This window comes from Marinobacter sp. es.042, from assembly GCF_900188315.1.
Lineage (GTDB): Bacteria > Pseudomonadota > Gammaproteobacteria > Pseudomonadales > Oleiphilaceae > Marinobacter.
The window spans coordinates 1,429,088-1,543,427 of record NZ_LT897781.1 but is presented as its reverse complement, the minus strand read 5'-3'; the positions used below and the strand labels follow the sequence as shown (position 1 = coordinate 1,543,427).

107 protein-coding genes, 3 tRNA genes and 2 pseudogenes (2 of these 112 cut by a window edge) are annotated in these 114,340 nt (G+C 56.2%); 67 read left to right on the top strand and 45 right to left on the bottom strand.

The features are described from left to right. From CFB02_RS07310 to CFB02_RS07300, 3 genes are all read right to left on the bottom strand, one after another. Positions 1 to 877, bottom strand: the beginning of a protein-coding gene (locus tag CFB02_RS07310; RefSeq protein ID WP_088557489.1) for an OsmC domain/YcaO domain-containing protein. It extends 1,316 nt beyond the left edge of the window; 877 of the gene's 2,193 nt are visible here — the first part of the coding sequence; it begins with the start codon at positions 875 to 877; its stop codon lies beyond the left edge, outside the window. A 93-nt stretch (positions 878 to 970) separates the two neighbouring features. Further along, the gene (locus CFB02_RS07305) at positions 971 to 1,666 is read right to left on the bottom strand and encodes an aspartate/glutamate racemase family protein (protein WP_088557488.1); all 696 of its coding nucleotides are present in this window, start codon (positions 1,664 to 1,666) and stop codon (positions 971 to 973) included. 14 nt (positions 1,667 to 1,680) lie between these two features. Beyond that, positions 1,681 to 2,700, bottom strand: a complete 1,020-nt coding sequence (locus tag CFB02_RS07300) for a sodium:calcium antiporter (protein ID WP_088557487.1) — start codon at positions 2,698 to 2,700, stop codon at positions 1,681 to 1,683. 192 nt (positions 2,701 to 2,892) lie between these two features. Between CFB02_RS07300 and CFB02_RS18485 the strand changes: the two genes are divergently transcribed. After that, on the top strand, positions 2,893 to 4,653 hold the full coding sequence (locus tag CFB02_RS18485; protein ID WP_088557486.1) for a PAS domain S-box protein: 1,761 nt from the start codon (positions 2,893 to 2,895) through the stop codon (positions 4,651 to 4,653). 221 nt (positions 4,654 to 4,874) lie between these two features. Here CFB02_RS18485 and CFB02_RS07290 read toward each other — a convergent pair whose 3' ends face one another. The 3 genes from CFB02_RS07290 to CFB02_RS07280 form a co-directional block, all read right to left on the bottom strand. After that, on the bottom strand, positions 4,875 to 6,974 hold the full coding sequence (locus tag CFB02_RS07290; RefSeq protein ID WP_088557485.1) for a TonB-dependent siderophore receptor: 2,100 nt from the start codon (positions 6,972 to 6,974) through the stop codon (positions 4,875 to 4,877). An 88-nt stretch (positions 6,975 to 7,062) separates the two neighbouring features. Continuing rightward, entirely contained in the window at positions 7,063 to 7,728 is a 666-nt protein-coding gene (locus CFB02_RS07285) for a DNA-3-methyladenine glycosylase I (RefSeq protein ID WP_088557484.1), read from the bottom strand. Positions 7,729 to 7,741: 13 nt separating this feature from the next. Further along, positions 7,742 to 8,866, bottom strand: a complete 1,125-nt coding sequence (locus tag CFB02_RS07280) for a hypothetical protein (protein WP_088557483.1) — start codon at positions 8,864 to 8,866, stop codon at positions 7,742 to 7,744. Positions 8,867 to 9,044: 178 nt separating this feature from the next. On the opposite strand from CFB02_RS07280, the gene CFB02_RS07275 reads away from it, so the two are divergent. Together CFB02_RS07275 and CFB02_RS07270 are read left to right on the top strand one after the other, a co-directional pair. Continuing rightward, on the top strand, positions 9,045 to 9,581 hold the full coding sequence (locus CFB02_RS07275) for a GNAT family N-acetyltransferase (protein WP_227519353.1): 537 nt from the start codon (positions 9,045 to 9,047) through the stop codon (positions 9,579 to 9,581). Between the two features lie 21 nt (positions 9,582 to 9,602). Continuing rightward, positions 9,603 to 10,706 (top strand): annotated as a pseudogene (locus CFB02_RS07270) (histone deacetylase). A 26-nt stretch (positions 10,707 to 10,732) separates the two neighbouring features. On the opposite strand, the gene CFB02_RS07265 reads toward CFB02_RS07270, so the two are convergent. Both CFB02_RS07265 and CFB02_RS07260 read right to left on the bottom strand, forming a co-directional pair. Continuing rightward, positions 10,733 to 11,644, bottom strand: coding sequence for a histone deacetylase (locus CFB02_RS07265; protein WP_088557481.1), 912 nt, complete (start codon positions 11,642 to 11,644; stop codon positions 10,733 to 10,735). 39 nt (positions 11,645 to 11,683) lie between these two features. Further along, positions 11,684 to 12,880, bottom strand: coding sequence for a CaiB/BaiF CoA transferase family protein (locus CFB02_RS07260; protein WP_088557480.1), 1,197 nt, complete (start codon positions 12,878 to 12,880; stop codon positions 11,684 to 11,686). 165 nt (positions 12,881 to 13,045) lie between these two features. On the opposite strand from CFB02_RS07260, the gene CFB02_RS07255 reads away from it, so the two are divergent. The 6 genes from CFB02_RS07255 to CFB02_RS07230 all read left to right on the top strand — a co-directional run bounded on the left by CFB02_RS07255 (position 13,046) and on the right by CFB02_RS07230 (position 19,575). Next, positions 13,046 to 13,699: an ABC transporter ATP-binding protein gene (locus CFB02_RS07255; protein ID WP_264753960.1), complete on the top strand. Its 654-nt coding sequence runs from the start codon at positions 13,046 to 13,048 to the stop codon at positions 13,697 to 13,699. Then, the gene (locus tag CFB02_RS07250) at positions 13,689 to 16,256 is read left to right on the top strand and encodes an ABC transporter permease (RefSeq protein WP_088557478.1); all 2,568 of its coding nucleotides are present in this window, start codon (positions 13,689 to 13,691) and stop codon (positions 16,254 to 16,256) included. Before CFB02_RS07255 ends, CFB02_RS07250 begins: the two co-directional genes overlap by 11 nt. Before the next feature lie 309 nt (positions 16,257 to 16,565). After that, a complete protein-coding gene (locus tag CFB02_RS07245; protein ID WP_088557477.1) occupies positions 16,566 to 17,384 on the top strand; it encodes a transporter substrate-binding domain-containing protein in 819 nt (272 codons plus the stop codon). Positions 17,385 to 17,537: 153 nt separating this feature from the next. Beyond that, complete coding sequence (locus CFB02_RS07240; protein ID WP_088557476.1) at positions 17,538 to 18,203, top strand: amino acid ABC transporter permease; 666 nt, start codon at positions 17,538 to 17,540, stop codon at positions 18,201 to 18,203. Then, the gene (locus CFB02_RS07235) at positions 18,203 to 18,856 is read left to right on the top strand and encodes an amino acid ABC transporter permease (RefSeq protein ID WP_088557475.1); all 654 of its coding nucleotides are present in this window, start codon (positions 18,203 to 18,205) and stop codon (positions 18,854 to 18,856) included. Before CFB02_RS07240 ends, CFB02_RS07235 begins: the two co-directional genes overlap by 1 nt. Continuing rightward, a complete protein-coding gene (locus tag CFB02_RS07230) occupies positions 18,853 to 19,575 on the top strand; it encodes an amino acid ABC transporter ATP-binding protein (RefSeq protein WP_088557474.1) in 723 nt (240 codons plus the stop codon). Before CFB02_RS07235 ends, CFB02_RS07230 begins: the two co-directional genes overlap by 4 nt. Before the next feature lie 88 nt (positions 19,576 to 19,663). Here CFB02_RS07230 and CFB02_RS07225 read toward each other — a convergent pair whose 3' ends face one another. The 12 genes and pseudogenes from CFB02_RS07225 to CFB02_RS07175 form a co-directional block, all read right to left on the bottom strand. Continuing rightward, positions 19,664 to 20,056 (bottom strand): hypothetical protein, encoded by a 393-nt coding sequence (locus CFB02_RS07225; protein ID WP_088557473.1) that lies wholly within the window; start codon positions 20,054 to 20,056, stop codon positions 19,664 to 19,666. 19 nt (positions 20,057 to 20,075) lie between these two features. Next, the gene (locus CFB02_RS07220) at positions 20,076 to 20,822 is read right to left on the bottom strand and encodes an SDR family oxidoreductase (RefSeq protein ID WP_088557472.1); all 747 of its coding nucleotides are present in this window, start codon (positions 20,820 to 20,822) and stop codon (positions 20,076 to 20,078) included. A 234-nt stretch (positions 20,823 to 21,056) separates the two neighbouring features. Next, a complete protein-coding gene (locus CFB02_RS07215; RefSeq protein WP_227519350.1) occupies positions 21,057 to 21,968 on the bottom strand; it encodes a serine hydrolase domain-containing protein in 912 nt (303 codons plus the stop codon). 219 nt (positions 21,969 to 22,187) lie between these two features. After that, a complete protein-coding gene (locus tag CFB02_RS07210) occupies positions 22,188 to 22,520 on the bottom strand; it encodes a YnfA family protein (protein WP_008169514.1) in 333 nt (110 codons plus the stop codon). A gap of 101 nt (positions 22,521 to 22,621) precedes the next feature. Beyond that, positions 22,622 to 22,834 (bottom strand): annotated as a pseudogene (locus tag CFB02_RS07205) (glutathione binding-like protein); the annotation flags it as partial. Further along, positions 22,804 to 22,929: a hypothetical protein gene (locus CFB02_RS18535; RefSeq protein WP_413772091.1), complete on the bottom strand. Its 126-nt coding sequence runs from the start codon at positions 22,927 to 22,929 to the stop codon at positions 22,804 to 22,806. The pseudogene CFB02_RS07205 and the gene CFB02_RS18535, both read right to left, overlap by 31 nt. Before the next feature lie 45 nt (positions 22,930 to 22,974). Further along, a complete protein-coding gene (locus tag CFB02_RS07200; RefSeq protein WP_088557470.1) occupies positions 22,975 to 23,427 on the bottom strand; it encodes a GNAT family N-acetyltransferase in 453 nt (150 codons plus the stop codon). A 37-nt stretch (positions 23,428 to 23,464) separates the two neighbouring features. Next, complete coding sequence (locus CFB02_RS07195) at positions 23,465 to 23,557, bottom strand: ChaB family protein (RefSeq protein ID WP_088559194.1); 93 nt, start codon at positions 23,555 to 23,557, stop codon at positions 23,465 to 23,467. Next, positions 23,554 to 23,820 carry a DksA/TraR family C4-type zinc finger protein gene (locus tag CFB02_RS07190; RefSeq protein ID WP_041645172.1) on the bottom strand — a complete coding sequence of 89 codons (267 nt, stop codon included), beginning with the start codon at positions 23,818 to 23,820 and terminating at the stop codon, positions 23,554 to 23,556. Before CFB02_RS07190 ends, CFB02_RS07195 begins: the two co-directional genes overlap by 4 nt. 115 nt (positions 23,821 to 23,935) lie before the next feature. After that, entirely contained in the window at positions 23,936 to 24,415 is a 480-nt protein-coding gene (locus CFB02_RS07185) for an acyl-CoA thioesterase (protein ID WP_088557469.1), read from the bottom strand. A 64-nt stretch (positions 24,416 to 24,479) separates the two neighbouring features. Then, a complete protein-coding gene (locus CFB02_RS07180) occupies positions 24,480 to 24,767 on the bottom strand; it encodes a DUF1330 domain-containing protein (protein ID WP_088557468.1) in 288 nt (95 codons plus the stop codon). Between the two features lie 60 nt (positions 24,768 to 24,827). Further along, positions 24,828 to 25,673, bottom strand: a complete 846-nt coding sequence (locus CFB02_RS07175) for a LysR family transcriptional regulator (protein ID WP_264753959.1) — start codon at positions 25,671 to 25,673, stop codon at positions 24,828 to 24,830. Between the two features lie 42 nt (positions 25,674 to 25,715). Here CFB02_RS07175 and CFB02_RS07170 point away from each other — a divergent pair, with 42 nt between their 5' ends. Next, entirely contained in the window at positions 25,716 to 26,531 is an 816-nt protein-coding gene (locus CFB02_RS07170) for an FMN-dependent NADH-azoreductase (protein ID WP_264753955.1), read from the top strand. Next, positions 26,515 to 26,994, top strand: a complete 480-nt coding sequence (locus CFB02_RS07165) for a nucleoside deaminase (RefSeq protein WP_088557465.1) — start codon at positions 26,515 to 26,517, stop codon at positions 26,992 to 26,994. The genes CFB02_RS07170 and CFB02_RS07165 overlap by 17 nt, the downstream gene beginning before the upstream one ends. Here the strand turns inward: CFB02_RS07165 and CFB02_RS07160 are convergent. From CFB02_RS07160 to CFB02_RS07120, 9 genes are all read right to left on the bottom strand, one after another. After that, positions 26,939 to 27,463: an AAA family ATPase gene (locus CFB02_RS07160; protein ID WP_227519349.1), complete on the bottom strand. Its 525-nt coding sequence runs from the start codon at positions 27,461 to 27,463 to the stop codon at positions 26,939 to 26,941. The two genes, CFB02_RS07165 and CFB02_RS07160, sit on opposite strands and share 56 nt — an antisense overlap. Positions 27,464 to 27,545: 82 nt before the next feature. Continuing rightward, a complete protein-coding gene (locus tag CFB02_RS07155; protein WP_197694037.1) occupies positions 27,546 to 28,130 on the bottom strand; it encodes a DUF4145 domain-containing protein in 585 nt (194 codons plus the stop codon). A 220-nt stretch (positions 28,131 to 28,350) separates the two neighbouring features. Next, complete coding sequence (locus CFB02_RS07150; protein ID WP_088557463.1) at positions 28,351 to 28,746, bottom strand: DUF4357 domain-containing protein; 396 nt, start codon at positions 28,744 to 28,746, stop codon at positions 28,351 to 28,353. A 173-nt stretch (positions 28,747 to 28,919) separates the two neighbouring features. After that, positions 28,920 to 29,438, bottom strand: a complete 519-nt coding sequence (locus CFB02_RS07145; protein WP_088557462.1) for a hypothetical protein — start codon at positions 29,436 to 29,438, stop codon at positions 28,920 to 28,922. Positions 29,439 to 29,717: 279 nt separating this feature from the next. Continuing rightward, positions 29,718 to 30,416, bottom strand: a complete 699-nt coding sequence (locus CFB02_RS07140) for an NrdJb (RefSeq protein WP_088557461.1) — start codon at positions 30,414 to 30,416, stop codon at positions 29,718 to 29,720. 27 nt (positions 30,417 to 30,443) lie between these two features. Then, positions 30,444 to 32,582 carry an adenosylcobalamin-dependent ribonucleoside-diphosphate reductase gene (locus CFB02_RS07135; RefSeq protein ID WP_088559193.1) on the bottom strand — a complete coding sequence of 713 codons (2,139 nt, stop codon included), beginning with the start codon at positions 32,580 to 32,582 and terminating at the stop codon, positions 30,444 to 30,446. Between the two features lie 401 nt (positions 32,583 to 32,983). Continuing rightward, complete coding sequence (locus CFB02_RS07130) at positions 32,984 to 33,778, bottom strand: ABC transporter ATP-binding protein (protein ID WP_088557460.1); 795 nt, start codon at positions 33,776 to 33,778, stop codon at positions 32,984 to 32,986. A 9-nt stretch (positions 33,779 to 33,787) separates the two neighbouring features. Next, complete coding sequence (locus CFB02_RS07125; RefSeq protein WP_088557459.1) at positions 33,788 to 34,702, bottom strand: ABC transporter permease; 915 nt, start codon at positions 34,700 to 34,702, stop codon at positions 33,788 to 33,790. A 66-nt stretch (positions 34,703 to 34,768) separates the two neighbouring features. Then, positions 34,769 to 35,743 (bottom strand): ABC transporter substrate-binding protein, encoded by a 975-nt coding sequence (locus tag CFB02_RS07120; RefSeq protein ID WP_088557458.1) that lies wholly within the window; start codon positions 35,741 to 35,743, stop codon positions 34,769 to 34,771. 241 nt (positions 35,744 to 35,984) lie between these two features. Here CFB02_RS07120 and CFB02_RS07115 point away from each other — a divergent pair, with 241 nt between their 5' ends. Next, positions 35,985 to 37,652 carry an AMP-binding protein gene (locus CFB02_RS07115; protein ID WP_088557457.1) on the top strand — a complete coding sequence of 556 codons (1,668 nt, stop codon included), beginning with the start codon at positions 35,985 to 35,987 and terminating at the stop codon, positions 37,650 to 37,652. A 131-nt stretch (positions 37,653 to 37,783) separates the two neighbouring features. Beyond that, positions 37,784 to 38,269, top strand: a complete 486-nt coding sequence (locus CFB02_RS07110) for a thioesterase domain-containing protein (RefSeq protein ID WP_088557456.1) — start codon at positions 37,784 to 37,786, stop codon at positions 38,267 to 38,269. Between the two features lie 5 nt (positions 38,270 to 38,274). Here CFB02_RS07110 and CFB02_RS07105 read toward each other — a convergent pair whose 3' ends face one another. Both CFB02_RS07105 and CFB02_RS07100 read right to left on the bottom strand, forming a co-directional pair. Further along, complete coding sequence (locus tag CFB02_RS07105) at positions 38,275 to 39,963, bottom strand: ABC transporter permease (protein ID WP_088557455.1); 1,689 nt, start codon at positions 39,961 to 39,963, stop codon at positions 38,275 to 38,277. Positions 39,964 to 40,117: 154 nt separating this feature from the next. Then, positions 40,118 to 41,134: a Fe(3+) ABC transporter substrate-binding protein gene (locus tag CFB02_RS07100; protein WP_088557454.1), complete on the bottom strand. Its 1,017-nt coding sequence runs from the start codon at positions 41,132 to 41,134 to the stop codon at positions 40,118 to 40,120. 187 nt (positions 41,135 to 41,321) lie between these two features. Here CFB02_RS07100 and CFB02_RS07095 point away from each other — a divergent pair, with 187 nt between their 5' ends. From CFB02_RS07095 to CFB02_RS07085, 3 genes are all read left to right on the top strand, one after another. Further along, positions 41,322 to 41,600, top strand: a complete 279-nt coding sequence (locus CFB02_RS07095) for a PilZ domain-containing protein (RefSeq protein WP_008174275.1) — start codon at positions 41,322 to 41,324, stop codon at positions 41,598 to 41,600. A gap of 73 nt (positions 41,601 to 41,673) precedes the next feature. After that, entirely contained in the window at positions 41,674 to 42,267 is a 594-nt protein-coding gene (locus CFB02_RS07090) for a hypothetical protein (RefSeq protein ID WP_088557453.1), read from the top strand. Positions 42,268 to 42,443: 176 nt separating this feature from the next. After that, the gene (locus CFB02_RS07085) at positions 42,444 to 43,751 is read left to right on the top strand and encodes an HD-GYP domain-containing protein (protein ID WP_088557452.1); all 1,308 of its coding nucleotides are present in this window, start codon (positions 42,444 to 42,446) and stop codon (positions 43,749 to 43,751) included. On the opposite strand, the gene CFB02_RS07080 is transcribed toward CFB02_RS07085, so the two are convergent. Continuing rightward, positions 43,741 to 44,856, bottom strand: a complete 1,116-nt coding sequence (locus CFB02_RS07080) for an organic solvent ABC transporter permease (RefSeq protein ID WP_088557451.1) — start codon at positions 44,854 to 44,856, stop codon at positions 43,741 to 43,743. The two genes, CFB02_RS07085 and CFB02_RS07080, sit on opposite strands and share 11 nt — an antisense overlap. 261 nt (positions 44,857 to 45,117) lie before the next feature. On the opposite strand from CFB02_RS07080, the gene CFB02_RS07075 reads away from it, so the two are divergent. From CFB02_RS07075 to queF, 3 genes are read left to right on the top strand one after another with little or no spacing between them, the layout of a single operon-like run. Further along, positions 45,118 to 46,068 carry an ABC transporter ATP-binding protein gene (locus tag CFB02_RS07075; RefSeq protein WP_088557450.1) on the top strand — a complete coding sequence of 317 codons (951 nt, stop codon included), beginning with the start codon at positions 45,118 to 45,120 and terminating at the stop codon, positions 46,066 to 46,068. Then, positions 46,065 to 46,838, top strand: a complete 774-nt coding sequence (locus CFB02_RS07070) for an ABC transporter permease (protein WP_014576878.1) — start codon at positions 46,065 to 46,067, stop codon at positions 46,836 to 46,838. Before CFB02_RS07075 ends, CFB02_RS07070 begins: the two co-directional genes overlap by 4 nt. A 14-nt stretch (positions 46,839 to 46,852) precedes the next feature. Further along, a complete protein-coding gene (gene queF / locus CFB02_RS07065; protein ID WP_088557449.1) occupies positions 46,853 to 47,671 on the top strand; it encodes an NADPH-dependent 7-cyano-7-deazaguanine reductase QueF in 819 nt (272 codons plus the stop codon). A 30-nt stretch (positions 47,672 to 47,701) separates the two neighbouring features. Here the strand turns inward: queF and CFB02_RS07060 are convergent, their stop codons facing one another. Together CFB02_RS07060 and CFB02_RS07055 are read right to left on the bottom strand one after the other, a co-directional pair. After that, on the bottom strand, positions 47,702 to 49,045 hold the full coding sequence (locus tag CFB02_RS07060) for an adenylate/guanylate cyclase domain-containing protein (RefSeq protein WP_227519376.1): 1,344 nt from the start codon (positions 49,043 to 49,045) through the stop codon (positions 47,702 to 47,704). A 97-nt stretch (positions 49,046 to 49,142) separates the two neighbouring features. Further along, positions 49,143 to 49,454, bottom strand: coding sequence for an Mpo1-like protein (locus CFB02_RS07055; protein WP_053115004.1), 312 nt, complete (start codon positions 49,452 to 49,454; stop codon positions 49,143 to 49,145). A gap of 155 nt (positions 49,455 to 49,609) precedes the next feature. Between CFB02_RS07055 and CFB02_RS07050 the strand changes: the two genes are divergently transcribed. From CFB02_RS07050 to secF, 18 genes are all read left to right on the top strand, one after another. Beyond that, positions 49,610 to 50,161: a nitroreductase family protein gene (locus CFB02_RS07050; protein ID WP_014576882.1), complete on the top strand. Its 552-nt coding sequence runs from the start codon at positions 49,610 to 49,612 to the stop codon at positions 50,159 to 50,161. 238 nt (positions 50,162 to 50,399) lie between these two features. Beyond that, positions 50,400 to 50,798 carry a flagellar basal body rod protein FlgB gene (gene flgB / locus CFB02_RS07045; RefSeq protein ID WP_041645182.1) on the top strand — a complete coding sequence of 133 codons (399 nt, stop codon included), beginning with the start codon at positions 50,400 to 50,402 and terminating at the stop codon, positions 50,796 to 50,798. A 34-nt stretch (positions 50,799 to 50,832) separates the two neighbouring features. Then, on the top strand, positions 50,833 to 51,282 hold the full coding sequence (flgC, locus tag CFB02_RS07040; RefSeq protein WP_014576884.1) for a flagellar basal body rod protein FlgC: 450 nt from the start codon (positions 50,833 to 50,835) through the stop codon (positions 51,280 to 51,282). An 18-nt stretch (positions 51,283 to 51,300) separates the two neighbouring features. After that, positions 51,301 to 51,978: a flagellar hook assembly protein FlgD gene (locus CFB02_RS07035; protein WP_062784681.1), complete on the top strand. Its 678-nt coding sequence runs from the start codon at positions 51,301 to 51,303 to the stop codon at positions 51,976 to 51,978. A gap of 27 nt (positions 51,979 to 52,005) precedes the next feature. Further along, positions 52,006 to 53,904, top strand: coding sequence for a flagellar hook protein FlgE (locus CFB02_RS07030; RefSeq protein ID WP_014576886.1), 1,899 nt, complete (start codon positions 52,006 to 52,008; stop codon positions 53,902 to 53,904). A gap of 76 nt (positions 53,905 to 53,980) precedes the next feature. Then, positions 53,981 to 54,733, top strand: a complete 753-nt coding sequence (locus CFB02_RS07025) for a flagellar basal body rod protein FlgF (protein ID WP_088557447.1) — start codon at positions 53,981 to 53,983, stop codon at positions 54,731 to 54,733. 82 nt (positions 54,734 to 54,815) lie between these two features. Then, on the top strand, positions 54,816 to 55,604 hold the full coding sequence (gene flgG / locus CFB02_RS07020) for a flagellar basal-body rod protein FlgG (RefSeq protein WP_014576888.1): 789 nt from the start codon (positions 54,816 to 54,818) through the stop codon (positions 55,602 to 55,604). 28 nt (positions 55,605 to 55,632) lie between these two features. Further along, positions 55,633 to 56,325: a flagellar basal body L-ring protein FlgH gene (flgH, locus tag CFB02_RS07015; RefSeq protein WP_413772094.1), complete on the top strand. Its 693-nt coding sequence runs from the start codon at positions 55,633 to 55,635 to the stop codon at positions 56,323 to 56,325. After that, entirely contained in the window at positions 56,322 to 57,419 is a 1,098-nt protein-coding gene (locus tag CFB02_RS07010) for a flagellar basal body P-ring protein FlgI (RefSeq protein WP_014576890.1), read from the top strand. Before flgH ends, CFB02_RS07010 begins: the two co-directional genes overlap by 4 nt. An 8-nt stretch (positions 57,420 to 57,427) precedes the next feature. After that, positions 57,428 to 58,414: a flagellar assembly peptidoglycan hydrolase FlgJ gene (gene flgJ / locus CFB02_RS07005; RefSeq protein WP_088557445.1), complete on the top strand. Its 987-nt coding sequence runs from the start codon at positions 57,428 to 57,430 to the stop codon at positions 58,412 to 58,414. A 5-nt stretch (positions 58,415 to 58,419) separates the two neighbouring features. Further along, positions 58,420 to 60,450 carry a flagellar hook-associated protein FlgK gene (gene flgK, locus CFB02_RS07000; RefSeq protein ID WP_088557444.1) on the top strand — a complete coding sequence of 677 codons (2,031 nt, stop codon included), beginning with the start codon at positions 58,420 to 58,422 and terminating at the stop codon, positions 60,448 to 60,450. A gap of 18 nt (positions 60,451 to 60,468) precedes the next feature. Then, positions 60,469 to 61,692, top strand: a complete 1,224-nt coding sequence (flgL, locus tag CFB02_RS06995; RefSeq protein ID WP_088557443.1) for a flagellar hook-associated protein FlgL — start codon at positions 60,469 to 60,471, stop codon at positions 61,690 to 61,692. 82 nt (positions 61,693 to 61,774) lie between these two features. Next, positions 61,775 to 61,861, top strand: a tRNA-Leu gene (locus CFB02_RS06990). A 35-nt stretch (positions 61,862 to 61,896) separates the two neighbouring features. Continuing rightward, positions 61,897 to 63,000 (top strand): tRNA preQ1(34) S-adenosylmethionine ribosyltransferase-isomerase QueA, encoded by a 1,104-nt coding sequence (gene queA / locus CFB02_RS06985; protein ID WP_088557442.1) that lies wholly within the window; start codon positions 61,897 to 61,899, stop codon positions 62,998 to 63,000. Positions 63,001 to 63,014: 14 nt separating this feature from the next. After that, complete coding sequence (tgt, locus tag CFB02_RS06980) at positions 63,015 to 64,136, top strand: tRNA guanosine(34) transglycosylase Tgt (protein WP_088559192.1); 1,122 nt, start codon at positions 63,015 to 63,017, stop codon at positions 64,134 to 64,136. 29 nt (positions 64,137 to 64,165) lie between these two features. Then, complete coding sequence (yajC, locus tag CFB02_RS06975; protein ID WP_053115014.1) at positions 64,166 to 64,528, top strand: preprotein translocase subunit YajC; 363 nt, start codon at positions 64,166 to 64,168, stop codon at positions 64,526 to 64,528. Between the two features lie 95 nt (positions 64,529 to 64,623). Further along, complete coding sequence (gene secD / locus CFB02_RS06970; protein ID WP_088557441.1) at positions 64,624 to 66,498, top strand: protein translocase subunit SecD; 1,875 nt, start codon at positions 64,624 to 64,626, stop codon at positions 66,496 to 66,498. Next, positions 66,491 to 67,444, top strand: a complete 954-nt coding sequence (secF, locus tag CFB02_RS06965) for a protein translocase subunit SecF (protein ID WP_088557440.1) — start codon at positions 66,491 to 66,493, stop codon at positions 67,442 to 67,444. Before secD ends, secF begins: the two co-directional genes overlap by 8 nt. 84 nt (positions 67,445 to 67,528) lie before the next feature. Here the strand turns inward: secF and CFB02_RS06960 are convergent, their stop codons facing one another. Further along, positions 67,529 to 68,329 carry an inositol monophosphatase family protein gene (locus tag CFB02_RS06960; protein ID WP_053115017.1) on the bottom strand — a complete coding sequence of 267 codons (801 nt, stop codon included), beginning with the start codon at positions 68,327 to 68,329 and terminating at the stop codon, positions 67,529 to 67,531. 183 nt (positions 68,330 to 68,512) lie between these two features. Here CFB02_RS06960 and trmJ point away from each other — a divergent pair, with 183 nt between their 5' ends. From trmJ to der, 13 genes are all read left to right on the top strand, one after another. Next, a complete protein-coding gene (trmJ, locus tag CFB02_RS06955; protein ID WP_088557439.1) occupies positions 68,513 to 69,376 on the top strand; it encodes a tRNA (cytosine(32)/uridine(32)-2'-O)-methyltransferase TrmJ in 864 nt (287 codons plus the stop codon). Next, positions 69,369 to 70,142 (top strand): serine O-acetyltransferase, encoded by a 774-nt coding sequence (gene cysE / locus CFB02_RS06950; RefSeq protein ID WP_088559191.1) that lies wholly within the window; start codon positions 69,369 to 69,371, stop codon positions 70,140 to 70,142. The genes trmJ and cysE overlap by 8 nt, the downstream gene beginning before the upstream one ends. 78 nt (positions 70,143 to 70,220) lie before the next feature. Next, positions 70,221 to 70,718 carry a Fe-S cluster assembly transcriptional regulator IscR gene (gene iscR, locus CFB02_RS06945; RefSeq protein ID WP_088557438.1) on the top strand — a complete coding sequence of 166 codons (498 nt, stop codon included), beginning with the start codon at positions 70,221 to 70,223 and terminating at the stop codon, positions 70,716 to 70,718. 22 nt (positions 70,719 to 70,740) lie between these two features. Next, the gene (locus CFB02_RS06940) at positions 70,741 to 71,889 is read left to right on the top strand and encodes an IscS subfamily cysteine desulfurase (protein ID WP_088557437.1); all 1,149 of its coding nucleotides are present in this window, start codon (positions 70,741 to 70,743) and stop codon (positions 71,887 to 71,889) included. Between the two features lie 68 nt (positions 71,890 to 71,957). Beyond that, positions 71,958 to 72,386 carry a nucleoside-diphosphate kinase gene (ndk, locus tag CFB02_RS06935; protein ID WP_088557436.1) on the top strand — a complete coding sequence of 143 codons (429 nt, stop codon included), beginning with the start codon at positions 71,958 to 71,960 and terminating at the stop codon, positions 72,384 to 72,386. A gap of 63 nt (positions 72,387 to 72,449) precedes the next feature. Further along, positions 72,450 to 73,562 (top strand): 23S rRNA (adenine(2503)-C(2))-methyltransferase RlmN, encoded by a 1,113-nt coding sequence (rlmN, locus tag CFB02_RS06930; protein ID WP_008174327.1) that lies wholly within the window; start codon positions 72,450 to 72,452, stop codon positions 73,560 to 73,562. Between the two features lie 74 nt (positions 73,563 to 73,636). Then, positions 73,637 to 74,410: a type IV pilus biogenesis/stability protein PilW gene (gene pilW, locus CFB02_RS06925; RefSeq protein WP_088559190.1), complete on the top strand. Its 774-nt coding sequence runs from the start codon at positions 73,637 to 73,639 to the stop codon at positions 74,408 to 74,410. Continuing rightward, positions 74,400 to 75,437, top strand: a complete 1,038-nt coding sequence (locus CFB02_RS06920; protein WP_088557435.1) for a RodZ domain-containing protein — start codon at positions 74,400 to 74,402, stop codon at positions 75,435 to 75,437. Before pilW ends, CFB02_RS06920 begins: the two co-directional genes overlap by 11 nt. 35 nt (positions 75,438 to 75,472) lie before the next feature. Beyond that, the gene (gene ispG, locus CFB02_RS06915; RefSeq protein ID WP_008174332.1) at positions 75,473 to 76,591 is read left to right on the top strand and encodes a flavodoxin-dependent (E)-4-hydroxy-3-methylbut-2-enyl-diphosphate synthase; all 1,119 of its coding nucleotides are present in this window, start codon (positions 75,473 to 75,475) and stop codon (positions 76,589 to 76,591) included. A 49-nt stretch (positions 76,592 to 76,640) separates the two neighbouring features. Beyond that, entirely contained in the window at positions 76,641 to 77,921 is a 1,281-nt protein-coding gene (gene hisS / locus CFB02_RS06910) for a histidine--tRNA ligase (RefSeq protein WP_088557434.1), read from the top strand. Positions 77,922 to 77,973: 52 nt separating this feature from the next. Then, complete coding sequence (locus tag CFB02_RS06905) at positions 77,974 to 78,630, top strand: YfgM family protein (protein ID WP_088557433.1); 657 nt, start codon at positions 77,974 to 77,976, stop codon at positions 78,628 to 78,630. Continuing rightward, complete coding sequence (gene bamB / locus CFB02_RS06900; RefSeq protein ID WP_088557432.1) at positions 78,630 to 79,802, top strand: outer membrane protein assembly factor BamB; 1,173 nt, start codon at positions 78,630 to 78,632, stop codon at positions 79,800 to 79,802. Before CFB02_RS06905 ends, bamB begins: the two co-directional genes overlap by 1 nt. A gap of 9 nt (positions 79,803 to 79,811) precedes the next feature. Further along, positions 79,812 to 81,233 (top strand): ribosome biogenesis GTPase Der, encoded by a 1,422-nt coding sequence (gene der / locus CFB02_RS06895; protein WP_088557431.1) that lies wholly within the window; start codon positions 79,812 to 79,814, stop codon positions 81,231 to 81,233. Between the two features lie 27 nt (positions 81,234 to 81,260). Here the strand turns inward: der and pta are convergent, their stop codons facing one another. Genes pta through CFB02_RS06880 form a run of 3 tightly spaced genes read right to left on the bottom strand, consistent with a single transcriptional unit; the run spans position 81,261 to position 87,079 of the window. Next, entirely contained in the window at positions 81,261 to 83,417 is a 2,157-nt protein-coding gene (gene pta / locus CFB02_RS06890) for a phosphate acetyltransferase (protein ID WP_088557430.1), read from the bottom strand. A gap of 27 nt (positions 83,418 to 83,444) precedes the next feature. Further along, the gene (locus tag CFB02_RS06885) at positions 83,445 to 84,641 is read right to left on the bottom strand and encodes an acetate/propionate family kinase (RefSeq protein ID WP_088557429.1); all 1,197 of its coding nucleotides are present in this window, start codon (positions 84,639 to 84,641) and stop codon (positions 83,445 to 83,447) included. 26 nt (positions 84,642 to 84,667) lie between these two features. Next, complete coding sequence (locus tag CFB02_RS06880; RefSeq protein WP_088559189.1) at positions 84,668 to 87,079, bottom strand: EAL domain-containing protein; 2,412 nt, start codon at positions 87,077 to 87,079, stop codon at positions 84,668 to 84,670. Positions 87,080 to 87,318: 239 nt separating this feature from the next. On the opposite strand from CFB02_RS06880, the gene ccoM reads away from it, so the two are divergent. After that, the gene (ccoM, locus tag CFB02_RS18530; RefSeq protein ID WP_172835808.1) at positions 87,319 to 87,471 is read left to right on the top strand and encodes a cytochrome c oxidase subunit CcoM; all 153 of its coding nucleotides are present in this window, start codon (positions 87,319 to 87,321) and stop codon (positions 87,469 to 87,471) included. 51 nt (positions 87,472 to 87,522) lie between these two features. On the opposite strand, the gene CFB02_RS06875 is transcribed toward ccoM, so the two are convergent. From CFB02_RS06875 to CFB02_RS06865, 3 genes are all read right to left on the bottom strand, one after another. After that, positions 87,523 to 87,598: transfer RNA gene (locus CFB02_RS06875), tRNA-Glu, on the bottom strand. 119 nt (positions 87,599 to 87,717) lie between these two features. Beyond that, the gene (locus CFB02_RS06870) at positions 87,718 to 88,644 is read right to left on the bottom strand and encodes a TIGR01777 family oxidoreductase (protein ID WP_088557428.1); all 927 of its coding nucleotides are present in this window, start codon (positions 88,642 to 88,644) and stop codon (positions 87,718 to 87,720) included. 53 nt (positions 88,645 to 88,697) lie between these two features. Further along, on the bottom strand, positions 88,698 to 89,072 hold the full coding sequence (locus CFB02_RS06865) for a sirohydrochlorin chelatase (protein ID WP_088557427.1): 375 nt from the start codon (positions 89,070 to 89,072) through the stop codon (positions 88,698 to 88,700). A gap of 101 nt (positions 89,073 to 89,173) precedes the next feature. Between CFB02_RS06865 and CFB02_RS06860 the strand changes: the two genes are divergently transcribed. From CFB02_RS06860 to CFB02_RS06835, 6 genes are all read left to right on the top strand, one after another. After that, positions 89,174 to 89,776, top strand: coding sequence for a DUF924 family protein (locus CFB02_RS06860; RefSeq protein ID WP_088557426.1), 603 nt, complete (start codon positions 89,174 to 89,176; stop codon positions 89,774 to 89,776). Between the two features lie 145 nt (positions 89,777 to 89,921). Further along, entirely contained in the window at positions 89,922 to 90,638 is a 717-nt protein-coding gene (locus CFB02_RS06855) for a murein L,D-transpeptidase catalytic domain family protein (RefSeq protein WP_088557425.1), read from the top strand. 58 nt (positions 90,639 to 90,696) lie between these two features. Then, a tRNA-Gly gene (locus tag CFB02_RS06850) sits at positions 90,697 to 90,772 on the top strand. Between the two features lie 135 nt (positions 90,773 to 90,907). Further along, a complete protein-coding gene (locus CFB02_RS06845; protein ID WP_088557424.1) occupies positions 90,908 to 91,702 on the top strand; it encodes an MOSC domain-containing protein in 795 nt (264 codons plus the stop codon). Positions 91,703 to 91,710: 8 nt separating this feature from the next. After that, a complete protein-coding gene (locus CFB02_RS06840; RefSeq protein ID WP_088557423.1) occupies positions 91,711 to 93,663 on the top strand; it encodes an ATP-binding cassette domain-containing protein in 1,953 nt (650 codons plus the stop codon). Continuing rightward, the gene (locus tag CFB02_RS06835; protein WP_088557422.1) at positions 93,660 to 94,328 is read left to right on the top strand and encodes a DUF6901 family protein; all 669 of its coding nucleotides are present in this window, start codon (positions 93,660 to 93,662) and stop codon (positions 94,326 to 94,328) included. The genes CFB02_RS06840 and CFB02_RS06835 overlap by 4 nt, the downstream gene beginning before the upstream one ends. 61 nt (positions 94,329 to 94,389) lie before the next feature. Here the strand turns inward: CFB02_RS06835 and CFB02_RS06830 are convergent, their stop codons facing one another. Next, a complete protein-coding gene (locus CFB02_RS06830; RefSeq protein WP_008174363.1) occupies positions 94,390 to 94,821 on the bottom strand; it encodes a universal stress protein in 432 nt (143 codons plus the stop codon). A 153-nt stretch (positions 94,822 to 94,974) separates the two neighbouring features. Then, a complete protein-coding gene (locus CFB02_RS06825; protein ID WP_088557421.1) occupies positions 94,975 to 95,793 on the bottom strand; it encodes a hypothetical protein in 819 nt (272 codons plus the stop codon). A gap of 437 nt (positions 95,794 to 96,230) precedes the next feature. Between CFB02_RS06825 and fadB the strand changes: the two genes are divergently transcribed. The 3 genes from fadB (at position 96,231) to topA (ending at position 102,502) form a co-directional block, all read left to right on the top strand. Further along, positions 96,231 to 98,378 (top strand): fatty acid oxidation complex subunit alpha FadB, encoded by a 2,148-nt coding sequence (fadB, locus tag CFB02_RS06815; protein ID WP_088557419.1) that lies wholly within the window; start codon positions 96,231 to 96,233, stop codon positions 98,376 to 98,378. Positions 98,379 to 98,411: 33 nt separating this feature from the next. Then, positions 98,412 to 99,587 carry an acetyl-CoA C-acyltransferase FadA gene (gene fadA, locus CFB02_RS06810; RefSeq protein WP_088557418.1) on the top strand — a complete coding sequence of 392 codons (1,176 nt, stop codon included), beginning with the start codon at positions 98,412 to 98,414 and terminating at the stop codon, positions 99,585 to 99,587. A gap of 272 nt (positions 99,588 to 99,859) precedes the next feature. Further along, positions 99,860 to 102,502, top strand: a complete 2,643-nt coding sequence (gene topA / locus CFB02_RS06805) for a type I DNA topoisomerase (protein ID WP_088557417.1) — start codon at positions 99,860 to 99,862, stop codon at positions 102,500 to 102,502. A gap of 60 nt (positions 102,503 to 102,562) precedes the next feature. Here topA and CFB02_RS06800 read toward each other — a convergent pair whose 3' ends face one another. Further along, a complete protein-coding gene (locus tag CFB02_RS06800; protein ID WP_088557416.1) occupies positions 102,563 to 103,435 on the bottom strand; it encodes an NAD(P)-dependent oxidoreductase in 873 nt (290 codons plus the stop codon). A 116-nt stretch (positions 103,436 to 103,551) separates the two neighbouring features. Then, a complete protein-coding gene (gltA, locus tag CFB02_RS06795) occupies positions 103,552 to 104,826 on the bottom strand; it encodes a citrate synthase (protein ID WP_008174375.1) in 1,275 nt (424 codons plus the stop codon). Positions 104,827 to 105,304: 478 nt separating this feature from the next. Here gltA and sdhC point away from each other — a divergent pair, with 478 nt between their 5' ends. The 7 genes from sdhC to lpdA all read left to right on the top strand — a co-directional run. After that, the gene (sdhC, locus tag CFB02_RS06790; RefSeq protein ID WP_014576924.1) at positions 105,305 to 105,682 is read left to right on the top strand and encodes a succinate dehydrogenase, cytochrome b556 subunit; all 378 of its coding nucleotides are present in this window, start codon (positions 105,305 to 105,307) and stop codon (positions 105,680 to 105,682) included. After that, a complete protein-coding gene (gene sdhD, locus CFB02_RS06785; RefSeq protein ID WP_014576925.1) occupies positions 105,673 to 106,020 on the top strand; it encodes a succinate dehydrogenase, hydrophobic membrane anchor protein in 348 nt (115 codons plus the stop codon). Before sdhC ends, sdhD begins: the two co-directional genes overlap by 10 nt. Positions 106,021 to 106,023: 3 nt before the next feature. Beyond that, the gene (gene sdhA, locus CFB02_RS06780; RefSeq protein WP_088557415.1) at positions 106,024 to 107,796 is read left to right on the top strand and encodes a succinate dehydrogenase flavoprotein subunit; all 1,773 of its coding nucleotides are present in this window, start codon (positions 106,024 to 106,026) and stop codon (positions 107,794 to 107,796) included. Between the two features lie 14 nt (positions 107,797 to 107,810). Beyond that, a complete protein-coding gene (locus CFB02_RS06775) occupies positions 107,811 to 108,515 on the top strand; it encodes a succinate dehydrogenase iron-sulfur subunit (RefSeq protein WP_008174383.1) in 705 nt (234 codons plus the stop codon). A gap of 312 nt (positions 108,516 to 108,827) precedes the next feature. Further along, the gene (locus CFB02_RS06770) at positions 108,828 to 111,665 is read left to right on the top strand and encodes a 2-oxoglutarate dehydrogenase E1 component (RefSeq protein WP_088557414.1); all 2,838 of its coding nucleotides are present in this window, start codon (positions 108,828 to 108,830) and stop codon (positions 111,663 to 111,665) included. 25 nt (positions 111,666 to 111,690) lie between these two features. Further along, a complete protein-coding gene (gene odhB / locus CFB02_RS06765) occupies positions 111,691 to 112,920 on the top strand; it encodes a 2-oxoglutarate dehydrogenase complex dihydrolipoyllysine-residue succinyltransferase (protein ID WP_088557413.1) in 1,230 nt (409 codons plus the stop codon). A 35-nt stretch (positions 112,921 to 112,955) separates the two neighbouring features. Next, positions 112,956 to 114,340, top strand: partial view of a dihydrolipoyl dehydrogenase gene (gene lpdA / locus CFB02_RS06760; RefSeq protein WP_008174390.1) — the 5' portion only. The gene runs 58 nt beyond the window's last position; the window shows 1,385 of its 1,443 coding nt (coding positions 1-1,385); the start codon lies at positions 112,956 to 112,958; its stop codon lies off the right edge, out of view.

The window sequence follows — 114,340 nt, the reverse complement described above, 5'->3', positions numbered from 1 at the left end:
CGGAGTTGGTATCAATCAGATTGGAGCCGCCAAGCTCGCCGTCCGGGTTGTAGATGGCGAGGCAGTGGTCATCCAGAATACCTTCCGGCAGCTCGTCGTTGGGGCCCAGCTTGAACCACTTTTCGTTCGGGTAGTGGACGAAGTCGCTGTTGGCGATGTCCTCACCAAAGAACTGATCGTTGTAGAAAAAGTTGCAGCTGAGACGCTCGATGAATTCGCCCAGGGCAGAGCACAGGGCGCTTTCCTTGGTGGCACCCTTGCCATTGGTGAAGCACATGGGTGAGGCGGCATCGCGAATGTGCAGGGACCACACGTGAGGCACAATGTTCCGCCAGGAGGCAATCTCGATCTTCATGCCCAAGTCTTCAAGGATGCCAGTCATGTTGGCGATGGTCTGCTCCAGGGGCAGGTCCTTGCCTTCGATAAAGGTCTGGGTGCCGCCTTCCGGCTGGGTCATCAGCAGTGCCTGGGCGTCCGCGTCCAGGTTCTCGACGGTTTCAATCTCGAAGGTCGGGCCGGTCTGGACCACTTTTTTCACGGTGCAGCGGTCGATCGAGCGCAGGATGCCCTGGCGGTCTTTCTCTGAGATGTCCTCGGGCAGCTCAACGGAGATCTTGAAGATCTGGTTGTAGCGGTTTTCCGGGTCCACGATGTTGTTCTGGGACAGGCGGATATTCTCGGTGGGAATGTCCCGTGCCAGGCAGTAGACCCGGACAAAGTAGGCTGCACACAGGGCAGAGGAGGCCAGGAAGTAGTCGAACGGGCTGGGCGCCGAGCCGTCGCCCTTATAGCGAATCGGCTGGTCCGTTACGACGGTGAAATCGTCAAACTTGGCTTCAAGTCTGAGGTTCTCGAGAAAGTTGACGTTGATTTCCATTGCAAAGAGTCCTGGATCGGAGAGTTTGGCGCGCCATGGCTTCTAATGGCGGCCATTATCCAGTTTTTGCAGGTGTTCGTCTTGGTCGGTCTTCTACGGATGATGTAACGCCAGCTCCACGGCTCGGGCGGCGTGAATCTTCGTGGTGTCGTAAAGTGGAACCTCGGTGTCGGCCTGGCTGATCAGCAATCCGATCTCAGTGCAGCCGAGAATGACCGCCTGGGCCCCGCGCCCGGAAAGCGACGAAACGATATCCAGGTAGGTGTGGCGCGAGTCAGACTTTATTGCGCCCTGGCAAAGCTCTTCGTAGATAACACGGTGCACCTCATCCCGCTGGCTTTCATCCGGGGTGAGAACGTCGATACCGGCCGCCTCCAGTCGTTCCCTGTAGAACGCCTGCTCCATTGTAAAGCGGGTGCCCAGCAGGCCTACTCGGGTCACACCCTCTTTTTTCAGTACCTGCGCGGTGGCATCCGCGATGTGCAGCAATGGAATCCCGATTGCCTGTTCGATCTCCGGAGCAACCTTGTGCATGGTGTTGGTACCGATCACCAGGAAATCAGCGCCGGCCTTCTGCACTGACAGAGCGGCCCCGGCAAGAATGTCGGCAGTGGCCGGCCAGTCGCCTTTGTGTTGCAGCGCTTCAATCTCGGCGAAATCCACGCTGAAGAGCACCAGTTTTGCTGAATGCAGCCCGCCCAGACGGTTTTTGACGCCCTCGTTGATAAGCCGGTAATAGGTCTGCGTGGATTCCCAGCTCATGCCGCCGAGAAGACCAATGGTTTTCATGGTTAACCTCCGTATTATCCGCTTGCCATAACGATCGTTAGTGCCACCGCATAGACCGTCAGCATCAGGGCGCTTTCAAACCCGATCTTGCCAATCCCATAGCGCTGGCGTCGAACCATGCCCATCAGCAGTATCGCTGTCATTAAAATGCTCACCAGGCCCCAGGTCATTTGTATCGGGGTAATGTCGTGATAGATGGAGCCCCCAGGGTAGCCGACATCGGCCGACGCAATCACCAGCATATTAAAACAGTTGGTACCGAATATATTGCTTACCGCCAATGTCAGCGCGTTTCTGCGGATGGCCGCAAGGGTAGTGACCAACTCTGGCGAAGACGTGGCGATGGCGGTGAACAGACCGCCGATCAGCGTATCCGACAGGCCTGTTTCATCGCTGATGACCTTGGCACCTTCCATCAAAACCCAACCCGCGAGGCCTGTAATTGCGGCCAGAATAATAAAACTGGCCCAGGCCTGGGCAAGGCCACCGTGAAGATAATGGCCGGGCTTGTCGGGAACGGTTTGGCGGGTCAGTCGGGGAAACCACATGGGTTTGCTGTCGGTTGTGCGAACCAGGTGCAGGCCGAAAAGGTACGCTGCGGTAATCACGGGAGTGATCGGATGGATGCCCCACACGGAAACCGGTGGGCTGGCAATCGCCAGCAGTGGCAAGGCGAGCAGGACGATCAATAAAGCGGCCAGCATCAAGTTGGTCGAGGATGCCGCGGCATGCTCCAGGTTGGCTTTCCGATACATGATGTCGGCAATGCCCAGAAACACCAGGTTCGCGGCCATACTGCCCATGACATTGCTCATGGCCAGATCCGGCCTTGAATCCAGCGAGGCGCTGAGGGTGGCGGCGAAGTCGGGTAGTGAGGTTACTCCCGCCAGCAGAAAGATGCCGAACAAGGCCTCTCCGAGACCCGTGCGATCAGCCAGTTCATCGGCTACTCGGGCCAACCGGCTGCCGGCAGTCACAATGACAATAGAAGCGATGGTAAAAGCAATAATGGCGGTAGTTAGTGATGAGAACACTCAGGGCCTCGATCAGTATTGGCATCTTTCAATATAGCCGGTCTGACAACACAGGTTACGAATCCTTGCGACCGGCTTTATCTCTATTTCACAAACCGCTTACCATAAAAAACACACGGGAAAAGTCTGTTATACAGGGCCAAGCGTAATCGCCATAACATTAATTTAAAAAGGGTCTTTACGGATTGCAGCATGAGCTGTGCCGTAACTTTAAAGGGTCTGCTCTCCATGCTTCAATTATTGTCCAGTCTGTTTTTCCCCTCCCGTGCATCACTTGTTCTTGAGCAGGCGCCACAAGCAATACTCACTATAGATCGGCACAACACGATCTCCTTTTTTAATGCAAGCGCCGAGGCTCTGTGGGGCATTAGCCGGGAAAAGGTGGTTGGCCGTGCCGCCTCTGAATTTCTGCCCGCAGAGGTGCTTCGACGGTTTGTCAATGGAGCAAGCGAATCAGAGGAGGTCTACCTGAGCAGCTCTCATGGCCGGGGTTTCTGGGCCCATCTGGACATGACCAGTGTCGTGGCCGGCTCAAAAACCGAAAAGACAGTGTTCGTCCGAGGCATCAGTAATGAACGTTATGCCCGTGAGATGATGAACCAGACGCTGGAGCAGGCAATGGATGCTGTCATTTCCATCGATGAACATAACAACGTTACCTTCTTCAACAAAGCTGCTGAGGCTATGTGGGGATACCTCCGTGAGGAAGTGCTTGGTCAGAACGTCAAGATGCTGGTGCCCGAGGCTATTCGCGGCCAACACGACAGCTTTGTAGACCGGAATCGTCAGACCGGTGAAAACCGCATCGTAGGCAGCTACCGGGAACTGACCATTGAGCGCAAAGACCGCTCCAGAATCTGGGGGCAGGCCGCGATCAGCAAGATCGAATTTGACGGTCGCATCACCTACACGGCGTTTATAAAGGACGTTGCGGAAGAGGTCGAAAAACGCGAGAAAATGGAGATGCTGTCGCTGGTAGCAGATCATGCCAACAGCGGCATCATCATCACCGACGGTGACGGCAAGATTGAATACATCAACGCCGGCTTTGAAAAGCTGACGGGTTACAGCCTTGAAGAGTGCAGGGGGCGAAAACCCGGCCCCATGCTGCAGGGGCATGGTACTGACCCTGAAACGGCACTGCAGATCCGGGAGCATCTGGACCGTCAGGAGCCCTTCTACACCGAAATCCTCAACTATCACAAAAATGGCGCGCCCTATTGGGTCTCTCTTTCAATTGCCCCCGTGTTCGATGAGAAAGGCCGGGTTCAGAATTTCATATCCGTTGAGGCCGATATCACACGCAGTAAACAACAGACAGTGGACTTTACCCGTCGGCTGCAGGCCATCGAACGATCCATGGCCACCATCGAGTTCAATCCGGACGGCAGTTTTCTGAGCGCTAATGGCCTTATCCACAAACTCTACGGTACCGAGGAAAGGGTGGCCCGGGCTGCGAGCGGGCTTTGGTCCGGGTTGAGCCGGGAGAGCATCGATGTGCTCAGAAAAACCGGGGAATTCAGTGGGAAAACCTCAGTTCAGTTGGAGGGCATGCCCCTGTTGGCGCTGGATTATCAGATTGTGGCATTGAAGCAGTTTGATGGTGAGGTCCGGAAATACGTTCTTTTTGGTGTCGACATTACCGACCGCCATGTTGCGCTGCGGGAGACCCAGGAAGCCATGGATTCTGTGCTGCAGGTGAGTAACAAGATCAGCGGGATTGTTTCGACGATCAATGGTATTGCCGAGCAGACCAATCTTCTGGCCCTGAATGCTGCCATTGAGGCCGCGCGGGCTGGCGATGCAGGAAGGGGGTTCTCGGTTGTGGCTGAGGAAGTGCGCTCACTGGCCCAGAAGTCGAGTGCTTCGGCAGGTGAAATTGATGGCCTGGTCGACGAGACAAATCAGCGGGTATCGGCCCTTGCAACCTCACTGAACAGGATCGAAGGATAAGATCCTGGCACCAGGCCTTGTATCTGACAATGGCAGTCCTCAGTCTTGGAGCATGCCACGTCTGCAGAGGGAGGGGGAATCAAGATCCATGGAGCCCGTCACCAAGAAACCCTGCATTGAGGTTTGCGAGTTTAACAAGAGGGCCAAATAGGAGAAAAAAGAAGAGCTGATCGCCGCGGAGATTTGCGGGTTGCGGCGATCAGAGACCTCAGGATGAAGTGTTAGAAACGATACTTGGCGTTTGCATTCACAGTGCGCCGCTCGCCATAGCCACAGTCTGCGCCCTCGGAGCGACACCAGGTGATGTACTCTTCATCGGCCAGGTTCTTGGCATCTACGGTGAAGTCCCAGTTTTGCCAAGTGTAGCCAATCATGGCGTCGTAAAGAGTAACGGAAGGCACGACGGGCCCGCCGCCTGAACCAACGTTATCGCCCACATATCGAACGCCGGCACCGAACCGCCAGTTGCTGGCGATATAGAGCTGGTTCCACCAGGAAGCCTGACGCTCGGCTACATAGGGAAGACGGTTGCCGGTGCCATCGTCTTTGGCACTGATGTCGGTATACGCCAACTGGGTTTCGAAACGCTGCCAGCGTTTGTTCACCTGGAGCTCCCAGCCGTCGATCACGGCGCCGGTCTGCTCGACACCTCCTGGCGTATTGCCATCACTGACGCGGTTCTCCTGGGTAATATCGAAATACGCGGCGCTTATGCCGAGGGACTGGTCCGGGGAAACATACTTCACGCCAGCTTCCTGCTGGTCGCCGGTTGTCGGTTTCAGTGTATTGGCCTCAGGAGTGCCGTCGGTACCGAGGTTCATGCTGAAGGCTTCAGCGTAGCTGATGTACGGAGAAATTCCGTTTTCAAACCGGTACATCAGACCCGCGCGACCGGTAGTGGCTTCTTCGTCACTGGCGGTGTCTGATCCGGAGACGGCCAGGCTGCGGTTCTCGGCCCAGTCGTGGCGAAGGCCCGCGGAAACGACAACAGGACCGATTTCAATGTGGTCGGCAACGTAGAGGCCGATCTGTTCAATCTCGTTGTCTGGCCGGTCGGATGGGTTGATGATGCTGTCATTCAGGTTGCCGTACTGTGGGTCGTAAACATCGAATGTTCCGCCCAGACCATAGCCGTAAAAGTAGTTGTCCTGTTCCCAGAGGGCATCCTGGCGATCGGCTCCGATAATAAGACGGTGGCGGGTCATGCCCAGATCAACATCGCCCTCGAGACGAGCGTCCATGTTGAAGATACGGGTTTCAGCGTCTGCCGTGTAAATAGTTCGTGATACCTCACCGTTGGCGTCAGGAACGCTTGGAATAGTGATCCAATGCTCACGAGTTTCTGAGCTGGAATCGGTATAACGGGCCGTAGCGGAAACCGCCCAGTTGGAATTCAGCTGATGATCGACAAACAGGGTAGCCTCGGTCTTCTCCCGGTCATAACGATCCCAACCCGGTTCGCCAACAAAACGCTCGGAACCGATGAAACCTTGAGAACCTGGTTCCAGGGTGCCGGCCTGTGGCAGGAACTGGGCAGACACTTGGCCTTTGTTCTCCTGACGGTTCAGAAGCAGGGTGATGCTTGTATCATCGGTGGCGCGCCAGGTCAGTGAAGGGGAGAGCACGTAGCCATCGTCTTCCACATAATCCACCTGTGTGTCGCTGTCGCGTCCCAGTGCGATCAGACGGTACAACAAATCACCGCTCTCGTTGACGGGGCCGGTTACATCCAGGGCCAGTTGCTTGCGATTAAAGGTGCCGTACTGGGCCCAGATCTCGCCGCCCTGTTCCTCTTCCGGGAGCTTGGATACCCCATTGATGATGCCGCCCAGATCGCTCTGGCCATAAAGCATGGAGGAGGGGCCCTTGAGCACTTCGATGCTCTCGAGGGCGTACACATTGGTGCGAACAGTGTTGTAGGAACCGTAGATCTGACGCAAGCCATCCAGGTAGCGGCCGGCGTCTACTCCACGCACTTTTGCGGAATCGATTCGGGTGTCAAAGCCGAAGTTGCCCGCGTTAACCCCGGGGGTATAGAGCAGGGCGTCCTGGATGTTCTTGGCGCCGGAATCTTCGATGAAGCTGCGATCGACGATTGAGACCGAATAGGGCTGCTCTTCAACCGGAACGTTCAGTTTTCCAACGGCCGGCGTTTTTTCCAGAGGCATATAGTCCGGAGCGGTGATCGCATCAGAAACTACATCGAGAGCTTCGAGTGTGGTCGCGTCGTCGGTTTGCGATTGCGCCATGGCCAGAGAGCTTGCGCCGAGGAGTGAAACCAGTGCTGCAGAGCTGCAGCGTCGGGAGCGGATGACTTTCATACAAAAATGCGCCTTCGTTGTTAATGCGGAGGCGAATAATAACAATTATCATTAACAAAACAAGGGGAGATGAAATCGCGTGACAAGATCAGTCGATGGTAAACGAGAGGATTCTCGAGAGGTGGCTGTAGGGCAGGCCACTTTCCTCATGCCAGAGGTTAAACGCTTCCTGCGCCTGCATCAGCCCTTTCTTGCTGGTGGGTGAGGCATCCAAAACCTCTTCCCTATGCAGCGCGGCAATAACATCCCGTGAAAGGATAAAGCCGTCCCAACCCACTCGCCGCAAAAAGTACTGGGCGCTGTTACCACCGAGCCTCGCTCCGTTGCGTTTAAGCCACATCAGCAGGGCGGCCTGATCACTGCTGGGCCAATCGGCGAGGAACTTGCCAAAGCTGCCGTGTTCCCGGGAGGCATCGACAATCATCCGCGCATTGTCGGGAACGGTCTGAATTTTCTGCGCGTTCCTGACGATGCGTTCGTCGCCCGCCAAACGCTCAAGCACTTCGGGAGGAACCTGCTGCCAGTAAAGCGGTACAAAATCTTCGAACGCCTCTTCAAACTTGGGCCATTTGTTTTCGATCACTCGCCAGACGAAACCGGCCTTGAAGATGCACCGGGTGATTTCCGAAAGGTATCGATCGTCACCAAGAGCCTCAAGCTCGCCGGGTGCCGCCACTCTCGGCAGCCGTGCGCGAACCTCGCTCTCGCCGCCTTTCTGAAGAACGGCCTGTTCGTAGATGCGGGAAAAGGACATAGCGGTCTCTGAATCAGTCCAGTGTGTTAAGTGATTTTTTGCGGCCAATGTGTGCCAGGCCAGTGATCAGGGCTCCGAGCAAGACGAATGTCGGACGTAAAATGAATCGGAATACCCAACTGCCGATGTACAACACTGGCAGCAGTATCAGCATCCATCCGAGAAACTGCACCAGTTTTGCCGGGTAACCCAGGATTTCGGACACCTCGGCCAGGAAGTCGTTGATGATACCGGGGTGTGTGACCACCAGATACCCCGCGCCAATCACGGCTGGCCACTTTGCATATCGGGCAGTCGTCATCAGCATGCGCCCGCTATTAGCCAGGCGAGCGCCAAGCGCCGCAGACCGGGTACCCGCAGCGGCGCTTCGCGATGAAACCGCAACCGCGCGTCCGGCCCGAAGCACTTTCAGTGCGCTGGCAAAAACCAGAACATCCACTGATGCCCAGCCAACGTCAGCGGCGGACACATCCTCCCCCGTGCGGTGCTGAATCTCAAGGTTGCGGATGCCACTGGCGAAAAACTGGTTAATGTTCTCCAGAACCCGTTCCGTTCGAACCCAGATAATGTCGCCCTGGTCGTTTATAACAAACTGGCCCAGGAAATCATGCCCTTCTTCCTGAATAAAGCGCACGGCGTACCACCCACGCTCTTCCCGAGTCAGCTTCTCCTTTCTGGGCGTGCTTTGCTGGGGGGCTGCATCGGTGTCTGTCTTTCCGCTCCCGGTGAAGAACTCCACAGCCGCCTGGTATTGAGTGGCCAGATCGTTCATCAGCTCGATCGAGCCAATGGGGTTGCTCAGGAAATAGTGGATCGGCGGAAGAATGTTTTCGCCATAGAGCCGAAGAATTTCCCGGAATTCCGGTTCGGGGCCATAGAGGGGGAATACCTGGCGTGTCATTGCCGGGTATCGCAAATACGCTGCACGGGCCTTCAGAAGCAGTAGCTCGTCGTCCGCCATATCCAGCAAGGCTGCCTGAACTTCCAGTGGCTCTTGCTCGATCCGGGGGAATTCCCGGAGAGTATCTTCCGCCTGAATCTGGATCAGCCGCTCTTCAATCAGCATGGGCCGGGATGTGACCGTCGACAACAATGCAACGATCGCCGAAATCCCCAGAATCAACAGGAGTTTTCTCATCGGAACTTACCCCGGGCAGGAATGAGTAAAAGATACAGTGTAGGGGTTGCCGCTTTTGTAGCTCGATCAACCAGCGACTACGCTTTGGAGAGTAGCGCAAATGTATACGCCCCGAAAATGCAGATCATTCCGGGATTGGGCTGGCATGCTTTTGGCGAAGGTCGAACGGGAGTTGCAAGTGGCGGTAAATCAAGCGAAGCGTGGATTTGTGATCAGAGAGGCCCGGGAAGAGGATCTGCCCGCGATGGTGAGCTTCCTCGCCAAACTGGCCCTGCATGTCTCGGGTGCGCCTCCCCATGACTTGAAGGAAAGCGAGTACAAACGGCTTTTGCGAACTCTGCACTCCTCCCTGGACGATCACAACAGACGACTTGTTGTGGCCGAAAGCAAAAGCACGGGGCTGGTTGGTATGGGTTATGTGTATATCCTGCGAAGCCAGGGCATCTGGGAGCAGTCGGAAGCGACAGAATTCAAGTCTGGCGTTATTGATGATATCTGGGTCGAGCCGGAATTCCGGGGGCTTGGCATTCTGAAGGCACTGTTGCGGGATCTTGTGATCTTCGCGGAGGAGCATCACGCCTCGGAGCTGATCCTCGAATACTCTGCTTCGAACAAGGAAGCCAAGGCTGCCTGGACCAAGCTGGGTTTCAAACCGACCGGGGTTCGCGCGGCGGCATTCACGTCGGTAGTGAAGCAAGCATTGACAGAATCATAAGGATAAAAAAGGAAACAGGCCATGATCGGCGATCGCAGTGTGAATGTGTTTTACGATGAGATCATGCTCGGGCATAACCCCGAGGTGGATCTTCCGTTCATGCCCAGCCGGGTGGAAAAACGGGTGCGATCCATTCTTCAGGGGCTGGACTTCAAATGGAGCTATCCGGAACACCCGGGGCGGATCAGCGCCATCAAGGCGTATCTGGATGAAAACCCTGTGGCAGGTACTCAATTTTAATCGGGTGCGGCTGCCGCAACATACGATCAGCTGGCACGGGTACACACCACCTCCTACCTTGACCACATCTTCTCGCTGGACGGTAAACGGGCGTGGCTTGATAAAGACACTACGGCGGTGTCGCCAGACAGCATCAAAGCTGCCACGGCTGCGGCCGGCAACGCCATTGCCGCCGTTGAAAGCGTTGTTAAAGGGGAGTGTGACAGCGCGTTTGCCCTGATCCGCCCGCCCGGCCATCATGCCGAACCGGTTCGGGCCCGGGGATTCTGCCTGCTCAATAATGTGGCCATTGCTGCGGCCCATGCCCAGGCCAAGCTCGGCTGTGAGAAGATTCTGATCATCGACTGGGATGCCCATCATGGTAACGGTACCCAGGACATTTTCTGGGCAGACCCCGATGTCCTGTTTTTCGATACCCATTGCGCGGCGCCTTTCTATCCCGGATCTGGTCACCTGGAGGAGATCGGTGACGGGATGGGGGAGGGTTACACCATCAACGTGCCACTGCCGGAAACGGCTGGCGACGTTGCCTTCGAGAAAGTGTTCCGCGAGATCCTGATGCCGGCGGCGGATTACTTCAAGCCGGATCTGGTGCTGGTCTCTGCCGGCTTTGATCCGCACAGAAACGACATGGCCATGAACCTCACGTACGATGGCTTCAAAGTAATCACGGGCATTGTTCAGGCGATTGCCGACAAACACTGTGAGGGACGGTTAGCGTTGGTTCTGGAAGGTGGCTACAGCCTGAGTTCGCTGTCCAAGGGGGTGCACGCCGTGCTCGAAGTGCTGGCCGGAGGGGAGGTGCCGGAAATTCATGAAATAGGTGTTCTGGAGGCCGAGGAGGCAGCGGAGTTCCATCGGTCTGCTTTCAGTGATGAAGACTAATTCTGCTTTGAGCAATAAAGACTGGGTCAGTCGGCTGAAAACACCCGGCTGGCGGCTTCCACAACAATCCCGTGCCGCTTGGCCAGTTTCACCCGGTCGTCATCGTAGCCGCCGCCAATCACCGTCGCTACCGGAATGTCCCGACGTTTCAATTCACTGAGCACCTGAAAGTCCCGCTCAAAAATTCCCTGTTCGGAAATGTTCAGCCGGCCGAGGGGATCATCCCTGAATACATCCACGCCTGCGTCATAGAGCACGATATCCGGCCGGGATAACGCAAGTGCTTTGTGCAGCGTTTCGCTGACAACCTCAAGATAGGCCCCGTCTTCGAGGCCATCCGGTAAGGCGACATCGAGATCGCTCATCTTTTTCTCGAACGGGTAGTTGCGCTCACAGTGAATCGAGCAGGTAAAGGCATTCGGCTCGTTCGCCAACAATGCAGCGGTACCGTCACCCTGGTGCACATCCACATCGAAGATAAGCACACGTTCAATGCCCTCCTGTTGCAACAGCACATTGGCGGCGATCGCCAGATCGTTGAGGATGCAGAAGCCGGCCGCGTAATCGTAATGGGCGTGATGGGTGCCACCGGCCAGGTGACAGGCAATGCCATGCTGGAGGGCCAACTGCGCCGTCAGAACCGTGCCCGAAGGAGCCAGGAAAGTGCGTCGGACGAGGCCCTTGCTCCAGGGCAGATTCATCTGCCGTTTCTCCCGTGCCGAGAGTTGATCGCCGGCGAAACGGGCGAGGTAATCCGGGCAGTGGGTACGGGTCAGCCACGCCTGCCGGCATGGGGCAGGGCGAAAGCTATTGGCTTGAGTGAGAAGCCCTCTCGAGCGGGCGTAATCGGCAAGGAGCCCGAATTTTTCCATGGGAAATCGATGCTTTGCCGGGAATGGGAAGCTGTAGTCTGGATGGTGAACCACGGGTACTGGCATTGGATCGTCCGGCTGCAGTGAATTGGCGACGTCAGAGTGTTATCTGGCAGGCACGGCTGCGATGCCAGAATCACACATCGCCTGGATTTCTTCGGCGGAATACCCGCACTCTGCCAGCAGTTCGCCGGTTTGCTCGCCAAGGCGCGGAGCTCCCTGCCAGTGCTGCTCCGGTGCGGCCGAGAATCGCGACGGAGCCCGGGCCTGGCGGAGTCGGCCGGCCTGGGGATGATCGTAGTGTGAGAGCAGGTCGTTGGCCTGTACCTGGGGATGGTCGAGCACCTGGGTGCGGGTCAACACCGGGGCACAGGGCACTTGTTCCGCTTCAAGCCTTGCCAGCCAGTGTTCGGCCGTATCGGTTTTGATAACCGACTGGATCAGCTCAAGCCTCGCATCAATATTCTCCTGGCGCAGCCGGGCTGTCAGGAACCGTGGATCCTCCGCCCACTCCGGGCGGTCCACAGCACGAATAAGGGCTTGCCACTCTCGATCGCTCTGAACCGCAATGGTGATGTAGCCGGTTGTGGTCTCATAGATGAGATCCTGGAGGCTTGCAGCTTCCTGCTGTGGCACCTCACTGTGGACAAAGGTCTGGCTGCCCATATCGGAGCTCCAGAGAAACGCGATGATCGCGTCCAGCATGGACAGCCGGACATGCTGGCTTTCCCCGGTGCGTTCCCGGGCAAACAGGGCCGCGGTAATCGCCTGAGCTGCGGTTACACCGGTGAGCTTGTCGGGCAGGATGGTCCTCACCAGTTGCGGACGCTGTTCATCGGCGCCCGCCTGCACGGTGGCCAATCCGGAGAGGCCCTGAATCAGCGGGTCGTATACCGGTCGCTGGGAATAGGGGCCGGTATCACCGAAGCCACTGATTGATACCATCACGAGATTCGGAGCCACCTTGCGCAGCTGATCCTCGCCAAGCCCCATCCTCTCAATGACCCCCGGCCGGAAGTTCTGTACAAAGACATCAGCCGTCGCCACCAGTCGAAGCAGCGCATCGCGGCCTTCCTGCTCTTTAAGGTTGAGTGCCACCGACTTCTTGTTACGGTTGTTGTTGAGGTACAGCGCCGACATATCGCCCTGCCGATTGGCCGCGGAGCGAGTAAAGTCGCCACGCTCCGGATTCTCGATCTTGATAACCTCGGCACCCTGATCCGCCAGTATCATGGTCGCGAGAGGCCCGGAAATCATGGCTGTCAGATCGATAATGCGGATGCCATCGAGCGGTCCGGTCATGGTCAGGACTCCTGTTTTTTCGTGGAGGCGCCAAAAAACGTGAGTGCGCCACTCTTAAAAAGGGTTCGTACTCTAAACTTTATGCGGATGCCGATCATTTACCAGTACGCAACAGAGCAGGAAATTCATCAAACCAGAGGAGCGCCAGTGTCCACCAGTGTTGAAATGACCGACATTTTTCTCGAGTACCCCACAGAGTCCGGCAAGGTCGCCGTACTCAAAAATGCCTCCCTCATGGTGCCCCCGGGAGAAACACTGGCAATCACAGGCCCCTCTGGCAGCGGGAAAACGTCCCTGCTTTTGTTGCTTTCCGGCCTGCAGCGACCGACCAGTGGTGAAATTCTGGTCGGCGATCAACGTCTGGGCGACATGGACGCCGATGCTCTGGCCGACTGGCGAAGTAAGCACCTTGGCATTATTTTCCAGTCCTTTCACCTGCTGCCTGGCCTCACAGCCCTGGGAAACGTGAGTCTGCCGCTTGAGATTGCCGGCGAGGCCAGGCCGCGGGAACGAGCTCTCGCCATGTTGGAGGCAGTTGGTCTCAGCCATCGGCTGCAGCACTACCCGGGGCAGCTCTCTGGCGGCGAGCAGCAACGGGTAGCGATCGCTCGGGCTTTGGTTCACCAGCCAAGCCTGTTGCTGGGGGATGAGCCCACAGGGAATCTGGACCATGAAACCGGTGAGAAAGTGCTCTCCCTGCTGTTCGACTTGCACAAGGACAGCAAATCCACGCTGGTACTGGTGACCCACGACGAGCGCGTTGCCGAGCGTTGCCAGCACAGGGTGCGGATGGACGGTGGGCGTCTCTATGCCTCCTGAACGCTCCACAAACCCGCTCTGGATGCTCCGATTCGCGATCACCGACCTGCGGTCACGTATCTCTGCGTTGAAGATTTTCCTGGCCTGCCTGATTCTCGGCGTTACCCTTGTGGCTGCGACAGCCAGCCTCTACAGGGTGATCGAGCAAAGCTTGCTGGCGGATACCCGCGCGCTGCTCGGTGGCGATGTGGAGCTGGATACCAGCGAGCCGCTGCCTGATGATGCGCTCGAATGGATTCGGGCTACCGGCAAAATTTCACTGGTTCGGGAATTCGATACCATCGTCAGCGGAAGCGGCGGCGACGGCTTTTTCCGGGCGGAGATACTGGTTCCGGATGCTCTCTATCCCCTTTACGGCGAGCTGGAGCTAACGCCGGATGAACCGCTGTTTGCGCTTACAGACCAGAAGGAAGGGCAGTGGGGCGCTATCATCGATCCTTTGCTGGCAGAACGCCTGGGCCAGTCGGTGGGTGACCAGATTGAGATAGGCGCCGCCACCTTCCGAATCAGCGGCCTTATTGAGAAGCAACCGGATCGGAGCCTGAACGCCAATTGGCGAGGTCTGCCGATCATGATTTCTGAGCAGGCCGTAGAGGCAACCGGATTGATTCGCCCGGGTAGCCGCGTGGATTACGAATACCGGGTGCAGACCGAGCAGAATCTCGACACCTGGCTTGAGGAATTCGAGCAGGCATTCCCGGATGCGCGTTGGGAAATCACTACTTTTGCCGAGCGCAGCGAACGGATTTCCGAGCGGCTGGACCAGATTGCCACAGCGCTCATCCTTATCGCTTTCACTACATTGTTCATCGGTGGCCTCGGCGTTGCCAACAGTATCCACGCCTACCTCGATGAAAAGCTGGGCACGATTGCCACCCTGCAAACACTTGGCCTGCGTCGCAAACCACTTGTCGGCATATACCTGCTGCAGATCGGTGTACTGGGCAGCCTTGCGGGGCTTGTTGGCGGTGGTATCGGGCTGGGGCTTTCCGCCCTGGCGATCAGCCTGGCGGGCGATGCCTTTGCTTTGGCGGGGCCCGATGGGGCCGGCGGCTGGTTGTCCTTGTGGTTGGTTCCCTTGCTACTGAGCTGGCTGTTCGCGGTTCTCACTGCTTACGTGTTTGCACTGCCGGCACTCGCTCGAGCCCTCGCTGCTGCGCCGGCCGGGCTTTTCCGGGGGCAGGTCGAGGCCGCTCCCAACGAGCCTCGCAGCTGGCGGATTGCCAGCTATCTACTGCTGGCTGCCTACATCGGCGCTACCCTGTTCTGGCTCCCATCGCCTCATCTGGGCTTTCTGTTCCTGCTGGCGGTTACTCTGCTCTGGGGCCTCCTGGAGGGTTTGATCAAGGGGTTGCGCCGTGGTGCCAAGGCTCTGGAAAACGGCGGTTTTGCCGATCGCAGGTTTGCCCGGCGGTTGGCCCTGGCCAATCTGCACCGGCCGGATTCGCCGCTACGGGCAACCTTGCTGTCACTGGGCACCGCACTGACGCTTGTAGTGGCCTGCACGTTGATGGTTACCACGCTCCTGAGGGCACTGGAAACCACCATACCGGAACAGTCGCCGGCGCTAATCCTCTATGAAGTGTTCCCGGACCAGATGGAACCGCTGCAAAACGGCCTGGAAGCGGTGGATGCCTCTAGCCGCGTCGAGTTACTTCCTATGGTCCGTTCCCGTCTGGACACTATTAACCAGAAGCCGATTGCGGAGGTTCTGGCTGATAATGCCGAAGCTCGGCGCGAAGCTATGGGAGATGAATACAAGCTGAGTTATCTCTCGGGAAATCCAGAAGCACTGGAACTGGTGGAAGGCAACTGGTGGGAATCGCCGGCCCCCGAGGGGGAGCCCGCGTACATGGCCATGGAGGATCGGGAGGCCTACCAGCTCGGACTGGGGGTGGGCGACCAGCTCACCTTTACTGCACAGGATAAGAGCATCGACGTCGAAATCCGTGCAATTTACCGGCAAAAAGGGCTGCAGACCCGATTCTGGTTCGAGGGCATATTGCAGCAAGGCGCACTGGACGACTTGATCAGCCTTTACGTCGGTGCGGTCTACCAAAGCGATGAGGCGGCAAGGAAATCCCAGCAATGGCTGGCACAGAACATACCCAATGTAATCACGCTGCGCACCGCTGACTGGCTGGAAACCGCAGGCGATCTGCTGAACAAGGCAGCCGCGGGCCTGGCGGCTGTGGCATCGGTCAGTCTTCTCGCCAGCCTGCTTGTGCTTTCCAGCGTGGTCAGTGTCAGCCGCAGGCGGCAGCTTTACGAGGCCAACCTGTTGCACTGCCTTGGCGCCCGTCACGGAGCGATCCGCCAATCCATGCTGCTGGAAACCGGTTTGCTGACCTTCCTGGCAACGGTTTTCGCGACGGCGCTTGGTGCGCTAATTGCTTTACCTGTAGCTGACCTGGCCTTGAAGCTGCCGGCCGGCGATTTATGGTGGATTGGGGCGCTGGTTGCCGGAGGTGTCAGTTCGCTGGCGCTGCTGGGTGGATTACTGCCCACGCTCAGGGCAATGCGGTTAAACCCCGCGGTGTTGCTCAGAGACCGTTAAAATGGCCTGCTATAGTAATAAATTCGTCTTTTTGATTAAGGAGGTGTAAACATCAGTTAAATCATAGACCTAAGAACATGAAAAATGACTGTTTGTTCGTTTTTTGGCCGCTATCACGAGTTGCAGGCTCAAAAAATCCGGTTATATTGAGGAAATTAAGGAAAATTGCCTACCAAATGGCAAATTTCAAAAATTTTCACTAAATAATCTACGGTAGTATTTTTACGTATGCTTTTTGCACATAACTCGTGTTGTGTAGGCATAACGGACACACACTTTTCGCCCACGAAAGAAAAAGAGAGAATAACTATGATTCGCAAACTAGCACCGCTTGTATTCGCTTGTGCTGCGGTAACCTCCGTAAGCGCGACAGCCGATCAGCTGGACACCGTGATTCAACGTGGCACTCTGAACTGTGGCGTGGTTCTGGATTTCCCACCGATGGGTTACTTCGACGAGAATAACGAAGCTGCCGGTTTTGACGTAGATTACTGCAACGACCTGGGCGAAGCGCTCGGCGTCGACGTCAATGTTCTCAACCTGACCTGGGGTGAGCGGATCCCATCCTTGATTTCGGGCAAGACTGATGTGGTTATCGGTTCTACCTCCGATACACTGGAGCGCGCCAAGACCGTCGGCTTCACCTACCCGTACTTCGTTTTCAAATTCCAGGTTATCGCCAACGAGGACAAGAACATTGAATCCTTCGACGACCTGAAGGATCTGAAAGTCGGTGCGGCACTCGGCACCACCTACGAAACCGAATACCTCGCATATGCCGAGCAGCAGGGCTGGGGCAAGGACAACTACACCTCCTTCAAATCCGAGAACGATGCGTACCTGGGTCTTTACCAGGGCAAGGTCGACGCAATCATCTCTACCAACACCAACATCGCGACCAAACTGCGTAGCGAAGAGTTCGCAGACTTTGAAGCGGGCCCCTACGTTCCCAACTACGACGACGTTGTGGGCATCATCGCCAAGCGTGATGAGGTTGCCTGGATCAACTACCTGAACCTGTTCCTGGTACGCCAGATTCGCGACGGCAACATGAACGAAGCATACAACAAGCACTTCGGTACCGATGCGCCGGCTGATCTGATTCAGTCCCTCCGGGACAACAAGTAAGCGCCGAGCCGACGGCCGCCAAACAGGCGGCCGTCATTGCATTGGCTTACGGGTCGGGGGCTCACCATCTGGTGTCCTGACCTAAAATTCTGATCATGACCCTTCTTACCGGGTTCTGGTCGAGTTTCCTACCATTCATAAAATGGCCAAGGTATGGACTACGAATTTCACTGGAACGTTGTGTTCCAGAACATGCCCCAGCTGCTGAACGGTGCCTTCGTTACTCTGCACGTCTCCGTTCTAGCCATGCTTCTGGGCGTTGTGATCGCAATACTGTTGGCGATCGCCAAAATGAACAACACAAAGTTTTTCAGCCAGGTCGCTACGGTCTGGGTGGAGATCGCCCGAAATACGCCAGCCCTGTTCCAAATTTATATGGCGTACTTCGGCCTTGGGGCGTTTGGTATACACCTCAGTCCCTATGCGGCAGTACTGAGCGCACTGGTTTTCATCAACGCAGGCTATCTCACCGAGACCTTCCGGGGTGGGTTCCAGTCGATTCCGAGCACCCAGTACAGCGCCTCCAAATCCCTGGGCATGACCAGCATTCAGAGCTACCGGTATATCATCCTTCCGCAGATGCTGAGACGCATCTATCACCCGATGACCAATCAGTTTGTCTGGTCGATTCTGATGAGCTCTCTGGGCATTCTCGTGGGCATGAGCGAGCTTTCTGGCACGACTCAGCGTTTGCAGTCACTGTCGTTCAGAACGCTGGAGTTCTTCATTGTGGCGGCGGTTATGTACTTCATCATCACCAAACTGGTGTTGTTCGGTTCATCGTTGCTTGCCCGTAGACTCTTCAAGGGGGAAATCTGATGAATTCCTTATTCACACCCCTGTCCTGGAGCGATAGCGGTCTAATCCTGACCGGCGTCTGGAATACCATCATCATCTCCGTTGTCGCCATTGTGGTGGGTACTCTTCTGGGTTTGATCGTCGGTTTTCTCCGTGCCGAGAGTAACCGGGCCGTCAACGTTCTTTTTGGCAGCGTGCTGGACATTCTCAGAAGTGTTCCCCTGATTATCCAGCTTATCCTGTTCTCCACCTTTGTCGGTGCGATGGGTAACCCATTGGCTCCGTTTGTTGCGGGCTCCATTGTGCTTTCGCTGTATACCATGGCCTTTATGAGCGAGGTATTCCGCAGTGGCTTTGAGAGCGTTAGCCCCTCAATGCAGACCGCTGCGCGCTCACTGGGTATGACCAAATGGCAAACCATCTACCACATTCGGTTACCGATTGGTTTGCGTGCTGTGTTCCCCTCGTGGCTGGGTGTTGCACTCAGTGTCATCAAGGACTCGGCCCTGGTCTCGGTCATCGGTTACATGGAACTGCTGCGAACGTCGGAGCAACTTATCTCACGAACCCAGCAACCGCTCGAGATCCTGATAGGTGTTGGTATCTTTTACTTCATTATTTCGTATCCGCTGTCCCACTACGGCCGGTATGTTGAGAGGAAAATGGCAATATGATCAGCGTACAGAATGTCCATAAATCCTTTGGCGATCTTGAAGTACTGAAAGGCGTCAGCCTGGATGTCCAAAAAGGCGAGGTCGTGAGCGTTATCGGAGGCTCCGGCAGTGGTAAGTCGACTCTCCTGTATTGCATCAATGCCATTGAGCCTATCAACAAGGGCAAGATCCTGGTTGACGACGTGGATGTCCATGCCAAGGCGACCAACAAGGACAAGTTGCGCCAGAAACTGGGCATGGTTTTCCAGCAGTGGAACTCTTTCCCGCACATGACTGTGTTGGAGAACGCCGCGCTCGCACCCAGAATCGTCAAGAAAATGAGCAAGGAAGAGGCGATGGAGATCGCCAAGAAGGAGCTTGAACATGTTGGCTTGGGTGACAAATTCGATGTCTACCCCACGAAAATGTCCGGCGGCCAGCAGCAGCGTTTGGCGATTGCCCGTGCTCTGGCCATGAAGCCTGACTACATGTTGCTTGACGAAGTGACCTCGGCGCTCGACCCGGAGCTGGTCGGCGAGGTACTGGATACCCTGCGCCTGTTGGCAGAAGAGGGGATGACCATGATCTGTGTGACCCACGAAATGGGATTCGCACGGGATGTCTCTGATCGGGTGGCATACTTCCACGAGGGCGTGATCGCAGAGATCGGTGAAGCGCGCCAGGTGATTACCGATCCGCAAAACCCGCTCACCCAGAAGTTCCTTTCAAAAGTGCGCTAGAAAGTCGCCACAATCGTGGCGCTGGCTGGGGGAGTTCTTGGACCCGCTTTCCCAGCCATTTTTCCAGCCCGCCCAGACTCCGGTGGCTTCAGTTCCGGTTCTTCAGCACCTCATAAATCTGCCTGACCGCTTCCTCCTGCTTTTGTTTTTCAACCATATCTTCCAGCAGCTCCAGTACCCGTTTTTCGTCGTTGCTCCGAAGACCCGGCCAGTACACATAGGGCACCAGATCCGGATTGCTAATAAAGAACAAAGCGGTTTGTTCCGGATCGTTGGCGATGTCTCCGCGCAGGCCCACGGTGAACTGGCGGCCCTCGCCACCCCGTAGCGTTAACAGAAGCGATTTATCTTGCTCGATGAATCGGGGTTCCTCCACGGTAATGGGCTCAACCAGATCGGGTACCGAGGTGATGTAGTATTGAAAGCCGAGGAACCCCAGCAGAACAGCAATCAACGCTGCCAGGGCAAAGGATTTGTTCATTCTGAAGATTCCAAGCTGCTTACATTGCTCTGGCAAATAATCCAAAGGGAAGGGATTTGATCACGTAGCTCAGCGGCGTCCATGGCCACCAGGGCACGTAGGCCCGGCGTTTCTCGGATTCAATGGCTTTTACGAGGGCCTTCACGCCGGTTTCCAGATCCACCCGGAAGGGGGCATTTTTCGTATCGCGGTTAATATCGGTGAGAATGTAGCCCGGCATGATGTTGCTGACGTTAATGGGCTTGCCCTTTGTATCCAGTTGCAGGCCTTCCGCCAGAGAGGCTACGGCGGCCTTGGTGGCAGCGTATACGTTCAGTGGACCACGGAAGCCGCGAACACCACTGACAGACGACATTAACACCAGGTGACCGCTGTTCTGCTCGAGGAAGATCTCCATGGCCGCCTCACTCTGGGCAATAGCAGCGATGAAGTTGGTCTCGGCGGTGTGGCGGTTGGCGGCAAAATGTCCACGGCCGATGGGCTGTGAGCTGCCAATACCTGCGTTAACCACCACCCGATCAAGACTACCGAGCTCATCCCGGAAGCCCCGGAACACTTCGAACACCTGATCGTAATCGCAGACATCAAGGCCTCGGACCAGTACCCGGATATCCGGATGAGCCTGCTGCAATTCCCGCTGGAGAGCTTCCAGCTTGTCTGCCCGGCGCGCACAGAGCGCCAGATTACAGCCTTTGGCCGCCCATTCGCGAGCCATGCCTTCCCCGAGACCGGTGCTGGCACCGGTAATCAGAATGTTCTTTCGCATCAGCTATCCCCTGGATTCGTTCAGATTATTTGCGCTCACAGTACCATGATCGAACGCCCAGGGGATTGACTGAAATGCAACTCTGCACTGGCCATTCCGTTCAATGCGGTGACTTACGCTGCTACTGGCGTGATCAACAGAGCTGACAATAGTGTAATTGCGATCCTGTTCATTTCCTCCTTGGTGTTCGCCACCAGTGATTACAGTTGAGGAAACTTATGCGTGACGGCCGCTTCAGTTATCCACGGCAGGAATTATGTGCTCCTCAATTAACTGGAACTGGCGGCGCAAAAAGGCTGAACCCGGCGAGGGTGGGGTAGGGTCAGAGGTCATCACCACGGTCAGTTTGCGAGCGGGCATCACATACAGTACCTGGCCTCCGTACCCACGCCCGTAATACCCCATTTCGCCGGCGAGCGGCTGCTGGAACCAGCCGTAGCCATAGGGATCATCTGTGTAGGCGGACCTTCCGCGTCCAATCCAGGACTCCCGCACCCAGTTTTCCGGAAACAGGCGCCGATCACCAAGGCGGCCTTCATTGCGATAAAGCTCGCCGATTTTGGCCAGGTCCCTTGGCGAAAGAGCCATATTATTGCCACCAAAATAAATCCCCTGGGGATCCCGGCCCCAGGCAGGAATGGTTATATTCAGAGGCTCGCCCAACCATTCCCGGGCCAGGGCGAGCGTGCTGCGCCCGGCGCTTTCGGTGAGCGCCGCCGAGAGCAGGTGGCTGCTGCCGGTAGAGTAGAGCATGCGACCGCCTGGCTCATCCACGAACGGCCGGGTAAGCACATGGTGCACCCAGTTATCGCTGTTCACCCATGGGCCATAGTAACGGCCAGATGTCCGCTGCAACCCGGCCTGCAAAGACAGCAGGTGCCCCAGAGTTATCCGGTCTACGCCCTCGGTGGCGGAGGCGGGTATGCGGTCACCGAGCGTTTCAACAACCGGTTGATTGGTTCCCTCGAACACACCTTTTTCGATGCCGATACCCACCAGCGCGGCGAGTACTGTCTTGGAGAGAGATTTGATGTTGGTTGGCGTGTCGAGCCCGGCACTCTTCAAATCCAATGCCAGAACTTCCTGGCCCTCATGGACAACAATCAAGGAGTGAAGGCGCTCAAGGTTTGCAGCTTCTCTGGACACCTCTGTTTGCCAGTCGGCCGTCTCTGAGTGGCTTGGCGGGGTCACCAGGAGCAGCAGTGCGGAAAGCCAATATGAAAAGCGTTGCATAGTGTAAGGAGGCGATAGCCTCTTCGTTTTGGTAAGTGGAACGTCGATCATATGACTAGTGTACGTCAGCGTGCCGGGAGGAGGTCACGGCTTAATCAGATCTGTGGTGATTATCGGGTACGCGATGCAGATTTATGCGCCTCTAGGCGCAAACATGATGATCGCCATGCCGAGCAGTGCTACGCCGGATCCCACCAGATCCCAAACGGTTGGCCGGATACCATCAATAGCCCAAAGCCAGAGAATGGCCATAAAGATATACACACCGCCGTAGGCCGCATAAACCCGACCGGCGGCAGTAGGATGCAGGGAAAGTAACCAGGCAAATGCCGCCAGGCTCAGGGCCCCGGGTACCAGAAGCCAGATGCTCTTTCCCTCGCGAAGCCAGAGATAGGGTAGGTAGCAGCCAACGATTTCAGCCAGCGCGGTGACGAGAAAAAGGCCGATGGTTTTCAGTTCAGGCAAAGGGATTTTCCTTTGGACCGATAAAAGTCCGTATTCTATGACGCATTGTGAACCAGTCTTTGAGATTTACATGGGGATTGGAGAGCAATTACCGAACACTCCTAAACCATAGGCCTGAAATTCGGCAATGCCGCAACCCGATCCAGCCATGCGCGAATTGCAGGGTAGGCTTCCAGCTCAAAACCACCCTCATCGGCGACGTGGGTGTATGCATAGAGTGAGATATCTGCAGTAGTGACCTTCTCACCCGCCAGGAATGGCGTTTGTGCCAGCTGCTGCTCCATCACCTGCAAGGCCTTGTGCCCGCCAGAATGTCGAAATCAATCCACTGATGGTCGATGTTCAGCAGTTGGCAAACGAGCTGAACCTTGTAGCAGTTCCCGGATTGGGTATCGCCATAGATTTTCATGCAGTTTCCTTTGCTGGGAGCGCGCCGTTTTTCAGGCCGGGGCGTTCAGGGCTCCGATCCGGGCTGCTTGAGGTCTTTGGTGTAGACATGCGTTGTTTTGGATTGCGTATAACCAACCGCCGGATAAAAGCCATGAGACTCAAGGCGCGTTACATTAGAGCGTACCACCACCCGCGGGAGTCCCATAGAGCTGGACCAGTCTTCAGCAGATTGGACCAATAACTGGCCGATACCAGCCCTCCGTGCGCGGGAGCCTACAACCAGGCCTGTAATTTCCGCGACAAACAGCTCGCTGAGGAACAGGCGCTTTTCCACTGCTATCCACCCAGCGACCGAACCCCCGGAAAGGGCGACGAAAATCTGATGGTCGGGAGAGTCAGTGATTGCCTCGAGCCATGCTTTCGTTCGAAGCCTGCTGGCTGTGTAACCCCATTCGAGGACCAGAGCGTGAATGCCATCAAGATGATCAACCCGCCCCGGTTCGATTGAAATGTCCATATTCAATCGCTACTCCGGGAGGGAATACTATGGCGACTCATTCTCGGGATTTGCCTTTGACCCACCTGTCGCCCTCCTTGTGATATTCCTCTTTAACCGCCGCCCAGGCTACTTTGTGGGCCGTCTCTATCGCAGCTGGCTGTCCTTGCTGCCCCTGCGATTGATGCCGCCAGACTGGCTGTGCTCCTTTTCATGGGCCGACTGGCAGTCAATGCACAAACGAACACCGGGAATGGCCTTGCGCCGGGCCTCTGGAATTGGTGCTCCGCACTCATCACATTCCTCGGCACTTTCGCCTTTGGCCAACTGGCTGCGTGCGCGCTGGATTTCATCCTCAACGCTTGCGTCGATCTGTTCCTGAACCGCACCATCACGAGACCATCCGCCTGCCATGGTTCCTCCGATATCAGTCTGACTGGCACCCTTTAACAATAACATCCGAGCGAGTGCTCAAATATGGATGACACTGTCTTTTCTGAGAGGCCGGTTCACTTCTCGCACGCCGGACTCATTTTTTATGCAGTTCCCTGTAGCGTTCCTCCAGTTCGGCACGAATGGCCCTGCGCTCCTTACCGTTGGCAAATCGCCGTATCTGATCATCGGTGCTCGGGACCAGCTGCGGCACGGCGACGGCTTTGCCGTTGTCATCAACCGCCACCATGGTAAAGAAGCAGCTGTTGCTATGGCGAACCAACTTGTCGCGGATGTTCTCGGTAACCACCTTGATGCCGATCTCCATGGAGGTACGGCCGGTATAGTTCACGCTGGCCAGAAAGGTCACCAGCTCGCCGATCTGGATGGGCTGGAGGAACATCACCTGGTCGACGGACAGGGTAACTACATAAGTCCCCGCGTAGCGGCTGGCGCAGGCATAGGCAACCTCATCCAGGTACTTCAGCAGGGTGCCGCCGTGCACATTGCCGGAGAAATTGGCTTTGTCCGGCGTCATCAGAACGGTCATGCTCAGGCTTGTTGAATTGTTTTCCATGGCGCTTCTCTGTTGGTTTTGCTGTCCAGTATAGGCGCCAGGCTGCCCGCGGTGGCAGTAGTTATTAGTCGGCCTCGAACGTCACCAGATCCACATCTGCTGCCTGGGTGCGTAACGGCACCAATGCCTGATAGGCAGGAGAGTCGTGCCAATCGACGACGGAATCCGCATCGGGAAAGCGGATAACCACCGTATCGGTGTGCCGGTATTGCCCGCTCAGCACCTTTGCCTGTGTACCCCGAAGTACCAGTTCCGCACCCCAGGGAACCAGCGTTTCCGGAACAAGGCTGCGGTATTCTGCCCATTTGTCGGGGTTTTTTACGGTGATGTTACCGATCACGTAGGCGGTCATTGGCGTTCTCCGGTTTTTATTTGGGCTGATGTTCATGAAAAATGAAAGTGACTGCGAGCATTACTGGTTCAGGATATCTTCGATCCAATTCAGGAATTTGGCCGCACTCCTCGTTTCGAAGCTATCCCTACCTGGAACGTAATAGCACAAATCTGATGTTACCGATTGCGTGTCGAAGTGCTGCAGAACGTTGGCCTTCAACAGCCTTTCGACGAGCGTTGTAGAGCAGAACACCAGCCCGTTGCCCGCCATAGCCTGTTGGATCCCGAAAAGCTCCTGATCAAACGTTTTGAGTTGGATATTTGCCAGCTCCAGTCCATTTTTTTCTAACCAGGCGGCCAGGGGAGGGCTCGGTAACGCTTTGTTTTTCCACTCCGTGGTAAACAGGGTTATGGGGGCATTTTCCCAGGAGGGAGGCGTCATTCCATAGGCACCAAATACATTGAATGACTCAAATCGAATGACATCAGAATGCTCAGCAACTGAGACATCCCCGAATCGAATCGGAATGATGTAGGATTGGCTGTCGACCGACTCGCCGGTCGATATTTCCACAGAAATCTCGGGGTTGGCTTGTTCGAAATCGTGCTGGGAAGGGATCAGCACCATCGCTGCCAAGGATGATGTCGTCGTCACCCTGACTGTATTGCCTGCCTTCACCACCTCTTCCAAAGCGCTGTCGATTTTCCGAAACCCTTCCGAGGTCGCTTTGGCTAATCGGATACCCGTTCCCGTCAAGGATATCCGTCTTCCCTGCCGATGAAACAGGCTCACATTCAATCGGCTTTCCAGGTTGCCAATGTGGTGTGAGATGGCTGTTGGCGTCAGCGAAAGTTCTTCTGCCGCCAACTTGAAACTACCCCGGCGGGCAGCCGACTCAAAGGCTTTCAGCGCCTGTAATGACACCTGCAATGTGAATCTCCAGGTCAATCACGAGTTCATGAACTTTTGGATGAGTTTAATTCATCTGCAAGTGTAATTTTTCCGTTTGTGCAAGTCCATCCAGCGCCACAAACTGGCTCCTGTCAGCAATCAACCAAGGCAATGAACATGAGCACACTATTACACATTGATTCAAGCGTCAGAGCGGCGACCAACCCGAACCCGGATCACGATTCCATATCGAAAAATGTCGCCCGTCGATTCATTGATACCTGGAAACAGAACCGGCCTGAGGATGAATATATCTATCGTGACGTTGGGGTGAATCCACCTGATTTCATTACACAGGATTGGATTGGCGCTGTGTTTACCCCGGAGCAAGATAGGACCCCGGAGCAGCAGGAGACACTGGCACTCTCCGATACCCTGATCGCTGAGGTCTCAGCAGCCGACGTTATTGTGATCTCCTCACCCATGTACAACTACGGTATGCCCGCTCAGCTAAAAGCCTGGTTCGATCAGATCGTTCGCATTGGCAAAACATTTGATTTCGATCTCGAACGAGGAGACTTCCCGCTGCAGCCTCTGCTCTCAGGTAAGACATTGATCATCGTGACCTCCAGCGGAGAGTTTGGCTTTGAAAAAGGCGGAATAAGAGAAGAGTCTGGCCACCTGGTGCCGCACCTCAGAACGTTGAGCAAATACCTCGGGGTGGACACCATTTACGAAGTCACCGCTGAATATCAGGAATTTGGCGACGAGCGGCACCGCGTGTCAGTCGCCAAAGCCAAAGCTCGAGCCGAGAGCCTTGCTTCAGAGCTGAGCCTTTCAGCCCAGGCTCCATCGTCAGTACCTGAGGTCACCGATGTGGGACGGAATTGATGAAGAGCGTCTGGCAACCTGTGGCGAAAGCGCCATTGATCTGGCTATTAGTAATGTAAAAGCCGGTGGTTTGCCGTTTTCCGCTGTGATCGTCAATCAAAATGGAGACGTTGTCGGCAAGGGGGTAAATCAGGTTGCCAAGCATCTGGATTGTACCGCACACGCAGAAATACAGGCGATAAGGGACGCTTCACGGAATGAAACTAGCGTCTCTTTAAAAGGGGCGACGTTGATTGCTTCAGGAGAGCCTTGCGCTCTCTGTTACATGGCGATTCGTATGGCCGGCATTGCGAACGTCCGTATATTGTTGGATCGCGATGAAGCGGCAGAAGACGGGTTCGATTATCGGTGGACTTACAGGTATTTGAACCCCAGCCTCATTAATGAGCTCAATGTTGTGACTTTGGTTAACGAGAGGAAGTTCCTCCCATTCCAGATGGCCAAAATGGGTCGGATTGATTGAGAGGAGGTGGGTAATAGCGTGGCGGCTCAAAGTAAGCCGCCACTATTCTAAAGACTTCCTCCGTGTCGAACTGAGCCCGTTCAGGCTGTTCTTTCTGTCGCTGTTTCAGCTGTTTTAAACAAACTTCATCGTCTACCGACAAATAGTACAGCTCATGAGGAATACCGTGCTGCGAGTAGATATCTTTGAACCAGGCTCTCTGCTTACGGGTGTTGCCGGGAAAGTCGAGGACCACAGAGGTACCAGCCAAGAGCACTTGCTCAACGTGTGATTTCAGCACTGGTTTGAGCCGAGATGAGTAACGAATGTAATCATTGAAATCATTGATCTCGCCGGGGAATAGGGCGGCCAGCCATTCATCCTCTGAAATAAGCACGGCTCCCCGCTCACGAGCGATTTTGCCAGACAAAGCGCTTTTGTCAGCTCCCATTTTCCCGCAGAAGAATATCAACGTTCCGAATGAGTTCATCGCTTAATCCTTGGGGATAACGCCGCAAGCAAAGCCGCGCGTTAGCGCGTCCAGCCCGCAGGGAGATTTTTGCCTTGCCTTGTTATACATTTCCCGGGGGAGCTTTCTTAAGCTCTTTTTTAGCTTTAGCCACTCCTACAATCGCAGCCATTTTTTGTTCACGGTCATGGCGCTTGATGTACCATTCCTCAAACAAAGTTTCTATAAGCCAAATTAATAAGCCTGCCTCCTCGGGATCTACATCGATAATTAGATTTACATCTTTTTCCATGTGAGCACCGATATTTCCAACGTGCCTTACGGAGTCAATTGCCTCCCATGTATTAGCATCTACTTTATCTTTGAGCGCTTCAATTTCATCAACTAATCGATTTTTCTTTGTTTTCCAGAAATCTCTTATCATCCCCTGCAAGCACCTACGAGACAAAGTTGCAGATGCTTTTGGGCTTCCATTCTGGATTAGGCAGGCTTCTTCATAATCTTCAAGTAGTGCACGCGGGATATAGTCGGGAAAGGGTTTTGCACTGGACTCTGGAGCAAGGTTCCACTCCTTTATTTTTTCTCCCGTTTGTTGATACTGTGCATTATATTCGTAAATAGCAGTTTTAATCGTTAGATTTTTACAGTCAGGATTAGGGCAAACAATTACCTCGGTGTTTGATGCCATCCAGCCTAAATCCGCACTTAGCTGACGCTTAGTGAAAAAATCTTTAATATTTCCATTGTTCTCGTCATGAATAGTGCAATCTCTATTGCAGTATGGGCATGTCCAATGTCGTGTGGTCAATGCTCAGTTCTCCCTTTTGTATAAGGCTGAGCGCAGTAGTGGCCTTTACATAGCGAAGCGGCGTAAAGACCATCCGACTGACGCGCCTGGTTATGCAAGTTTAGTCCCGTAACTCTGCAATAACTTTCCACTGATTTCTTCCTGGAAGCAAACACTCCCAAAACCTCCAGCCGTTGACCGGATTCCCTGTAATTGCAACGGCAGCAGACGAGGGAGAAGTGAACCGCTTGCCCTGAACTACAAGAGCACCTTCGTCTACAACCCCGGAATACAGCTGGCCCTTATAGGTTGCACGAAATTCGGTCCCATGGGGAAAGGCAACACCCTTACATACCCATGGATTTCCGCCTGTAGTCTCGTTACCTGCTGTAGATTTAGGTGCTGGATCGTCAAGCCCAAGAAGCGACCGAATCACGTCATTTTCGGTCATCGATTCGCACGTACGGCGAACTGTGAGCTCTTTGAAAACTTCAAAATCAACTTCGATAGCTGCCATGACTAGGCACTCCTGTTCGGTTATTACAGGAGTAATAGTAGCGAATATAGTTTTTATAGCAAGAACTTTTTGGGTCTATCACGGAACCTTTTTATGCATAACGCCTGCAGCATGCTCGCCCACGTAATGGAGCCGAAGGCGCAATGTAGTTGGCGTCGCCGTGCCTGCACTGGTTATGACTTTACCAGTTCGGCGATTGCGACTTTAAACTGATCAATCTCTTTCTTGAGGCTTTCACTGAGATTAAAAAGTTCGCCTGAAACTTTTTGCTTCTCTTTGAGGTCTTTGCTTCGATAGTCCGTGTTTAAAGCGTCGACATATTCTTTTGAAAATTCATGGGTCGCACCAACGATATTATTCTTGAGCGGGACCAAATTCTTAAAGTAAAGACTGGTGAGCATTTCAAGCTCCACTAGTGGAGGTATACCTTCAGTCTCTGATGGCAACGGTCTTCGTGCGTAGTGAATATAGTTGACTGCTTCCATGAACTTTTGGCCGTTTTCTTGGCTAAGTACAACCAATAACTCATATATCTTTTCGAGCCGCTTCCTATCTCGTTCTTCTCTCTGCTCTCGAGACTCACTTCTTCGACTGTACCAAGTCGTGAAAAATGAAGCCGCGAAACCGAGAGTAGCACCCCCTAGAGTTCCTGCAATGGTTACCCACTGTGCAAAGGTACCGCCATCACTCATCGACTACCTCCCTGTCATAACATTTGTATAGTGGTCGCTATGATCATATTCCCCGACCAAATATCCTGTCTGACCACTTCCAAATCTAACCAAAAGTGCTTCACAATCAATGGTCTGAATTCCAAACCTTTCTCAGGGCTTCGATAAAAGCGATCAACACGACCGATTTCCTGGTATCACCGACTTTTTGATCAAACCGATCACGTTTCCAGCCCACCAAACAAAAAGGCCCGAAGCGTTCACTCCAGGCCTTCTCGTCACTCAGTGCGATCAATCACCTCAACCGCACTTGCTATCGCCGCAGGAGAGGCAGGTAGCACAACCGTCCATTACGATCACCGCCTTGGTGCTGCACTTGCCACACATGGTGGCGTTCGGCGGGAAGTCGCTGGCCTTTTCATCGTTCGTGGCCGTAGCGTGGCTGGCTTCGAACTCGGCGCGCTTTTCGGCGAGGATGCGCTTGGTGGTTTCGCTCATTTCCTCGCTTTCCAGCAGGCCAATGGCCTTCAGGTGCTTCTCGATCACGGCGCCGATTTCAGCGACCAGCGACGGCATGAACACGCCGCCTTTCTTGAAGTAGCCACCATTGGGGTCGTACACGCTGCGCAGCTCTTCCACGAGGAAGGTCACGTCGCCACCCTTGCGGAATACCGCAGAGATAACGCGGGTGAGGGCGATAACCCACTGGAAGTGTTCCATCGACTTGGAGTTGATGAACACTTCGTACGGTTGCCGGCTCTCGTGGTCGGTGCCTTCGTTGAGCAGGATGTCGTTGATGGTGATGTACATCGCGTGCTCGGCCACCGGCGGCTTGATCTTGTAGGTGGTGCCCAGCAGGAAGTCCGGCCGTTCGATGTATTCGTTCATCTGAACGGGCTTGGTTTCTGCGTGCACCGGTGCCTGGTGTTCGGCGGCTGCTTCAGGGTCGGCCTTCTTTACGCGGTAGCCGACGATTTTGTTGCTGATTTTAACTGTCATGTTCGTTGTCCTGTGTCGGTTCCCGGATCAGTACTTGCCGTAGGTGCCTTCTTTAAGCGCGTCAAACAGGTTGGCGGCGTTGTGGATTTCGCCGTCGTACTCTACCTGCTCGTTGCCCTTGAGGGTGACCTTGCTGCCATCGTCCAAGGTGAACTCGTACATTGTGTTCTCGAGGTCTTTTTCCTTAACCAGTACGCCCTGGAAGGCTTCCGGGTTGAAGCGGAAAGTGGTGCAACCCTTCAGGCCCTTATCGTAGGCGTAGAGGTAAATGTCCTTGAAGTCCTGGTAAGCGAAGTCTGTCGGAACGTTCGCTGTCTTGGAAATCGAGGAATCTACCCACTTCTGGGCGGCGGCCTGGATGTCCACGTGCTGCGACGGTGTTACGTCGTCGGAGGTGGTGAAGTAGGCCGGCAGCTTCTTGTCTTCATCATCGGAGAACGGCATGGCACCCGGGTTTACCATATGGCGGTATGCCAGCAGCTCGAAGGAGAATACGTCGACTTTCTCTTTGGTCTTCCGGCCTTCGCGGATGATGTTGCGTGCGTAGTGGTGCGAGAAGCTCGGCTCGATGCCGTTACTGGCGTTGTTGGCCAGTGACAGGCTGATGGTGCCGGTCGGCGCGATGGACGTGTGGTGGGTAAAGCGACCACCTTTCTCGGCCAGTTCTTCCACCAGCTTCGGCTCTACCTTGGCAATCTCCTGCATGTACTTGCTGTACTTGGCGTGCAGGATGCGGCCTTTCACCTTGTCGCCCAGTTTGTAGCCGTCTTCAGAAAGCTGCGGACACTTGGTGAGCATTTTCGGGGTAATCTCGAACTCGTCGTCCATGATTGGCGCAACGCCTTTTTCCTCGGCCAGGGCGAGGGACTGGCGCCAGCCTTCCACGGCCATTTCACGCACGACTTCTTCCGTGAACTGTACGGATTCTGCAGAACCGTAAGGCATGCGCAGCATGGCGAGGGTAGAGCCCAGGCCGAGGATGCCCATACCGTGGCGCCGCTTGTAGGTGATTTCATGGCGCTGCTCAGCCAGCGGCAGGCCATTGATCTCAACCACGTTGTCCAGCATCCGGGTGAAGATGGCCACAACCTTGCGGTATTTCTCGTAGTTAAAGCTGGCCTTGTCGGTGAACGGGTAGTCCACGAACATGGTCAGGTTTACAGAACCAAGCAGGCAGCTGCCGTACGGGGGCAGGGGCTGCTCACCGCAGGGGTTGGTGGCACGGATGTCTTCGCAGAACCAGTTGTTGTTCATCTGGTTGACCTTGTCGATCAGGATGAAACCCGGCTCGGCGTAGTCGTAGGTGCTGGTCATGATGGTGTCCCAGATGAACTGGGCTTTCAGGGTGCGGTAGATGCGGCAGGCAACCTTGCCTTCACCGTTCACCACGTAGCCTTTCTGTTCCGGGAAATCACGGTATACAAACTGGCTTTCGTCGCTCAGGTCCAGCTTCTCGTCTTCCACTTCCTTCTGGGTAACGGGGAAGGAAAGGTGCCAGTCGGCGTCGTTGCGCACGGCTTCGATGAAGTCTTCGGTGATCAGCAGTGAGAGGTTGAACTGGCGCAGACGACCGTCTTCACGCTTGGCCTGGATGAAGTCGATCACGTCCGGATGGTGCACATCGAACGTGGCCATCTGGGCGCCGCGGCGGCCACCGGCAGAGGATACGGTGAAGCACATGCGATCGAAGATATCCATGAAGGACAGCGGGCCGGAGGTGGTTGCGCCGGCGCCGGCTACGTACGCGCCTTTCGGGCGCAGGGTGGAGAATTCATAACCGATACCACAACCTGCCTTGAGGGTAAGGCCGGCTTCGTGGTTCTTTTCCAGGATGTCGTTCATGGAATCCTGAACGGTGCCTGAAACGGTGCAGTTGATGGTGGACGTTGCCGGCTTGTGCGCTTCGGCACCGGCGTTGGAGGTAATCCGGCCGGCAGGGATGGCGCCGTTCTGCAGGGCCCAGATGAAGTTCTTCATGTGCTGGGTGCGCACGGATTTGTTTTCTACCTCGGCAAGGGCTTTGGCAACGCGTTCGTAGGTAGCGTTGATGTCCTTGTCCACGGGCTCGCCGGTCTTGGTCTTCAGCTGATATTTGCTGTGCCAGATATCGATCGAGGCTTCCTGCATCGGAATTGTTGTTACCACTGCCTGTGCCTTAGCGTTCATTTCCACCCTCTGTCTTCCGGTATGTCTTCTTTTTGTGGCACCGGTCCTTGTACCGGCGGCGCCACTCCCCTTGAGAATCGTGTCTTTGGCCTTGAGCCTGTTTTCTTTTTAACCACTATATATGGGCTGAATCTGAAACGAGTATAACAGGATATAGTGTTCTGTGAATAAGAACGCAACTATTGATAGACGCTTCGGGGCAAAGAAAATCAATCAAAACCGGCTTGAATCCGGGAAATTTTTTCTAAAACAGCGGTTTGGGGCTAAAGGTTCAAAACCACTACATGTTGTGGTTTTGTGAGGAGGTGGTGTCAATAGCGAATTGTGCGATTCCGGAGGAAAAGTGAGAAAAACACGCGGGCAGGGAGGGTAAACGGGGCCAGTCTGGCCCCCGTTTTTTATCAGCCCAGCAACAGGCTGTCGTCGTCCACTTCCAGCCCACGCTGCTTTTCAAACAGCCCGAGCAGATCCTTCACTTCCAGACCTTCCCGATCTTTGCCTGCGATATCGAATACCACCTGGCCCTGGTGCAGCATTACCGTGCGGCTGCCGACTTCCAGTGCCTGCTTCATGCTGTGGGTTACCATCAGTGCGGTGAGCTTCTGCTCTTCGATGATCTTGGTGGTGAGTTCCAGCACGAATGCAGCGGTTTTCGGGTCCAGCGCGGCCGTGTGTTCGTCCAGCAGCAGGATGCTCGAAGGTGTGAGGCTCGCCATCAGCAGGCTCACGGCCTGGCGCTGACCCCCTGAGAGCAGGCCCATCTTGTCGCCAAGACGTTTTTCCAGGCCCAGATTCAGGGACGAAAGGCTGTCCCTGAATTTTTCCATGTACTGCTTCTTTACGGCGCTGGTGAGGCTGCGGCGTTGGCCACGTTTGATGGCCAGGGCAAGGTTTTCCTCGATGCTGAGGCCCTCGCAGGTACCGGCCAGTGGGTCCTGGAATACCCGGGCAACACGGCCGGCCCGCTTGTGGGTCGGTAGTTTGGTGACGTCCAGGTTGTCCACGATGATCTGGCCGCTGTCTACCAGCACTTCGCCGGCGAGGGCATTCAGAAAGGTGGATTTTCCGGCGCCGTTGCTGCCAATAACCGTCACGAATTCGCCCTGGTTAACAGTCAGGCTCATACCCCTGAGGGCGGGGTTTTCCAGCGGTGTGCCTTTGCCAAAGGTAAGCCGGAGATCGGTTGCACTGATCATGTCGCCTCCTCAGGCCTTGTTGCGTGGAGAGTTGCGGGAAAGTTTGGCGGCAATCGATGAACGCACGCCGGGCAGCACGATGGCCAGGGTGACCAGAACCGCGGTAATCAGGTTCAGATCCTGGGCCTGCAGTCCCAGGAAATCCGCATTCAGAGCGAAGGCAATGGCCAGTCGGTAGATGATTGCGCCCACCACGCACGCGATGAGCGCGCGTACCACGGTTGAGGGAGTCACCACGGCTTCACCGCCAATCAGCGAGGCAAGGCCAATGACGATCACGCCAACGCCCATGGTGACATCAGCGGCACCCTGGCTCTGGGCAAAGAGCGCACCGGCAAGTCCGACAAGGCCGTTGGAAACGGCAACGCCGAGAACAATCATGGCGCCGGTGGCGATGCCCTGTGCCCGGGCCATTCTGGCGTTGGCGCCAGTGGCTCGCATGGCCAGGCCGGTTTCGGATTTCATGAAGCGCCACAGCAGGATAAGGGCAACAAAGACCACAATAATGAATAGAAGCACCGGTACCTGATGGTAGGCCAGATCCAGGTCGTACCAGGGCGTCAGCACGGTTTCTTCGGTTAGCAGGGCCACGTTCGGGCGGCCCATGATGCGCAGGTTGACTGAATAGAGCGCAATCATGGTCAGGATCGAGGCCAGCAGGTTCAGAATGTTGAGTTTCACATTCAACAGGGCCGTTACCGCGCCAGCGGCCATGCCGGCCATGACGGCACAGCCTGTGGCCAACCACGGGTTCCAGCCTTCGATGATCAGTACGGCGGCAACGGCAGCACCGAGGGGAAAGCTGCCATCTACAGTGAGATCCGGGAAATCGAGCACCCGGAAAGAGAGGTAGATGCCGAAGGCGACCAGGCCGTAGATCAGTCCGGTCTCAATGGCACCATAAAAGGCGATGTTGCTCAGCATGGTCGGGTATCACCAATGATAAAACGGGCAGCCCCTCGTGAGGGCCGCCCGTTGGGTTCAGGGGGATTACTTGGCGCTGTCGATAACTTTCTTGGCGTCGGCGATTACATCATCTGACAGGGTGATACCCATGCGCTCTGCGGCGGCCGGGTTCACGAACAGGTCCAGCTTCTCCATGGTTTCAACCGCCATTTCGCCGGGTTTCTCGCCATTCAATACCCGGGCAACCATCACGCCGGTCTGGCGGCCATGGTCGTAGTAATCAAACCCGAGTGCTGCAACGGCACCGCGCTCAACGGTAGCGGTGTCTGCCGCGAATACCGGAATACCGGCACGCTCACCAACAGAGATAACCGCTTCGGCAGCACTGATGACGGTATTGTCGGTGGTCAGGTAAATTGCATCTGCTTTACCCACCAGGGAGCGGGCTGCGCCCAGAACTTCGGAGGTTTTGGTGGCGGCACCTTTGACCAATTCAAGACCACGTGCAGCCAGGCGTTCTTCCAGAAGTTCCACCAGGGAGACGGCGTTGGCTTCGCCCGGGTTGTATACCGTGCCGATGCGTTTGGCATCGGGCATTACACGCTGCAGCATGTCCAGGTGTTTGTCGATGGGCAGCATGTCGCTTACGCCGGTAATGTTGGCGCCAGGCGCCTCCAGATTACTTACCAGCTTGGCACCAAGCGGGTCGGTCACAGCGGAGAAAATCACCGGTGTATTGCGGGCCGCAGCGGCAACGGTTTGCGCGGAAGGCGTTGCAATCGCCACGATCACGTCGGGACTTTCACCAACGAATTTGCGGGCAATCTGGGAGGCAATGGCAGAGTTGCCCTGGGCACTTTCGTGCATCACTTCGAGGTTTTCGCCCTCTTTGAAGCCGCGCTCGGCGAGTTCATCTTTTATGCCCTGGTAGACGGCGTCCAGTGCCGGATGTTCCACAATCTGTGTGATGGCTACAACGCGGGGTTCCTGTGCCTGAACAAGTGTTGCCAACGCCAGCAGGGTGGCACCGAACAGGGTGCGCAGGGTTGTCTTGGCCATATGCCCATCTCCGGGTAGGTTAACTGATATGTTGCGAATCTGAAGGGGCGGAAGTTTACCACAGGCAAGGGGTTCAAAGGGTAGGGGATGTTGCCGGTAGCGGCGTTTTGGTTGCAATAGATGCAGTTGGGAATTATTTTGCTTGTGTCACGTTTTGACCGCTCATACTATGTTGAAATACCCTACGAAAGTCTAATAATAAGTCATTTACAACTCGAATAACGAACTGCAAGGAAGGTCCATGGACACAACAAACAAGCTTCCCCTGGATATGGTTTATCACTGGGAGAAGGCCAAGGCGAACTCCGTATACATGACCCAGCCCATTGGCGACGGCAAAACCGTCGACTATACCTGGGGTCGGGCGGTGGACGAGGCGCGGCGTATGGCGTCTTACCTCAAATCGCTGAACCTCCCTGAAAAGAGCCGCATCGGCCTGATCTCCAAGAACTGCGCCCACTGGATCATGACCGACTGGGCCATCTGGATGGCCGGTCACATTTCCGTTCCGCTGTATCCCACCCTGAATTCCGATACCGTTAATTACATCCTGAAGCACGCCGAGTGCGAGGTGGTATTTGTTGGCAAGCTGGACGACTGGGACATGATGAAACCGGGCGTGCCGGAATCCGTGCGTTGCATCTCCTTCCCGCTGAGCCCTCCCAATGATTTCGAAACCTGGGACGATATTGTCGCCAAGTATCCGCCTCTGGAAGAAAACGTTCAGCGTGATGCCGACGAGCTGGCCACCATCGTTTACACCTCCGGCAGCACCGGTAAACCCAAGGGCGTTATGCTCAGCTTCTACAACATGGCCTATGCGGCAGAGGGAGGCATGGAGGTGCTCGGTGTGAGCTCCGAAGAACGCATGTTGTCTTACCTGCCGCTGGCTCACGTGTTCGAGCGTACCTTTGTTGAGCTGGCGTCGCTCTATGCGGGTTTCCACCTGTATTTTGCGGAATCTCTGGACACCTTCGTGCAGGATTTGCAGCGTGCCCAGCCAACGCTGTTCCTCTCGGTACCGCGCCTGTGGGTGAAATTCCAGCACGGTGTGCTCCAGAAGCTGCCGAAGAAGAAGCTGGACCGGCTGCTGAAGATTCCGGTGGTCAACAAACTGATCAAGAAGAAAATCCTGAAGGGCCTCGGCCTGGACAAGGTCAAGCTGGCAGGCAGTGGCTCGGCCCCCCTGGCGAGCGACGTTCTGGACTGGTACCGCAACCTTGGCCTCGAGTTGCTTGAGGGCTATGGCATGTCTGAAAACTTTGCCTACTCCCACATGAGCAAGCCAGGGCGCTCAAGAACCGGTTACGTCGGTGAGTCCGCGCCGGGCGTTGAAACCCGTATCAGCCCGGAGGGAGAGATTCAGATCAAGAGCCCGGCCACCATGATGGGCTACTACAAGGACGAAGAGAAAACCCGGGAGACCTTCACCGAGGATGGCTTCCTGAAGACTGGCGACAAGGGTGAAATTGATGAGATGGGCCGGCTCAAGATCACCGGTCGCATCAAGGAAATCTTCAAGACCAGCAAGGGCAAGTATATTGCGCCTGCACCCATTGAGAACCGTCTGATGTCCCACCATGCCATCGAGATGGTGTGTGTCTCCGGTGCCAATCAGACCCAGCCCCACGCGCTGGTGATGCTGGCCGAGGAGTCCCGGCCGAAAATGGCGGACGAAGCCTTCCGTAAGGAAATTGAAGAGAGCTTCAAGAAGCTGATTGCCGATGTGAACAAGACCGTGGATCCCCACGAACAGTTGGCGTTTATCACCGTAATGAGCGACGAGTGGTCGATCGAGAACAGCTTCCTCACGCCGACCATGAAGCTCAAGCGCAACGTGGTTGAGGATGCGTATCAGGAGCAAGTGGACAACTGGTATGCACAGCGTCAGCCGGTTATCTGGCAGTAAAACGCCCGAGTTAAAATGAAGATGTTATAGCCCGGCTCTGCCGGGCTTTTTTGTGCAGGAAAAAACCGACGTAAGTCGCATAGGGAAACGGGGGAAGCGGGCCTAAACTGGAAGGATATCAGGAGGATGTTATGAGCCAGTTGTCCCTTTTCCAGAAGCGTATCCACGACGAAATTCCCCTTTCCCGGGCGTTGGGGATTCAATTGCATTCCTGGGATGGCCATTCTCTGCTGCTCAGCGCGCCGCTGGAACCCAACAGCAACCACCAGGGTACGGGGTTCGGAGGCAGCGTGTACTCTGCGGCGGTTACTGCAGCCTGGGGCCTGACTGAATTGGCGCTATGGGATCTTGGGTTAAAGGGCAATGTGGTGGTGCAGAGTGGGAATATCGACTACCTCGAGCCCGTGTCCTCGGATTTCTATGTGGTCTGCCGCCTGCCTGGTGAGGAGGTACCGGAACGTTTTCGCAAAAGTCTGGCCCGGCATGGCAAGGGACGGCTGGATCTGACGGCTGAGGTTTTTTGCGGCGAACCAAACACAAGGCCTGAGGGGGACCCTGTGGCGGTTTTCCAGGGGCGGTTCGTGGTTCAGGATGTGAAAAGCCGGGTAACGTTCTGAGCTTGTCAGGCAATTGACCGGCTATTGGAGATCGATCGGCTCATCAGAATAATCGGAATGATGCCGGCCAGAACGATAATCAGGGCGGGTAGGGCGCTGTGGTACAGGCGTTCGTCAGAGGCGAACTGGTAAACGTAGGTCGCCAGTGTCTCGAAGTTGAACGGCCTGAGTATCAGGGTGGCCGGCAATTCCTTCATGCAATCCACGAAAACCACCAGGGCCGCTGTCACCAGTGTGCCTCTCAACATTGGCAAGTGAACCCTGATCAGGGTGTTGCCCGGGGTGTGGCCCAGAGAGCGGGACGCCATGTCCATGCTTGGCGTGATTTTCTGCAACGCACTCTCCACGCTACCGGCCGAAACGGCAAGGAATCGCACGGTGTAGGCAAAGACCAGGGCGAAGGCTGACCCACTGAGTAACAGGCCCGTGCTGATTCCGAATACGTCCCGCATCAGGCTATCAAGCCAGTTGTCAAAACCTGCCAGGGGCACGATCACACCAACGGCCAGCACGGCACCGGGCATGGCATAGCCCAGGCTGGAAAGACGCATCAGTACCTGCATTTTGCGAGTGTTGTGCAGTCGGCGGCTGTAGGCGAGCGTGACACCAATCAGCAGAGTAGTGAGGGCTGCCGTGCCAGAGAGGAAAAGGCTGTTGAAGGTGTTTCGGACAAAATCCGGGTTCCAGCTTTCACCGAAGTATTCCCACGCATAGAGCCCGAGGGTTGCACCGGGAATCACGAAACCGAACAGCACCGGCAAAGCGCAAACCGCTACGCAAATCATCTGGCGCGGGAAGGACATGGTGAAGCGCTGGATCGGCTCACGGTTGTCCCGCGCTGCGAACTGTTGCTGGCGTCTTCGGGAATACCGTTCCAGGGTAACCAGGATCACCACGAAGATCAGCATTGTGGTGGCTATTTGAGCTGCCCCACCGAGGTTGCCCAGGTTCATCCAGGTATCAAACAGGCCAGCGGTGAGGGTCTGAACGGCAAAGAAGTCTACGGTGCCAAAATCGTTCAGGGTTTCCATCAGCACCAGAGAAAGGCCCACGGCTACTGCCGGCCGGGCGATGGGCAGAACCACCCTGAAAAACGTGCTGAGCGCGGAGTGGCCGAGACTGCGGCTGACCGCAAACAGAGACGGGGACTGTTCCAGAAAGGCGGCGCGGGCAAGAAGGTAAACGTAGGGATACAAGACCAGCCCGATCATCAGCGTGGCGCCTTCGAGGCTGCGAATTTCCGGGAACCAGTAGTCTGCGGCATTGCTCCAGCCGAACAGGTCTCTCAAGGCACCCTGAACGGGGCCAGCGTAGTCCAGGAGGCTTGTGTACACATAGGCAATAACGTAGGCGGGCACTGCAAATGGAAGCAGCATCGCCCACTCAAAGAACTTGCGGCCCGGAAACTCGCACATCGTGACCGCCCAGGCCGAGGCCAGGCCTATAACCAGGGTAAGGGCGCCCACCCCAATCATCAGTTTGAGCGTGGTTGTCAGATACCGGGGAAGGGTGGTTTCGATCAGGTGAGGCCAGATGTTCTCTTCGGGAAAAAACGCCAGGAAAATAACGGAGAGAACCGGAAGGGCGACGATGGCGGTGGTCAGTAGTGCGCTGATCATCCATTTCGGAGAGGTACGCTTAGCCAGCAGGGGCTGGGATAGCCCTGGATTAACGCTGGTTGCGGCCTCGCTCATAGTGTCCCTGCGCCTGGATGTGGAGTCTGTCCAATTGAAGGCTGCAGATTGTAGTCACCTGACCTGATGCCTGCAACGACTGGTGTCATACCGAAAAGGGAGGCGCCCGCCAAGGGGCGTGTGAGGGTGGTCAGACCACCCTCACTACTGGCGATTACTCGCCGTCGTAATCGACGCGGTCAACCAGTTTGACTGCGGCGTTGCGGTTATCTGCAATCTCCTGCAGTGACAGGTTGTCGGGATTGATCTCACCCCACTCGGCAACCAGTCCGGAAGGCTTGACTTCCGGGTTTGCCGGGTATTCCGTGTTCGCCTCGGCGTAGATACTCTGGGCTTTCGGTGTGGACAGGAATTCCATCAGCTTGATGGCGTTCTCGCGGTTCGGCGCGCTCTTGGTCAGTGAAATACCACTGATATTTACGTGAGTGCCCCGGCCCTCGGCGTTCGGAAATACAAGACGTACCTGCTCGGCAATCGGCCGTTGGTTCTCATCCTGCAGCATGTTGCCGTAATAGTAGCTGTTACCAATGGAGACGTCGCATACGCCTTCGGCAATAGCCTTGATCTGGTCGCGGTCGCCACCCTGGGGCTTGCGGGCCAGATTGTCTTTCAGGCCTTCCAGCCACTTCTCGGTTTCGGCTTCACCATGGTGTGCGATCATGGAGGAGAACAGGGCGATGTTGTAGGGGTGCTTGCCGCTGCGAGTGCAGATACGGTTGTTCCACTTGTCGTCTGCCAGTTGCTCGTAGGTGGTGATCTCACCCTCTTCCACGCGGTCCTTGGACACGAAAATCAGGCGCCCGCGTGTAGTCAGGGCAAACCACTTGCCCTCGGGATGGCGCAGGTTTTCTGGAATGTTCTCTTCCAGAGTCTCGTTGTCGACGTTCTGAACCAGATCACGTTCTACCAGCTCGTTGAGGCGGGAAATATCCACGGTCATCACCAAATCCGCCGGGCTGTTGCGACCCTCGCGCTCCAGTCGCTCGGCCAGACCCTGTTTGGCAAAGACCACGTTGCTCTGGATACCGGTTTCCTGTTCAAAAGCGTTCAGCAGGGGTTCGAGCAGATATGCCTGACGGTATGAGTAGATATTGACCTCGCCATCTGCGGAGGCGGCCATGGGCATGGCAGAGAGGGCGATTGCTGCGGTAGCAGCCAGTTTCATTCGCATATTCCCATCCTTTCGGGTGTTTCCGGTATTGATTTGCCTTTACCAGGATCGGCACGTGTTTAAAAACGCCAACCATTCTCATTTCCATTGGCTCCAGAGTCAATCTCCCCGTTGGCATATTTTTCTGAAAATGGTGTTATGCTTCGGAAGACTATAAAAACTATGCAAAAAGTAGTGGAATCCTCAGATGGATGGGAACGATCGAAGAGAGCACATACGCACGGCAATGAGTGCGAAAGTAAAGGTGGTTCACGAGGAGCTGGGCGAGTTCATATTCTCGACCCGCGATATCTCCGACGGCGGTGTTTTCATCGTTGTGGACACTGAGCCATTTGCGCCAAACCTTGGCGATACAGTTACCGTGCAGGTGCAGGGGCTACCTGTTCCCGCACCGATACTTGAAATGGTGGTAGTGCGCAAAACCAATGACGGGTACGGCCTCCAGTTTGATCAAAATGGTGACTGATAGACGGATTGATTGCGCCTGCCGTGGATAATGGCAGTGTTCAACCAACCGCTGTCAGGGATGTAGCAGCCAGATGATCTTTTCAGTCTTTTCCAGAGCTTACAAGCCAATTATTGCAAGCCTTGTCCTGGTTTCCGTGTCGGGCTGTGCCAGCTATTACTCACATTTTGCGATGTTTCCGGCTGAGAATTCATCCGGTGAGCCAAGACACGTGCGGCTGTCCTGGCAAAGCGCGGAGTATCCTGGTTGGTGGTTTGCCGGCGATAAAGCCACGTCCGTGAAACTGGAAACCCAGTGCAGCGACCGTGTCTGGCGCCTTCGCGATGACGAAGAGGCGATTGCCTGCGGTGAGGGTATTCGTGCCTGTGGCGAAGCGGGCCTGGATCTGGTGGCGCAGACGGGGCAGCCGGCAAGCGGCTCAACTCGCTGCATGTCCATCAATCCGGCGGATCCGGATGCCCGTATTGCAAAAATAGAAAGGAAACTGGAGTTGCTGGTGTCCTGTAGCCCTGCCGTTGTGGCAGAGGGTGAGGGTGATGACGCCCTGGACCTTGACTATCTGCGAGCCTCATCAGTTCCGTATACGGTTTATGTCCGGAAGGCGCCGCGGGGTTCGATGCGCTCCCGATTGCCTGAATTTGATGAATCGGTATGTGACGCAGAGTGACACTTTCTGACGTTGATATGTGACTCCCGTCACGTTGCTACATTTTGTTTCCTGTTGAACATTAGCGTTACGTTTTGTCGCGTTTGGGTTACCTGGCGATACGATATTGTAATTGTGTCTTCCGGCGGTTCGGGCAGAATGGTAGCTATCAAAAAGTTTGTTGTGTGAGGTGGCCCGTGGGTGTCCAACAGAAAAAAGTCGCAGTTCATGATCTGGAAGTGGGCATGTTCGTGTCTGATCTGGACAGGCCATGGCATCAGACCCCCTTTCCGATTCAGGGTTTCCATATCCGGTCCCAGGATGACATTCGTGCACTGGTATCCCACTGCAAATGGGTTCTGGTCGATGTGGCGGAAGCAAGGGAATCCAAAGAGGTAAAAGGCGGAAGCAAGCCGGCTTTCGGAACATTGCAAGGCAAGCGCCGGGGTGGGCGGGAGCAGCTCCAGTTGCCGCCTTTGAGCATTCGCGAGCCAGTGACGTATGAAACCGTTACCAGTCTCAAGAAGGAAATGAAAACCTCAAAGCGCCTGCTTGACGATATGGAAGGCGCGCTGGATCAGCTTTTCGAGACACTTCGTGCCGATGGCGTGCCGGATCTTCGGCCGATCGCTGCGATCACCAGCAAAATGGTGAGTAGCGTTGTTCGCCAGCCAGATGCTCTGTTGTGGCTCAGTCGCACCCGTGCTCACGACAGCTACCTTTACCGGCACGCACTGAATACCTCTGTCTGGGCCCTGGTGTGTGGGCGCCATCTCGGGTTGAACGAGGGGCTCCTGAACCATTTGGGCCTGGGTTGTCTGCTGTCCCAGGTGGGCAAGACCACGCTGCCTGCCGAGTTGCTGGCGCGGGAAGGCCAGTTAAGCTCAGAGGAGTATCTGACCTACCGGAGTTACGTTGGCCGTGGGGTCAGGATGCTTGAAAACAGCGGGCTCTCCCGTGCCGTGCTGAGTGTGGTTCAGGGACATCGGGAACGTCATAACGGTTCGGGCTTTCCGGAAGGGGTCCGCGGCGATCGGATTCCATTGCTGGCCAAAGTTGCCGGTATCGCGGAATTTTTCGAATCGGTTATAGCGCCCCGGTCCCATGCCGAGCCGATGACGCCGGCAAAAGCGGTCACGCTGCTCTATGAAATGCGCAATATCGAGTTCCAGGAGGACCTGGTCGAGAACTTCATCCAGGCAATCGGTATTTATCCCACCGGGAGTCTGGTCGAGCTGACCGATGGTCAGCGCGGTATTGTGGTTTCCCATTCCCCTGAGCGCCGTTTGTGGCCGCGGGTAATGGTAATGACCGATGCTGCCTCAAGGCCGTTGAAAACAGCCAAAATTATTGATCTGGCCAGATACAACGAAGGCAAGGAGGCGCCAGAGACCTTGCGGGTTCGCGATTGTCTACCGCACGGTACGGAAGGCCTCGATCCTTCCTATTACGACGTGACCGGTGTGGAATCACGCTGGAGCCTTTCGCGTCTGATCAGCGGATAATCACACGCAGCTGTTTGCGAACCCACCGATAGGTATCCTCCGGACGGAAGCTGAGCAGCAGCTCGGACTCACCGCCGGAGGGGCCAGCGACAAAATACTCCACCTCTCCGCTCTGCCAGTCGGCTGAATTTATCTGGATATCCTGCGGGCGTGTGCTGATGGCTTCCAGCTCCGCCAGGGAAAGTCCGCCCCCGATTTTCCGAACCGCAACCTGCTTCAGGGCTGTATCAGTGGCCGGATGACTGGCAACGTCCTCATCCAGGAAATATCGGTTTGCGACGGTTGTACTGATCGCCTTGAGTTCCCGAGAGAGATAGGTCTGGGCATCCTCCGAATCGATGTCTTCCATGGTTCGCACGGCATTTTCGATCCGGTCCTTTTTGGCCTGCAGGTCTTCACTGTATTCAATGTCAGGATCGCGATCCTCATCATTCTCCGGTCGCGGCGGTGCGTTGTCGATTTCCTCCTGGGTGGGCGGCTCCTCACAGAGTTCATCGTCCTCGGGGTAAAAACAGATCGCGGCAAGCAGCTGGTTGGCAGGAGACATCGGGTTGTTGGCCGTGAATTCGGATACGCTGACACTGAAATCAATCGGCGCTGTCAGGCCCGGAAGGGCCGCGTTCAATTGCGTAATAACCCGGTCGCGGATATCGATACCGTCGCCCTCAGCAACATTCTGGCTCCAGTTCAGGAGCATCAGGAACCGGGACAGGTTCATCAGCGTTGTATTCTCCAGAACCTTTTGCTCAGTCAGCGTGTGGGTGCTCAAGCCCTCATCATCCACCATTGGCGTTTGCAGCCCTGTGCGGGTGGTCTCGAAAAATTCGAGCAGGGTTACGTATTGCCTGGCCGGTACATCGTTAACCAGCGGCAGGTCTCCAACCCTGAACGTTAGGGTTTCGCCGGGGTAGTAGCGGAATTCTCCCGTTGTGTTGGTGGTGCCGGACTGACTGGCAGTCTGATAGGAAAGACCGTTAAAACCATTGAAATTGACCCGGCCGGTGCTCCTGTCGTCGCCGGAGCCTCCGCCGTCATCCAGACAGCCGGAGAAAGCGAGTGTGCCCAGCAGGGTAAACGTAAGTCGGGTGCGGTGAACGGATCTCATGGTTGAACGTACATTCCCTTCGTTTCAGCGCGCCTGCACCCGGGGTGCAGCAGCCTCTTTTGTAAATTGTTGTAACCGCATTATAGGGGCGTGATTTGCCTCATATCGGGATTCCCGTCGCAGTTTCCGTTATTGGGCCGGAGGTGCCTCCGGGCGATAAGGGCCTTGAAATCAGCGACTTTGTCACAATAACTAGCAATCTAATTTCTGGCTGGCGGCGAGGGCCGTTCTTTGCCGTTTTTCACCGAATCGGGATGAGTTATGACCAATGCACTGGAAATTGAGGGTCTCACCAAAACCTATGGTGACGGCTTCAAGGCTCTCAAAGGGATTGATCTGCACGTCGCCGAGGGGGACTTCTTTGCCTTGCTGGGGCCCAATGGTGCAGGCAAATCGACCACCTTGGGTATTGTTTGCTCCCTGGTAAACAAAACAGCGGGAAAGGTGCGGGTGTTTGGATATGACACCGACACCCATCTCTCGGATGCCAAATTGAACCTTGGTGTTGTGCCGCAGGAGTTCAACTTCAACCAGTTCGAGAAGGTTTTCGACATTGTCACCACCCAGGCCGGCTACTACGGAATTCCTCTTAAACAGGCCTCGGTGTCGGCTGAAAAGTATCTGAAAAAGCTCGGACTCTGGGAGAAGCGGGACACCCCGGCACGTATGCTTTCGGGCGGTATGAAGCGTCGCCTGATGATTGCCCGGGCCCTGGTTCATGAGCCCAAACTGTTGATCCTGGACGAGCCGACTGCTGGCGTTGATATTGAACTTCGTCGGTCCATGTGGACCTTTCTGGAAGAAATGAATCGTCAGGGCACTACTATTATCCTGACGACCCATTACCTGGAGGAAGCGGAAGCCCTTTGCCGCAATATTGCCATTATCGATCATGGCAAGATCCTGAAAAACACCAGCAAAAAGGCCCTGCTTCAGCAACTAAGCCTGGAAACCTTTGTTCTGGACACCGAGAAGACCCTTGATGCCGCGCCTGAACTGAATGGTTTTCCGACTCGATTGGACGGAGAAGGTGCACTCGAGGTGGAAGTACAGAAAGGGCAGGGGCTCAACCAGGTGTTCGTGGAGCTTGAACGGTTGGGCATCAAAGTGGTCAGCATGAGGACCAAGGCCAACCGGCTGGAGGAACTGTTTATTCGCATGGTCGAAGAGAACGCTGCGGAGTCAACTCAAACCGTGGAGGGTGCAGCATGACTCCACAAGCGCTCTTCACCGCCTTCAGTACCATCGTTGTCCGGGAGATACGCCGGTTTACCCGCATCTGGGCGCAAACCCTGTTGCCGCCAGCAGTCACCATGACCCTGTATTTCATTATTTTCGGCAACCTCATCGGCTCCCGTATCGGGGAGATGGGCGGTTTCGACTACATGTCTTTCATTGTGCCGGGGCTGATCATGATGTCGGTGATCACCAGTTCCTACGCCAATGTAGTGTCTTCGTTTTTCTCCATGAAGTTCCAGCGCAGCATCGAGGAGCTTCTGGTGTCGCCGGTGCCGAACTGGGTAATTCTGGCCGGCTATGTAACCGGTGGCATGGCGCGAGGCCTTGGCATCGGGTTGATTGTCACGCTGTTGTCACTGGCGTTTACCCGCCTGTCGATCCACAACTTGCCCATGATGGTTCTGACGGTGTTTCTGACTTCGGCACTGTTTGCCCTGGGTGGCTTTATCAACGCCATGTTGGCGACCAAGTTTGATGACATCTCCATTGTGCCCACGTTCGTATTGACGCCGTTGACGTATCTGGGCGGCGTGTTCTACAGCATCGATTTACTGCCGGGGTTCTGGCAGGGCGTATCCATGGCCAACCCTATCCTCTATATGGTCAACGGCTTCCGGTACGGCATTCTGGGCGTGTCAGACGTTAATCCGTTTGTTTCTCTTGGTATGATTCTGGTTTTCATCTCCGTACTGGCATTCATCGCTCTCAGAATGCTGGAGCGTGGTAAAGGCATTCGCCACTGATTTCAGGAACCACTATGGCACTTAACGACGCCCCGCTTGGCAAGACAAGCGACTACCCGGACAGCTACGATCCTGGGCTGCTTTTCCCGGTGGCGAGAGAGGAAAATCGCCGCCGCCTTGGTCTGGAGGATGGCCGTTGGCCCTGGTTTGGCGAGGATCTGTGGCAGGCCTGGGAAATCTCCTGGCTGCGTCCAAGCGGCGTGCCGGAAGTGGCCTGGGCGGAGATTGTTTTTCCGGCGGCCTCGCCCGCAATCATTGAGTCCAAATCGCTCAAGCTGTATCTGAATTCGTTGAACCAGGCGGTCTACTCTTCTCGGGAGCAGGTCGCGGAGGTGATTACCCAGGATCTTTCCAGCGCCTGCGGCGGTGCTGTTCAGGTGAATCTGTTGAGCGTCGACGAATCCGGTGAAGCGATTGGCCGGCCGGAGGGCTTCGAGCTCATTGATGACGAGCCGGTCATTGAAGTGGTTTTTGAATACGCGCCTGAGGCGCTTTCAGCGAGTGGAGAGGTGGTGACAGAACGGCTCTGCTCCCATCTGCTGAAGAGCAACTGCCCGGTAACCGGTCAGCCTGACTGGGCGACACTCCTCATAAGCTACACCGGGCCGAAAATTGATCGGGGCGGTTTGTTGCGTTACGTGGTGAGCTTCCGGCAGAAACAGGATTTCCACGAGCATTGCGTGGAAACGGTGTTTACCGATCTGATGGGGCGATGCAACCCGGAGTCTCTTACCGTGGTTGCCCGGTATACACGGCGGGGCGGGCTGGATATCAATCCGTGGCGAAGCACGGAAACCGGCGGGGATGCCGGCCCAAGGTTGATACGTCAGTAGCAGGATTCTGTTTTAGCGCAGGGAAGCGCCTCAGGAAACATCCTCTTCCCGCCGCAGGCGATCTGCAGCATCTTCCAGAGCGGTCAGGATGGCTTGCCGCTCTTTCTCGGTGATCTTGTCCGAATCGAGATACATGGCGAAGCCGCTATGTTCGTGTTCCAGGAAGCTTCGGTTGGGCCCCATATCTCGCCGGAAGTCGACCACTTCGTAAATTGGCACCGGCTTGCCAAAGCCCTTCACGGTAATCTCGCCCTTGTCTCTGCACATGATCTTGTCCTTGATCAGCGCGAAGGTTTCGTAGGAAACGAGGATTTCGCCCGGCTCCGCCAGGGACTCAAGCCGGCTGGCCAGGTTTACTTCCTTGCCGATAATCGTGTAATCCATCCGGTTCTCGGCGCCAAAGTTACCAACCGTGGTATAACCGGTGCTAATTCCCATGCGGATTTCCAGCGGGGTCTTGATGCCCTGGCTGCGCCATTGCTGCCGCATGATTTTCATATGCTTGCGCATCTCAATGGCCATGGAGACACAGGCAAATGCGTCCTCCCTCTGGCCACGGCTGGTTGGGTCGCCAAAGAACACCATGATGGAATCACCAACGAACTTGTCGATGGTGCCGCCATACTTGAGAGCAACTTCCGACATTTCATTGAAGTAGTGATTCAGCAGTTCGGTCAGTGCTTCGGGTTCCATTTCCTCAGACAATTCGGTGAAGCCTTTGATGTCAGAGAAAAACACCGCCAGTTTCTTGCGCTGGGTTTCCAGTCTCACGTCCCGCTCACCGGTGAAGATCGACTGCCAGACTTGAGGCGAGAGATATTTGGACAGTTTGTGTGAAAGCGCGATGGACTGCTCCCGCTGGTTCTGGATCTGGGTCTTTGCCAGCATCAACGCCCGTGCCTGCTGGTGGGAATAGTAAGCCGTAACGCAAATATAAAGCCCGGTGGATAAAATCGACACGATGCTGGTCAGCAGGGGCGAGTGTGGTCCGTCTGCCGGGCCGACGATCGCAACCGCACCCGCAATGGAGGCCGCCATGAAGCCGGTGCCCAGGACCCACTGACGGATACCACCAACAATCAGGCAACTGAACATCAGCATCAGTGCAACGGCGAGGGAGGGGATGACGATCAGCCCGATGCAACCAATGAAAGCGCCACCAACCACGCAATCAAATATCAGCATTTTCTGACGGATGCGTGGCGAATTCCTGAGGAAAGTGCGGCGAGTCAGGGCATGGGCGATGTGGGGCCAGGTGAGGGCCCCGGCAACCAGCCAGAGAAGCCATTGCGGAAAGGCGCCCTGGAGAACGCCGGTTACGATAATGGCGGCGGTTGAGGTGTATGCCAGTACCCGGCCATTGTAATCGGGCATCGGGGGAATGGCGATCGGGTTGCCCGCCGCCTCAGACGAGAGGGCTCTGCCAGCTGAGCTACTGGCATTACGCAGGTCTGCCGGGGCACTCATCATTTCAGAAACGGATCCTGCCAATGAGCATGTCGCGGAACATGACCCAGTCACCCATAAGGCTGTACAGTGGATATTTGAAGGTAGCGGGGCGATTTTTTTCAAACTTGAAATGACCAACCCACGCAAAGCCATAGCCTATGACCGGCAAGGCCAGAAGCCACAACAGCTTTCCCGAAGCCAGAGCCCATACGGCGACTATCAGAACCAGGAGACTTCCAGCGAAATGCAAACGGCGACAGGTGACGTCGCTGTGCTCTTCGAGGTAGTACGGATAAAATTCGGAAAAGTTATTGAAGGTTTGCTGGTTGCTCATTGTGTTGCCACTCAACGTTGTACGACCGCGTCATTTATAATTGTTGGTAGACCCGACTACGACTAAAGGTTAACAGCATTACGTAGAACCCACAATTCACAGCCATGAATTGTGTTCGTACCTATATTTCAACAGTCTTTAAACAGCGAGCAGATATGACCGCAGTTACCGATTTCCTCCTGAACCGCTCCTCTGAACCGAGGCTGGAATCACCCGCGCCGGATTCGACAACCCTCGAAAGGGCCTTTTCCTGCGCGGCGCGTGCACCGGACCATGCACTGCTCAGGCCCTGGCGCTATCTGGTGATCGAGGGTAAAGGCCTTGAAGCCCTGGGAGAGCTGTTTGCGTCCACCTGTGCCAATAACAGCGATGAGAAAGAAATCGAGAAGCTCCGGCGTGCCCCCCTTCGCGCACCCATGGTCATCGTTGGTATCGCGTCGCCCAGGACGCATCCCAAAGTACCGGAAATCGAGCAGGTCATGTCGGCAGCTGCCGGCATGAGTTTTGTTGAGCTTGCCCTTCAGGATGCCGGTTTCGGCGTGATGTGGAGAACAGGCGGCGTTGCCTACCACTCCTCGGTTCACCAGGGGTTGGGCCTGGAAGAGCATGAACAGATTGTTGGCTTTCTCTACACCGGTACGGTCTCGGCATCCAAGCCGTCTGTGCCCAGACCGGCGGTGGACGAGTTTGTGAGTCATTGGCCCTGAGACCTTGTTGAATACCCCCGGCTTCTGCCGGGGGAAGCAGCTTGCCGCTTTTTCTTGCCCTTTTCCTTTCTCCTTTCCCGTAACCGCTACTCGGATTCTCTGCAGGGCCTGCCAACACTGGGTTCCGTGACAAATTAACACCTGACCATAATTCTGGCATTCAGCTTGCTTTAGTCCTGTCAAAGAGCACAGCCGGCAAAAACAGCTCGGCATACCAGTGCAGTTTTCGGGAGGCAACATGGCAATTACGTTTGATTCGGCTCTGGGCATTCATCAACACGCGGTTGAAGCGCGTGTTAAACGCGCCGAAGTTCTGGCAAACAACCTGGCAAACGCCGACACCCCGGGTTTCAAGGCGCGGGATCTGGATTTCCAGGCAATGATGCAGAAGGCCCAGGAGCAGGTCAGCGGATTCCAGATGGCCAAAACCCATGACGCGCACATGGATACCTCGCCATCGGCCTCGGAGAGCGATTTGATGTATCGGGTTCCCCATCAGCCGTCGGTTGACGGCAATACGGTAGACGCCCAGCAGGAGCAGACGCGGTTCATGCGCAACGCCATGGATTTCCAGGCCAGCTTCCAGTTTTTGAACAGCAAGTTCAGCGGTTTGACCAAAGCCCTCAAGGGCGAATAAGCCGCAGTCACAGGATTAGCGAAGGAGAGTTTTCATGTCACTGGGCAGCATTTTTGACATCGCCGGTTCCGGCATGACCGCGCAATCACTGCGGCTGAATACAACCGCGTCCAACATTGCCAATGCAGAAACGGCAAGTTCCAGCACGGGGGAAACCTATCGTGCCAGGAAGCCGGTTTTCTCGGCGATTCAGCAGTCTCTGATGAATCCCGGGCAGGGAGGCTTGCCCATGGCCGCCGATGAGGGGCCGGGTGCCGGCGTGAGGGTTGACGGTATTGTCGAGAGTGATGCGGAGCTTCAGATGCGTTACGAGCCCCATCACCCGGCGGCCAACGAAGATGGTTATGTCTTCTACCCGAATGTGAATGTGGTCGAAGAGATGGCGGACATGATGTCGTCGTCCAGAAGTTTCCAGATGAATGTGGATGTCATGAACACAGCCAAGTCCATGATGCAGCGCATTCTGACTCTTGGTCAGCAGTAACGGGGTGAGGAGCACAACATGACTGCAGTAAATGCAACAGACGCGTCGGATGTTCTGAGCCAGTACCAGCTGAAGCAACAGAATGGCGGCCAGGGCACCAGTGAGCTGGGCCGGAACGAATTCATGGAATTGATGCTGGCGCAATTGAAAAACCAGAACCCGCTGGAGCCCCAGGACAACGGCGAGTTTATCTCCCAGCTCGCACAGTTCAGCTCACTGGAAGAAATGCAGAATCTCTCCGGCACGGTTGAGGATGTGGTTGGCCAGTTCCGATCCACCCAGGCGCTACAAGCGTCGGCCATGGTGGGTAAAACCGTACTGGCGCCTTCCCAGATCGGGATCCTTGGTGCCGAAGGTGAAATTACCGGAACCATTCAAGTGCCAGCTTCGACAGGTGGGCTCCGCCTGTCTATCGAAGGGCAGAATGGCGAGCGGGTGCGGCAGATCGACATGGGCAGCAGCCAGGCAGGTGTTGTGTCCTTCCGCTGGGACGGCCAGGACGGTAACGGCAATCCTTTGCCGCCGGGGCCCTACCGCATTGTGGCAGAAGCCTCCTATCCAGATGGCCCGCAGCAGCTGGGCACTATGGTGAGCGCTAATGTGGACAGCGTATCCCTCGGCCAGGGCGGCTCGATAACCCTGAATCTTGCAGGCATGGGCTCCATCGCCCTGTCTGACGTGAAACAAATTAACTGAGACCGGTGAAACACCAAGGGGTGAACCATGGCATTTAATACAGGTTTGAGCGGCCTTCGTGCGGCATCGGTGGATCTGGACGTCACCGGCAACAATATTGCAAACGCCAGCACCGTCGGCTTCAAAGGCAGCAAGGCGCAGTTTGGCGATCTATACGCAAGCGGGTTCCTGAGCGCAGGCACCAACCCGATCGGCGACGGTGTCCGGGTTCAGGACGTTAAGCAGTCTTTTGGGCAGGGCAACATCAGCTTCACTGACAATGGCCTGGACATGGCGATTGCCGGCGATGGTTTCTTTATCCTGAACAACGGCGGCGAGATTCGTTATTCCCGCGCAGGACAGTTCGGCATTGATAAGGAAGGCTATGTAACGAACAACCAGAACATGCGGGTACAGGGATACACCGCGGACGAGGACGGCAACTTGTCTGGCATCCGGGGAGATTTGCAGATTGCAACAGACAACCTGGCTCCAAGAAGGACGACAAACCTCGACTCCGATCTGAATCTTGATTCCAGGGAGTCCGTGCTGGAAACCCGTGTTCGGGATGTTGGGCCTCTCACTCTTGCTTCCATACAGGGCGAGAGCTTTGATGTGCAGTATTCGGACGGCTCGCCTGCCTTCAATGTGAATATTGACCCTGCAGCCAGTGCCCGTGAAGCGGCCTCCACTATAAACGATGCGCCTGGATTGAGTGCTTCGGCCACGACGACGGCGACTTTCGACGGCACGCCGGCTCTTGATGACGCCTTCATCTCCGGCGCCAGTTCGTTTTCATTCAGCCTCGATATCAATGGTTCGCCGCTGACCCTGGACACGTCAAATATCAATTCCCTGCAGGATCTGGTTGATTCAATCAACAACTCCAGCGAGACCGCAATTTCCGCCTCGATTGTCACCGGAGGCGGGGGCAGCGATGTTCTGCGAGTGATTCATAACCAGGGTGAGACGCTCGACTTTACCTTTGCCGATGGTAATGGCAACGGCGATACCGGCACCGTCGAAGGTGATGTTAACGTGACTGCGGACCGGTCGGTGGCGGGAATCACATCAACCACGGCTGACAATGATTTTGAGGTTGCGTTCAACGCGTCACCAATCCGCGTCACCAATCAATTCAATCCGCTGGATCAGCGTACCTATAACCACGCTACATCCACCACGATCTACGATAGCCTGGGTAATTCCCACGAACTCACACAGTTCTTTGTGAAGAATCCGTCCCCAGGCAATGGTGTCGGGGTGAGCGAATGGTCGGTGTATGCCCAGATTGATGGCGAGTTTGTTGGTGGCACCGACGTGACCCCCTACACTGCAAGATTCGATCAGGACGGTGCTCTTCAGTCGATCGATGGCGACCCCAGTGGCGAAATCGTTATTGATGACTGGATACCCAAAGACAGCGACGGCCAGCCAAATGGGGCGGATGGCCCTCCTGCTGCCGGCGAGGTGGTAGTAACACCCATTCCTGAGCCACCGACAACATCGGCTTTTGTGATCAATCTTAGTGGCACAACGCAATATGGCGCTGCGTTTGGCGTGAACGACCAACAGCAGAATGGCTATACCACTGGCCGGCTTTCTGGTCTGGACGTATCGGATCAAGGTGTTCTGTTTGCCCGATACACCAACGGCCAATCCCAGGCTCTGGGCCAGGTCGCGTTGGCCTCGTTCAATAACACCAACGGTCTGTCTCCCGTAGGCGACACGTCCTGGGTGGAAACGTTCGAATCCGGTCAGCCGATCATTGGTGCCCCGGATACCGGCACGCTGGGTTCTATCAAGGCCAGCTCGGTGGAGGAATCCAACGTGGACTTGTCGGCGGAACTGGTTAACCTGATCATCGCTCAGCGGAACTATCAGGCCAACGCCAAGACCATAGAAACCTCTGATGCGGTCACCCAGACCATCATCAACCTCCGTTAATCCCGCAATCTAGCGAAAATGGCATGACTCCTGCAGGAAGACTGGAAACAGTCAAAATTCCGGCAGGAGTTTTCCCATGGACAAAGCCCTCTACATCGGTATGTCTGGTGCCAAGCAGAATATGCTGGCCCAGCAGGCCCATGCCAATAACCTGGCGAACGTCAGTACCACCGGCTTCAAGAAAGACTTCGCCCAGGCCCGCAGTATGCCTGTCTACGGGGAACACCACCCGACTCGTGCCTATGCCATGACAGAGAGGCCCGGCACGGACCTGTCCGCCGGGGCATTGATGGAAACCGGACGCAAACTGGATGTGGCTGTGGAAGGTGAGGGATGGCTTGCCATTCAGAACGATCAGGGCGAGGAAGTCTTCACCCGTAGTGGCAGTCTCCAGGTGGATGTCAACGGACTGTTGCGCCTTGCCAATGGCGAACTGGTGCTTGGCAATGGTGGGCCGGTCGCGCTGCCTCCTTTTGACAATGTCGAGATTGGCGCAGATGGCACTGTCTCAATTGTTCCTGTCGGTGGGCCACCGGACCAGCTGGTTGAAGTGGACCGGCTGAAGTTAGTCAGCCCGCCGCCGGAAGCCCTCGAGAAAGGTCTTGACGGGCACATGCGCCGAAAGCCGGATCAGGCTCTGGATGGGCCCGAGCCACCGGATGCAAACCAGCGGGTTGCCTCAGGATTCCTTGAAAGCTCCAACGTGAACGCGGTGGAAGAGATGATCTCCAACCTCCAGCTGTCCCGGCAATACGAGATGCAGGTGAAGGTAATGACCACCGCGAACGAGAATTCCGAAGCAACGGCACGGCTGTTGCAGAACCTTTAAGTAACGACTGAACACATTGGCCTGGCGGGCCTGAAGCGGCAAAGAATGGCCGCCTGACAGCCCCCGGCAAGGAGTAAGCAGCATGCATCCAGCACTATGGGTCAGCAAGACCGGGTTGAGCGCTCAGGACACCAACATGTCCACCATTTCCAACAACCTGGCGAACGTCAACACCACTGGCTTCAAGCGGGACAGAGCCGTGTTTCAGGATCTTCTGTACCAGATCAACCGGCAGCCCGGTGGTCTGACAACCCAGAACTCGGAACTACCTTCCGGCCTGCAGTTGGGCACCGGTGTGCGGGTTGTGGGCACGGCCAAGCAATTTTCCCAGGGCAACCTGCAGATTACAGAGCAGCCACTGGATATGGCCATCAATGGCCGTGGCTTCCTGCAGGTGCAGTTGCCTGATGGCCAGATCGCCTACACCCGCGACGGCCAATTCCAGCTCAACGCTGATGGCGATGTGGTGAACCCGGATGGCTACCCTCTGGAGCCCGCCATCAACGTGCCGGAGAACGCCACCAATATCACCATTGGTAAAGATGGCACCGTGACGGCGGTAACGGACGATCAGGCCGCACCGGTGAACCTGGGCCAGATTACGTTGGTGGATTTCATCAACCCCCAGGGCCTGCAGGCCATCGGCAACAACCTGTTCAAGGCGACTAACGCCAGTGGTGATCCTGCCGAAGGTGAACCCGGGCTGGCCGGACTCGGCAGTATCGAGCAGGGTTCCGTAGAGTCGTCCAACGTTGAGGTGGTGGAGGAGCTGGTGAATATGATTACCACCCAGCGTGCCTACGAGATGAACTCGAAAGTGGTTTCCACAACCGACCAGATGCTCCAGTTCATCACTCAGAACATCGGCTAATGCGGCCAGAGGTGAGGTCATGAAACTGATGACAACCCATCGGACAGTACGAAGCGCCAGCACTCTGGTGATTGTGATGCTTCTGATCCTGTTGCAGGGGTGCACGGCGATGAGTCGCCCGCGGGCAGTTCCGGATGACCCGGAGTTTGCGCCGGTTCGCCCCCAGGCCATGATGCAGCGTGATAGCGCTTCGGGGTCTATTTACCAGGCCTCCCGAAACTACAACTTCTACGGCGATACCGTGGCGTTGAACGTGGGTGATGTGCTGACCGTGAATCTGCAGGAATCCACCAGCGCCAGCAAGAATGCCGAGACCAGCATCACCAAGGACAATGAAGTCACGCTGCCTGAGCCCACCATCTTGGGTAAGAGCAATTTCGGGATCAATACCTCCCTGAATAACGAGCGTGATTTCGAGGGCAGCGCTGAAGCAGACCAAAGCAACAGTCTTGCCGGCAGTATCACCGTCACCGTGACCGAAGTGTTGCCAAATGGCGTTCTGAGGATTCGCGGTGAAAAATGGCTGTCGTTGACCAATGGTGATGAATACATCCGCCTGACGGGCCTGGTTCGCCCCCAGGATATCCAGCCTGATAACACGGTGGCATCCAACCGCATTGCGGATGCCCGATTCGCCTATGGAGGCACTGGTGATTTTGACCAGGCAAACCAGATGGGCTGGCTGGCTCGCTTTTTCAACAGTGAGTGGTGGCCGCTATGAGCTTGCGCCGTGTCATTGTCTGGGTTCTTGCCCTGGCTGTGGTTTCCGCCCCGGTACTGGCGGACCGCCTGAAGGATCTTTCCCGAATCAAGGGTGTCCGCAACAACCAGTTGGTGGGATATGGCCTGGTGGTTGGTCTTGATGGAACCGGTGACAAGGCACCGTTTACCAATCAGACCTTCAGGAACATGATGAATCAGTTTGGCGTGACGCTTCCTGAGGGCGTCAACCCGAATCTTGCCAATGTTGCGGCCGTTACGGTGAGTGCGACATTGCCGCCCTTCGCCAAAGCGGGGCAGGAAATCGACATCACTGTGTCGTCCATCGGCAACGCCGACAGTCTGCGCGGCGGAACCTTGCTGATGACGTCACTGAAAGGTGCTGATGGACAGGTCTATGCCATGGCTCAGGGCAGTCTGGTGGTGGGTGGCTTCGGTGCTCAGGGACAGGACGGGTCTCGAATCACCGTGAACGTTCCCAGCGTTGGGCGGATTCCCAATGGCGCCACTATTGAGCGGGAGGTGGCTTCGCCATTCAGTCAGGGCGACACCATCACCTTCCATCTGCTGCGCCCGGATTTCACAACGGCTCGCCGGGTGGTCGAGGCTGTTAATGATCGTCTCGGCCCGGATATGGCTTATGCCCACGACGCCACGTCGATTTCCGTCCGCGCACCGCGGGACCCTTCCCAGCGGGTCAGCTTTCTGTCGATTCTCGAAAATATCGAGGTTGATCCGGCTCAGGATGCCGCGAAAGTGGTCATCAACAGCCGTACCGGCACCATCGTGGTTGGCCAGAATGTTCAGGTCAGTGCAGCAGCCGTTACTCACGGCAATCTGACGGTGACCATTCAGGAAAACCCCAACGTGGAGCAGCCGAATCCCTTTGCCGGTGGAGACACCGCCATCGAGCAGGATTCCCAAATTGCCATTACCGAGGAGCCGGCACGGATGTTCAAGTTCGGCCCCGCCGTCACCCTGAACGAGATTGTTCAGGCCGTGAACCAGGTCGGTGCGGCGCCTGGTGATGTCATGGCGGTACTTGAAGCCTTGAAACAGGCCGGTGCACTGCGCGCCGAACTGATCGTTATCTAGGTGGCGTGATGCAGGACTACAAGGTTCAACAGGCCCAGGTTTACACCGACTTCAACGGTCTTAATGCGTTGAAGGCCCAGGCTCGCACTGATAAGGAGTCCGCTCTTCGAGAGGTGGCGCGCCAGTTCGAGAGCCTGTTCCTGTCTGAAATGCTGAAGTCCATGCGCAAGGCCGGTGATGTCTTCGCTGAGGGCAACTACCTGAAGAGCAATCAGTCCGAGCTGTACCGGGATATGTTCGACAGCCAGATGAGTCTGACCATGGCTGGGGGCAAGGGCAGTGGCCTTGCGGAGGCACTGGTTCGACAGTTGAGCAAACAGATCCCGGGCATGAACGATGAAGGTGGCAGGCTCGCTGGCCACAAGGCGAGTCTTGCGGATTACGACCGAAGCCTGCCCGCCCTCAATGCCGAGTTACCCGAGCGGGTGCAGGAGGTAACGTCTGTTGCACAGAAAGCGCCTTCAGCAGTGACGTCGACGCCGTCGGACTTGCCGCATCAATTTGAATCTCCGGAGCATTTCGTGGCAGAGCTGCTGCCGGTGGCCGAGCGGATTGCCCGGGACTCGGGGATAGACCCGAAACTGATGGTAGCCCAGGCTGCCCTGGAAACAGGCTGGGGCCGGCATATGATCCGTGGGGAGCAGGGCGAGCCCAGTTTTAACCTCTTCGGTATCAAGGCGGACAGCCGCTGGCAGGGTGATGCGGTCTCCATTACCACCACGGAATATCGGGAAGGGCTGCCCATGAAAGAGCAGGCGAACTTCCGGGCCTACAGGGATTACGAATCCAGCTTCCGGGATTATGTCTCTTTCCTGGAATCCAATCCCCGATACCGGGACGTCCTGTCGGTAGCAGACCAGCCTGAGGTTTTCGCAGAGAAGCTGCAGGAAGCCGGCTATGCAACCGACCCCAACTACGGCAACAAGATCCGCCAGATCATGAACCGTGACTCACTGATGACGCTGTCCATGGGCAGTGACGGGATGAAGGAGTAAAGCTTATGGCAGGGCTCATAGGTATCGGTCTGACCGGCATCCTCAGTCACCAGGCCGCGCTGAACACCACTGGCAACAATATAACCAACGCCAACACGCCGGGTTACAGCCGCCAGGAAGTGCTGTTTGAAACCCAGGAAGGCCAGCGCACTGGTGCCGGCACCATAGGCAGCGGCGTGAACGTGGCGGACATTCGCCGCCTGGCCAACGAATACCTGGTTCAACAGGTGCGGGAAGACAGCACCCTGTACGGAGAGCAGGAAGCCCTTAATTCGGAGCTGACCAGGCTCGATAACCTGCTCGGGGGTGAATCTACCGGCCTCAGCAATGCACTGAACAACTTTTTTGCAAGCCTTCAGAATGCCGCCGAAGATCCCACTTCCTTGCCGCAGCGCCAGTTGGTCCTGAGTGAGGCACAACAGGTTGTAAACCGTTTCCAGGCCCTGAACCAGGAATTCATCCAGCAGCGGGAATCCATCAAGACCCAGATGCAGCAGGGTGTGAAAGACGCGAATACGCTGCTGAAAAGCATTGCGGAACTGAACCTGGCGATTTCTGAATCACCCGGCATTGCCCAGGGGCAAATGCCCAATGAATTGTTGGATAAGCGCGATGAGAAACTGCGTCAGCTGTCGGAGCTCGTTAGCATAAAAGTCAGCCCGACAGACGGTAGCCAGGTTAACGTGTCTTTGTCGAACGGTTTGTCCCTGGTGGTTGGCAGTAACGCCTCGACCCTGGGCACCCGGGAAAATGCCGAAGATCCGACACGTCTGGAGTTCACACTGAGTAACGGTGGACGCCTTCTCAATATTGATGAACAGATTACCGGCGGCAAGCTGGGTGGTCTTTTGCGTTTCGATAACGAAGGTTTGAAACCGGCATTCGATGAACTTGGCAGGATTGCCATTGCCCTCTCCGACACCATGAACCACCAGCATGAAATCGGGATGGATCTAGAGGGCGAACTCGGTGGGCTGTTCTTCACCAATATTAATTCGCTAGAGGCGCAACGGAGCCGCGTGGTTCCCAACGGAAATAATGCGCCCTCGACCAACGGACAGTTGGCCGTCGAAATCACCGACAGCTCGCGGCTTCCCGCAGGGCGCTGGACCCTGCAGTTCAGTGGCGACGGACGGAGCTACGAGTTGATTGACCAGGACACGGGCAAGACCGTGAACCAGGGCCGTCTCCCGGACCCGGTCCAGTCTGAGATTTCCATGCCCGGTTTCAACATCCGGGTGGAGGGCGGCACGTTCAATGCCGGAGACAAATATCTGATTCAACCAAGCCGGAATGCGGCGGAGAGCATCGGGCTGGTGGTCAATCGGGAGGAGGATCTGGCTTTCGCAAGTCCGGTTCGCGCGACCACCGGCGATAACAATATCGGAACCGGCAAGATCGATCAGGGCACCATGCTCAACGTCAGGAACCCGTTTACCAACTCCCTGTTGCCCGCGTTCCAATCGACCGGGCAACTGGCGAACGGGCCAATTACCGTAACATTCGACGACCCGGGAACCGGCCTGGTGTTCACGGTTACGGACGGCGGTGGAAACCCGATAGGTCCGGCAAACCGGCCCTACACGCCGGGGGTTGCCAATGAGCTGTTCAGCGACAATCCGGCGGATGGTGCCGAGTACCAGGGTTTTCAGTTCAAAATAACGGGCCAGCCGGCTGACGGTGACACCTTTGAGATCAATTACAACTCCAACGGTGTGTCGGACAACAGGAATGCGGAGCTGCTGGCGGCGCTTGGTACGGCCAACACGCTGAATGGTGGCAGCCAGAACTTTTCCGAAGGCTATGCCGGGCTTGTTGAAGATATCGGTGTTAAAACACGCCAGAGCCAATTGGATGTGGATGCCGGCAAAACCCTTCTGGAGCAGTCGACCAATCAGCGGGAATCTGTATCCGGCGTTAACCTGGATGAGGAGGCCGGCCGCCTGATCCAGTATCAGGCCGCCTACAATGCCTCGGCCCAGGTAATGTCGGTAGCCCAGGATTTGTTCAATACCCTGTTGCAGAGTTTCCGGTAACGGTTGAGGTGATGTGACATGATCAGAATTTCATCACAGCAGATTTTTTCAGGCGGTATTAATCGGCTCCAGGAGCTAAATACCAGCCTGAATAACACCCAGCAACAGATCTCGACTGGCCAGAGGGTAAACAAACCTTCCGACGATCCGGTCGCTGCAGCGCGCATTCTGAAGCTGGATCAGGAGCTTTCGCGGGTTGAAACCTATCAGCGCAACGTCGACCTGGCGGACAACCGTCTGAAACAGGAGGAAAATGCTCTTTCAAGTTCGATCGACGTGATTCAGCGGATCCGGGAGCTGACGGTTCAGGCGGGCAATGGATCATTGTCGGCGAACGACCGGCGGTCGATTTCTTCGGAGCTGGAGGAGCGCCTGGGGCAGCTCGCCAATATTGCCAATACCCGTGATGCATCCGGCGAGTACATCTTTAGCGGATTCCAGGGCTCGGTAAAAGCCTTCGAGCAGGATCCCTCCGGGAGTTGGGTCTATCAGGGTGACGAGGGGCAGCGAGTCCTCGAGATTGATGATGGTGTTACTGTGCCCATCAGCGATAACGGTAAAGACATTTTCGTGAAAGTTCCTGCGGCAATCACCGGCGAACACAGCACAGTGAGCACGCCGGGCGCTTCTATTTCAGGCGTCAAACTGGTTAACGAGGCAGATCTGGCTGCCGCCTATCCCAACTCATTCCCGGACGACATCACGGTTGAGGTTGATGCCGGTGGCAATATTATCGCTACGGACAGCCAGGGTGATGTGTTGACGGTGGATCCAGCAACCTATCAAAGTGGTGAGCCCTTTGAAGTTGCCGGCGTTGAAGTGACTCTGACAGATGCAGTTCCCGGTGCGGGGGATGTGTTTACGCTGAAGATCAACGAAAAACAGTCGGTGTTCGGCACCATTGAGAACCTGATTTCCGGTTTGAACAACATCGACAAGAGCAGTCCGGGTGGGCAGGCCGAGTACGACGACCTGATTGCCAATTCCCTGATCAACCTCGATAACGCCCAGGAAAGCATTATCCTCAAGCAGACGGAGTTGGGAGGACGGATGAACGCGGTGGAATCGACCAAGTCATTCCTGGAGGATTCGTCGGTCTACAGCAATGAAATACGGTCCCAGCTGCAGGATGTGGACTACGCAGAGGCCATCAGCACCCTGAGTTTCCAGAGCTTTGTGTTGCAGGCGGCCCAGCAGTCGTTTGCCCAGGTTTCGCAGCTGTCGCTGTTCGATCGATTGTAAAACTCTGAGCCGGCGGGCATTTGTGTCCGCTGGCTTATTGCTTTCGCGATTTAGCTCAGTATAATCCCCAACACTCTCCGATGGCGGCGTGGTGAAATTGGTAGACACGACGGATTCAAAATCCGTTGGGGTAAAACCCGTGGCGGTTCGAGTCCGCCCGCCGCTACCATCTTCTTTTCTTCGGCGTCGTTAACAGTCCACTCCATGAATGTCTCCGATTTTCATTTTGACCTGCCCGACGAATTGATCGCCCGCTATCCACTCAAGGATCGCAGCGCGTCCAGGCTGCTTTGTCTCGACGGCCTCTCTGGCAAGCTTGACCACCGAATATTCAGTGAACTCCCTGACTTGCTTCAGCCCGGCGACTTGCTGGTGTTTAACAACACCCGGGTGATTCCTGCGCGCCTATTTGGCAAGAAGGAGACCGGTGGGCAGGTAGAAGTTCTGGTTGAGCGGGTAACCGGAGAACATGAAATCATCGCCCATGTCCGTGCTTCAAAAGCATTGAAACAGGGGCAGAAGGTTGTCCTCGAGGATGGTACCTCTTTGAGAATGGCGGGGCGGGACGAAGCGCTGTTTCATCTCGTCTGTGAGTCTGAGGAACCAGTGCTTGAGGTGCTCGAGCGGATTGGCCACATGCCGTTGCCGCCCTATGTGGACCGGCCGGACGAATCCACCGATCGGGAACGCTACCAGACCGTTTACGCCCGGGAAGCAGGTGCTGTTGCAGCCCCCACGGCGGGTCTGCATTTCGATGAGAGCTTGCTGGAGAAACTGGCCGCCTGCGGCATTGAAAGTGCCTTTGTGACCCTGCACGTCGGTGCCGGCACATTCCAGCCGGTAAGGGTCGATAAAATCGAGGATCACACCATGCACAGTGAGGTGGTGAACGTTCCCCAGGATGCTGTCGACGCCATCGAACGAACCCGTGCAAGGGGAGGGCGAGTGGTTGCCGTGGGTACCACGTCGGTTCGTTCTCTTGAGTCGGCCAGCCGTGGTGGTCGCCTGAAGGCGTTCACGGGTGAGACCGACATCTTCATTTACCCGGGTTACCGGTTCCAGACCGTGGATGCCCTGATCACCAACTTCCATTTGCCGGAATCCACCCTGATCATGCTGGTCAGCGCGTTTGCCGGCTATGACAACGTCATGTCGGCCTACCGGGAAGCGGTAAAGGAACGCTACCGCTTTTTCAGCTACGGTGACGCCATGTTTATCAGCGGTCAGGAACCCAGCCGGGGCATGTTGCTCGGGGCGACCGTGGAATCCAATGAAGCCGGTAACGATAATGCCGGGGAGGCTTTGTGACACAAACCTGTTTCATGTCGTTCGAAAAACTGGGCGAGGATGGGCGCGCCCGCCGTGGCCGGCTGACGTTTCCCCGCGGCACCGTTGAGACCCCCGCGTTCATGCCCGTCGGCACTTACGGTACGGTCAAGGGTATGCTGCCCCGCGATATCCATGAAATCGGTGCGGAAATCATTCTGGGGAACACCTTTCACCTGATGCTTCGGCCTGGTACTGAGGTGGTCAAGGCCCACGGCGACCTTCACGACTTCACACAATGGCATGGGCCTATCCTGACCGACTCCGGCGGTTTCCAGGTGTTCAGTCTGGGTGAGATGCGCAAGATCACCGAGGACGGCGTTACCTTCCGTTCTCCGGTCGATGGTTCGCCGGTGGAGCTTTCACCGGAGATCGCGATCCAGGTGCAACGGGATCTCGGGTCGGACATCGTTATGATATTTGACGAGTGTACGCCTTATCCGGCTACCGAACGTCAGGCAAAAGATTCCATGGAACTGTCGCTGCGATGGGCGCAACGAAGCAAAGATGCCCACGAGGGGAACCCTGCGGCGTTGTTCGGCATCGTTCAGGGCGGTATGTACGAAGGCCTGAGGGACCGCTCTCTGGAAGGGCTCACAGAGATCGGTTTCGATGGCTACGCCATTGGCGGTCTGTCGGTTGGCGAGCCCAAGGAAGACATGATCCGGATTCTCGACCACTTGCCGCCGAAAATGCCGGAAGACAAGCCTCGTTACCTGATGGGCGTGGGCCGGCCGGAAGATCTCGTCGAGGCGGTACGTCGCGGTGTCGACATGTTCGACTGTGTAATGCCGACCCGCAATGCCAGGAATGGCTATCTATTTACGTCAACCGGGATCGTAAAAATCCGCAATGCCCGGCACCGTCATGACACCGCGCCGCTGGACGAGCGCTGCGACTGTTATACCTGTAAGAATTTTTCGAGAAGTTATCTCCATCATCTGGATAAATGTGGAGAAATGCTTGGCTCACAACTGAATACCATCCACAACCTCCGGTTCTATCAGAACCTGATGGCTGGATTGCGTGGGGCCATTGAAGCAGGTACATTGTCGGACTTTGTAACCGACTTCTATGCTCTGCGCGGAGAGACCGTTCCGCCCCTGGGCAATGTTTGATCTATTCGCTAAACCAACGGAGATATTCAATGAAAGCTATTAAAATGCTCGTTGCCGGCCTTTTGGCTCTGATGCCTGCTCTTGCCATGGCGCAGGACCCGGCTGCTCAGGGAATGGGTGTTATGGGCCAGGTGATCTTTTTCGCCGGCTTCATCCTGATTTTCTACTTCCTGATCTGGCGTCCGCAGTCCAAGCGTGCGAAAGAGCACAAGGCTCTGATGTCCGGCCTGAATAAAGGTGATGAAGTTGTGACCTCTGGTGGTGTCGCCGGCAAAATTACCAAGGTGACTGACGATTTCATCGTTGTGGAAGTTGCTGACAACGTAGAGATCAAGGTCCAGAAGGTAGCCGTTGCTGCGGCGCTGCCGAAGGGCACGCTCAAGGACATCTGAGCGGGGGCCATTTAGCCGGCCATCCCTGGTGGCCGGTTTGAATCTTCCTGGCTGAAACACCAAGTCTGGCCGCTAGGCCGGCTACAAGGGATCCCATGCTGAACAAGTATCCGCTTTGGAAAAACCTGGTTATCCTGGTCGCGCTCGTGATCGGGTTTATCTACGCTTTGCCCAACCTCTTCCCCGACGACTACGCCATCCAGATTACCGGCGCCCGCAGTAGCACCGAGGTGAATGCCGGTGTGCTCGACAGGGCCGTTGGTGTGCTGGAAAGCCGGGGCATCGAGGTGAAAAGCAGTACTCTTCAGGATCGGGATGCTCTGATCCGTCTCACCAACTCTGAAGACCAATTGCAGGCCCGCCCCCTGGTGCAGGCTGCCCTTGGAAACGAATACCTGGTGGCACTGAATATGGCCGCCTCCACACCCGGTTGGCTGAAGAGCCTGGGTGCCGGCCCGATGAAGCTGGGTCTGGACCTCCGTGGCGGTGTCCACTTCCTGTTGGAAGTCGACATGGAAACTGCAGTCAGCCAGCGTTTGGATGCCATGTCTGGCCAGATCAAGCGGGAGCTGCGGGAAGAGCGGATCCGTTATCGTGGCGGAGATGTTGAGGACAACCGCGAGATCGTTCTCAGCTTTCGTGATGAAGCCTCCCGCACCGAAGCGTTCAACATGGTGCGTGATCAGTACAACGAATTCCTTCTTGATGAGCAGACCGAGGGCGATGAATTCCTTCTCGTCCTGACGCTCTCCGAGGCTGAAGTCACTGCGATTCAGGACTATGCTCTGGAGCAGAACCTCACAACGATCCGTAATCGGGTGAATGAGCTCGGTGTTGCTGAGCCCCTCGTTCAACAGCAGGGTGCTGACCGGATTATTGTTGAGTTGCCCGGCGTACAGGACACAGCACAGGCCAAACGCGTACTTGGTGCAACCGCGAACCTTGAGTTCCGCATGGAGGCCCGCCAGGACGCCCCCAGCAGCGAGACCGAGGAGTTTGGTTTCCGGGATCAGCCACAGCGCACCGCGCGCCTCGAGCAGGAGGTGATCGCTACCGGTAACAACGTGGCCAATGCCCAGCAGGCGTTTGACGAAAACGGCCAACCCCAGGTCAATATCACCATGGATTCCGTCGGTGGCGACCTGATGAACCGGGCCACCCGTAATGCCATTGGTCGCAGGATGGCCGTGCTGTTCATCGAGTACCGCACGGAGACCGAAACCAGAATGGTAGACGGCGAGCCTCAGGAAGTGGAGAACCGCATTGTGGAGAAAGGCATTATCAGCCTTGCCACAGTGCAATCCGCTCTGGGCAGCAGTTTCCGGATCACCGGGCTTGATTCCATTCCGGAAGCCGCAGAACTGGCGCTGCTCTTGCGCGCCGGTGCACTTGCCGCCCCGATGTACTTCGTTCAGGAGAGGACCATTGGTCCGAGCCTTGGCCAGAAAAATATAGACGCCGGCATGATGTCCGTTGCGCTTGGTTTCGGGCTGGTGCTGCTTTACATGCTTGTCTACTACCGCGGATTTGGCGTGGTAGCGAACATTGCGCTGACACTGAACCTGATGCTGCTCGTTGCGTGTATGTCGATCCTCTCGGCGACACTGACCCTGCCAGGCATCGCCGGTATTGTTCTGACCGTCGGTATGGCGGTGGATGCCAACGTGCTTATCTTTGAGAGGATAAAGGAAGAGCTGAAATCCGGCGTAGCGCCCCAGACGGCCATCAACTCCGGCTATTCCCGCGCCTTTGTATCCATCTTTGATGCAAACATCACCACATTGCTGGTTGCCGTGATTCTTTTCGCGATGGGTTCCGGCCCGGTGAAAGGGTTTGCGGTGACACTTTGCATCGGGATCCTGACGTCGATGTTCTCTGGCCTGATGGTCAGCCGAAGCATCGTTAACCTTGTTTACGGCGGCCGCAGGGTCGAGAAGCTGTCGATCGGAGGAAAGCTCGCCAATGTCTGAAGATCAAAAGCAACCGTTTGATTTCATGGGGTTACGGAAGATTGCTTCCATAATCTCCATCTCGCTGATCGTGGTATCCATTGCCCTGTTGGCTACCCGTGGCCTGAACCTGGGTATGGACTTCACCGGCGGTACCTCTGTTGAATTTGAATACGCAGAGGCTCCGCAACTTGATGAAATCCGCTCCAGGCTGACGGAGGCTGGGTACGAGCAGTTTTCTGTTCAGAACTTCGGGGCCGACACGACGGTGTTGGTGCGGATGGCCGAGGCTGATAATGATCAGTTGGCGCCGGAAGTAACCAGAACCCTCAAGGAAGGTGGCGCAGAGCTTGAGCTTGTCAGTTCCGAGTTTGTGGGTTCCCAGGTTGGTGCGGAGCTCAAGGAAGACAGTGGCCTTGGTTTGCTTATCGCCCTTGCCGTTGTCCTGATCTATGTGGGCATGCGATTCCAGTTCAAGTTCGGCATTGCCTCGGTGGTGCCTCTGGCGCACGATGTCATTATCGTTCTGGGTGTTTTCGCGTTGTTCCAGTGGACTTTCGACCTCACCGTTCTTGCAGCGTTGCTTGCGGTCATCGGCTACTCGCTGAACGACACCATTGTTGTTGCTGACCGGATTCGGGAAAACTTCCGCAAGATGCGCGTGGGTGAGTCCTGGGACATTATCAACGAGTCGATCCACCAGACGATCGCGCGTACCATCAACACCTCGGGTACGACTCTTGTGGTGCTGTTCGCACTCTACTTTCTGGGTGGTGAGGCGATTAACAACTTCGCCCTGGCTTTGATTATTGGTGTGGTTGTCGGTACCTACTCTTCCATATACGTGTCTGCGAATCTGCTGATGGTGATGGGTGTGTCTCGAGATGACCTGATCGTGCCGGCAAAAGAAGGCGCGGAAAATGCCGAAGAAGAAGAGCAGCCGCCGGAATGGCTGAACCGTATGTAATCGTAGTTGTTCCCCGATTTCCGGGCATAAAAAAACCGCCACATTATGTTGGCGGTTTTTTTGTGCCTGAGAGAGTCCGGGAGCTCAGCGAGGCAGGCGGCCCCGGAACGGATGCAGGACCTTGAGCACTTCGCGGAACAGTTTCGGGTTTGCAACCACCAGCTGGCGGGCGTTCCCGGTGGACGGATTGCCCGAGAAATCGCCGGTCAGGGCACCGGATTCCATGGCCAGTGTGACGCCAAGATCCAGCTCCGCGGCTTCCGGGCGAAAGATGATGGCTGCGTCCATCAATCCGGCGGACACACGGGCGATATCCAGCACCACGCAGCCGGAGGTGCGGAACATACCAGAGTCTCTGGCCAGTACGGCGGCCATTTCGCCCCAGAGCATCGGATCCTCGCTCTTTCGAGCCTGGTCCAGCAGGTTGGTGGCGATGGCGGCTTTCTCCGGCAGCTTGATTTCCGAAGCGCGAACGCGGCGGCTGTTGAGCGCCGCACCATGGCCGCGACTGGCCGAGTATTCCTCGCCGGTAACGGGGTTAACCAGCAGCAGGTTTTCGGTGCGGTTATTCTTTTTCTGGGACAGTGCCAGAGCGAACTCCGGAATGCCCCGAAGGAAATTTTCACGGCCCAGGACAGGGAAAATATGCCAGCTCTTTTCGCTGGTTCCGGCATCCGCTTCGTTCAGGGGCGCGATGCTGTGGTCTTTGTAGGCTTTTTCGAGCTGTTCGGCAAAATTATCATAAATAGATTGCTCAACCCGTTCCAGCTGACGACGGCGTTCTGAGTCGTCCTTGCCGGTAGGTTCCTGGCGCTCGAAATGGGCTTTCAGATAATCAGACCCCTGACGCGCGACGCGCAGGGCCATTTTAATAGCTGGTTGCATCTGAGTGTTCATTATCCGGGTGTGTGAAGGCCGGGTATCATAGCAAAAGATCACCCCGCTTGTATGTTTTTTGACTCAGCAATAGCACGGATAACCAGAGGTTACGGGTACTTCGGAGGGGCAGGGTGCCTTTGCTTTCTGCTATCATTGCCGCCCTGATCAATAACCTTGGGCCTGCTAACGATGCATAAAAGCGCACTTCCACAGGAAGGGACGGAAACATTCCAGGATCAGATCCGGATCGTTCTGGTTGAGACATCCCATTCAGGCAATATCGGCGCGGTCGCCCGTGCCATGAAAAATATGGGGCTCGGCAATCTGTGGCTGGTAAACCCGTCTTCGTTTCCGGACGAGGCTTCATACGCCCGTGCGGCGGGGGCTTCCGATGTGCTTGATAGCGCCCAGGTGGTGACTTCGCTCGATGAGGCGCTGGCCGACTGCGTTCTGGTAATGGGTACCAGTGCCCGGGGCAGAAAAGTCCCCTGGCCGGTGTGCGCCCCGCCGGAGGCTGCGGCCGCGGCCGCAGAACACGCCGGCAGTGGCCCGGTGGCCATGGTGTTCGGAAGGGAGAATCATGGTCTCAGCAACGATGAGCTGCAGCGTTGTCATTATCATATTCATATTCCCTCCAATCCGGATTACAGCTCTCTGAACCTGGCCATGGCGGTGCAGGTCATGTGCTATGAGTTGCGGATGTATTACCTCCGAAGCCTTGAAGGCGGTGAAGGAAGCCCATACTTACAGTCGATGACCCGGCCCGGGGACGAAGGATGGGATGTGCCGCCGGCGAAAGTCCACGATGTCGAGGGCTTCTTCGGGCATCTTGAGCAGGTCCTTATCGATGTTGATTTCCATCGGCGGGAGAACCCCAGGCAGCTTATGACGCGCTTGCGGCGGCTGTTCCAGCGAGCCAGACTTGATCAGATGGAGATCAATATCCTCCGGGGCATCCTTACCGCTGTGCAAAAAGCGGCGGGCACACGGAACAACAGCAAATCAACCGAGGCCGATACTGCGGCGACGGAACAGGACAATGGCCATGTTTGAGCGTTTGCGGGAAGACATTAACAGCGTGTTCCATCGGGACCCCGCCGCCAGGAACACCTTTGAAGTGCTCACCAACTACCCGGGTTTGCACGCACTGCTTTTCCATCGGTTTTCCCATTGGTTGTGGAGTTTGGGGTTGAAATGGCTTGCGAGGACCATTTCGACGATCGCCCGTTGGCTTACCGGCATTGAGATTCATCCAGGTGCAACCATTGGTCGTCGCTTTTTCATCGACCACGGCATGGGTGTTGTTATTGGTGAGACTACAGTGATCGGCGACGACGTAACCCTGTATCAAGGGGTTACGCTGGGCGGAACCAGCTGGAACAAGGGTAAGCGGCATCCCACGATTGGCAACAATGTGGTGGTTGGTGCCGGCGCCAAGATTCTGGGGCCTTTTGAAGTAGGCGAGGGTGCCAAGATTGGTTCAAACTCGGTGGTTACCAAGGCAGTGCCAGAGGGTGCAACCGTTGTAGGTATTCCTGGTCGCGTTATTGTCAAACGCCAGGGCGAAGACGATGCCCGCCGTAAGGAAATGGAAGAGCGAATGGGCTTCGATGCATACGGCGTTACGGAAGAAATGCCGGACCCCGTAGCACGGGCCATGCGCTCGTTGCTTGATCACATGCATGCGGTGGATGACCGCATAGAGAATATGTGCAAGGCGTTGCGCAAGGTGAACAGTGAATATCAGAATGGCGAACTGCCACCGCTCCACGAGGAAGATTTCGATTGCGTGCGAGACGACGAAGAGGTGCGGCGCTGAATACTTGACTGAAATGGTTGGTCAATTCATACTCTGTTCTGCATTTTTGAGATTCAATCCCGCCATGGGGCTGACGCTATGAAGTTGACCACCAAAGGCCGCTATGCCGTTACGGCAATGCTGGATCTGGCTCTGCATGGAGACCAGGGGCCGGTGAGTCTGGCCGATATATCGGCGCGTCAGGGAATCTCACTGTCCTACCTGGAGCAGCTTTTCTCCCGTCTCCGCCGCCAGAAACTGGTTGTCAGTATTCGCGGTCCCGGTGGTGGATACAGGCTCAGTCGTCCTGCGGCTGATCTCTACATTGCCGAAGTTGTTGATGCCGTCAGCGAATCGCTGGATACCACCCGGTGCGCCAACAAAGGCGATTGCCAGAATGGCGAGAAATGTCTGACCCACCACCTCTGGTCTGATCTCAGTGATCAGATTCATCAGTTTCTCAGCGAGATCAGTCTCGGAGACCTGATGAGGAAGCATGAAATTCGCCAGGTTGCGGACCGGCAAAATCGCCGCCAGTCCGACAGTGGCTCTGAAACCATCAATACCGAACGCCTGTCCGATCAGGCGCCGGCCTAACACCAACAAGTTTCCGGAATCCATGAAAAAGCCCGTTTATATGGACTACGCGGCCACCACGCCCGTTGATCCAGCCGTTGCTGATGAAATGATGAAATACCTCACGCTGGATGGTGTATTCGGTAATCCGGCATCCCGCACCCACGCCTATGGTTGGCAGGCAGAGGCCGCAGTGGAAGCTGCGCGCAAAAAGGTTGCCAGTCTCGTTCACGCTGATCCGCGGGAGATTGTCTGGACCTCGGGGGCAACGGAATCAGACAACCTCGCCATCAAAGGGGCGGTTGCCGGCCGACAGGGCGTTCATATCGTTACCTCCAGGATCGAGCACAAAGCGGTTGTCGACACCTGCAAGTGGCTGGAGCATCAGGGTACTGAAGTCACCTGGCTGGAGCCGGCAGCCGACGGAACCATCGGTTTTGATCAGGTGTTGGATGCGCTCAAGGAAAATACCGTGCTCGTCAGCCTGATGTTGGTGAACAACGAGCTGGGAACCATTAACGATATTGCCGCCATTGGTGCGGAATTGCGTCAAAGAGGCATTCTTTTTCACGTGGACGCCGCCCAGGCCGCCGGCAAGATGGCAATTGATGTCGGTACCATGCCGGTGGATCTGCTAGCGCTTTCCGGCCACAAGGTTTATGGCCCGAAGGGCGTCGGCGCCCTGTACGTCAGGCGGTCGCCGGATGTTCGTATCGAGGCGCAGATTCATGGTGGTGGCCATGAGCGAGGAATGCGCCCCGGAACGCTCCCCACCCATCAGATTGTCGGAATGGGGAAGGCGTTCGAGATCGCCCAGTCCGCGCTTGAACAGGAAGTGGAGAAGCTGGAAGCCCTGCGGGAGGCGTTTCTGGCTGGGCTCCGGTCTCTCGAGGGTGTCACTCTCAACGGCAGTGAATCCCGGCGCGTCCCGGGCATACTGAATCTTTCCTTTGAGGGGGTAGATGCGGAGTCCCTGATGCTCGGCCTTCGGGATCTGGCGGTATCCTCCGGTTCGGCCTGCGCTTCAGCCACGGTAGAGCCTTCATACGTACTCCGTGGCATCGGGTTGAGTGAAGAGCAGGCCCATCGTGCGCTGCGCTTTTCCATCGGCCGCTATACCACGAAAGAGGAAGTGGCGTTTGCCAGCGCGCAAATAGTTGATGTTGTTAGCCGCCTCCGCGCAGTGCGGTAGGAAGTTTGCCCCGGACTGCGTATAATCGCAGGCCACAATTTTAACCATCCACAAACTGGAGAAATACCATGGCAACTGAGCGCACGCTCTCGATTATCAAGCCCGACGCGGTCGCAAAGAACGTGATCGGCGAAATTTACAGCCGCTTCGAGAAAGCTGGGCTGAACATCGTTGCTGCCAAGATGATGCACCTCACCCAGGAGCAGGCAGAAGGCTTTTACGCAGAGCACAAAGAGCGTCCGTTCTTTAACGACCTGGTTGCATTCATGACCTCCGGTCCGGTGGTTGTGCAGGTTCTGGAAGGTGAAGGCGCGATCCTTAGAAACCGTGACCTGATGGGCGCGACCAACCCGAAAGAAGCCGAGGCGGGCACTATCCGCGCTGATTTCGCATCGTCCATCGACGCAAACGCCGTTCACGGCTCTGATTCCACGGCTTCTGCCGAGCGCGAAATCGCTTACTTCTTCAATGACAACGAGATCTGCCCGAGGGGTTGATTGCGTTGATCGGGGGCGATCATCCGGTCGCCTCCGAATTGATTATCTGATCGAGGTTATGAAATGACAGCGGCCGCTGAAAAAACCAATCTCCTGGGAATGCCAAAAGCAAAGCTCGAGGCCTTCTTCGAGTCCCTGGGAGAGAAGCGTTTTCGTGCCACTCAGGTTTTGCAGTGGATCCATCAGCGTGGCGCCGATGACTTCGATCAAATGACCAATATGAGCAAGGCGCTTCGGGAAAAGCTGAAGCAGGTTGCCGAGATCCGTGGTCCTGAGGTGGTGTACGACGAAACCTCCAAAGACGGCACCCGCAAATGGGTGATGCGCATGGACAACGGCAACAGCGTGGAGACGGTACTGATTCCCGATGGCGAACGCGGCACACTCTGCGTTTCCTCACAGATTGGTTGCAGCCTGGACTGCACTTTCTGCTCCACCGGCAAGCGGGGCTTTAACCGTAATCTGACTGCGGCGGAAGTCATTGGCCAGGTGTGGGTTGCGCGCAAGGCCTTCATGCCTTTTGAGCCGGGCCCCGATCGGCCGATTACCAACGTGGTCATGATGGGCATGGGCGAGCCCCTGCTCAATTTTGACAATGTCGTGGACGCCATGAACCTCATGATGGAGGATCTTGCGTACGGGATCTCCAAGCGCCGGGTGACCCTCAGTACCTCTGGCGTGGTGCCTGCGCTGGATCGCCTGTCGGAAGTTACCGATGTTTCACTGGCCATTTCCCTGCATGCCCCGAATGATGAACTGCGTAACAAACTGGTTCCGTTGAATAAAAAGTACCCGATCTCAGAGCTGCTTGCGGCCACCAAGCGGTATTTCGCCCGTTTGCCAGACAAGCGTAAGGCTACGATCGAGTACACCGTTATCGAGGGGATGAACGATCAGCCCGAGCACGCCCGGGAACTGGCGGTGCTGTTGCGGGATCTTCCGTGCAAGATCAACCTGATTCCCTTCAACCCGTTTCCGGAGAGCGATTTCCGGAGACCGAGCATGAATGCCACGCGGCGGTTCCAGAACGTTCTAAACGAAGCTGGCTACATCACCACTATCAGAACCACGCGGGGCGATGACATTGACGCCGCCTGTGGGCAACTGGTCGGGCGGGTCGAGGACAGAACCCGGCGGAGTCAGCGGTATATTCAGGTTCAGCAGGTGAATCCCTGAACCAGATACGTCTTGCAGCCCAATCGAGGAAGGGGACACCCGTGATAAAACCACCAGCAAACCGACGTTCATTCGTGTTGGCCACCCTGTTGCTGACCCTGCTGGTTACAGGTTGCGTTACCACTACCGACAGTCGGTTTTCACGGGAAGCAGATCAGCAGGAAGCGCTCGATAACTATGTAAAACTTGCCACGGCCTACATTGGGCAGGGCAATCTTGAACGTGCACGCCATCACCTCGACAGGGCATTGAAACTGGATTCAGATGACCCGGGGGCGAGGGCTGCGATGGGGCTTATCTATAACGCCGAGGGTGAGCCAGAACTGGCTGAGCGCAATTTCAAACAGGCCATTTCCGAGGATCCAGGGTATACAAGGGCGCGGGTTTATTACGGAGCTTTCCTGTTCGGCCAGAACCGGATGGAAGACGCGCGTGATCAATTCCGTTCTGCGTCCCGGGATACCGGTTATCAGGATCGCGGCTCGGTTTTCTTTAACCTGGGCATGACCCAGGAGCGCCTCGGAGAACTGGAGGCTGCGGGCACATCCTATCGCCGGGCAGTGGAGCTGACACGAGGCGACGCACGTTCCCTGCTGGCGCTTTCCCGGGTGTCCGTAGAGACTGGCGACTACGACGACGCTGCACGCTACTACTCGCGACTGATTTCATTGATGCAGCGAAATCAGCGTCTGGTGCACTCACCGGAGAGCCTTCTTACCGGAATCCGCATTGCCCGCTTCTACAGTGATGAAAACCAGGAGGCGAGCCTTGCGCTTCAACTCAGAAACAAATTTCCGGAGTCAGTCGAATACCAACAATATAAGGTGCTGATTTCTAATGGCAACTGAAGAAAACTCACAGCCAGCTATGAAGGAGCCCGTAGGGCGGCAGCTTCAAAAGGCACGGGAGAAAACCGGTCTGAGTACCGGTGATGTCGCAGCAGCGCAGCATTTGCGTCCTTCGGTAATCCAGGCGATCGAGTCGGGAGATTACAGCCAGATTGACAGTGAACTCTTTCTGAAAGGGTATGTCAGGGCTTATGCAAAACAGGTTGGGCTGGACGCAGACGCAGTGATTGCCGACCTCGACCAGGAACTGGAACCCATCCGGCAACAGCGGGAACAGGAGCAGGAAGCCAATCCGCTGGTAGACATCGAACGTCGCAGACGTCGTAAACGTCAGCTTGCCAAGGCTCTGTTTTTCCTGGTGGTGCTGGGCATTGCCGGATACCTTGCTTTCACCTTTCTGGCTCCTGAACAGGGCCCGGCGCCTTCCGAGCCGGTGACAGAACCGGAATCAGTGCCGGAAGAGCCTGCTCCTGCTGAAGCCGAGGAATCGGCTGCGTTGGCCGAGCCAAAGCGCTCCGAGCCTGTGCTTGTTGCCAGTGCTGAAGAGTCGGAATCGGCAGGTATGGAGGCGGAGGCGCCTACAGTGCAGCAGCCTGAAACAGAAACCGAGGCTCAAGCGCCTGAAACTGAGGTTGTTGAAAATCAGGTGCCTGAAAGCACATTGGCTACGGACGATGGCGCGTCAGATGCAACTGAGCCTGTTACCGACCAGATTCCTGCGATCGTCCAGACCCCCGAGCCGGTTCTGGAAGACCCGAATGGGCTGTCGGATGCTTCGGACATCGGCCGGCTCCAGATTCGCTTCAGTGACGATTGTTGGGTGCAGATCAGTGACGCAGCCGGTAACCGCCTGGTGAATTCGCTCCAGCGTAACGGGGACCTGATTGATATCGAGGGGCCGACGCCCTTGAGGGTTGTGATTGGCGCAGTCGATGCGGTTGAATCCATCCGTTTCCAGGGCGAGCCAGTGGATATCGGTGGCTACCGGGTTGTCAATAACCGGTCAGAATTCACCCTGACAATCTGAAATTTGATCAAATTTTCCATATCGGTCAGTAAGACATGAAACAGGATTCCCCGATTATCAGACGCAAATCCCGCCAGATCATGGTGGGCAATGTTCCTGTGGGTGGTGACGCGCCGATTGCGGTGCAGAGCATGACCAACACCGAAACCTGTGACGTAGAGGCCACCGTTGGCCAGATCAAGGCATTGCAGGAGGCGGGTGCGGACATAGTGCGTGTTTCCGTTCCGTCCATGGATGCCGCTGAGGCGTTCGGGAAGATTCGGGAGCAGGTTTCCCTGCCATTGGTCGCCGACATCCACTTCGATTACAAAATCGCTCTTCGGGTAGCCGAACTGGGTGTTGACTGTCTCCGGATCAATCCGGGCAATATCGGCCGTGATGACCGCGTCAGTGCCGTGATCAGTGCGGCCCGGGACGGCAACATTCCCATTCGCATTGGTGTGAACGCCGGTTCGCTGGAGAAGTCTCTCCAGCGCAAATACGGCGAACCCACGGCAGACGCGCTGGTGGAGTCCGCCATGCGCCACATCGATATCCTGGATCGTCATGACTTCCAGGATTTCAAGGTGAGCCTGAAAGCGTCGGAAGTGTTTATGACGGTCGATGCCTACCGTAAGATTGCTCAGCAGATTGAGCAGCCCCTGCACCTTGGCATTACCGAGGCAGGTGGGTTGAGATCCGGAACCGTGAAGTCCTCCATTGGCCTTGGCATGCTGTTGATGGACGGCATCGGTGACACCATCCGGGTATCGCTCGCAGCGGACCCCGTGCAGGAAATCAAGGTGGGCTTCGATATCCTGAAGAGCCTGCGTCTGCGCAGTCGCGGTATCAACTTCATCGCCTGTCCCAGCTGTTCCCGGCAGAATTTCGATGTCATCCAGACCATGAATGATCTGGAAGCTCGTCTGGAGGATGTAAACGATTCTCTGGATGTGGCGATCATCGGGTGCATCGTAAACGGTCCGGGTGAGGCAAAAGTGGCGGATCTCGGACTTACCGGCGGGAGCCCCAAGAACCTCTTCTACATGGCGGGAAAGCCGAACCAGAAGCTGGACAACGCGACATTGACGGATGATCTGGAGCGCCTGATTCGCGAGGAAGTGGCACGGCGCAAGGAACAGGAAGATTCGATTATTGCCCGGTCAGACAACTGATTGTTTCCGGTTCCCGGCACAACCATCCAGACAGAGTTAAGGGTTAACATTGGCAAAGATTCAGGCAATTCGCGGGATGAACGATATCCTGCCGGAGCAGACGCCGGTTTGGCAGTTTGTGGAATCCACGGTTCGCAGGGTACTGGCCCAGTATGGCTACCAGGAAATCCGCATGCCGATTGTGGAACAGACCGATCTGTTCAAGCGTTCGATTGGTGAAGTAACCGACATCGTCGAAAAGGAAATGTACACCTTTGAAGACCGCAACGGTGACAGTCTGACCCTCCGCCCGGAGGGCACCGCCGGTTGTGTTCGGGCCGCCGAAGAGCACGGTCTTCTGTTCAACCAGACCCGTCGTCTCTGGTACACCGGCCCGATGTTCCGGCACGAACGTCCGCAAAAAGGCCGCTACCGCCAGTTTCATCAGATTGGCGTGGAATGTTTTGGCATGAACGGTCCGGACATTGATGCCGAACTGCTGATCTTGACGGCAAGGCTCTGGAAAGAGCTTGGGCTCGCCGAGCATACCCGGCTTGAGATCAATTCCATCGGAACGTCCGAGTCCCGTCGGGTTTACCGGTCCGCCCTCGTGGATTACCTCGGTCAGTTCAAATCAGACCTGGATGCCGATAGCCAGCGTCGCCTCGAATCGAACCCCCTGCGCATTCTGGACAGCAAGGATCCTTCCACGCGGAAAATCCTGGAAAACGCGCCCAGCCTTGACGACTATCTTGACGAAGAATCCCGCGAGCACTTCGAGCGTCTGAAGGCGCTTCTTGAGGCCGCAGGGGTGAATTATTCAGTGAATCCAGCGCTGGTGCGGGGCCTCGATTACTACGGCAAGACGGTGTTCGAGTGGATTACCGACAGCCTCGGCGCCCAGGGTACGGTGTGTGCCGGTGGTCGATACGATGGCCTGGTGGAACAGCTGGGTGGCAAGCCGACCTTTGCAGTGGGCTTTGCAATGGGCCTTGAGCGCCTTATCCTGCTGCTGGAAACGCTGGAACTGGTTCCTGAGCACGTGAACAGCAATGCCGATGTCTACGTAACGGCGATGGGCGAGGGCGCATTGGCGCCTGCACTCGTTCTGGCTGAAGAGCTCCGGGCAGCCTTGCCAGAGCGTGTGATTGTTTCCCATTGCGGCGGTGGCAGTTTCAAAAGCCAGATGAAAAAGGCAGACCGCAGTGGTGCCAGGTACGCGGTGATTCTGGGCGAGAACGAAGTGGCCAACGGCACGGCCGGGCTTAAACCCTTGCGAGCCGACGAGCCGCAGGCGGAGATTGCCCAGGACAACCTTGCGGACACGCTGGCAGCGGCGCTGGCCGGCTGAGCCTGAACAAATTTACTGATATACAAGCAAAAATTCGACTACAGGAGTCCTCATGGCAGAGTTGCGCACCGAAGAAGAACAGATCCAGGCGATCAAGGACTGGTGGAAAAAGAACGGCAGCTCACTGCTCATCGGTATTGGTGCGGCCCTGGCCATTGTGTTCGGCTGGCAGGCCTGGCAGAACCATCAGGCCCAGCAGCGCACCGAAGCGGCCAACCAGTTTGCCAACCTGCTGAATGCCTTCAGCAATCAGGCCGATGAAACCAGTGACGAGACTGTCGCTTTTGTGGCGCAGACCCTCCGGGAAGACTACACGGACAGTGCCTATGCGGTATACGGCAACCTGATCCTGGCCCGTCAGCAGTTGATGCAGGGTGGCAACGCCGAGGCCGCCATTGATTCCCTGAAGTGGGCCCTTGAAAACACCGGTGAGCACGAGGCACTGGCACTTGTCGTGCGCAATCGTCTGGCGCGCGCCCAGTTTACCGCAGGCCAGTACGAGGATGCTCTGGCCACCATCGACGGAGCCGGTAATGCCGATGCGTTTGATGCCATGTATTCCGAGCTTCGTGGCGATATCCTGCTTGCCCAGGGCGACCGCGAGGGTGCGCGTGAGGCCTACCTCGCTGCCCGTGAGCAGAGTCAGCAGGGCCGTAGCGGTATTCTTGAACTGAAACTGGCAGACCTTGGCGTCGGGGAGGATGCCTGATGCCGGTTCTCCGCGACAGGATCCCGAGACGCGGATTTTTCCTGGGGCTGGCGCTTCTGGCTGCGCTTTCCGGCTGCAGCAGCACGGATACGTTCGAGCAACCTGTACCGGTTCCCGAGATTGAGGCGTCCGTCGAATTCGAACGCGTCTGGAGCATGTCTGTTGGCGATGGCCATGATGGTGATTTTCTCTACCTTGCGCCACTGGTTACCGGGGATCTGATCTACGCTGCCTCCGCAGACGGTGAGCTTTATGCGGTAGCGACGGAGACCGGAGAGGTTGCCTGGGAGTCCGAGTTTGAAGATCGCATCTTCTCGGGGCTTGGCGGTGATGGGCAGAATCTGTACCTGACCACCGAGAATGCCGACCTGGTGGCCCTGTCCCGGGAGGATGGCTCTGAGGTGTGGCGTACGTCTTTGCCGACGGAAGTGTTGGCTTCGCCACAATCCAACGGTTCTCTGGTTGTAGCCCAGACGACAGACGGCAAGGTACTTGGCTTCAGCGCCACCGATGGTGAAAAGCTCTGGCAGTATGATGGCTCCGTTCCGGTGCTGTCCATGCGCGCTGCCGCGGCTCCCCTGGTGGGCGGTGATGTGGTTATTGCGTCTTTTGCCAGTGGCAAGCTGATCGCGCTGACGGCAGCATCGGGCCAACCCATGTGGCAGTACGAGGTGGGTCAGCCGCAGGGACGCACTGAGCTCGAGAGACTGGTAGACGTAACCGGCCAGCCGCTTGTCATTGAGACTGCCGTGATGGTGGTTGGTTACCAGGGCAAACTCGCCCTCGTTGATATTCGTACCGGGCAGGAGATCTGGAGCCGGAAGGCCTCCAGCCTCTACTCTCCGATGATTGGTGGCGGTCAGATCTATCTTGCCGCTGCTGATGGCGAGATCGTTGCCCTCAGAGGCTCGGACCGTCGCGAGGTCTGGACCCAGGATCGTCTTGCCTGGCGCCAACTGACCCAGCCGATGGTTTATGAAGACTACCTGGTGGTGGGCGATTTTGAAGGCTACCTCCATGCGTTGGACCGTGAGGATGGCAGCCTGGTTGGGCAGCGCGAATTCGACGATGAGGGTATCCGCGTACCGGCACAGCGCCTCGCCAATGGTAACCTGCTGGTTTTTGGCAACAGCGGAAAGATGGCCGTATTCCAGGTTAAGCCGCAGGATTGATCCCCAATTATGACCCCAGTTATTGCCCTTGTCGGACGCCCTAACGTCGGCAAATCGACATTGTTTAATCAGATGACCCGTTCCAGGGATGCCCTGGTTGCGGACTTTCCGGGGCTTACCCGAGACCGCAAATACGGTGAGGGTAGCTATGAGGGCCAGCGTTTCATCGTTATAGACACCGGTGGCCTTACCGGTGACGAGCAGGGTCTTGACCTGGAAATGGCCCGGCAGTCCATGCAGGCGGTAGAAGAAGCCGACATCGTGCTATTCCTGGTGGACGGCAGGGCCGGCCTTACTGCAGGCGATGAGCTGATTGCAGACAGTCTTCGCCGCTCGGGCAAGCAGGCGCATCTGGTCGTGAACAAGACCGATGGACAGGATCCGGACATCGCCGCGTCGGATTTCTACAGCCTTGGCTTTGAATCCACGTTCCTGATCGCAGCCTCCCACAACCGCGGAATCCGCTCCATGCTTGAAATCCTGCTGCCTTCTGAAGAGGAGCGGGAGGAAGAGGACCGTGCAGATCGCTACCCCGGCATCCGCATTGGCGTGGTAGGCAGGCCGAACGTGGGCAAGTCCACACTGGTCAACCGCATGCTCGGTGAGGACCGTGTGGTGGTTTATGACATGCCCGGCACTACGAGGGACAGCGTCTATATCCCCTACGAGCGGCAAGGCAGCCAATACACGTTGATTGATACCGCCGGTGTCCGTCGAAGAAAAAATGTCAGCGAAGTGGTGGAGAAGTTTTCCATCATAAAAACGCTGCAGGCGATCGATGACGCCCATGTGGTTATCCTGGTTATTGATGCCCGGGAAGGTTTGGTTGATCAGGATCTTCACCTGATCGGGTTTGTGTTGGATGCCGGCCGCTCGCTAGTCATTGCCGTTAACAAGTGGGACGGCATGGACCCGGAAGACCGCGTCCGGGTGAAAGAACAGGTTCAGCGTCGCCTGGACTTTCTGGATTACGCTGATAAGCACTATATCTCGGCGCTTCACGGCTCCGGCGTGGGCGTGATGTATGAGTCGGTGCAAGCCTGCTACGAGTCCGCCATGGCGAAATGGCCAACCAACCGCCTGACTGCGATTCTGCAGGATGCTATTGCCCAGCATCAGCCACCCATGGTGCACGGTCGCCGGATCAAGCTGCGTTACGCTCACCAGGGCGGTTCCAACCCCCCTGTGATTGTGGTTCACGGTAACCAGGTGGATTCCCTGCCGGGCGCATACAAGCGGTATCTTGAGAATACCTTCCGTAAGGTTCTGAAGGTAACGGGTTCACCAATCCGCTTCGAGTTCAAATCGGGTGAAAATCCGTTTGCCGGCAAAGTGGATCGGCTGACTCCGCGTCAGAAGGTCAAGAAGGACAACGACGAGAAGAAGGGCCGTCGTCCGAAAAAACAGCGCCAGAAGAGCCTCAAGCGCTGAGTGAGTGGCCGGGCTCGGAACTTATTCCTAGTCCGGCCCCGCACTCTCCACCTGCTTGGCCTGCACAGCGGTCAACGCAACCGTAAACACGATATCCTCCACCAGAGCCCCACGTGAAAGGTCGTTCACCGGCTTGCGCAAGCCCTGAAGCATTGGCCCGACACTGACCACATTGGCACTTCGCTGAACCGCCTTGTAGGTGGTATTGCCGGTGTTCAGATCCGGGAATACGAAGACCGTTGCCTTGCCTGCAACCTTGCTGTCCGGCGCCTTGCTTCTTGCGACGCTTTCGATGGCCGCTGCATCGTATTGAAGTGGTCCGTCTATAAGCAGATCCGGCCTGCGCTCGCGAGCGATCCTCGTCGCCTCTCTGACTTTCTCGACATCCTGACCGCTGCCTGACTCTCCGGTGCTGTAACTGATCATGGCGACCAGAGGCTCGATACCAAAGGCTTCCGCAGACTCCGCACTCTGGATGGCGATGTCGGCCAGTTCCTCGGCATTGGGGTCTGGATTGATGGCGCAGTCCCCGTAGACCACCACCTGTTGCGGCAACAACATGAAGAACACGGAAGAGACTACCTTTGCATGCTCATGGGTCTTGATCAGTTGCAGGGCAGGGCGCACCGTATTCGCCGTCGTGTGAATGGCACCGGATACCAGTCCATCAGCTTCATCCAGAGCCACCATCATGGTGCCGAGAACGACGTTGTCTTCGAGCATGGCTTCCGCCATGTCTGATGTCAGTCCTTTATGCTTCCGAAGTTCTACCATCGGAGCGACGTAGCGTTGTCGCACCTCCCCTGGATCAATGATCTCGATATCCCCGGGCAGTTCCAGATCCTGGGAATCCGCTACCCGTTTTATCTCTGCCGCATTCCCGATCAAGGCACACCTTGCCAGCCTGCGTTGATGGCAGATGATGGCGGCCTGTACGGTTCTTGGCTCGCTGCCCTCCGGCAATATGATGCGCTTATTCGCGGCTCTGGCCCGCTCGGACAGCTGGTATCGGAAGGCGGGAGGGGAAAGCCTGTCCTGCCGAGCAACCTTGAGATGCTGTTGCAACCAGTTGGTGTCGATACGGGTTGCCACCGCTTCCATCGCCTTTTCAATCCGGTTGGGGTCATCAATCGGGATGGCCGCCGACAGGTTGGCAAGCATGTGAGCAGTTTCATAGGTATTGGCGTCTGACCCCAGAACCGGCAGGCCTGTTTCCAGGGCCCTGTGGCAGAGAGCGATCACTCGCTGGTCGGGTATCAGGCCACCGGTCAGCATCAGGCCGGCGAGGGGAACCCCGTTGAGAGCGGCAACAGCTGTGGCCACCACGATGTCTTCGCGATCGCCAGGCGTGACCAGAAGAGTGCCAGGCCTGAGGGTTTCCGTCATGTTCCGAATGCTACGTGCGCAAACCGATACCTTCTGGACCCGTCTGGCGTGCATCTGTCCCTCATTGAGGACCGGCAACCCGAGTTCCCTGGCGATGTCGGATACCCTGGGGGCCAGCAAATCCGCCTGCCATGGAATCTCGGCTATGAGGTGAAAGCGGCCCTCGCTGAATACCGTGCACTCGGTCTGGTAGTCGACAGTGACGGGGGCAGGGTGGTTGTTGTTGGAACGAGGCTCAAGGCCCGACTGCTCGGGCTCCCCAACCTTGTTCAGGATGACGCCAATGACGTCCGGATCACTGGGGCTGGCAAACAGGCGTGATGAGAAGTCCAGTTCTTCATCCAGTTGCCTGGCGTCCAGGTCTTTGGGCGTGCTCACCAGGATTACCTCGGAACCCAGGTTGCGGGCAACTTCCACGTTCAGCCTGGCGATGTAGGCTTCGCTGCGGTCTGGGACGAGGCCTTCGATGATCACCACATCCACATCCCGGGCAACCTTCTGGTATTCACCCACGACTGTTTCGAGGAGGTAGTCGGCTTTGCCTCTGTTGAGCAGTTGTTGCGCTTCCTTGAGGGCAATCGGGTATGGCGGGTTCAGGTGGCTGCTGGCCCTCACAAACGCCACCGACGAGTCCTGGCCAGCGTTGTGCATGGATTCTGCGCGGTGAACAGCCTGGCTGAAGGGTTTGTAGAAGCCAACGCTGACGCCTACCCGTTCAAGGGCGCGCAACAGACCCAGGCAAACGGAGGTCAGGCCTGAGTCCATGGAAGTCGGTGCAAAAAAGAGACTCTTTGCCATAGTGGTATTCCTGATGATGCGTTTGGGTCAGGCGTGAATGTCAGAGCCCGCAAGCCGGGCTGCTTCCCGGGCAATGACCAGCTCTTCGTTGGTGGGAATCACCAAAACCGGGAATCGCGAGTCGGGGCTTTCAATATGTCCGTCGCTGAATTGGCCATGATGGATGTTGAGGTCCTGACTGAGCTCGAATCCCGTCAGTTTGAGATGGCGAATGGTCTCTTCCCTGATCCGCGGGCTGTTTTCCCCGATGCCGCCGGTGAAAACCACAGCGTCCAGCTGGCTCAGGGACGCCATCATCGCGCCAACGTAGCGGGCCAGGCGGAAGCAGAACACATCAATAGCGGTTTGTGATGGTTCATGGCCATGGTCCGCGAGTTCACAGAGTGAGCGCATGTCGTTCGTCTGGCCGGACAGTCCAAGGAGTCCACTCTCCTGATTCAGAACCCGATGAACCTCATCGGCGGTGATGCCCTTGCTGCGGAGAAAGTCGAACAGGCCGGGGTCGACATCCCCGCTACGGGTGCCCATTACTAGACCCTCAAGTGGCGTCAGGCCCATGCTGGTATCCACACTGATTCCGTCACGGATGGCGGTAATGCTGCACCCGTTGCCCAGATGGGCCGATATGACCGAGGTGGTTGCCGGCGTTTTGCCCAGCAAACGGGCGGCTTCTGATGCCATAAAGGCGTGACTGGTACCGTGGAATCCGTATCGCCGGATCGCCCAGTCGCGGTACCAGGCCTCTGGAAGCGCATAGAGGAAGGCCCGTCTGGGCAGGGTCTGGTGAAACGCGGTGTCGAAAACGGCCGTCTGCGGTACACCGGGAAACTGTGCCAGGGTTGCCCGAATCCCGGACAGGTTGACCGGGTTGTGAAGAGGGGCAAGGCCTGCGCAGCTTTCAATGACCTTGAGCACTTCGCCATCAATGAGTACGGCCTCATGGAAGGTCTCACCACCATGAACGACCCTGTGACCTATGGCCGAGGGAGCCGTTGTCATCAGTCCCAGGTCCCGGAAAGCGGTGACCAGTGTATCAAGCGCCTGATTATGGCCGGCGCCAGCGTCCAGAAGGATCGTTCCTTCCTGGCCGTCAATGTGGGCAAATGCATCGTTCTGGCCCAGGCGTTCGGCCAGAGCGGACACCAGTTTCCTGTGTTGGTTGTTGAACAGTGCGAGTTTCAGGGATGAGCTGCCGCAGTTCACGACAAGTACGGTGTCTTCCATGGGAATGGGCGTCCAACGGTTTTAAGTTATACGCGGTGATTGTTGGCCAACCAGGCATCAAAATCGGCCGCCGGCAGCGGACGACTGTAGAAATACCCCTGGGAGAAGTCACAGCCTTCCTTCTTCAGGAAGTGGGTCTGAGCCTCTTCCTCAACCCCCTCGGCGATAACACGCAGGCCCAGGCTATGCGCCATGTTGATGATGGCTCTTACCAGTGAGGCGTCCTCAGGCTCCTTCATGACGTCCTGAACAAACGACTTGTCAATTTTCAAGGTATCAAACGGATAGCTCTTGAGGTAACTGAGCGCTGAATAGCCCGTACCAAAATCGTCTACCGACAACCGGATGCCGGCTTTGTCCAGTTGGCGCAGGATTTCGGCGGTTTCGATCGAGTTGTCCAGAATCAGCCGTTCGGTAATTTCGAGTTCCAGCTGTTCCGGCGCCAGGCCACTGGTCGTCAGGGCGTGCATAACAGCTTCGGTAAAACCTGGATCGCGGAACTGACGGGGCGAGACGTTGACCGAAATGCCAATGTCTTTCCCGGTGGCTTCCTTCCAGCCCATGGCGGCCCGACAGGCCTCCAGGAGAACCCACTCACCGATCGGTGTAATCAGGCCGGTTTCTTCGGCCAGGGGAATGAATCGATCGGGCATTACCATGCCCATGGCCGGATTGTTCCACCGCAGCAACGCCTCAACCGAGCAAAGCGTGCCCGAGTCGGTATTAACAATTGGCTGGAAATACAACTCGAACTCCTTCAGCTCCAGAGCCCTGCGCATGCTGGACTCCATCTTCAGGCGTTCATGGGAGACTTCGGTCATTTCCGGCGCGAAATGGGCAAACGAGCTCTTGCCCTTGTGTTTGGCCTGGTACATGGCGGCATCAGCGTGCTGCAGGAGCGTACCGCTGTTGTCGGAGTCCGTCGGGAAAATGGCGATGCCGATACTCGTGGTTACGAACACTTCCTGCCCATTCAGTATGTATGGTGGCGAGAAGGTCTTCAGGATACGCTCGGCGACCTGCGAGGAAGCCTCGGGACCAGTCAGGCCGGGCAGGATCACGAGGAACTCATCGCCACCCAGGCGGGCAACGGTGCTGGTACCGCGAAGGCAACTGGAAATTCGACGGGCCGCCTCAATCAGCAGGTTATCGCCGGCATCGTGGCCAAGGGTGTCGTTAATGTGCTTGAAGTTGTCGAGATCCAGGAACATGACGCCCACAAGCGTACTTTCCCTGCGCGCCTGGGCCAGTGCCAGCTTCAGCCTGTCCAGGGCAAGCATCCGGTTAGGCAGCCCGGTAAGGATGTCGTAATTGGCCTGACGCAGCAGTTGCTGTTCATAACGTTTCCGGATGCTGATGTCCTCGCCGAGGATGAGGTACCCGGTGGTGCCGCCGGCCTCGTCCTTGATGGGAGTAACGATCAGTTGCTCCCAGAAGCGTTCCCCATTTCGGCGCACACTGTTCACTTCACCCTGCCAGACTCCGACTCGTTGCACCTGCAAGCGGATGGACTGCCACAGGTGTCGGCTATCACGGTTCTCTATGTCGTTGTCACCCAGTGCGCCAGGGTGTTTGCCGATGATGGAGCCAGCCTCATAACCGGTTAACTGGGTGAATTTCTGGTTGGCAAACTCGATACGCCATTGGCGGTCGCAGATCAGAACCGAGGAGGGGCTCTGCTCAATGGCCTTGGAAAACTTGCGGATTTCCGCCGCGTCCTTTTGTTGGCGTTCCATGTCCGCGTTGAGACGTTCACGCATCTGGTTGATGGCGTCCGTGACACGGCCGAGCTCATCATTCCGGTTAGACGGTGTGTTGGGCCTTTCCAGGGTAAGTGGCTTCGACGTTGTCGTCAGTGAGAAGTCGCGGGCGTAGTTCGCCATGGTGGTCAGATGGCGCGCAACGAAATGCTGGAATATCCAGATGATCAGTATCGAAACAAAGAACGTCTTCAGGAACTGGGTCAGCAGAATGACGCCCACCTTGCGCTTCAGTTCGTCGTAGACGCGATCAAGGTCTGCGGTCACCGTCAGTTCGCCCAGCTTGAACATTTCATCGCCCTGATGAACGAGGCTGAAGCTGTGAGAGGTGGTTTTCGCGTCCCTCGGTATCTCGCCCATCACCAGTTCGGAATCGGGTTCTATTCGCAAGCGAAGGTGCACCACATCCGGAAGGCTGAGAATGCCTTCCAACTGGGTTTGCAGGAGCTTCTGGTCCAGGGCCCACAAGCTTCTGGCAAGGCTGGAGGCGTAGCCCGACTCTACAACCTGCATGCGGTTGTCGATTTGCGAGAGATCTTTTAGATAATCGGAGTAGATCTGGAGCGCGGATGCCACCAGTGTAAAGGCCGAGCTGAATAGCAGAATCCACGCCAACAGCCTGAAAGACAGGGGCGAGCCTGTGCGAAAACGTTGAAGACGCGTCGACAGTTTTGGCATGTCTTGAACTTCAGCCACCCAGAACGGTTAGGAGATCGGACACTTCCTTTGTTTCCGACTATAGCAGCAGTTTCTGTCGAATGCCTTGCAAATACAGGAAAAATCGAAGGAAATGTGTTGTGGTTCAGTATTTATGCGTACATGCGGTCTGACAAATACGTTGATTTGGATCAATACCTTGCGGGCGGCCCGGGCGTAACCTGAGTTTAATCAAGTTAATTACCGGAAGGAGAAACAAAATGTATATGGACGCCGTTGTGATCGCAGGTATTGCCACTGTACTGCTGATGCTTGGCTTTTTTGTGGGTGTTGGCATCTTCGTGATGAAAGATCAGAAGGAGCACGGACACCCGGATAGAAAAGAAGGGAAGCACGGTCATAAGCCAGTCTGACGATGAGGCCGGGAAACTTCGATTTCCCTGACCCATCAGGGCAGAAAAAATTGGCGTCCCCTAGGGGGTTCGAACCCCTGTTGCCGCCGTGAAAGGGCGGAGTCCTAGGCCACTAGACGAAGGGGACGCAACGTTTTCAACACCTTGCCTCGTCGAGGTGGCGAGTATATTAAGAAAGCTTCGAAACGCTGTCAACGTCTTTTGTGAAAAAAAACAGGGGAGTTCAATAAGGCACCCCCCTTGGGGTCATCCTTTTTTTTCCGCTGCCCCTGGAGCAACGGATTGGGTCAGTGCCTGATCCAGGTCCGGATACCGGAACTGGAATTGCTGGCTGACCAGCTTCTCCGGAATAGCCCGCTGGCCCGTAAGAAGAAGCCTCGCCATTTCCCCCAGAGCCACCTTGAGCACCGGAGCCGGTGCCGGAAAGAGGGTGGGACGGTGTAAAACCCTGCCCAGGCTCCGGGTGAATTCCGCGTTCGTTACCGGGTTCGGGCTTACGACATTGTATGGGCCTGATGCGTCCGGGTTTTCCATCATCCATATAAGTGCGCTGACCACATCGTCCCTGTGGACCCACGGCATGTACTGTGTTCCGCTACCCAGGCGTCCGCCCAGCCCCAATTTGAAGGGCAGGAGCATCCGCTCCAGGAAGCCACCATCCGGGCCAGCCACGACGCCTGTCCGGGAGAAGCACAGGCGAACGCCATCGTCGCCAAGTGGTTTGGCGGCGTTTTCCCAGTCGCGGCACAGCCGATGCGTAAATTCGTCATTCGGGCTGGTGCTCTCGGTGACCGTGGCTGATCCCTGGTCCCCGTAAAAGCCAACAGCCGACCCCGAAACGACTACATTCGGCGCTTGATCCCAACTTCGGATGACGTCGACCAGGGTTTCGGTGACACCAATGCGGCTATCACGGAGTTCCTGCTTTCGGGACTCCGACCAGCGTTTATCCGCGATACCTTCTCCGGCAAGGTTGATGACGGCATCGTATCCGGGGTGAGAGCGAAGCTGCTGCAGATCACGGATTGCCTCGACCCGTCCGCAGCTTGATTTGACCGTTTCGGCCGGTTGCCGGCTGAAAACCGTCAGTTCGTAATCCCGTGCCAATAATTCACGGCAGAGAACATGGCCAATAAACCCGGTTCCTCCGGTAATCAGAATCCTTTTCGACATAATCGATACTCCTGTCGCGCACTGGCCTCTGGCGCTGTCTCAGAACGCCCGGTTCAGGCGGGTGTCTCTTCCAGTTGAAGCATAACAACATCGCGAATTGCCTGTCCCAGGAGAGGGTTTTCCCCAATCGGAGGTGCAAGCTGAATGGATACGGCGTGGGTTTTTTCGAGTTCTTCGATCATTGCCGGAACATCCTTGCGCAAGTGGCGGCCGGCCGCCAGGAACAAGGGAACGATCGTAAACTCGGTGATGCCTTCAGCCACACCTTCCATAATGATTGTATCAATGGATGGTTCCGCCAGTTCCATGTAGGCGACCCTGGCGTTGTCGACAGAAGCGAGAGTGGGCGCCGCAAGCTTTTCGAAGGTTTCACACCAGCGCTTGTCACTGCTTCCATGTGCCAACAGAATAATGCGGGGGCTGCTCATTGCCGCTCCTGAAGTAGTCAATTTGTTAGGGCCTGTCGTAAGTCGGGAAAGCCGGCCTCATGAGAGGGCCGGTACCATCTAAAGTAACAGGGTGCCAGTGAATGTTCGATTGGAAAGAGATTCTGGATTTCTGGTTTGGCGAACTTGACGAACATGGGCTGCCAGACAGCGACCACCGGAACAAGTGGTTCCGATCGGACCGCAGGTTTGACCAGGAGATACGCCGGCGTTTCCTTTCAATGGTGTTGTTTGCTTCCGAGCAGGGATTGGACCATTGGCGGACTGAGGCCGGCGGTATACTTGCCGAGACCATTCTGCTTGACCAGTTTTCGCGGAATATCTTCCGCGGCGGTGCCATGGCGTTTGATCAGGATCGCCAGGCGCGCAAGCTATGCCGGCAAGCGATGCAGAAAGGGCAGGATACGATGCTGCCGCCCGTGCACAGAGCGTTTCTCTATATGCCGCTCCAGCATTCGGAACTCAAGGACGACCAGGATATGTCCGTGGAATGCTACGAGCAACTGGCGCGGTCAACTGAAGGAATCCTTTCCGATTTCATGGGTAGCTTTCTGCAGTCCGCAAAGGATCACCGGGCGATCATACAAAAGTACGGACGATTCCCTCACCGCAACAAGGCACTCGGCAGAACCTCAACGGCGGAAGAGCGGGAGTACCTGGCCGGTGGTCGCCGTTTCGGCCAGTAGCGCAATCGCCCTTTCCTTAAAGTTTTGTATAGAAAACGTACATTCGGACGGGGTTGGCACTTTTCCCTGATAAAATGCGCAACACTGAAATTGCACGGGATAGCGATCCTTCTTTGGCTTGCAATCATTTTACCGGGGATCTGGAATGAAAAAGACGCGGCGGCTTTTACCCGCAGGCCTGCTACTGGCTTTTTGGGCGTGGCTACCACTCCCATCGTTTGGCGCCTCTCTGGACGACGACCTTTTAGATCGCCTGAGTGCCGCCGCTCCAAAGCTCGATACAAAGGTCCTCAGGACCGCAATCAGCGCCTCTCGCTGCGCTGTCTCCAGTGGTGTTCAGATGCCCGAGCGGCTTGCGGTGATTGATTTCTCGTTGCCATCCAGTCAGGAAAGGCTATGGATTTTCGATCTGGAGAAGGGCGAGCTGTTGCTTCGGGACCTGGTTGCTCACGGCAAAAATTCCGGGAATTTTAAATCGACCGCTTTCTCCAACGTGGAGGGGAGTTACCAGTCCAGTATCGGGCTTTTCCAGGCCCGGGAATCCTATTACGGCAAGCACGGCTATTCGCTCAGGCTGGATGGTCTCGAGCCCGGGATCAACGACCTTGCCCGGCAGCGCGCCATCGTTATACACGGTGCGGATTACGTGAATGATGGTTGGGTCAGCAAATACGGCCGCATTGGGCGTAGTCACGGGTGCCCGGCAGTTGATAACCAGATCATCAAGCGTGTTGTCGACAACCTTAAGGGGGGGCAGTTGGTGTTCAAGTACTATCCGGATCAGGAGTGGCTGCACAGTTCCGGATTCCTGAAATGTGATAACCGTACACTGGCAGGAAAAAACCTTAAAAAAAGTGGTTGACGGTTCCGTCGGGATCCGTAGAATACGCCTCCGTTGTCGGCAACAGCCGAACAGCATTGCGGGAATAGCTCAGTTGGTAGAGCACAACCTTGCCAAGGTTGGGGTCGCGAGTTCGAATCTCGTTTCCCGCTCCAGATTTCGAAAACCCGGTCCTGAAAAGGTCCGGGTTTTTTCGTTTTCGGGCACCTGCAACCTCGGCGCCGGGGGTTGCGGTCAGGTATACTCATCAGCCTGTTTCGAGTCCCGATTCTCTGTGGGAGGTTGCCTCCATGAAGGTCCGTTCGCTGTTCGTATACCCTGTCAAATCCCTTTCCGGTATTGAGGTGACCAGTTTTCATACCGACGATTTCGGTCCAGTCGGAGACAGGCGATGGATGATCGTTGATGATGAGCGGCGTTTTGTCACCCAGAGAGAGCATCCCGAACTAGCCCGCGTGGAAACGCAGTTGGATGGCGATCAGGTTGTTATCAACATTCCCGGTGAAGGTGAGTTTGGTCTGACAGCCTCCAATGACGAGCTTCGCGTACTGGTGTGGCGGGACTGGGTGAAGGCTCTGGCAGGCTTGCCAGAAGCCAGTGATGCCCTGAGTCGGTTTTGCCGCAAGCCTGTTCGCCTGGTATTCATGCCGGACAGCTCCTTCCGCCGCGTTGATGCGGGCAGGGTCGACGAGTACCGGCGAGTGGGCTTTGCTGATGGTTTTCCTTTTCTGGTTACCAACACTGCCTCGTTGGCAGAGCTCAACACCCGGCTGGAGGTGCCCGTGGAGATGCGGAGATTCCGTCCCAACATCGTCGTTGAGGGGGCAGACGCCTGGGATGAGGACCATTGGCAGAACTTGAGCATTGGCAATAACCGTCTGAGTATCGTAAAGCCCTGTTCACGCTGCGTAATGACGACCGTCGACCCTTCGACCGGCCTGAAGGATGCTGCCGTGCAGCCGCTCAGAACCCTGTCCCGCTATCGCAGGACCTGTGAGGGCGTGATCTTCGGCCAGAACGCGATTCATGAATCACCAGGACTTATCCGGGTTGGTGAACCCGTTACTGTCAATCAATCGGAGTAAAACCAAACGTGCCACTGTTAACGCTGGACTCAGTCTCCCTGGCTTATGGAATGCATCCGCTGCTTGATCAGGCCTCATTGGTTATCGATGCCGGAGAGCGTGTGTGTCTGCTGGGTCGAAACGGCGAGGGAAAATCGACCCTGCTGAAGATTGTCAGTGGCGAAGTGACACCCGATGGTGGCGTGGTTCGTCTCGATGATGGCGCTGTTCTGGCGGTGCTGCCGCAGAACCTGCCTTCCGAGGACACCCGCACGGCCTATGAAGTGGTTGCCGGGGCCTTTCCTGAAACCGGCAAGTTGCTGGCAGAGTTCCACCAGTTGTCCCAGCAGGGCGACGAGGCGAGTCTGGACCGGTTGATGAAAGTCCAGGAGCGTCTTGAAGCCCTGGACGGCTGGCGACTGGATCAGAAGGTAACCACAATTCTTGGCCAGTATGGCGTTGATCCTGATCAAACCCTCGATACCCTCTCGGGAGGCTGGCAGCGCCGTGTTCTCCTGGCAAAAGCTTTGGTTGCCGACCCGGATATTCTGTTGCTGGATGAGCCTACGAACCACCTCGACGTCCCCGCGATCGCCTGGCTGGAAGAGGCCCTGGGCCAGTTTCGCGGCGCCATGTTGTTTGTCAGCCATGATCGGGCGTTTATCCGGCGGATGGCGACCAGGATTGTAGAGCTGGACCGCGGGAAACTGGTGAGCTTCGCTGCCACCTACGACCGCTACCTGGACCTCAAGGAAAAAGCGCTGGAGGAAGAAGAACGGCAGAACGCGCTGTTTGACAAGCGCCTCAAGCAGGAGGAGGCCTGGATTCGGCAGGGCATCAAGGCTCGCAGGACTCGTAATATGGGGCGTGTTCGTGCCCTGAAGGCCATGCGTGAAGAGCACAGGCAGCGTCGTGTGCGGGGCGGAACCGCAACTTTCGCGGTGGAGGACGCGGCGCGCTCAGGGAAGCTTGTGGTTGAAACCCGGGATGCGGGCTTTGCTTATCCCGATGGCACTCCGGTCATCAGAGACATGAATCTCACCATTCTGAGAGGGGACAAGATCGGGCTTGTTGGGGAAAACGGCACAGGCAAGACCACGCTTGTTCGACTCCTGTTGGGGGATTTGGAACCAACCGAGGGGTCCATTCGTCTTGGTACCAATCTGCAGGTTGCCTATTTCGATCAGTTGCGCGGAGAGCTCGATCTGACGCGCAACGCACTGGACAATCTCTCCGAGGGTCGGGAGTTTATCGACATCAATGGCCAGAGCAAACACGTTCTCGGCTATTTGCAGGAGTTCCTGTTTACCCCGGAGCGAGCCAGATCTCCGGTCAGTGTCTTTTCTGGTGGCGAGCGGGCCCGATTGCTTCTGGCCAAGCTCTTCAGCAAGCCCGCGAATATCCTGGTGCTCGACGAACCGACCAATGATCTAGACGTTGAAACACTGGAATTGCTGGAAGAACAGCTGGCGGAATTTGCCGGCACAGTGATCGTGATCAGTCACGACCGTGAGTTTCTCGATAATGTGATCACCGAAACGGTTTTCCTGGACGGTTCGGGCAAAGTGCGTGAGTACGTTGGCGGTTACACGGACTGGCGTCGGCAGGGCGGTTGCTTCCCCTCAGAAGCCACGGGTAACCGGCCGGACAAGCAGGATAAAAACGGCAAGACATCCGGTAGCACCGAAAAGGCCGTATCAAAGAAACCGGCAGAGAACGCAAAACCGCGGGCAGAACCTGAAAAGGGCAAGCCCGTGAAACTGAGTTACAAGCTCAAGCTCGAGCTGGAGCAGCTACCGGGGCAGATCGAGGAGCTTGAGCAGGAAGTCGCGGGCCTGCAGGAAAAAATTTCCCGGGCTGATTTTTATTCAGGCCCACCGGATGAAGTCTCGGCCACTCTGGAAGCATTGACGGAAAAGGAAAACCGTCTGGAGCAGGTCATTGAGCGGTGGATGGAGCTGGAAGAACAGGCAAATCAATGAATGTACATTACGATTTCAGATTTCAGGACGGCCGTACGGTTGAGTTCAAGGTAACGGACAAGCCGTCCCGTCCTTCCGGAAAACTTCCGTCTTGGACACAGCTGGAACATTGCCAGTGTAGCAACTGTCCTTTGAAGGCTGCCGAATACTCCCACTGTCCCGCGGCAACCGAGATTTTGCCGGTTGTGGAGGCCTTTCGGGATGAGGATGCCTACCAGAAGGTGGAAGTAAAGGTAACCGATGACCGTCGAAGTTATGAGAAGCAGACGGCGCTTGAAGAGGCACTTCGATCGTTGCTCGGGCTGAAAATGGCGACCAGCGGGTGCCCGGTTCTTTCAGAGCTCAAGCCCATGGCGGTTCATCACCTGCCGTTCGCAAACACCGATGAATTCATTATGCGCAGCGTTTCCCATTACCTGTTGCAGCAATACTTCGCGAAACGGAATCATCAAACCCCAGACTGGGAATTAAAGGGGCTGGTGGAGAGGAATCAGAGGCTGCAGCTGGTGAATCAGGCCCTGTGGCAGAGAATACACTCAGTCTGCAAGGGTGACAGCAACCTGAAGGCACTACTGAACTTCTTCTCGATGGCCTCGAGTGTCAGTTTCTCGCTGGAAAGCCAGCTTCGCAAACTTGAGGCGAAAATGGAGGGGGAAGGGGGCTGATCCCGGCTTTCGTTCTCAGCAGGCCCGGGTCCACACCCCGGGCCTATTTGTTGGTCAAACCTTAATGAATGCGAACGGCCAGAACATCGCATTCGGTTCCATGCAGAACCCCGTTTGCGGTGGAGCCCAGCAAAAGCTGAAAACCCTTCCGGCCATGACTGCCCACGATCACAAGGTCTACTTCCTGTTCCTTCGCAAGCCTGTGGATTTCGGACTCGGGGCGCCCGACCGTCACCACCTGATTGTTTTTGGCCACACCGTATTTGTCGCCGTAGGTTCCCAATTGCTCGCGAGCTGCTTTGTCGAGTTGGTCCTGTAGCTCGGTCAGATCCATCGGAATATCGCCACCATAGGCATAGCCGACAGGCTCCACCACATGAACCAGCATCAGCTCCGCACCATGGGCTTCGCTTATGGCCTTTGCCTTATCCAGGACCTGTGGGGCTTCTTCTGTCAGGTCAATCGCAACAAGCATCTTTTTATAGGCAGACATCGTATCGCTCCTTCGCACACGGGATATTATTCTGAGGATAGTACCTTAAATCGGGTCGGGAAAGTGTAGCGGGAAACTGACGGGTATCAAAAACAGAGGCGGAAAATTGCTTTTCTGGCAGGCAATTAGGCCTGCCAGAAAGAGCAGGGGGGGTCAGGCGTTACCCTTGAGCAGCTCAATGGTTGTCGCAAGTCCTTTCAGGATACCCTTGGAATAGCGATCGATCACAAAGCCCACGTTGTTTTCGTTGTAGTTAATGTAGGAGCCGCGGATAAACTGCCACTTGGCAGAAATGTCGTTAAGCGCGTCCTTGAGCTCTGGTGTTCCCTGGCCCTGTATAACGGATGCGAGCAACTGGTCCAGCTCCCGAGCCTGTTCATCCAGCGGGGTTTCCGTTGAGGAGCCCTGGAACGTCTGGGCGACAGAGGAGTTTGTCCTCACAGAATACTTCGCCATCATCTGCGCCATTTTTACGGCAGCCGAACGGGCCGCTTCAACTCTTGGGTTGGTCTCGGTCTGTGAGCTCTCCTGGGCAACCTTGTATAGCTCGGTGGCTTTCACGTTCATGGTGAGTGCCTGGTTGGCCATGTCTGAGACCAGTCGCAAATCGGGGTAGCCCTGGTTGCGCACATCGTTAATGTTGTCCCGCATCAGATTCTTGAACTTGTCAAATTCCTGGTTCAGCCCCTCAACTTCCTCGGCTGACAGGACGCCCGAATCGCTGCCCGCGATGGAATTCATGGAATCGTTGGCCGAGTTGATGCCCTGCACAATCTCGTTCAAGGTGCCGGTATCTCCGGTTCCGCTGAAACGGTAATAGGCGTCCAGAGCCATGTAGTTGCTGACCCGGAAATTGTGAAGATCGGAGAGAAATCCGTCGGCACTGTCTTGAGCGCGGGCACCCATGGACGTGAGTGCAAGGAGAATCAGTGCGGCTACAAGGGAGCGTACCCGCAGGTTTGCGTCTTTCATCGGATGGGTCTCCGTAATGCGGTTTTATTGTTGTGGACCAAAGTCGTAGATCGAAGGTAAAGTAACTCCGTCAGCCAATCAAGCAGTTTTGGCGGCGTTGTAGCCCGTAAATGTAAATAAGTTTGAAATTTGCGTGACTAAGTTCCGGTTTTTTCTGAGCAGTGGCTTCCAGTTCATTGAAACATAACAATTCCGCTCCAATTTTCTTCGGTTGCCCCCGGTATTTCGGGGACTTTTGCAGCCCTCCCGAAAGAAACAAATTGACAAATGCGCCGTTTTTTTTCATCGTGTGCCCTCACGATTCAAACGACTGTATGAATTTTTGGATCGGATGATCGGGCAGTGACCGAAATCTCGCTGCACAAACAGCCGTGCCGGTAAATCAAAAAGTACCGCCCGGTTGGAAGCAGTTCCAAACACAGACTGGAGATCAGTTGATGATTTACGAAGGTAAAGCCATCACGGTTAAAGAGATCGAAGGCGGGATCGCTCAGTTGAACTTCGACTTGCAGGGCGAGTCAGTAAACAAGTTCAACCGTCTTACTATTGAAGAGCTCCGCGCCGCGACCGACGCACTGAAAGCGCAGAAGAACCTGAAGGGTCTGGTAGTCACCAGCTCCAAGGACAGCTTCATTGTTGGTGCCGACATTACCGAATTCACCGAGCTTTTTGCGGGCTCGGAAGAGGATCTGGTAGCCAACAACCTCAAGGCCAACGAAGTCTTCAACGCTGTTGAAGATCTGCCGTTCCCCACCGTTACCGCGATCAACGGTATGGCGCTGGGTGGCGGTTTCGAGATGTGTCTGGCAACCGACTACCGCGTGATGGACAAGAAGGCCAAGGTTGGTCTTCCGGAAGTGAAGCTTGGCATCTTCCCGGGCTTTGGCGGTACCGTGCGTCTGTCCCGTCTGGTCGGTGTGGACAACGCCGTTGAGTGGATCAGCGGTGGTACCGAGAACCGTGCAGACGTCGCTCTGAAGGTCGGCGCTGTCGATGCCGTGCTCGAGTCCGACAAGCTGGTCGATGCTGCTGTTGCCATTATTAACCAGTGCAACGAAGGCAAGCTGGACCACGAAGCCCGTCGTGAAGAGAAGAAGGGCAAGATCAAGCTCAATGCCATGGAAAGCATGATGGCATTCGAGATTTCCAAGGCATTTGTTGCCGGCAAGGCTGGCAAGAACTACCCGGCTCCTGTCGAGGCCATCAAGGTCATGCAGAAGCATGCCGGCATGACCCGCGACAAGGCAATCGAAGTCGAAGCCAAAGGCTTCGCCAAGATGGCCAAGACCAATGTAGCGGCTTGCCTGGTTGGCCTGTTCCTGAACGATCAGGAATTGAAGAAGAAGGCCAAGGCCTGGGAAAAAGAAGCCAACGACGTGAACCTGGCTGCCGTTCTGGGTGCCGGTATCATGGGCGGTGGGGTTGCCTTCCAGTCTGCCTTGAAAGGCACGCCGATCATCATGAAGGACATCAACCAGGACGGTATCGCCCTGGGTCTGAAAGAAGCCAAGAAGCTTCTGTCCAAGCGTGTTGAAAAAGGAAAGATGAAGCCGGATCAGATGGCCGACGTGCTCAACAGCATCACGCCGACCCTGAACTATGGCGATTTCAAGAATGTGGATCTGGTGGTTGAAGCGGTTGTTGAAAACCCGAAGGTGAAAGATGCGGTACTGCGTGAAACCGAAGATGCGGTTCGCGACGATACCATCCTGACCTCCAACACCTCGACGATTTCCATCGACCTGCTGGCCAAGAACCTGAAGCGTCCGGAAAACTTCTGCGGCATGCACTTCTTCAACCCGGTGCACATGATGCCGCTGGTTGAGGTTATCCGTGGCGAGAAGACCAGTGATCGCGCCATTGCAACCACGGTGGCCTACGCCAAGGCCATGGGCAAGACCCCGATCGTTGTAAACGATTGCCCGGGCTTCCTGGTCAACCGTGTTCTGTTCCCGTACTTCGGCGGCTTTATCGGCCTGGTACGTGACGGTGCTGACTTCCAGCACGTCGACAAGGTTATGGAAAAGTTCGGCTGGCCCATGGGTCCTGCGTACCTGCTGGACGTGGTCGGCATGGATACCGGCAAGCACGCTGGCGAAGTAATGGCAGACGGCTTCCCGGATCGGATGAAGCACGAAGGTACAACCGCCATTGACGTGATGTTCGATAACAACCGTTACGGACAGAAGAACGACAAGGGCTTCTACAAGTATGAACTGGACCGCAAGGGCAAGCAGAAGAAGGTTGTCGACGAAGAGACCTACAAGCTGCTCGAGCCTGTTGTTCAGGGTAAGAACGAGTTCAGCGAAGAAGACATCATCGCCCGTATGATGATTCCTCTTTGCCTGGAAACCGTTCGCTGCCTGGAAGACGGCATTGTCGAAGATCCGGCAGATGCTGATATGGGCCTGATTTTCGGTATCGGCTTCCCGCCGTTCCGGGGTGGTGCCCTGCGCTATATCGACGATATGGGTGTAGACAAGTTCGTCGAACTGGCAGACAAGTTTGCAGACCTTGGTCCTCTTTATCACCCGACCGAGAAGCTGCGTGAAATGGCCAAGACTGGCAAAAAGTTCTTTGGCTAACCCTGAACGAGATTTCCGAACGGAGAAAGATCTATGAGCCTTAATCCGAGAGACGTTGTCGTCGTCGATTGCGTGCGGACTCCGATGGGTCGTGCCAAAAACGGTTGTTTCCGGAACGTGCGTGCAGAGACCCTGTCCGCCAATCTGATCGAAGCACTGTTTGAGCGCAACCCGAAGCTCGACCCGAAAGAAGTTGAAGATGTAATCTGGGGCTGTGTAAACCAGACCAAGGAGCAGGGCTTCAACGTGGCGCGTCAGATTTCCCTGCTGACCCGCATTCCCCACGAGTCTGCCGCTCAGACCGTGAACCGCCTGTGTGGCTCTGCCATGAGCGCGATTCACACTGCAGCCCAGGCCATCATGACCGGCAACGGTGATGTGTTCTTCGTGGGTGGTGTTGAGCACATGGGGCACGTACCCATGACCGAAGGCTTCGACCATAACCCGGCTGCGTCCAAGTACACCGCAAAAGCGTCCAACATGATGGGCCTGACCGCGGAAATGCTGGCCAAGATGCACGGGATTACCCGTGAGCAGCAGGACGAGTTCGGTGCTCGGTCCCATCGTCTGGCCCATGAAGCGACCGTAGAAGGCCGTTTCAAGAACGAAATCGTGCCCATTGAAGGTCACGACGAGAACGGCTTCAAGGTGCTGATCGAGGAAGACGAGACCATTCGACCGGAGACCACGGCCGAGTCCCTGAGCCAGCTCAAGCCGGCGTTCGATCCGAAGAACGGTACCGTAACAGCCGGTACGTCTTCCCAGCTGACCGACGGCGCGGCAGCGATGGTGCTGATGTCTGCAGAGCGTGCAGAGGCACTTGGTCTCAAGCCGATTGCCAAGATCCGCAGCATGGCCGTTGCCGGCTGTGATCCCGCGATCATGGGTTACGGCCCGGTGCCGGCCACCAAGAAAGCCCTGAAGCGCGCAGGCCTGAAAGTCGAGGATATCGACTTCTGGGAACTGAACGAGGCTTTCGCCGGCCAGTCCCTGCCTGTCCTGAAGGACCTGAAACTACTGGGCGTTATGGAAGAAAAAGTGAACCTGAACGGCGGCGCGATCGCCCTGGGCCATCCGCTGGGCTGCTCTGGTGCACGAATCTCTACAACCCTGCTGAATGTAATGCAGGCCAAAGGCGGTAAGCTTGGTGTTTCCACCATGTGTATCGGTCTGGGCCAGGGCATTGCAACGGTCTGGGAGCGTTTGTAATCCATTAACCGGATTGCATTTCGCGGTTTCAGAAGGCCCGGCAAATGCCGGGCCTTTCTGTTTCAGCAGGCGGGCCCAACAGGGTTCCCGAATGTGAAAAAAAGCAGGATTGAAACCAAAGAATGGGTTGTCTTGCTATTCTTGACCCTGTAAAACAGTGAGCCTATACAAAATGGCGGCGTATTTGTGTTTTCTAGCCGACTGATTTTACAGCGAGTTTACGGTTTGCTGATTTATTGACCGATTTATCGCCAAGGATACAGAACTCCGATATGGGTAAAAGTCTCGTAATTGTCGAGTCACCAGCGAAAGCGAAGACCATCAACAAGTACCTGGGCTCTGACTTCATCGTCAAATCGAGCGTCGGGCACATTCGTGATCTTCCCGTTAGTGGCAGCGGATCCCAGTCCGATCCCAAAGAGCGTGCGAAGCAGGCTGCTATCACCCGGAAGATGAGCCCTGAAGAGAAGGCTGTGCATAAAAAGCGCAAGTCCCGCGAACAGCTGGTCGCCCGTATGGGTGTCGACCCGGACCAGGACTGGAGTGCCCGTTACGAGATCCTTCCCGGCAAAGAGAAGGTGGTCAGCGAACTCAAGCGTTTGGCCAAATCAGCAGACCATATCTATCTGGCAACGGATTTGGACCGTGAAGGGGAGGCCATCGCCTGGCACCTTCAGCAGACCATTGGTGGCGAACCTGAGAAGTACCGGCGCGTGGTGTTCAACGAAATTACCAAGCGTGCGATTCAGGAAGCGTTCAAGGATCCAGGCACTCTCGACAATAACCGGGTTAACGCACAGCAGGCCCGTCGCTTCCTCGACCGGGTTGTTGGCTATATGGTGTCGCCCCTGCTTTGGGCCAAACTTGCCCGCGGCCTCTCCGCCGGCCGTGTTCAATCCGTTGCGGTGCGGCTGATAGTCGAGCGTGAACGTGAAATCCGGAAGTTCGTTCCGGAGGAGTTCTGGCAGTTGCACGCCGATCTGGCGTCTGCCAAGGCCGATCAACCGGTCCGTTTCGAGGTGACTCGCCACGAGGACAAGCCCTATCGTCCGGTCAATGAGCAGCAGAGCAGTGACCACGTCAGCCGGCTGAAGGCGGGTACGTTCAAGGTTGCCAAGCGGGAAGACAAGCCGACCCGTTCGCGGCCGTCCGCGCCGTTTATTACGTCTACGCTGCAGCAGGCTGCCAGTAACCGGATGGGTTTCAGCGTCAAGAAGACGATGATGTTGGCCCAGCGTCTTTATGAGGCCGGTTTCATTACCTACATGCGGACGGACTCAACCAATCTGAGTCAGGATGCGATCAACAGTTGCCGTACGTATATCGAAAAGCAGTTCGGCGACAAATACCGGCCGGAAAAGCCCCGTGTCTACGGCAGCAAAGAGGGCGCCCAGGAGGCGCACGAGGCCATTCGCCCAACCGAAGTCAGCCGTCGTCCGGCGGATATCAGTGGCCTTGAGAAGGATGCCGAGAAGCTCTACGACCTCATATGGCGTCAGTTTATTGCCTGTCAGATGTCCGACGCCGAATTCCTGAGTACGTCCATCGTGGTGGCCAACGGTGACTATGAGCTCCGTACCCGGGGCCGGATCATCAAGTTCGACGGCTTCCTGAAGGCAGCACCCCAGGCCGCCAAGAAAGACGAAGACATTGCTCTGCCTGACATTAAGGTGGATGAAGTGCTGGATATCAAGAAACTGGATCCTACGCAGCACTTTACCAAGCCGGCGCCCAGATACACCGAGGCCAGTCTGGTCAAGGAGCTCGAAAAGCAGGGCATTGGCCGTCCGTCGACCTACGCATCGATTATTTCCACGATTCAGGATCGCGGCTATGTGAGGCTGCAGAACCGTCGGTTCTACGCCGAGAAGATGGGCGAGATCGTTACCGAGCGCCTGTCGGAATCTTTTCCGAACCTGATGGACTTCGACTTCACCGCGAGGATGGAAGATGAGCTCGACGAGATTGCCGAGGGTGATGTCGAGTGGAAGAAAGTCCTGAATGATTTTTACAGTCGGTTCCGGCAGCAGCTGGAAAAAGCCGAGAGTGGTGAAGACGGCGGCATGCGCGCCAACACGCCGACTGAAACGGACATTCCATGCCCGAGCTGTGGCCGGAATATGCAGATCCGGGTGGCCAGCACTGGTGTTTTCCTGGGTTGCTCTGGCTATTCCTTGCCACCGAAAGAGCGTTGCAAGACTACCATTAACCTCGTGTCCGGTGATGAGGTTGTCAGCGCCGACGATGACGTCGAGGGCGAGGGCGAAACCCGTCTGCTGCGCAAGAAACGTCGCTGCCCCAAGTGTGGCACCGCCATGGACAGCTACCTGGTGGACGAAACCCGCAAGCTGCATGTTTGCGGTAACAATCCGGATTGCTCTGGCTACGAGGTGGAAAAGGGCACGTTCCGCATCAAGGGCTACGATGGGCCGACTCTTGAGTGCGATAAGTGTGGCTCCGAGATGCAGCTTAAAACCGGGCGTTTTGGCAAATATTTCGGATGCACCAATGCCGACTGCAAGAATACCCGCAAGTTGCTGAAAAATGGCGAGCCCGCTCCGCCCAAAATGGACCCGGTGCCAATGCCCGAGCTCCAATGTCAGAAAGTCGATGATACTTACGTTCTCAGGGACGGTGCGTCCGGTTTATTCCTGGCTGCCAGCAAATTCCCGAAAAATCGGGAAACGCGGCCACCGCTGGTGATGGAGATTAAACCGCACCGCAAGGAGATTGATCCGAAGCACGACTACCTGATGGATGCGCCCGAGCGTGACCCCGAGGGTAATCCGACGGTGATTCGCTACAGCCGCAAGAGCAAGGAGCAGTACGTCATGTCTGAAAAGGATGGCAAGGCGACGGGCTGGTCTGCGTGGTATGTGAACGGTAAGTGGCAACCACAGGACAAGAAAAAGTAACGTCTGCTGGTTTCCGGGGTCGTGGGCTGATTGCCGTCAAACGACCCCGGACTCAATACCTTAGCGGAATTTTCTCAGTCTCTGTATGAGAGATGAAGTATCCCACCGTTTACCGCCCATCGACTGGACATCCGCATAGAATTGATCGACCAGTGCGGTCACCGGCAGAGAAGCGTTCACTTTTCTCGCCTCCTCAAGGCAAATCCCGAGGTCCTTGCGCATCCAGTCAACGGCGAAGCCGTGTTCGAACTCTCCTGCAATCATGGTTCCCGAGCGGTTTTCCATCTGCCAGGATTGGGCTGCGCCTTTTGAAATCACGTCCACCACTTTCGCCACATCCAGTTCGGCCTGCTCGGCAAAGTGCAGGGCCTCTGAAAGCCCCTGAACGAGACCGGCAATCGCGATCTGGTTCACCATCTTGGTTTTCTGGCCACTGCCAGCTGGGCCCATTCGATTGAGTGCCCGCGCATAGTGCTCCATAACCGGCTCGGCTTTCGCATAGTCCTGTTCCGAGCCGCCGCACATGATGGTCAGTTTGCCGTTTTCAGCGCCTTGCTGGCCGCCGGATACAGGCGCGTCCACAAATCCCATGTTGTTTTTACCGGCAGCGTCAGCGAGATACTCGGCAATGCCGGCAGAAGCCGTAGTGTGATCGACCAGCACAGCGCCTTCAGAGGCATTGGCGAGAATACCTTCATCACCCCCGTAAACGGCCATGAGGTCGGTATCGGCCCCAACACAGGTCAAAACAATATCCGCGCCCCTCACGGCCTCAGCAATGGTGGTGCAGCTGGTTCCCGAGTATTCGTTTGCCCACTGCTCGGCTTTGGCATTGGTCCGGTTCCAGACCCTGACGTCGAGCCCCGCCTTCGCCAGGTGGCCGGCCATCGGGTAACCCATGACGCCCAGGCCAATAAATGCTGCTGTAGTCATCGCTTTCTCCTCTTATGTTTTTATCGGGTTAACTTAGCACATTAGGGCAGGCCAGCACGCAATAAAAAAGGCCGCTGAATCAGCGGCCTTTGCGTGCTTTGCCCGGCAAGTCAGACTTATTTGGCCGGATAATCCCGGGAATCCGAGCCGGTGTAGAGCTGACGCGGACGGCCGATGCGATAGTCGCCGCTTACCATTTCGTTCCAGTGCGAGAACCAGCCAATGGTACGCGACAGAGCGAAGATAACGGTGAACATCGACGTCGGGATTCCGATTGCCTTGAGGATCAGGCCGGAATAGAAATCCACGTTGGGGTAGAGCTTGCGCTTGACGAAGTATTCGTCTTCCAGCGCGATCTTCTCGAGACGCTGGGCGATCTTCAGCAGCGGGTCGTTTTCTAGGCCCAGCTCGGTCAGCACCTCGTGGGCAGTTTCAGCCATTACTTTGGCGCGCGGGTCGAAATTCTTGTATACCCGGTGGCCGAAGCCCATCAGGCGGAACGGATCGTCTTTGTCCTTAGCCTTGGCAATGAATTTCTCGATGTTGGATTCGTCGCCGATTTCGGCCAGCATGTCCAGAACCGCTTCGTTGGCGCCGCCGTGAGCGGGTCCCCACAGGGCCGCGATGCCGGAGGCAATGCAGGCATAGGGGTTGGCGCCGGTAGAGCCGGCCAGGCGCACCGTAGACGTTGAGGCGTTCTGTTCATGATCCGCGTGCAGGATGAAAATCTTGTCCATGGCCTTGGCCAGGATCGGGTTCGGCTTGTACTCCTCGCAAGGAACGCCAAACATCATCTGCAGGAAGTTCTCCGAGTACGAGAGGTCATTACGCGGATAAATGAAAGGCTGTCCAATGGCATACTTGTAACACCAGGCGGCAATGGTCGGCATTTTTGCAATCAGGCGATGCGCGGTAATTTCCCGCTGCTCCTGGCTGGCAACGTCCATTTCGCCGTGGTAGAAGGCAGACAGAGCGCCGACCACACCACACATGATCGCCATCGGGTGTGCGTCACGACGGAAACCCTGGAAGAAGTTCCGCATCTGGTCGTGCAGCATGGTGTGGTTTTTGATGGTGTCGTGGAACTTCTGGTTTTCCTCGGCGCTCGGGAGTTCGCCGTGAAGGAGGAGGTAGCAGACTTCAAGGTAGTCAGAATGTTCGGCCAGCTGCTCAATCGGGTAGCCGCGGTGCAGGAGAACGCCGTTTGCTCCGTCGATGTAGGTAATGGCCGATTCGCAGGCTGCTGTGGATACAAATCCGGGATCGTATGTGAAAACGCCTTCCTGGACTAGGCCTCGTACGTCGATAACGTCAGGGCCGACGGTGCCTGAATAAACCGGTAGCTCAATGGACTTGTCCCCCACCGAGAGCGTGGCTTTCCTGTCGGTCATGGTGCTCTCCTATTTATCAGCTTTGACAGCTTTATCTACAGTTATAGATGCGCTAGAAGGCGCGTATTATCGCAAAACTGGCGGCAAAATATAGGGCGTTGGCTTTTTTTGTCAATGGAAGAGTCGGGAAAACCCATAATTTGACATTGGCTGTAAATCAGGGATATCCCGAATGACAACGGATTCGGGCAGGAAAAGGATTTGTCAATCCTCCTTATCGCTGGCTTAACCCCCTGAAATACGCGGCCTGAGCGACGTTGCACGTTTGTAATTGGTTAGGGTACTCCTTATAATCCCTAGCCCGGAATCGGGGATAAACCTTTTATGGCAGCTTTCTAGACAGGCAGTTGTGGAAAAGGTTTCTTCTCTTCCAAGCCAATCGTATGCCGGTTTCGTAGCGGCATGCCGATCCTTACATACCAACCATCCGCACCCGGTTTTCCGGTCCCGCGGAACTAAGAGAGAGTGTGAGAGCGCTGTGAATAGCAAACGACCAGTAAATCTCGATCTCGGCAAGTTTCATTTTCCGCTGCCAGCCATTACGTCCATATTGCACCGCATCAGCGGCATCATCCTGTTTGTTGCTGTTGCGTTCATGCTTTACGGGCTCCAGCTTTCCCTGTCCGGGGAAGAGGGCTTCAGTCGCGTGAGTGAACTGCTGGACAGCTTCCTTGCCAAGCTGATTACCTGGGGCATCTTGTCTGCTCTGTTGTACCACCTGGTTGCAGGCATCAAGCACCTGTTCATGGACATGGGCATTGGTGAAGAGCTGGAAAGCGGCCGCCTGGCATCAAAGATCACGGTTGCGGTTTCCGTCATTCTCATCCTTTTGGCAGGAGTTTGGGTATGGGCATGAACAGTGTCACGAATATCGGTCGTAACGGAATTCAGGATTGGATCATCCAGCGCGTTTCGGCCTACGTATTAGCCCTGTACACGCTGTTTTTACTCGGCTTTTTCATCTCCACCGACGTCGACTATCAAACCTGGTCTGCTCTGTTCGATCAGGCATGGGTGAAGATATTCACGCTTCTGGCTTTGTTGTCGATTGCGGGGCATGCATGGGTCGGGTTGTGGACAGTTACAACGGATTACATGAAATCCGCTGGACAACGGTTGCTGGCCCAGGCAGTGGTTATCCTCGGTGTTTTTGTGTACGTCGTCTGGGGTATTCAAATTATTTGGGGGCTTTAATCGATGGCTAATATCAAGACCATGTCCTTTGACGCAATTGTTATCGGTGGCGGCGGTTCCGGCATGCGTGCCGCGCTTCAGCTGACCGAATCCGGCGTCAATACCGCGTGTATCACCAAGGTTTTTCCCACGCGGTCTCATACGGTCTCTGCGCAGGGCGGTATCACCTGTGCGATTGCCAGTGCTGATCCGAACGACGACTGGCGCTGGCACATGTATGACACAGTAAAAGGCTCGGACTACATTGCCGACCAGGATGCCGTCGAGTACATGTGTTCTGTAGGCCCTCAGGCGGTGTTCGAGCTTGAGCACATGGGTCTTCCTTTCTCTCGTACCGAGCAGGGTCGCATCTATCAGCGTCCTTTCGGTGGCCAGTCCAAGGGCCCGGACAATCCGACTCAGGCAGCACGTACGTGTGCAGCTGCCGACCGTACCGGTCACGCGCTTCTGCATACCCTGTATCAGGCCAACATCAAGGGCGGCACCACGTTCCTGAACGAGTGGTACGCGGTCGATCTCGTCAAGAACAGCAAGGACGAAGTCGTTGGTGTGGTCGCCATCGAGGTTGAGACCGGCGAAGTTGCTTACATCAAGTGCAAGGCAACCGTACTGGCTACCGGTGGCGCGGGTCGTATCTACGCCTCCACAACGAACGCCCTGATCAACACGGGTGATGGTATCGGCATGGCGCTGCGCGCCGGTTTCCCGATGCAGGATATGGAAATGTGGCAGTTCCACCCGACCGGTATCTACGGTGCCGGCACCCTGGTAACCGAAGGTTGCCGAGGCGAGGGTGGTTATCTGATCAACGCCGAGGGTGAGCGTTTCATGGAGCGCTATGCGCCGAACGCGAAAGACCTGGCAGGCCGGGACGTAGTTGCCCGCGCCATGGTTATCGAGATCCTGGAAGGTCGTGGCTGTGGTCCCGACAAGGATCACGTGCTGCTGAAGCTTGATCATCTGGGCGAAGAAACCCTGAATCTGCGCTTGCCGGGCATCTGTGAGCTGTCCCGCACCTTTGCACACGTTGATCCGGTGAAAGAGCCGATCCCGGTTGTTCCGACCTGTCACTACATGATGGGCGGTATTCCGACCAACGTTGGTGGTCAGGCGCTGACCCAGGACGAAAACGGCAAGGACAAGCCGATCCCCGGACTGTTCGCCTGTGGTGAAGCAGCCTGTGTATCGGTACACGGTGCCAACCGTCTGGGTGGTAACTCTCTGCTGGATCTGGTGGTCTTCGGTCGCGCAGCGGGTCTGCACATCGAGGAGCAGCTTCGTGGCGGCTTTGAGGTCGACGGTGCCAGCGAAGACGACATCAAGCGCGCGATGGCGCGGCTTGACCGCCTGAACAACGCCTCCGAAGGCGAGAGTGTTGCGGAAGTTCGGAAAGATCTTCAGAACTGTATGCAGTTGTACTTCGGTGTATTCCGTGACGGCAAGAGCATGGAAGAGGGGCTCAAGAAACTGGAAGCCATTGGTGAGCGTGTTCGCAACACCAAGCTGGCTGATACCAGTAACGCCTTCAACACTGCTCGTATCGAGGCGCTCGAGCTGGACAACCTCTATGAGGTTGCCCTGTCCACAGCGATTTCCGCGTTCGAGCGCAAGGAAAGCCGTGGTGCCCACGCCAGGAACGATTTCACCGAGCGTGATGACGAGAACTGGCTCAAGCACTCTATGTACTTCCCGCTGGAAAAGCGAGTGGGCAAGCGTGATGTGAACTTTGCACCGAAGACGGTGGACAAGTTCGAGCCGAAGGTCCGGACTTACTAAGGGGGACTCCGAAAATGTTAGTAAGCCTTTATCGTTATAACCCGGAGACCGACAACGCGCCTTATATGCAGGACGTGGATGTCGAAATTCCGGAAGGCAAGGATCTCATGGTTCTTGACGTGCTGAACCTGGTCAAGGAGCGGGATCCTTCAATGGCCTATCGCCGTTCCTGTCGGGAGGGCGTTTGCGGCTCCGACGGCATGAACATGAATGGCAAGAACGGCCTGGCCTGTATCACGCCGGTTTCCCAGGTGGTGAAGGGCGATAAGCTGGTTCTGCGGCCGCTGCCGGGCCTGCCGGTTATTCGTGATCTGGTTGTAGACATGAGTCTTTTCTATAAGCAGTACGAAAAGGTCATGCCGTACCTGATTAACGACAAGCCTGCGCCTGCGATCGAGCGGCTGCAGTCTCCGGAAGACCGCCAGAAGCTGGACGGCCTGTACGAGTGTATTCTCTGTGCCTGCTGCTCCACGTCCTGCCCGTCATTCTGGTGGAACCCTGACAAGTTTATCGGTCCTGCCGGCCTGCTTCAGGCCTACCGTTTCCTGGCTGACAGCCGGGATACAGCCCAGGAGGAGCGACTTGCCAACCTTGATGACCCGTTCAGCGTGTTCCGTTGCCGGGGCATCATGAACTGTGTAAGTGTCTGCCCGAAAGGCCTGAACCCCACAAGGGCTATCGGCCACATTCGGAATCTTCTGCTGCAAAGGGCTACTTAAGCAGCAGGATTTGCGACAGACGCTATACTGTTCTGATCAGGTTAGTACCCGGAAGGCCTCGCAAGTTTGCGGGGCCTTCAACCAAAGGCTTATAGTCAAAGGTCTTATCCGGGTGCACACTACGCAAGCTGTGGCGGGAACTTATAAAGTTTTCTCCCTGTTTTGCTGAGTATAAAAACCACCGGGGAATGGAAAACATCCATGTCGGGTGTGGTGGCCAAAGTCGATCCCGTAAAAACCCGTATTGACTGAGAAATACCCCTGGCCGACCATATCGGGCTCCCCGCACCAGCCCAAGGTGAGCTATTCAAGATGCACGAAAGCATAATGGAGCAGTTATGGCAGACTTCCCACCTCCAGGGTGGAAATCTCGCCTATGTTGAACAGCTTTTTGAAACCTACCTGACAGACCCCAACGCCGTTCCCGAAGAGTGGCGCAGCTATTTCGACAAGCTTCCCAGTGTCGATGGCTACAAGGGCCGTGACATTGTCCACTCTTCCATCCGCGAACAGTTTGAACACATTTCCCGCAATCAGCGCTTTCTTGCCAGCGGCGGCGTTCCCGCCAGCGCCACGTCTGATGCGGACAGAAAGCAGATTCGTGTTCTCCAGCTGATCAACGCCTATCGCTTCCGCGGTCATCAGGAAGCTAAGCTGGACCCGCTCGGTGTATGGCAGCGTCCCCGGGTCGAAGACCTCGATCCCGAATTTCATGAGCTATCCGACTCTGACAGGGATCTCGAATTCCAGACCGGCTCCCTGAACCTTGGCTCCGAGACCATGAAGCTCGGGGACATAGTCGACGGTCTGCGCCAGACCTATTGCGAGAGCATCGGTGCCGAATACATGCACGTGGTGGATACCCGCATCAAGCGTTGGTTCCAGCAGCGCATGGAGCCTGTCCGTTCACGTCCGGCATACGAAGACAACACCCGTAAGCATATCCTTGAGCGCCTGACGGCCGCCGAGGGCCTCGAAAAGTACCTGGGGTCCCGCTACCCGGGCGTGAAGCGCTTCGGCCTTGAGGGTGGCGAGAGTCTGATCCCTTGTCTGGACGAGCTGATTCAGCGTGCCGGCTCCTATGGCGCCAAGGAAATAGTCCTGGGTATGGCTCACCGTGGGCGCCTCAACGTCCTGATTAACACCTTGGGCAAGAACCCGCGGGAGCTTTTTGACGAATTCGAGGGCAAGAAGCTTGCAGATTCTGGCTCTGGTGACGTTAAGTACCATCAGGGCTTCTCATCCAATGTGATGACGCCAGGTGGCGAAGTTCACCTGGCAATGGCGTTTAACCCGTCGCACCTTGAAATCGTTTCTCCGGTTGTTGAGGGGTCTGTCCGGGCTCGTCAAACCCGCCGTAACGATAATGAGGGCACCAAGGTCGTTCCGATTATCATGCACGGCGACGCGGCGTTTGCCGGCCAGGGCGTGGTGATGGAAACCTTCCAGATGTCCCAGACCCGCGGTTTCGGCGTTGGCGGTACCATTCATATCGTGATCAACAACCAGGTTGGTTTCACCACCAGCAAGCAGGAAGATGCGCGGTCCACGGAATACTGTACCGACGTTGCCAAGATGATCCAGGCGCCGATTCTGCATGTGAATGCGGATGACCCTGAAGCGGTCATGTTTGTGACACAGATGGCCATGGATTACCGCAACGAATTCAAGAACGACGTCGTGATCGACCTGGTCTGCTATCGTCGTCGCGGTCACAACGAAGCGGACGAGCCGGCAGCGACCCAGCCGGTCATGTACGAGAAAATCCGCAAGCTGAAGACCACCCGCAACCTGTACGTGGATCAATTGGTGGAAGCCGGTGTTATTACCGAGGAAGAAGCCAAGCAGATGGAGAACGACTACCGTGACGCCCTGGACAATGGCGAGCACGTGGTCAAATCCCTGGTCAAGGAGCCCAACAAAGAGCTCTACGTTGACTGGACTCCTTACCTCGGCCACGAGTGGACAGCCAAGTGCAAGTCCAGCGTTGCGCTGAAGACTATCCAGAAGCTGGGCAAGAAACTGACCTCGGTCCCTGAAGGTTTCAGTATCCAGCGTCAGGTCTCCAAGATTGTTTCCGACCGCGAAAAAATGACCGCCGGCGCCCTGCCTATCAACTGGGGCTACGGTGAAGTCATGGCGTACGCGACGCTGTTGGACGAAGGTCACCCAATCCGCCTTACGGGGCAGGATATTGGCCGTGGCACGTTCTCTCACCGCCATGCGGTCCTTCACAATCAGAAAGACGGCTCAACCCATATTGCTCTGGCGGAATTGTCGGAAGATCAGCCTAAATTCGAAATTTACGACTCGCTGCTGTCGGAAGAAGCCGTAATGGCGTTCGAGTACGGCTACGCCACTACCGCGCCGGATGGGCTTGTGGTTTGGGAAGCGCAGTTCGGCGATTTTGCCAACGGTGCCCAGGTCGTAATCGACCAGTTCCTGACCAGTGGTGAGCACAAGTGGGGACGCCTTTGCGGTCTGACCCTGCTGCTGCCCCATGGTTACGAAGGGCAGGGGCCAGAGCACAGCTCGGCGCGCCTCGAGCGTTTTCTGCAACTCAGTGCAGAGCATAATATCCAGGTTTGCGTGCCGACCACGCCTTCCCAGGTATTCCACATGCTGCGTCGCCAGGTTAAGCGCCCGTTGCGCAAACCGTTGGTTGCGATTACGCCCAAGAGCCTGCTGCGGCATAAGGAAGCGACGTCTGATCTTGATGATCTGACCAGCGGTACCTTCAAGACAGTGCTGCCCGAGAAAGAGCCGTCCGATCCGAAGAAAGTCACCCGTCTGATCCTGTGCTCAGGCAAGGTGTATTTCGATCTGCTTGAGAAGAAGAAGTCGGACGAGCGTGATGACGTGGCCATTGTCCGGATCGAACAGCTGTATCCTTTCCCCGGAGACGATCTTGACGAGCTCTTGAGCGAGTACTCCAAGCTCAAGCACGTTGTCTGGTGTCAGGAAGAGCCGATGAACCAGGGGGCGTGGTATTGCAGCCAGCATCACATGCGTAATGCGCTGCATCGCAAGAACCCCAAGCTGTACCTTCAATATGCCGGTCGTGACGCTTCGGCTGCTCCTGCCTGTGGCCATATGTCGGTCCACATTGAAGAGCAGAAGAAACTTGTTAACGACGCGTTTGAAATTTGACGAGCTACCGAACTAAGGATCTGTAATGTCAACTGAGATTAAAGCCCCCGTTTTCCCGGAGTCGGTCGCGGAAGGTACTGTCGCGACCTGGCACAAGCAGCCGGGTGAAGCCTGCTCCCGTGACGAGCTGATTGTCGATATCGAGACCGACAAGGTTGTTCTTGAGGTTGTTGCGCCGGCGGACGGCGTGATTGAGGAAATTATCAAGAACGAAGGCGATACCGTTGAAAGTGGTGAGGTAGTCGGCAAGTTCAAGGAAGGCGCCAAGGGCGAATCCAAGCCTGCCGAGGGTAAGACAGAAGAGAGCAAGGAAGAGGCTCCGAAGGAAGAAGCCAAGAGCGAGGCGTCTTCCGGCGAAGCCATCCTGAGCCCGGCGGCCCGAAAGCTGGCTGAGGAAAATAACGTCGATCCGAACAGCATCAAGGGTACCGGCAAAGATGGCCGCGTAACCAAGGAAGACGTTCAGAACCACGTAGACAGTGCCAAGTCCTCCGGCGGTGCTGCCGCACCTCAGCCTGCGGCTGGTATGCCGGAAGTCAACGTTAGCCAGGGCGAACGTCCCGAGAAGCGCGTACCGATGACCCGCCTGCGTGCGAGCATTGCCAAGCGACTGGTTAATGCCCAGCAGAGCGCAGCCATGCTGACCACCTTTAACGAGGTGAACATGGGCCCGATCATGGAGATGCGCAAGCAGTACCAGGACAGCTTTGTGAAGCGTCACGGTATCAAGCTTGGTTTCATGTCGTTCTTCACCAAGGCCGCCACCGAAGCCCTGAAGCGCTTCCCGGCGGTGAACGCGTCCATCGATGGTAACGACATGGTGTATCACGGTTACCAGGACATCGGCGTGGCGGTTTCCACCGATCGCGGCCTCGTGGTTCCGGTTCTGCGTGATTCCGACGCCATGGGTCTGGCCGACATCGAGAAGAAGATCGTCGAGTACGGCACCAAGGCAAAAGATGGCAAACTGGCCATTGAAGATATGACCGGCGGTACCTTCACAATTACCAACGGCGGTATCTTCGGTTCGCTGATTTCCACACCGATCCTGAACCCGCCCCAGACAGCCATCCTGGGCATGCACAAGATTCAGGAGCGTCCGATGGCCGTGAACGGCAAGGTGGAAATTCAGCCGATGATGTACCTGGCGCTTTCTTACGACCACAGGATGATTGATGGTAAGGAAGCGGTGCAGTTCCTCGTTGCCATCAAGGAAATGCTTGAAGACCCGGCACGTATTCTGCTGGACGTCTGAGCCGACATTTAACGAATCGGAAACGGGATAAAAGTATGTCTGATAAGTACGACGTCATTGTCATTGGTGCAGGCCCCGGGGGCTACGTAGCTGCCATCAAAGCGGCACAGCTGGGTCTCAAGACCGCGTGTGTCGAGTCCTGGACTTCAGAAGACGGTAAGGCACAGGTGCTGGGCGGTACCTGCCTGAACGTTGGTTGCATCCCCTCCAAGGCGCTGCTGGAAATTTCCCACAAGTTTGAGGAATCCAGCCACGATTTCGAGATGCAGGGCATCATCGCCAAGGATGTCAAAATGGACATCGGCAAGATGATGGAGCGCAAGAGCGGCATCGTTAAGCAGCTGACCGGCGGTATCGCAGGCCTGTTCAAGTCTAACGGCGTGACTTCCATCCATGGCCACGGCAAACTGCTGGCCAACCGCAAGGTGGAAGTAACCGACAAGGACGGCAAGTCGAAGACCTACGAAGCCGAAAACATCATTCTGGCCACCGGTTCCAAGCCGATCCAGATTCCGCCCGCGCCTTTCGACGGCGAATACATCGTGGATTCCGAGGGTGCCCTCGAGTTCACCGAGGTGCCGAAGCGTCTGGGTGTGATTGGTGCCGGCGTTATCGGCCTGGAGCTCGGCAGTGTCTGGGCCCGCCTGGGCGCGGAAGTCACCGTTCTGGAAGCCCAAGACACCTTCCTGCCGGCCGTTGACCAGCAGGTAGCAAAAGATGCCCTGAAACAGTTCCAGAAGCAGGGACTGAACATCGTCATGGGTGCACGTATGACTGGCGCGGAAGTAAAGCGCAAGCTGGTGAACGTGAACTACGAGGATTCCAAGGGCAAGCACGAAGCCAAGTTCGACAAGCTGATCGTGGCTGTTGGTCGTCGACCCTACACCGACAACCTGTTGTCGGAAGACTCCGGCGTCCAGATGGATGAGCGCGGCTTCATCTTTGTTGATGACAACTGTAAAACCGAAGCCCCGGGTGTCTGGGCGATCGGTGACGTGGTTCGTGGACCCATGCTGGCCCACAAGGCGTCTGAAGAAGGCATCATGGTTGCGGAGCGTATCGCCGGGCACAAGCCTCAGGTGAACTACGACTGCATCCCGAACGTTGTCTACACCTTCCCGGAAGTTGCCTGGGTTGGCAAAACCGAAGAGCAGATGAAGGCAGAAGGTGAAGAGTACAACGTAGGTACCTTCCCGTTTGCGGCCAACGGTCGTGCAATGGCTGCAAACTCGGCGTCCGGTCTGGTCAAGATCATTGCTGACGCAAAAACTGACCGCATTGTCGGTTTCCATGTAGTTGGTCCCCAGGCCTCTGAAATCGTTGCCCAGGGCGTAATCGCCATGGAATTCGGTTCCAGCGCCGAAGATCTGGCCCTGACCTGTTTTGCACATCCGACTCTGTCCGAGTCCGTGCATGAAGC

Excerpts from the sequence above, each read along its gene's own strand:
- CFB02_RS07305 (WP_088557488.1), bottom strand. The coding sequence starts at position 1,666 with ATGAAAACCATTGGTCTTCTCGGCGGCATGAGCTGGGAATCCACGCAG.
- CFB02_RS18485 (WP_088557486.1), top strand. The coding sequence starts at position 2,893 with ATGAGCTGTGCCGTAACTTTAAAGGGTCTGCTCTCCATGCTTCAATTA.
- CFB02_RS07290 (WP_088557485.1), bottom strand. The coding sequence starts at position 6,974 with ATGAAAGTCATCCGCTCCCGACGCTGCAGCTCTGCAGCACTGGTTTCA.
- CFB02_RS07285 (WP_088557484.1), bottom strand. The coding sequence starts at position 7,728 with ATGTCCTTTTCCCGCATCTACGAACAGGCCGTTCTTCAGAAAGGCGGC.
- CFB02_RS07280 (WP_088557483.1), bottom strand. The coding sequence starts at position 8,866 with ATGAGAAAACTCCTGTTGATTCTGGGGATTTCGGCGATCGTTGCATTG.
- CFB02_RS07265 (WP_088557481.1), bottom strand. The coding sequence starts at position 11,644 with ATGCCAGTACCCGTGGTTCACCATCCAGACTACAGCTTCCCATTCCCG.
- CFB02_RS07260 (WP_088557480.1), bottom strand. The coding sequence starts at position 12,880 with ATGACCGGACCGCTCGATGGCATCCGCATTATCGATCTGACAGCCATG.
- CFB02_RS07255 (WP_264753960.1), top strand. The coding sequence starts at position 13,046 with ATGACCGACATTTTTCTCGAGTACCCCACAGAGTCCGGCAAGGTCGCC.
- CFB02_RS07250 (WP_088557478.1), top strand. The coding sequence starts at position 13,689 with ATGCCTCCTGAACGCTCCACAAACCCGCTCTGGATGCTCCGATTCGCG.
- CFB02_RS07245 (WP_088557477.1), top strand. The coding sequence starts at position 16,566 with ATGATTCGCAAACTAGCACCGCTTGTATTCGCTTGTGCTGCGGTAACC.
- CFB02_RS07240 (WP_088557476.1), top strand. The coding sequence starts at position 17,538 with ATGGACTACGAATTTCACTGGAACGTTGTGTTCCAGAACATGCCCCAG.
- CFB02_RS07235 (WP_088557475.1), top strand. The coding sequence starts at position 18,203 with ATGAATTCCTTATTCACACCCCTGTCCTGGAGCGATAGCGGTCTAATC.
- CFB02_RS07230 (WP_088557474.1), top strand. The coding sequence starts at position 18,853 with ATGATCAGCGTACAGAATGTCCATAAATCCTTTGGCGATCTTGAAGTA.
- CFB02_RS07225 (WP_088557473.1), bottom strand. The coding sequence starts at position 20,056 with ATGAACAAATCCTTTGCCCTGGCAGCGTTGATTGCTGTTCTGCTGGGG.
- CFB02_RS07220 (WP_088557472.1), bottom strand. The coding sequence starts at position 20,822 with ATGCGAAAGAACATTCTGATTACCGGTGCCAGCACCGGTCTCGGGGAA.
- CFB02_RS18535 (WP_413772091.1), bottom strand. The coding sequence starts at position 22,929 with ATGAAAATCTATGGCGATACCCAATCCGGGAACTGCTACAAGGTTCAG.
- CFB02_RS07200 (WP_088557470.1), bottom strand. The coding sequence starts at position 23,427 with ATGGACATTTCAATCGAACCGGGGCGGGTTGATCATCTTGATGGCATT.
- CFB02_RS07190 (WP_041645172.1), bottom strand. The coding sequence starts at position 23,820 with ATGGCAGGCGGATGGTCTCGTGATGGTGCGGTTCAGGAACAGATCGAC.
- CFB02_RS07185 (WP_088557469.1), bottom strand. The coding sequence starts at position 24,415 with ATGGAAAACAATTCAACAAGCCTGAGCATGACCGTTCTGATGACGCCG.
- CFB02_RS07180 (WP_088557468.1), bottom strand. The coding sequence starts at position 24,767 with ATGACCGCCTACGTGATCGGTAACATCACCGTAAAAAACCCCGACAAA.
- CFB02_RS07165 (WP_088557465.1), top strand. The coding sequence starts at position 26,515 with ATGTGGGACGGAATTGATGAAGAGCGTCTGGCAACCTGTGGCGAAAGC.
- CFB02_RS07160 (WP_227519349.1), bottom strand. The coding sequence starts at position 27,463 with ATGAACTCATTCGGAACGTTGATATTCTTCTGCGGGAAAATGGGAGCT.
- CFB02_RS07155 (WP_197694037.1), bottom strand. The coding sequence starts at position 28,130 with ATGGCATCAAACACCGAGGTAATTGTTTGCCCTAATCCTGACTGTAAA.
- CFB02_RS07150 (WP_088557463.1), bottom strand. The coding sequence starts at position 28,746 with ATGGCAGCTATCGAAGTTGATTTTGAAGTTTTCAAAGAGCTCACAGTT.
- CFB02_RS07145 (WP_088557462.1), bottom strand. The coding sequence starts at position 29,438 with ATGAGTGATGGCGGTACCTTTGCACAGTGGGTAACCATTGCAGGAACT.
- CFB02_RS07140 (WP_088557461.1), bottom strand. The coding sequence starts at position 30,416 with ATGACAGTTAAAATCAGCAACAAAATCGTCGGCTACCGCGTAAAGAAG.
- CFB02_RS07135 (WP_088559193.1), bottom strand. The coding sequence starts at position 32,582 with ATGAACGCTAAGGCACAGGCAGTGGTAACAACAATTCCGATGCAGGAA.
- CFB02_RS07130 (WP_088557460.1), bottom strand. The coding sequence starts at position 33,778 with ATGATCAGTGCAACCGATCTCCGGCTTACCTTTGGCAAAGGCACACCG.
- CFB02_RS07125 (WP_088557459.1), bottom strand. The coding sequence starts at position 34,702 with ATGCTGAGCAACATCGCCTTTTATGGTGCCATTGAGACCGGACTGATC.
- CFB02_RS07120 (WP_088557458.1), bottom strand. The coding sequence starts at position 35,743 with ATGGCCAAGACAACCCTGCGCACCCTGTTCGGTGCCACCCTGCTGGCG.
- CFB02_RS07115 (WP_088557457.1), top strand. The coding sequence starts at position 35,985 with ATGGACACAACAAACAAGCTTCCCCTGGATATGGTTTATCACTGGGAG.
- CFB02_RS07110 (WP_088557456.1), top strand. The coding sequence starts at position 37,784 with ATGAGCCAGTTGTCCCTTTTCCAGAAGCGTATCCACGACGAAATTCCC.
- CFB02_RS07105 (WP_088557455.1), bottom strand. The coding sequence starts at position 39,963 with ATGAGCGAGGCCGCAACCAGCGTTAATCCAGGGCTATCCCAGCCCCTG.
- CFB02_RS07100 (WP_088557454.1), bottom strand. The coding sequence starts at position 41,134 with ATGCGAATGAAACTGGCTGCTACCGCAGCAATCGCCCTCTCTGCCATG.
- CFB02_RS07095 (WP_008174275.1), top strand. The coding sequence starts at position 41,322 with ATGGATGGGAACGATCGAAGAGAGCACATACGCACGGCAATGAGTGCG.
- CFB02_RS07090 (WP_088557453.1), top strand. The coding sequence starts at position 41,674 with ATGATCTTTTCAGTCTTTTCCAGAGCTTACAAGCCAATTATTGCAAGC.
- CFB02_RS07080 (WP_088557451.1), bottom strand. The coding sequence starts at position 44,856 with ATGAGATCCGTTCACCGCACCCGACTTACGTTTACCCTGCTGGGCACA.
- CFB02_RS07075 (WP_088557450.1), top strand. The coding sequence starts at position 45,118 with ATGACCAATGCACTGGAAATTGAGGGTCTCACCAAAACCTATGGTGAC.
- CFB02_RS07070 (WP_014576878.1), top strand. The coding sequence starts at position 46,065 with ATGACTCCACAAGCGCTCTTCACCGCCTTCAGTACCATCGTTGTCCGG.
- queF (WP_088557449.1), top strand. The coding sequence starts at position 46,853 with ATGGCACTTAACGACGCCCCGCTTGGCAAGACAAGCGACTACCCGGAC.
- CFB02_RS07060 (WP_227519376.1), bottom strand. The coding sequence starts at position 49,045 with ATGCCCGATTACAATGGCCGGGTACTGGCATACACCTCAACCGCCGCC.
- CFB02_RS07055 (WP_053115004.1), bottom strand. The coding sequence starts at position 49,454 with ATGAGCAACCAGCAAACCTTCAATAACTTTTCCGAATTTTATCCGTAC.
- CFB02_RS07050 (WP_014576882.1), top strand. The coding sequence starts at position 49,610 with ATGACCGCAGTTACCGATTTCCTCCTGAACCGCTCCTCTGAACCGAGG.
- flgB (WP_041645182.1), top strand. The coding sequence starts at position 50,400 with ATGGCAATTACGTTTGATTCGGCTCTGGGCATTCATCAACACGCGGTT.
- flgC (WP_014576884.1), top strand. The coding sequence starts at position 50,833 with ATGTCACTGGGCAGCATTTTTGACATCGCCGGTTCCGGCATGACCGCG.
- CFB02_RS07035 (WP_062784681.1), top strand. The coding sequence starts at position 51,301 with ATGACTGCAGTAAATGCAACAGACGCGTCGGATGTTCTGAGCCAGTAC.
- CFB02_RS07030 (WP_014576886.1), top strand. The coding sequence starts at position 52,006 with ATGGCATTTAATACAGGTTTGAGCGGCCTTCGTGCGGCATCGGTGGAT.
- CFB02_RS07025 (WP_088557447.1), top strand. The coding sequence starts at position 53,981 with ATGGACAAAGCCCTCTACATCGGTATGTCTGGTGCCAAGCAGAATATG.
- flgG (WP_014576888.1), top strand. The coding sequence starts at position 54,816 with ATGCATCCAGCACTATGGGTCAGCAAGACCGGGTTGAGCGCTCAGGAC.
- flgH (WP_413772094.1), top strand. The coding sequence starts at position 55,633 with ATGACAACCCATCGGACAGTACGAAGCGCCAGCACTCTGGTGATTGTG.
- CFB02_RS07010 (WP_014576890.1), top strand. The coding sequence starts at position 56,322 with ATGAGCTTGCGCCGTGTCATTGTCTGGGTTCTTGCCCTGGCTGTGGTT.
- flgJ (WP_088557445.1), top strand. The coding sequence starts at position 57,428 with ATGCAGGACTACAAGGTTCAACAGGCCCAGGTTTACACCGACTTCAAC.
- flgK (WP_088557444.1), top strand. The coding sequence starts at position 58,420 with ATGGCAGGGCTCATAGGTATCGGTCTGACCGGCATCCTCAGTCACCAG.
- flgL (WP_088557443.1), top strand. The coding sequence starts at position 60,469 with ATGATCAGAATTTCATCACAGCAGATTTTTTCAGGCGGTATTAATCGG.
- queA (WP_088557442.1), top strand. The coding sequence starts at position 61,897 with ATGAATGTCTCCGATTTTCATTTTGACCTGCCCGACGAATTGATCGCC.
- tgt (WP_088559192.1), top strand. The coding sequence starts at position 63,015 with ATGTCGTTCGAAAAACTGGGCGAGGATGGGCGCGCCCGCCGTGGCCGG.
- yajC (WP_053115014.1), top strand. The coding sequence starts at position 64,166 with ATGAAAGCTATTAAAATGCTCGTTGCCGGCCTTTTGGCTCTGATGCCT.
- secD (WP_088557441.1), top strand. The coding sequence starts at position 64,624 with ATGCTGAACAAGTATCCGCTTTGGAAAAACCTGGTTATCCTGGTCGCG.
- secF (WP_088557440.1), top strand. The coding sequence starts at position 66,491 with ATGTCTGAAGATCAAAAGCAACCGTTTGATTTCATGGGGTTACGGAAG.
- CFB02_RS06960 (WP_053115017.1), bottom strand. The coding sequence starts at position 68,329 with ATGCAACCAGCTATTAAAATGGCCCTGCGCGTCGCGCGTCAGGGGTCT.
- trmJ (WP_088557439.1), top strand. The coding sequence starts at position 68,513 with ATGCATAAAAGCGCACTTCCACAGGAAGGGACGGAAACATTCCAGGAT.
- cysE (WP_088559191.1), top strand. The coding sequence starts at position 69,369 with ATGTTTGAGCGTTTGCGGGAAGACATTAACAGCGTGTTCCATCGGGAC.
- iscR (WP_088557438.1), top strand. The coding sequence starts at position 70,221 with ATGAAGTTGACCACCAAAGGCCGCTATGCCGTTACGGCAATGCTGGAT.
- CFB02_RS06940 (WP_088557437.1), top strand. The coding sequence starts at position 70,741 with ATGAAAAAGCCCGTTTATATGGACTACGCGGCCACCACGCCCGTTGAT.
- ndk (WP_088557436.1), top strand. The coding sequence starts at position 71,958 with ATGGCAACTGAGCGCACGCTCTCGATTATCAAGCCCGACGCGGTCGCA.
- rlmN (WP_008174327.1), top strand. The coding sequence starts at position 72,450 with ATGACAGCGGCCGCTGAAAAAACCAATCTCCTGGGAATGCCAAAAGCA.
- CFB02_RS06920 (WP_088557435.1), top strand. The coding sequence starts at position 74,400 with ATGGCAACTGAAGAAAACTCACAGCCAGCTATGAAGGAGCCCGTAGGG.
- ispG (WP_008174332.1), top strand. The coding sequence starts at position 75,473 with ATGAAACAGGATTCCCCGATTATCAGACGCAAATCCCGCCAGATCATG.
- CFB02_RS06905 (WP_088557433.1), top strand. The coding sequence starts at position 77,974 with ATGGCAGAGTTGCGCACCGAAGAAGAACAGATCCAGGCGATCAAGGAC.
- bamB (WP_088557432.1), top strand. The coding sequence starts at position 78,630 with ATGCCGGTTCTCCGCGACAGGATCCCGAGACGCGGATTTTTCCTGGGG.
- der (WP_088557431.1), top strand. The coding sequence starts at position 79,812 with ATGACCCCAGTTATTGCCCTTGTCGGACGCCCTAACGTCGGCAAATCG.
- pta (WP_088557430.1), bottom strand. The coding sequence starts at position 83,417 with ATGGCAAAGAGTCTCTTTTTTGCACCGACTTCCATGGACTCAGGCCTG.
- CFB02_RS06885 (WP_088557429.1), bottom strand. The coding sequence starts at position 84,641 with ATGGAAGACACCGTACTTGTCGTGAACTGCGGCAGCTCATCCCTGAAA.
- CFB02_RS06880 (WP_088559189.1), bottom strand. The coding sequence starts at position 87,079 with ATGCCAAAACTGTCGACGCGTCTTCAACGTTTTCGCACAGGCTCGCCC.
- ccoM (WP_172835808.1), top strand. The coding sequence starts at position 87,319 with ATGTATATGGACGCCGTTGTGATCGCAGGTATTGCCACTGTACTGCTG.
- CFB02_RS06870 (WP_088557428.1), bottom strand. The coding sequence starts at position 88,644 with ATGTCGAAAAGGATTCTGATTACCGGAGGAACCGGGTTTATTGGCCAT.
- CFB02_RS06865 (WP_088557427.1), bottom strand. The coding sequence starts at position 89,072 with ATGAGCAGCCCCCGCATTATTCTGTTGGCACATGGAAGCAGTGACAAG.
- CFB02_RS06860 (WP_088557426.1), top strand. The coding sequence starts at position 89,174 with ATGTTCGATTGGAAAGAGATTCTGGATTTCTGGTTTGGCGAACTTGAC.
- CFB02_RS06855 (WP_088557425.1), top strand. The coding sequence starts at position 89,922 with ATGAAAAAGACGCGGCGGCTTTTACCCGCAGGCCTGCTACTGGCTTTT.
- CFB02_RS06845 (WP_088557424.1), top strand. The coding sequence starts at position 90,908 with ATGAAGGTCCGTTCGCTGTTCGTATACCCTGTCAAATCCCTTTCCGGT.
- CFB02_RS06835 (WP_088557422.1), top strand. The coding sequence starts at position 93,660 with ATGAATGTACATTACGATTTCAGATTTCAGGACGGCCGTACGGTTGAG.
- CFB02_RS06830 (WP_008174363.1), bottom strand. The coding sequence starts at position 94,821 with ATGTCTGCCTATAAAAAGATGCTTGTTGCGATTGACCTGACAGAAGAA.
- CFB02_RS06825 (WP_088557421.1), bottom strand. The coding sequence starts at position 95,793 with ATGAAAGACGCAAACCTGCGGGTACGCTCCCTTGTAGCCGCACTGATT.
- fadB (WP_088557419.1), top strand. The coding sequence starts at position 96,231 with ATGATTTACGAAGGTAAAGCCATCACGGTTAAAGAGATCGAAGGCGGG.
- fadA (WP_088557418.1), top strand. The coding sequence starts at position 98,412 with ATGAGCCTTAATCCGAGAGACGTTGTCGTCGTCGATTGCGTGCGGACT.
- topA (WP_088557417.1), top strand. The coding sequence starts at position 99,860 with ATGGGTAAAAGTCTCGTAATTGTCGAGTCACCAGCGAAAGCGAAGACC.
- CFB02_RS06800 (WP_088557416.1), bottom strand. The coding sequence starts at position 103,435 with ATGACTACAGCAGCATTTATTGGCCTGGGCGTCATGGGTTACCCGATG.
- gltA (WP_008174375.1), bottom strand. The coding sequence starts at position 104,826 with ATGACCGACAGGAAAGCCACGCTCTCGGTGGGGGACAAGTCCATTGAG.
- sdhD (WP_014576925.1), top strand. The coding sequence starts at position 105,673 with ATGGGCATGAACAGTGTCACGAATATCGGTCGTAACGGAATTCAGGAT.
- sdhA (WP_088557415.1), top strand. The coding sequence starts at position 106,024 with ATGGCTAATATCAAGACCATGTCCTTTGACGCAATTGTTATCGGTGGC.
- CFB02_RS06775 (WP_008174383.1), top strand. The coding sequence starts at position 107,811 with ATGTTAGTAAGCCTTTATCGTTATAACCCGGAGACCGACAACGCGCCT.
- CFB02_RS06770 (WP_088557414.1), top strand. The coding sequence starts at position 108,828 with ATGCACGAAAGCATAATGGAGCAGTTATGGCAGACTTCCCACCTCCAG.
- odhB (WP_088557413.1), top strand. The coding sequence starts at position 111,691 with ATGTCAACTGAGATTAAAGCCCCCGTTTTCCCGGAGTCGGTCGCGGAA.